This is a genomic window from Metabacillus bambusae (assembly GCF_017497975.1).
Taxonomy (GTDB): Bacteria; Bacillota; Bacilli; order Bacillales; family Bacillaceae; genus Metabacillus; species Metabacillus bambusae.
Window position 1 is genome coordinate 1 of sequence record NZ_JAGDEL010000016.1, and the last position, 115,343, is coordinate 115,343.

Consider the following 115,343-nt stretch of genomic DNA (forward strand, 5'->3'; position numbering starts at 1 on the left):
ATGGTTTACTATAACAATTACCGTTATCAATGGAATTTAAAAAAGATGACCCCTAACCAATATAGGAATCATCTTCTAGTTGCGTGACTCTTTTTTTCTTGTGTCCTTGACACGGGTGCCAGTTTATTTAGGGACACCCTCTATTTCTATATTAATCTATTAATCAATAATGTACGAAGTAGTAATAACCATCAGCTTCGCCCGAAGCAGTTTTTCTTGGAACATAAGCGTAAGCTGATTTACTATACAAATATCCATCCCAGTTTGAATACTTTTTCAATGTACCGGAAGTTTTCTTTAAATATGGCTTGAATCCAATATATCCTGTGTCACCTCTTGAAAGTGTGAAAGAATATGTACTAGTGTCAGAAGCGCTACTAGTCCAAGTAAAGCCAGCGTTTGCCTTAATAGCAGATCTTTCTGCTGTTGCGGAAACACTATATGAAGCGGATATTGTTACACTAACGCTTTTGTCAATTCTACAAGTAGAAGTAGTACAACCTATGTCTGCTGTCACCTTTCTAGTGCTACCAGTTACATTGCTAATAGTGGCCGGATAGTATTTCCAGTACTCGTAATAATCCATAACCACTATGTCATCTGAAGGATCATCAGTAGACATACCATCAGTGTCAACTTCAACAGAATTTTGAGTCTCATTTAAATATTCTTGCGTTGAAGCCGGGACCAATTGCCCATCTACTTCTTTAAGAGGTGTGACATACTTCCCTAGTGATTCATCATAGATTGCCTTTTTCTTGTCAATCTTGACAGTTTTAGTAGCACCCTCTGGCTTTGCAGCTGATGAAGGCTCTGCGAATACTACTAGAAAAACAATACTTAAGCTTAAGACAGTAAGAATCGATTTAAGATATTTCCCCATATACTTCTTCCTTTACCAGAATTATCTAGATTATCACATCTTTAGTCTAATTCAGTAAAGGTGCTTATGTCTTATTTAGTAGGCTCGATATAGAAATATATCCCGTTTTTTTTGTCGATTGTAGGACTTACTTCACTAGTTGGTGTTTTAACAATAGGACTTTGATCTTCACTTACTCCGGTATAAATTGTAAAAGTCTTTCCTGATTGTGTTGTTGTTCTCCAATTTATCTGAGAGGAATATTTTTTGACTTTATCATTTTTAACAAGGACATCTTGATCAGGGTCATACCAAGCATATTTTCCATCTTGCTCACTTATGCTTGATACTCCTACTCCCAAGCCTTCCTCTAATTGTTTCTTATAAATAACAAATGTTTCTCCGTTTTCACTAACTTCCCCTATGATGTCTTCTTTTTTCATCTTTTCTTCTTTAATGCCATGATCAATTGTTTCTTCTTTGGTTTTAAACCATTTCAATTCACTGGCTCCATCATTCGCTAATGCAGAACATCCTGTAAGTGCAAGCATGGCTATTGCAAAAGTTAATACTACTTTCATTTTTAACTTCCCCCTTTTAAGAAAAGATGTAATATATACATAATACATTCGACTTGAATAAAATTACAATATATAGAAAATATTTTCTTACAGTACAAGTTTGCACTTTTTCATACAAAGGGTTTTATTAAGAATGTATGTTACCTCACAATATTTAAACCTTCACACCTCCCGTGAATATTAACTTGATTAAGCCTTTCTATATTACCTAGTTATCATTATTTTCCTCCCTCATTTGAAGAAGGCAGCCACCCCCGGCTGTCTCTTTCTTTTGATAAACATAACAGAAAGAAGGTTTTATTATGAAGAAAAACAACAAAAAGAAACGCATTGGTGAAATGACAAACAGCCGTATGACTTGGGTTAGACATTCCATTCACCCCATTTGAAAGATTAATTTTAATATAGCTGACAAAGAATCAATTGTAAAAATAAACCATCTCTTGTTCAAAGATCCTTAGAATAAGATTGCGGCATCAACCCTTTCTTACCCTCAAGTACCAGGTAGAGATCCTTGAAACACTGCTTTGACAATAAAAAATAAGGAATTTACATTATCACATGGATCGAATTTCCCTTAAAAACCTGGCTACAATTGAAACTCATTTTTTATCCTTTTAGCGACTTCTTCAGCACTTAAATTGGTGTTATTTATTTTAATATAGTTTTTCTTTTTAATTTCTCCTTCTAATGAGTTTAATCTTAACTTTTCCAAAGAGGCAATTAATCTAAGTTCCGATTGCTCAACATCTCTTTTGGATGGTTTATGTTCTAACCTATTTGGTGTTTTATTCCTTTTAATCCTTTCTTCCAATTCTGCTTCTAACTCTACAAAGTAAACTTCACCATCATTAGATTCGAAGATGCTGCAAATCTTATCTACATCCTCCCAATCTTCTTTTTTATTAAACGCCCATACAAAAGTAAATATCATACCAGGTAAATCGCTTTTTGAAACTGCTTTAAATATTTCTTCTCTAAACAAGGATGATAACCGCCACATTTCAGAACTAAATCCGAAAAAGGGTTGTAGCAACTCAATCGTCATGTGGTTATGAAGTAGCTTTAATTCTGTTATTTTTGCTAATTCCTGTCCAACGGTCATTTTCCCGACAGCTTGTGGTCCAAATACTAAAACAAACCTCATTTCTTTCCCCCTAATCCATTATTCTTACTCTTTAGTGGAAAATAAAAAAGAACTGACTTAATAGCCATTCCTAATCGAAATCAAACAACTTTAGATTTTTTCACCATGTCTTACGAAATAAACAATAGAATTTAATACACTAAAACCAACTATCACTAAAAACATAGTAAAAGAAACAGGGTCTCCTGCTAAATTAATCTCATCAACAATGATACCGTGATAAAAAAGTAGTTGGGCAGATACTAGTATAGATATGATTGATATGCTTGTAACAGTGAAGCCGCTGATTAGTTTATTTTTAGTTCTTGGAAGTATTACGATTAAGAATAAAATCAATGATACTAGTAAAAACGTAATGAAAATAGGTCTTAATAACGTAAATGCTCCAAATTCTTCAAACGATTCGTATGTGTACATAGACGCCTCCAATTTTGTAAATTAATCTCTTATCATCCGGCTCATTCTTTTCTATGTATTTGTTGCTACCTGAAAGCTTTTTTATCGTATTCCAAGCTTCGATTGCATCCTCTCGATTTTTACCCTTATTTTTTAGATCTGCGAAATAATCTCTGGTGAACCGATTGTATTCAAATTGTGGTCCTATTTGTTTCTTATACGATGGATCTTTTTTTTCGTTCCTCTTCTTCATACCATGCATTTACAACGTCACGATATGTCTTCCCTACGTTCTCTTTAAAAAAAGATTGAATATAGGTGGAGAAATGAAATTTTGGAATTTCTGACTTAATAAAGGCTCTTACCGCTTGACTGCATCTATGATTTTCTGTAATTACTGTATCGAAGCTTAAATCTGTTGATATTGCTACTTTTGTATGGGACTTTCTTTTCCTCAGTTGCTTTTGTATTTCTCCAGTCTGGAGAAATAACGCAACCCTGTCAGCAATTTCAATTTTAGAACCAGAAGCACTCATCTCTTTCTCTCTACAAAATGCTTCTACCTTTTCTTGAATTACCTACTCATTTTATTCTTGGCAATAGTCATAACCAATATCTTTCAATATTTAATAAATAAAGGAAAAATGGAAGAGAGTGTGAGATAATTCTCTTATTTTAGGTGATTAAATTCTAATCAAAGGGCATTTAGGAAAGCCACCTCTATTAGAAATAAGGGTCCTCTCGGTCTGTTACTTTTAATAATTATTTTCATAAACGGTTTTAGTTTAAATAATTAACATTTTTATAAATATTTTTAGATAAAAAGCCTTACTTCTTTCTAGAAGAAAAACAACGTAAGTTTAACAGGATTCAATATTAAGTTTGGCTAATTTTGCAATAATCGAAGGTAATTCGGCCAGATCCTTAATTATAAAGTCTGCCTTAACATGATCCCATTGAAAGTCTTGCTTCCAAATCCCTTTCATACCTACATTTTGAGCACCTTTCACATCATTCACTGGATGGTCTCCCACAAAAATACTTTCAAAAGGTCTCATACTAAGTTGCTCCAATGCTCTGTTGAAAATTTGAGGCTCCGGTTTTTTTATTCCTTCCCATTCAGATATTAAAATGACCTCAAAATACTTCTCTATACCCAAGGCTTTTATATTATCCATCTGAAATTGTCCTCGTCCATTTGTAATCATTCCCAAAATAAGATTATTCTTTTTCAAATTTTCTAACATACTAATGAGGTTAGGAAAAGGAACACAATTATTCTTAAATTCATTCATATAATCCTGAAGTAGTTCTTGCCAAGTAATTTTAGCAATAACAAATTCTTTGACTATTTGTTGATAAACTATATCCTTCCAAACATATCCACGGTTATCCAATTCTATAAATCTAGAAACATACTTCTCCCTTGAAATATGGCCTATCAAATTGTTCAATCTACGATATTGCCCCTCAATAAACAGCCTTACTGACTCGTCTCTATTTAATAAAGTTCCATCAAAATCAAAGATAGCAGCTTTAATCATTTTTCCACCTACATCTCTTTAATCTAGTTAAACTTAGAGCCTATTTGCTCATTTCCCCTTTAACAGAATGTTTAATTTAATCTTTCACCTTTTAAAAGCCTTCGTCAAGAATTATTTGTAAAAAATTACATTTTTTCATTAGTGAAAAAGAAAAGCTTCACTCCTTCATGAAGTAAAGCATCGAGTTTGTTGAAAGCAGAAAGAGATCATTATTATCCGAATCAAAAACGTTCCATAGTTAGATCAGTATTTACGGAAACTGCTGCTTTATTACCATCAGCAGCAGAAATTATTAATGAGGAGGGGCCGGATTTTTCAGTTTCTCCTGCAATATATATATTTTTTTGGGTTGTTCTACCAACACCATCTGTTACAACTGTTCCATTTTCTTGAACTTCACACCCAAGCTTTTCTGCAAATTGATTTGGACGATAAAAAGATGGAACTACAAACCCACCAGTTCTTATGATCGTTTCTCCTGATTCAAATTCAATTTTTTGAAGATAGCCATCATCACCAATTAAGTTTTTTATAGGCTCCGATTTTATTTTGATATCCCGTTTTTGTAGCTCTTGAATTCCTTCTTTAGATAGTTCAACACCATTTGTTATGATAACTAAATCCTTAGACCAGTTATAAATTAATTTAGCCATATGAAGTACATTCTCTTCTTTTTCCGCTATAACAATTAATGGCTTATCCCTTAGCTCCCAACCATCACAATACGGGCAACTAAAAAGGCTTTTCCCATAATAATTTCTTACACCTTGAATAGAAAATACCTCTTGAATACCAGTGGCTAATATAATTTTTTCAGTAACAAATTCCTGACCATCTGTTGTTATGACAGTAAATCTTTCATAACCAATATCTTTGATGATCTCAGTAATTGTTGTATTAAAATATGATACTGATGGATAATTCTCCAATTCTTTAAGACCTATATCTTTAAACTCTTGTGGTTTTATCCCATCACGAGTTATAAATCCATGTGACTCTTGTGTGACTCTATTCCGATTCGTTCCATCGTCAAATAATGCAATTTTTCTTCTAGCCCTCCCTAAAGTTAAACTAGCACTTAACCCAGATGGACCTCCACCTATAACGATACAATCAAAAATATTCATTTTTTCACCTCCCTATTTTTGTGTTTTTACCAACCACCAAAGATCTATTATATCTATAATTGAATTAAAAAAATGATCTATACGTCACCGCAATTATCAATGTTAATTTTCAATTTTCATGTTAAGCATACTATTTATCATAGAGATATGTTGGTCATTGTTTCAGGAGAACTTACAAACTTACTGTTTAAATAAATTCTCTTCCTTGAAAACACCTCCTCAATTATTTTACTTTCTACGAGTTAAAAGACACTTTATATCCTTAATTAAGTTTTAAAAGACAACGTTTATTTATGTTGTTGTCTTTTTATTAATCAAATCAGCGATTGTTTGTTTTCTTAGTTCTGCTTCCATTTTTTCTTCAGATCTCAACATGACTTTTTGAATTGAGCATTCAGGTCCATGATCAAAATCACAATCAAACAATGAAGATTTCCCTTCAATTGCATAGATAATATCGAGAAATGAAATGGATTCCCACCCTTTAGCTAATGAGTATCCACCATTAGCACCTGAAGCAGAAGTAACCATGCCTTCTTTAACCAGCTTTGTTAGTATCTTAGATAAATAAGTAGGTGATACTTTTTGCTGTTCTGCTAGAATCTGTACACCAACAGGTTTGGTGGAATTTGTTAATGCTAAGTGTAACATTGTGTGAAGTGCGTAATTAGTGGCTTTTGAATACTTCAATGTTTTCATCCTCTCTCAATAATAAAAGACCTTAAGAGTCTGTAATATCCATTATAGAGTAGGTGTATTGATTGTCAAGTAAATGTCTTCTTGTGTAACAACCAATAAAAAAGAGCCAAAAAATATCCACTTAGCCGTTTTTCCATAGTTTAATTCTTATTAATAATTATCCTCACAACGTAACTAGTCTTATGAGTCATTGACTTAAGTCAATGACAAACCATAGTCTGCTTAATACAATGAAAATAAAAATAAGAAAAGGGAGACTATCATATGACGAACTTAGTAAAAAAACTGTCGCTTGAGCGAAAATCTGCTCTGACTGCAGGCATAGTACTTATCATCATGATTATCGCTGCAGCTTTTTCCTATGGCATTGTACATGGAAGCCTTGTAGTAAAAGGCGATGCTAGCGTCACGTATAACAACATTGTAACTTCACATATGCTTTTTAATGCTGGAATTTTGGGCTGGCTCATCATCCTAATATGTGACATTGTGGTCGCATGGAGCTTCTATATCTTCCTCAAACCACTTAATAAAAACCTTTCCTTACTTGGTGCATGGTTCCGTCTTACTTATGCAAGTATATTGGGAATTGCGATATTGAATTTGATTTTCGTATTGATTTGCACGAATAGTTCGGATTTTTTATCATTTTTAAAAACCGACCAACTTCAAGCGTTGGTGATGCTGTTTCTCGAAGCCTTTGATATTGTCTGGTCTATCGGTTTGATCATTTTCGGAGGGCATTTAATGATTGTGGGCTATTTGACTTTCAAAACAGACACCATACCTAAAGTCATTAGCATTTTATTGATGATTGCTTCAATAAGCTATATTATCATAAACTCTTGTTACACATTTCTTCCACAATTCAATGGTATAATTTCGATACTTGAATCTATACTCACTGTACCAATGATTCTAGGCGAATTGGGCTTTGGTATTTGGTTACTTTTCAAAGGAGGTAAAGTTACTAAAAGTTATGAAGACTAATCTTTATCTTTAAAGATTCGTTTTTTGATTCTACTTAATGATTCTGGGGTAATACCAAGATAACTCGCCAATTGATGTTGGGGTACACGATCAACTAGATTAGCTCGTTTCATTAATAGTGCTTTGTAGCGTTCTTCAGGCGAATAGTTGATAAATAAAGCATAATCATCTTGTACTTCACCAAGGTTTATCTCTATCATCTTGCGTGTCATTGATTCCAATTGTGAGTATTTGTTATACATGTCCTTTTCCTTATCAATGTCACCAACAACCAAAATTGAGTCTTCTAGACAGGTTAGAAAGTACTTGGATGACTTATCCTGTTTATGATGATTGAAGCTCGCAATTGCTTGTTCTTCCGTGTAGAAATTAGAAGTAATTTCTTTGCCTAATTCATCTATAAAATACTGCCTAACACATCCCTTCAATACAAAATAGCATTTAGTGGGAACATCTCCTTGTCTAAGGAGAATGGTTCCTTTTTTATATTCCTCTATTAATAGTTCTTCAGAGATTTTCTGTTGTTCTTCTTCGCTAAGAGATGTAAATTTAGTCATATACTTCAACAGTATTCTTTTCATTGTGCTTCCTTTCATCTCACTATGATTTAATTACTTTTAACTTAGATGAATAAGAGCTAATTAATTTCTTTTGGTAAATGAAAGATTACATAGTTTTTAGTCCACATCTCACTTAGAACTGTTATTTCTCCTTGTTCATTTTGAAAAACAAAGCCTGAACCTACTTGTTCTTTAAACCCCCAGCCTTTAACTTCCATCATTTTTTTTAGATTGTCATATGCTTTCCCTTGTTTCATTTCTGATATATACCACTGGTGACTGTATTCCTCAGAAAATTTTACGATATTTCCATTCGATTTATTCACCTTATTTATTGCTTCTGATTTTGAAACTGAATTTATTGGTAAAGGGGGATAATAAACCTTCATATAAATTAATATGACTACAAGTAAGAACAAAACACTAAAAATCAATTTAACCCATTTTTTCAATGCAGGAACACCTTCCCCCTAAAATATATATTACTTAATTCAACATATTGTTTTAAATCTCCTTTGAATTTTATACAACAAGAAACAACAGGAATTGTTGCTGCAGCAACTCCTGTTGTTCCATTTTTTCTCCCATTATTTATAGAAGAAATAGCTAGGTATTAAGAGTAACCTTTAATTAGTCACTTTTTTTACCAGTTCCATTTACTCCAAGGCTGTTTAACTATCCTTTTTTACTTGCAACAATTCTAATACGTTTATAATCAGCTTCCCATATACCATCTTTATATAAATCTAATTGTATTTTATTTTTTATTTTTCTATAAATAACCATTTTTTCTTCATCAGAGAACTCAGGGAAAAAGTCATCCGCAAAACTATCTAACCAATGTTTCAACCCCTTTTCTCCATCTGTTAATGGGGTAGGTCTATCAAAGTGATGAGCATATGATACTTTAAATCCGTACTGTTCAAGTAAAGTGCTATATTCTCCTATACTTGGAAAATACCAAGGGTTTCTTTTTGAAACATTTATTCCATATTCCCCCGAGAGTACCTCTGTGATCCCCCGAATAACAGTCTGAACATTTCCTTGTCCACCAAATTCAGCTACAAAGCGACCTCCTGGATGTAATGCTAGCTCAACATTTTCGACCACTTTGTCAGCTCGTTTCATCCAGTGAAGGGCTGCATTTGAAAAAACAGCATCATACTTTTCATTTGTTTTAAAAGTTTCTCCATTTTCAACAATGAATGGGATTTTGGGATATTTTTTACGTGCCTGCTCAATCATTTCTCCGGAGAAATCACTTCCTGTTACAATTGCACCCGACTTGGAAATTTCGTATGAAAGATCTCCAGTTCCACAGCCCAAATCAAGTATTTTCTCTCCCCTTTGTGGTTGGAGTAGCTCAACTACCCCCTTGCCAAAACTGGATACAAAGCTTAATTTATCATCATACAATTTTGCATTCCAAACATTCACTGAACTCATCTCATAACACTCCTTTTTTGAAAAATTTGTTATTTTCATCATAATCTATAAACATCTATTCGACTAAGATATATAATCTATTATAATGATAGCTACAGGCTATGGAGGGATCGTATGGACATGAGACTATTTGAGTATGCATTGGAAATATATAAAACAAAGAGCTTTACAAAAGCTGCTTCCCATCTTCATATTGCACAGCCATCTTTAAGTAAACAAATTGCAAAACTAGAACAGGAACTTGGTGTATATTTGTTTGATCGAAAGCCTGGTTCAGTAGAAGTAACTCCTGATGGTTTATGTTTTGTTAAACAAGCTGAGAAAATCTTACATATGCGTGATGATCTAAGACGTGAGATCCTTGAACGAAAAGAAGGAATCAGAGGTGAATTAAAGATTGGCTCAACAGCTATTACAGGTGGACATATTTTACCACCACTTCTAAAAATCTATCAAGAACAGTTTCAGAATGTCTCTATTCAACTTGTTGAAGAATCAACAGAAAGGCTAATAGACTTAACTGCGAGAGGATTAGTTGATGTTTCTATATTGTCAATTCCAATAGAAGATTCTCGTTTAACGACGAAAATAATGCTTACAGAGCCACTTTATCTTGTTTTACCAAAAGAACTGAAACAATGGATGCCAGAAAAATTAAAGCAAATACTAACTTCTACTAATTTGATTGAACAAAATGCCCTACCTATTGAGGATTTTTCCAATTGTCCATTTATTTTACTGAAACAAGGATACGGGTTTCGTCGGACGGTATTAGAATTATGTGCTAGAGGTAAATTTGAACCACAGATTGCATATGAAACAAGTAGCATTGAAACAGCTCAATCTCTTGTAGGACACGGGATCAGCCTAACAATAGTCCCTGAAATGATTGTTCAACGAAGTGCTTATCAACCCAACCTTGCTTATATGAAATTAGATTCATATCCTACCCGTACATTAGTTTTTACATATAACAAAGAACGGTATCTTAGTATGCATGCAAAAGCTTTAATAGATATCTATGAAAAACAAAAACTAAAACTAAATCAAAATATAAAGCTTTAACTGTTAGCTTCATTATTCTTTGCTGTTTAACCTATATAACTTTGGTTTAAATAACCATTCCTAATGAAAGTTACCAATTCCCCCTTGGGAGCCCAGGGGGGAATGTTCAATTTAATGGCCCCAAAAAATTTTCATCACTAACTTTACTTACTTTAAGTGATAATTGTTTTTCTTCCAAAGATGATAACAGGTACTACTTACTGTATTTGTATTCCACTTCACCATTAAAAACAAATTATATATTCTATCATATGTTTGTCTATACATCTTTTTATTGTTAGACATAATATATTACAAATCTACCACTACTAAGAAAGGGGAATAATAATGAGTAGCTCAAATAGAATCCAAAATCAGATTGCAACTCCAGAAGAAACGTTAAATAGACTATTCGAACAGGTACAAGTACACGAAACGATATTAAATAGAACACAAAATCAAGGAGGAAAGTTCAATATTCAAACGATCCCTTTATTACAAACACCTGCACAATTTAAAAATCTTTTTAGTAGAATACTCGATAATATTGATATTGATGCTGAAAAGTTAATAAAGGTATCGTATGGGGGATTTTATCTGGACTAGCGTTAGCATTTTATACTTTATATGCCGTTCCTCTACTGAAACAATATGATTCCCTTGTCATTGTTGGCTGGGCAATGATCATCGGTGGTTTTGCATTAAGTTTTATCCATCCACCTTGGCAAGTGGACATGACAAGCATTACGTTAGAAACCTATTTATATTTATTATTCGTTATCATATTTGGGACCATGATTGCATTTTGGTTTTATATAGAAAGTTTACAAAGTCTTTCACCTAAAGATACAACCCTATTAGGTAATTTAGAGCCACTAGCAGCAGTTTTAACAACTGTCTTTTGGTTAAAGGAACCTTTTGGATATTTTCAATGGATTGGTACAGCTTGTATTATTGGGATGATTCTACTATTGGCATTGAATAAAAAGTCTATTTCAAAGAATTAATCTTTATTTAAAAAGCCCCTCACAGAATGCTAAATTCGCTATAAAGGGGCATCTTTAAGCATTTACTACAAACTCAATATGTAGAATACACACACGAAATAAGCTGAAAACAACAATAAGCAATCTAATAGAAATGAAAAAACAGTTACTTCAAGTTTATATACCGAGGATGGGAACAACTGATGTTTCAGACTCGTAAGCTGGGGAAACTTGTGATTGGAGGCTACCCACACTTAACCCTTAAAGCATGGATTATTACCAGTTTGAATCAGGAGTATCAGAATCTAGTCGCCTCATGAACTCTTCTGCAGCACTGTATCCTTGCTGCTTTAGAAGCCAGTTATTTGCAGCAGCTTCAATTAACCCTGCCACATCACGACCAGGTTGGAGCTGAATTTCAATATGCGGAATCCGAACGTCCATATATTCCGTAAATTTAGGTTCATGCTCCAATTCATTATTAAGGGAATTTTTCTGCCATTTTGTCAGTTCAATATCGAGCGCGATCCGTGTTTCGTCCTGAAAAGCTTTTCTTCCATATAAACGGACCACATTCAACAGCCCCACACTACGTAGGGCGAGAAATTCCTTCGTTTTCCCATCATGAGTACCGAGAATGGTTCTTGGACTGAGCTTTTTCAACACAACGATATCATCAGCCACTAATCGGTGACCCTTACCGATCAATGTATGTGCCGTTTCACTTTTGCCGACACCAGATTTTCCTCTAAGTAAAATACCAATTCCATAAACATTGACACAAACTCCATGGATTGCAATATCTGGAGCTAGCGCTTTTACCATATATGCATCAAGTTTCGTAATAAATTCAGAAGTTGTTTCCGGTTTGGTTGTACATAACAATGGGATTTCTTCTTCTATACAATATTGAGTTAAATACGTTAGCCCTTCCTGACCTGAAGTAACGATAAAGCAAGGCGGGTGGTATTTGACGATATTTCCAATGCGCATCTGGCGCTCGTCTATATTTAACTTATGCAAATAAGTAATTTCTTTTCTTCCAAGTATTTGAACACGTTCAGTTGGAAAAAAATCAAAGTGACCAACGAATTCCAAACCCGGCCGATGCGCCCGTGATTGCGTAATCGTTTGCTGTAGTTGATTTTCCCCGGCTAATACTTTCAATGAAAACTTACGAACTAAATCTTCCACCTTTAATGATTTCACTTCCATGACACTCTCCGTCCTTAATAACTTTCTGATTTTAGATTACACTAAAAAAGGAGGAAACTCCCCTCGCTATCTTTCTATTAAAATGATCCTTTCACAATCGCTATCTGAACAAGCCAGTTAACATTCAATATAAAAAGCCTGAAGATTGTCGTTAAACAATATTCAATTCTTTACTGAAATTTTTCCAAGTGACCATTTCCAATGCTTGTTTAATAGGGAAATAGCCTGCTTCTAAACTCTCAGAGGAAGTTGGTAATTCTCCTCCGATTGGTATCCCAAAAAACAATGTATTACATATAGAACCACTTACATTTTAATACAAGCCACAATATCAACAGCAGATTCTTCTTTGTTTCCTTGATCGCAGCTTCATTCCAATGATTCTCACTCTTCAACCTTTGATCCTCAGCTTTATCTCCAATTCAACAAGAAACTTTTCTCTATGTATTTTTACTTTAAATAACCGTATGACAAAAATAGTAAAGAGAATGAAAGATGCTAAAATACCCCTAATAGAATAATAAATCCAATTATACTGAACATTTGAATATATGAGAGTCCGTTTTTGCACTCTCCAAATTTTTATAGATACACATATTCTTCTTTATAGCTAATATAAAGTCCTTCTTTTTACAATCTGCCACGTTATTTGAATAAGAAAAGCTAGCTTTGTTTAAGTATCTCTACCTGTTAGTTGAAGTATAATCTTACAAACCCTTCTAGATTGATGTGACTTTCTATTTCAATAATTCATATACAATTCTATTTTTTACGTTAAAACAAGAGTGTAATTTAACATTGTATAAAAAAGTTCACGAAAATGTCACTTATGAAAAAAAATCTATGCATATATAATAAAATTCATGCTCATTAAGAAAGGATGTTTTTAATTGCCAAGTAATAAAAAAGAAGGAATTATTTTCGGTATTTTTATGTGTTTGGAATGGTTCTTATTATGTCAGTTTACAACACAGCTTTACATGGATTTTCATCGTTTACGGTAAAGAGTGCAATCATTCAATTTATCATAACATTTATCGTCGCTTTTATCGTAGAGTCATTAGTTGAACCGAAAGCGCGTAAATTAGCATTATCACTACCTTATAATAAATCGAAAGAAATCAACTTTATTATGGTTATATCTTTTTGTATGGTTCCTATGATGGTTCTTATTATGTCAGTATACGGACTTATTTTAACGGAGATAATGGTAGGTATTGAAGGTTCAGTTTTCACTGCTTACCTTAAAACAGTTGGTCTAAACTTTATCGTGGCACTTCCATCTCAGTTGCTAATTGTTGGACCAATCTCACGTAAATTATTAGGTAAATACATTAAACCATTGACACAAAAGCCAGAATTAACCATGTGAAAACAAGCAAGCTATTTTTGATAGCTTGCTTGTTTTATGTAGAACTTCTAAACTGGGTTTTATTGTTTTACCCTGTTATTATAACATCGAGCTTATCCATTCATAAGGTCTACTGGATGAAAGAGATAGAACGATAGATTAATATTTTTTTAATGGAGGCTACTTATGAGAAATCAAAAATCAATTGTGATTATTTTATTTATCATTGCTTTAATGTGGATTATGCATACATTATCGAAAAATTTTATGGTAGATTCCGACTTTGAAAAGTTCCTTATGAAAAAGGATGAAGTCATTTCCAATCCTAGTATATGGACTTTTATTATACGGATACATATTGTACTAGCTGTGATTGCTTTACTGACAGGTCCAATAGGACTGATTAAAGTTTTACGGAACAAACGATTACCTTTCCACCGTTAGAATGGTCGAATCTATGTACTCTCGATTGTATTAAACTTTATTCCAGGTGTTTACGTTTCGCTATTTGCGACAGGAGGCTGGCCAAGTACAATCGGATTTCTTATCTTAAATACACTCTGGTTGATAACAACAGTACTCGGTTATAAATTTATCAAAATAAAAAATATTTTACGACATAGTCAATGGATTACTCGTAGCTTCTTTCTCTCTTTTGCCAATTTAACCATTTATATTATTGTCGCAGTTACACATAATGGATTAGATCTTTCCTATGGTCTTTCCTATACGACTGCTGTTTGGCTATGCTGGATTATTAATTTTGCCATAGCAGAAATGGTGATTAAGAAAAAAATTCTTGCATGATATATTTATTAATAAGGCTCTTTTCTAATAGATTGTTGCTAATAAAATAAAAACTATTTCAGGTTGAATGGAGAGGATTGCGAGACTCCTGCGGAAGCAGCGGGACAGGTGAGACTCATGCAGGAAGAGCTTTATTCCTTACTAAAGCAAAAAAACCAAAGCCACAATAGAGTTTACCTTTTATGGGACTATCACTAATTATGTTATCTGGCTCTTTAGTATAGGATCTGTTAAAATTAGTTGTTGATTTCCTCTGCAGGCGTTCGCTTTCCGCTCCAATCAACAGTTAGCTTTAACAGAGCCTTAGTTTAAAATATAACCACCTTTAAAAGGGCTTGATGACAAGATTATAGAAGTAGATCAAAATCGCAAAGTATAGTTTTCATCATCTAATAATAGTTACACTAATATAGTAAAACAATTAATAGTTAAGCCAGATCTCATGCCTAAATTATCAAAATTAATTCCCTGCAACATTATAAGTCACAGGGAAAATGAAATATCTTTATTCGGATTTTTGTGCCATAAAAGCACTTTGAGCTTGACTAACTGCTGTTTGAGCTTGTGCAATCTCATTTGCAGCTTGTTTAATCGCTTCTTGAGCTAAAGTTGGGTCTGATGCGGACTTTTCGATCGCTTGATTTAATAAATTTTGTGTTAGAGTTACATTTGCTTTTGCTTGATTTAATTGATCTACATTAATTTGTTGAGTCATTAGTATCGCTCCTTTTTAATCTTTGATATTTGGTACCTCTATATATTAACCAAACTCGTTATGTTTATTATTAATATAATCTTCCAGTAATAACAATTTGCAACTTGGATTTATAATAGGAATACTTCCTAATTACACTTACGAAAAAACAAAAATATATGCAAATACCTTATAAATAGAGAATGTTTTTTTCACATTTATAATTCAAAAATGGATTTAAAGTATGGTATTCATTGAAAATAAGATTCAAGAGAAAATTCTTTAGATTACTTTACTAGAATCAAAAATAAGGTACTTCCTAATTTATATCAGAAGGTACCTCTAAAAGAGAAACAGATCTAATTTTATTGATTAAGCATAATGTTATTTAGAATGGATTGTACTGTTGTTTGTCATTCTATTAGCATGTCCTCTAGTTATACCACATAAATAGTGACTGCCCCTTAACATAAACCTAATAACGAAATATATAATGCCTCTGTTATCAGGTCTATTTCCGAACATCCATCTATCCTCTTAAAATAGGGGTTACTTTATCAATGGCTTCTTGTAATTTTTTACTATTTTTGCTATACATTTGCTTAGCTTCCTGTGCTTCTGTTCCAAGAGCAAACAACTCTAGGTCCGCCTGGCATTTTTTCATCGTCGAAAGGATTAAAGGCTTCTCTTGTGGGGACGGGACTTGAAGTTTATCATCAAAAAGGTCAATTGTTAATTGTCCGTAAGAATCTACCTGTCCAAGAAAAACATTTTCAATGGTAACCCCTTGTTTTTCAAGTTCTGTTTTTAACCAACTCCGGCTTCGACCAATCGTGGACAGAGGCTCATCCATGATTTCTCCATCCATAATGACGGTCTGTGGTTCCTTAACAGATGTAACAGTTAAGTTTACATCTTTCGGGGTCAAAGGTTGGTTTTCTTTCTTCAGCAGAACGCTTAGATCTCCGGTTGGTTCTAGTAAGGCAAATTCTACATCAGCTACCTTAAAGACATCCCTTTTTCGAAGTAATTCCAGCAACTCATCAGTCGTGTATTTTTCCTTTTTTAAATTATCCTCCATGATTTTCCCATCTTTAATAAAAACAGTTGCTCTCCCTTCGATAAAATCACGAAAGGTTTTGCTTTTCAAGGAAAGAAAACCGGCTAAAAAGGGGATTGCCGCAAAGATTATAATTCCAATTATTCCGTTCATAATGTTCCGTTCAAGTCCCATGGCAACTTCTGCACCAATACTTCCAATGGAAATTCCGGTGACATATTCAAAGAATGAAAGTTCGGAAAGTTGTTTTTTACCTAACCATTTTGTGATCAAAAATAAGACAATAACAAATATTAATGACCGTACGACGATATCTAACCAATCAGGCACTGCTTTACACCTCCTGTAATGATCTTAAAAACCTTTGTATTGAAACTCCTCTCGTTCCAATTCCCCAATTCGTTGTTTTAAATCTGTCACAACTTCATGTACGACCATCATGGTTTCATGTAAGGTTCGTTTTGATTGATGGTCCTGTGTTCGTAAGGCTAAACTGGATAAATCAGCTTCTATACCTTTCAGACTTGCAAGAGATTGTTTCACTTCTGATGCGATTGTCATCCAACATCCTCCTATCCTTTTGGTTTAAAAATTAAAGCTCCAATCATTCCGAAAATAATGGCAGCTGAAATTCCAGCACTTGTCACTTCAAACATCCCCGAAATTACACCAACCAATCCATGTTTTTCTGCTTCGGCCATTGCCCCATGTACAAGGGAGTTGCCGAAACTTGTAATTGGAACTGTAGCTCCTGCCCCTGCAAAATCGATAAACGGTTCGTATAAACCAAAACCATCAAGAAGAGCACCAATGACAACGAATGTACTTAATGTGTGGGCTGGTGTGAGTTTAAATACATCAAACATAATTTGTCCAGCAACGCAAATCAATCCACCAACGACAAAAGCCCAAAAGAAAATCATGATGGTTGTTCACCTCCATATTCAATCGACACCGCATGAGCGATACAAGGAATGGTTTCTTTTTGCTGAAAGGTTAACGGCGACAATAAAGCCCCTGTTGCCACAACTAACATTCGTTTTATTTCACCCTTTTTCATGCGGTTTAATAAATGACCATATACAACTGTTGCTGAACACCCAGCCCCACTAGCTCCTGCTAGGACCGGCTGTCCTTCCCGGTAAATCATCATTCCACAATCTTGATATTTTTCTTCACTTATTGGGATTCCATGTTTTTTAAATAATTCTAGTGAAACCTCGTGACCAATTTTACCAAGATCCCCAGTAACAATTAAATCATAGTAAGAGGGATCAAGATTTCGTTCGGTTAAATGGGCTTCAATCGTATCAACGGCAGCTGGTGCCATCGCACCTCCCATGTTAAAGGGATCAGACAATCCCATATCAATGACACGACCAATTGTAGCAGACGTTACACATGGTCCCTCACCAGAACCACTTAACAATGCGACCCCAGCACCCGTCACCGTCCATTGTGCAGTAGGCGGTTTTTGCCCTCCGTATTCAGTCGGGTAACGGAACTGTTTTTCAACAGAAGTGTTATGACTTGAAGCTCCTGTTAACAAATAATTGGCTCCTTTTGTGTTTACAAGATAGGCACCAAGCGCCAATCCCTCCATTGAGGTCGAACAAGCACCAAACAATCCTAGATAAGGTGTCCCTAGTGTTCGGCAAGCAAAGCTTGTGGGAGTAATCTGATTAATAAGATCTCCGCCAAGGAAAAATTGAATTTGTTCCTTTTGAAGCTTTGCTTTTTCAATGGCTCTTTGACAGGCTTCTTCAATAAGAACCTTATGAGCCTTCTCATAGGAATCTTGTGCAAGCCATAAGTCTGAATGGAGGATATCAAAATCTTCAGCAAGTAATCCATCAGCTTCAAATGGTCCGCCAACAGTTCCAGTGGAAATAATGACTGGCTTTTGATCGAAGACCCATGTGCGATGCCCCATTAACATTACAGACCACCCCACATTATTAGGATCGTTTTGATCGTAGCAATCACAAACGCGGAAAAAACACCAAATAAAATCACGGAACCAGCTAATTTAAACATATTACCGCCTACACCTAACACAATTCCTTCCGTTCGATGCTCTATGGCAGCTGATATGACGGCATTTCCAAATCCAGTAACTGGAACAGCAGAACCTGCCCCGCCAAATTGTGCGATTCGATCATAGACTCCAAAACCAGTAAGAAGCATAGAGATGAAAATTAAGGTACCAACCGTTGGATTCCCAGCTGTTTGGTCTGTGAAATCAAAATAATAGATATAAAACATTTGAATCGCCTGTCCCACAAGGCAAATGATTCCGCCTGTTATAAAAGCCTTTACACAATTCTTAAATACAGGTCTTTTTGTTTCAAGTTGATTTTCAAGGGTTTGATACTCCTGTTGTACAGGTGTTAATTGTTTCTTTTGCTTATTTGACATATCTGCCCTTCTTTCATCATGCTTTTTCCTTCATTAGGCTTTTGATTTTATCGAATTCTTTCTTTAAGGTTTTCTTCTCTGTTTTATCTTTTTGTAATTTTTGTTCCAATTGTTCCAGCTCCAAATACATTTTTGAATCGGTCGAGATAATAATTTTATGATCGGGAAATGTTTTTTCTAAGTCTGATTTCACTTTCTTTTCAATGCTCTTTAATCGAAATCGGTCAAAGTGATCGACTTTTACTGCTAATAACAACTCCTGATCTGTATTCACAGCCTTTACACCCGAAATCTCTTTTTCTTTGATAACAATTTCTTTAGCCTGATTAGCAACAGATTGATCAATTGGCTTTTTTGTACTCACTTTTACGATCTTTGCATCATCATTGTTATTGGTAAATTGATTATGATTTCCGGTACATCCAGAGCATAGTACGATATTCGCCATTATAAAAAGTCCAATGTATCCTATTTTCAACATATTTTTCATGGAATCACCTATCCGTTTCTATCCATAAATCGAAGTATAAAAAAGGTTGATTGAATCAACCAACCTTCTTTATTTATATCTTTCTATTCTTTGTATTGAGGTTCTTCTTGTTCAATTTCTTGAACACGTTGAGAAATACTGTCAACAATCGTTTGTGTTTGTTGAGCAGCTTGTTGGTAAAGCTGTTTTGCTTGTTGATTATCTGTACCTAGTGCAAAAGTTTCGAAGCTTGCTTGTGCACTTTTTAATCCAGCTAGAGTTGTCTTAACGTCATTAATTACTGTCACTTTAATTCCTTCTTTCTTTTATTGAATACTTACCAATTTATTGTTTCTGTTTTGATGGTGATTATGTAAATTCAAATATAGTAATTTATTGGAAAAGGCAAATAACGCAAAGCATTACAAAATGTAAAATAAGTTGTAAAACAACAAAAAATGCACAGTTAAAAGTAAATAACAGCAGTAACTCTCAAGCAGAAAGCCATCATTGATCAAAACATAAATTTACGTTTATAGCTCTTGCCATTAATGGGAGGGAAATATGGAAATTGAAATGGTGTGATAATATTTATTTTCACCGGGAAAGAATAAACCCGAGGTTTTGAAAAATTCAGTGATATTAAAAGCTTATACCCACCCTAAATTAAAGTGGGGTACCTATTCATGATAAGAAATTTAATAAATTAGTCTTTTTGGTAATAATTATGACGATTTCCCAAAATTACTGGAATAGATTGGAGTATTTAGAATTATGAAGGTGATACCTTTAACATTAGAACTTATCGTTGGATTTTTCTTATTGTTTATTCTTGTAAAGTTTGTTGGCAGAAAAATCATCACCCAAATAACACCGTTTACTTTTATTGCTGCCATCGTATTAGGAGAGCTACTTGGAAACGCCTTATATGACCAAAACGTCGGAGTAGCTTACATTATTTATTCAATGTGCTTATGGGGAATTTTACTTTATATTGTAGAATATCTTGGTCAAAAGTCTTTATTTTTTCGAGGTATTTTTGAAGGGAAACCGGCTGCTCTCATAAAAAACGGGGTTGTCGACCGGGAAGAGCTGAAGAAAAATCGGATGAATATCAATCAGCTTCAAAGTTTGCTTCGGCAAAGTGAAACCTTTTCGATTCGGGAAGTTGCATTTTGTTACCTAGAGGCAAACGGATCAATTAGTATTTTAAAGAAATCACAGTATCAAAAAACAACGTTGGAGGATTTCAACCTTTTAGCTAAGCCTGTTTACGCTCCAGTTACTCTCATTCGTGATGGGCAAGTATTGTGGGATGAAATAAAGGATTTAGGATTTGATGAATCCTGGTTAAAGATGCAACTTCTATCGCAAAGTATCTCTGATTATAAAGATATTTTTATAGCTGAATGGCTGGAAGGAGATGGGATCTTTGTACAAACCTATCAAAAAACATGAATTTTATGTCTAAGTTAAAACACTATATATTGAGTTTCTATTTTATAAGCATAAACGATAGTACGTTCCACAAGAAAATTCTTTCTTGGTAACATATTAAATAAATCTTCTTTAGAAATCAAAACTCACCCACCTAACGAATACTTTTTGAAGAAGGTTTCAAGCAGAAAGCTTGTTACAGGGTATTTATATATATTTTCATCGTCTAAAAAATGCTCTTTTTTAAAAGATTGTTGTTTTTTTAATAGTTCTTGAACAAAAACCGTTTTAGGTTGATTAGAACGGATATGCGAGACTCATGCGGGAGCAGCGGGACAGGTGAGACTCATGCAGGCACTGTGCACCGAGGAGGCTCACCACTCGCCCCTCGAAAAAGCGAGCATCCTCTCGTTGCAATCAACCATTCACAATACTTGTTATATAGTAACAAAATTTGCGAAAACAGCAATTAAAAAACACACGAGAGCATTTATGCAATCTCGTGTGTTGACTTGCTAATTGCCATTGATGTGAACTTGTTAGCTGGTGGATAATCAATGGGCGATATTGCCTGTGTTAGCTCTGATTATTCGAATATAGATATAATCCATAATCTTGCATAACAGAGGTGTGTCCCATTTGCCGCAACATTGTAGCTATACTGCCACGGTGATATGATCCGTGAGTGACAACGTGTAAGATCGTTTCAGAAATAGAGGTTTCAAGCACCCCTGCATATGGATTATCAACCAAAATTACTTTTTCACTATCCTCTTGATTGTTCAGGAGTGCCTTGTATTTTTCAGATAAGTCTAAAAAGTTCTTTTTCATTTCCTCAATACAGCTTGTTTCTATCAGTTCTCTTAATTGATCAGTGGAAGCCATTGCTTCATTCATATTTCTTCTACCTGAGATAATTTCAAACCATGTGTAATCAGTCAAATAAATGTGAGACATCACCCTAGAAACCGAAGAAAAACCACTTTGAATGTCCTTATGATAAATGTCCTTTGGAAGTTCTTTTAAACGGTCAAGAATAACTCCATTTGCCCAAACGTGGTAGTCGTACATTTTTGATGAAGGATGCGCCATTTTCATTCCTCCTCTTTTTGCATGTCCTTAGCTTAATTATGCTTTCTTTTTCATTAGCTCTTCTTCAATTCCGTTCATCATTTCATATGCCCCTGTTGACTTATTTGAACATACAACGATTTTTAGGGATAAATCAGGATAAATAGCAGCGTGAAAGCTAACTCCAGGATCATAGCCCATTACATGATATTTAAAGATGCTATTTGCTTTTTTCTTGATCCATATTCCATAACCATAATAGCTATCCCCTTTGACTTGAGTATGAGCTGTTAGTAGCTGATTAGTAAGCGCCTCGTTCAATAATTTATGATTCATGAGAGCTCCCCATAGCTTTATCATATCTTGAACAGTTACAAATGCTCCACCGTCCGAACCACCTTGTACAGGTAGTGAGTAGATATTCGTTTTCCATGTTCCATCTGAATGATCGATGTATCCAAGCGCTGTCCTTTCCGGAAGAGAGTCCAACGCAAAATATCCTGAATTTAACATGCCAGCTTCTTTAAAAATACGTTCTTCAACGTAGTCAGTAAAGACACACCCACTTGCTTGTTCGACTACCAAACCTAACAAAATATACCCTGCATTATTGTAGTGAAAGCGCTCGCCGATTGGTGAATTCATGTTCTTATTTTGAAATAAATGCAAAAAGTCTTTCAAACATCTGATTTGATACATTGGGTTTTTGACCCACAGTTCCTCAAAGTCACCCATTACTTCCTCATCAAAATAATCCGGTATTCCTGCAGTATGTGTCAGTAAATGATGGATGGTGATCCTTTCGTCAAAATGAGGAAACTTTAAATCTAGACATTCGCTTAAAGTAGAATCGAAAGAAAGTATTCCTGCTTCCACAAGCTGACAAATTGCTATTGAAGTAAAGAGCTTACAGCCTGAAGCTATACCATACCGGGTTGCTGTTTTATTTTTAATTTTTTCAGAGCGATTAGCGTAACCATAGCTAACATCTGCGAGAATCCTTTCCCCATCCACAACAAAAGCAGTACCTGAGAAATGCATTTTACTTTGAATACTTTCAAGCCTTTTTATCATTTCTATGTTCATTTATATACCTCCAATCTTTACAGTGTATATTTGCAATATCTTAAGTTGATAGGAATTGATAACTAATCATATAGTAACGGTTACTTTACATATATAAAACAGAAAAGAGATTACAAGGTTTCTTTATAAAGACTTGTTCTGTATATAATTGTTACATGCATCTAAATTCTTTCGATTAATCACTACTTTTCAAGTATTGTTATTTATTTTCCTTATAACGGATAGTCATTAGAAGCAAAATAAAATTCTTTCATAATATTGCAATGATGAAGTTCATGGCCAGCAAGAATACTAGCCATTGCACGTACAGTAACTTCTGATCCGTTTGCGATCCCTCGTCTCAACCAGTCTTCTGGATTAAGACTCTTTAACAATTGCAATGTAGCGTTTCTAACAATAGTTAAATTTAATACAAGCTCATTTATGGTTTGTTTATCAAACGCGGCATTTTGTACATAAACATCCTTATCATAACGGGGAAGCTCCTTGTTTTCCCCTCTCGATATACAAAGAAGTGTATAACCTAAAATTCGCTCAGTATCTGTAAGATGGCCAATTATTTCTTTCACACTCCATTTATTAGGAGCGTATCTAAACAGCCCCTGTGTTTCAGTTATATTCTGAAGCAACATGTTCGTCTCCTTAATTTGCTGCTCCAATATTGCTACTATATCTCCATCAGGTAATAAGTTCACGTATCTTGAAAAATAGGCGTCATATTCCTTGATTCCTGGTCTTTTCTCCACGATTTTCATTCCTTTCACTTTTATTAGAAGGACACTTTACTTGTTTTATTCGTCATTCCTTCTGTTAATCCCTCCAATTTGTTATAAAATTCCAATTCAATACAAGTAGTAATAGGTGAATAAACAACTTAGAGGAACGAGCTATCCCTTAAATGATGTAAAGAATTTGGTTGGAATTTTTCACTAAACTAAAAATACGTTACCACATTTGTAGTAACGCATCTTGATAATTTGTATTAGCAATTTCCTTGTTTCACGAAACCTTTTCTCTTCCATTCGTTATGTATAATGAATGTGAGGTGATACTATATGTTTAATTAACTGGATTGTTGTATTTTTATTGCTATCAAGCTCTTGCTTTTTCACAGGATATGCTTTAAAAACAATATTTGTATACTCTCCAATTTTCGGGTGGCTTCTAGGTTCTACTTTACATATTACTGCTACAGTTTTTGCAATTAAAAGATATATAGGTCAGTACAAATAAATAAATAAATAAATAAAAGCAAGAAAAAATCTCTCCTACTCCAATCTACATAATTTACTTTGGGAGAGTAAGCTGCCATGATACACCGAATTTATCAACAATCCAACCAAACTTCTTACTAAAGGAATAATCATCTAAAGGCATTAGAACGCCTCCACCATCAGATAATTTCTAAATAAAGTTGATCAATTTCTATTTCAGTATCACATGTAATATACAATGAAAACGAAGGGGTAAACGTAAATTCATGCTTAACATTACTATCAATGCACATAAACTCCTGTCCCTTTAAAGAAAAGGTAGCATGCATAATACTTCCCTCTTCACCAGCTTCATTAGCTCCATAACGTGTCATACTCGTTATTTCTGAATCTTCGATCGATGATATGTAATAATTCATAGCTTTTTCAGCATTGCCTTGGAACATAAGGAATGGTGTAACCTTTGACATCGTAATTTAGCTCCTTTTTCATAAAAGATTCTGGTCTGTTGCTATTTATTTTCAGTATAACAAACTGCCTTCAATTGCCCTAGTCTATCCTTTTTCTGAAAGTAAAAAAGAGACAGGGGTGTTTTCCCTGTCTCTAGTAACTTAATCAATTATGAAAATTCGTGCCATCTGTCGTTGCTTTAATTACTTCTGAGCGAATGACAAAGTCACCGAAGTGTTCGCCTTCTGTGCGCTCTTTAGCGTAGCGAGAAAGAAGTACACGAAGTTCACTTAAGATTTCTTCTTCGCCAATGTTTTCGCGGTACATTTTGCTAAGACGGCTACCATCAAAGGCTGCTCCTAGATACATATTGTATTTTCCAGGGGCTTTACCGATAAAGCCAATTTCACCGAGTGCATGGCGAGCACAGCCATTAGGACAGCCCGTCATACGGATCGTAATTTCTTTATCTCTTAAGCCGTTTTCATCAACAATGGCATCAATCTTATCAATTAGACCCGGCAAGTAGCGTTCTGCTTCTGCCATCGCCAATCCACACGTTGGAAGAGCAACACATGCCATTGAGCTGCGGCGAAGAGCAGAAAAATGCTTACCATCTGTCAAACCATATTTCTCAATTAGTTCGTTGATTTTTTTCTTTTTCTGACTAGTTACATTTGCAATAATTAGGTTTTGGTTAGGTGTTAGACGGAAATCACCAGTATGAATTTTTGCGATTTCTCGTATACCAGTCATCAATTTATAATCTTCAAGATCGGTAATTCGTCCACCTTCAACAAATAACGTAAAATGCCATTTACCTTGAACACCTTTCACCCAACCATAGCTATCACCGTTATGGTCAAAATGATATGGCTTAGCTTCACCTAAGCTCCAGCCAAGGCGGTTTTCAAGTTCTTCCTTGACAGTTTCCAGTCCAAGGCGGTCAACCGTGTACTTGAATCGAGCATTTTTACGAACAGAGCGGTTTCCGTAGTCACGCTGTATCGTAATAATTTTCTCCGCTACATCATAAACTTGATCCGGAGTACAGTAGCCGATTACTTTTGCAAGCTGCGGATAAGTTTCTTTATCACCGTGGGACATACCCATACCGCCGCCAATCGCAACGTTAAAGCCAACCAGCTTGCTATCTTCAACGACTGCAATTAATCCAAGGTCCTGTGAAAAGACATCAATATCATTTGATGGCGGTACAGCAATACCGATCTTAAATTTACGCGGCAAATAAAGCGGTCCGTACATTGGCTCGACTTCTTCTATTTCAGGTGTAGAGGCCACTTTCTCTTCATCTAACCATATTTCATGATAGGCTCTTGTGCGTGGCAATAAATCATTACTCAATTTTTTTGCCCATTCATATACTTCTAAATGAACGTCAGATTGATATGGATTTGAGTTGCACATAACGTTACGGTTTACATCACCACAGGCAGCAATCGTATCCATTAAGGAAGCATGGATTCCCTGAATCGTTTTTTTCATATTCCATTTTAAAATACCGTGCATTTGGAACGTCATACGTGTCGTTAGTTTCAAGGTGCCGTTACCATATTTTTGAGAAAGATCATCCATAGTTAGCCATTGATCAGGTGTTGCTACACCACCCGGTAATCGAACACGTAGCATGAACTGATACGCAGGTTCAAGTTTTTGCTTTTGGCGCTCATTACGAAGATCACGGTCATCCTGCAAATAGCTTCCATGATGCTTCATTAAGCGATTATCATCATCAGAAATTCCAGCGCTGAGCGAATCTAGCATTGATTCTGCCAGTGTGCCTCGCAAATAGTCACTTTCTTCTTTAATGCGCTCAACATCACTTGGCTTTCCTTCAGGTGCTTTTAAAATTTTGTTCACCATGTTGAAAAAACTCCTTTCACTTCAAAATCAATATACATCACGCTGATAGCGTTTTTGTTGTTGCATGTCGGCAAGATACTGTTCCGCATTTTCACGGCTCATACCGCCTTCTTTTTCGATTATATCAATAAGTGTTTGATGGACATCATGTGCCATGTTTTTCTCATCTCCGCAAATATAAACAGCTGCTCCTTCTTGAAGCCAAGCGAACAATTCTTTGCTTTGCTCAAGCATGCGATGCTGTACATATACTTTTTCTTCCGTATCACGAGAAAACGCAACATCCATTTTCGTCAGAACACCCTCATTTACCCACTTTTGCCATTCTGTTTGGTATAGGAAGTCTGTGACGAAATGCTGATCACCGAAGAATAACCATGATTTCCCTTCAGCCCCAACTTCTTCACGCTCTTGCATAAACGAACGGAATGGCGCAATACCTGTCCCTGGACCAACCATGATAATTGGTGTCTCTGGGTTTGATGGCAGCTTAAAGTTTTGATTATTTTGAATGTAAATCGGCAATGTGTCCCCTGGTTGTAAACGTTCCGCACATAAAATTGAGCAGACGCCTTTTCGTTCACGTCCATTTGCATTGTAGCGAACAGCCCCAATTGTCAAATGCACTTCATCTGGATTCGCGGAAATACTGCTAGCGATTGAATAAAGTCGTGCCGGCATTTTGCGAAGAATGGAGATAAACTCTTGTGCCGAAGCATTCCACGGACCAAATTCGCGGAGCAAATCAAGCAAATCGTGACCTTGCAAGAATGCTTTTACTTGTTCTTCATTACCTGGAGCTACAAGCTCTTGTAACGCTTTATTTGCTGAAAGCTTTGCAGCTTGCTCAAGAAGTGGTTTTGTTAAAACCGTAATCTCAAAGTGAGAGATGAGTGCTTCTTTAAGCAGACGAACCTCGCCTTGTTTATTAACCGTCACACTTTCATCTGGATTCCAATTCATTTCCTCAAGTAGTAACCCTACTAGCTCAGGATCGTTTTCAGGATAGACACCAAGACTGTCACCTGGTTCATATGTGAGTCCAGATCCTTCAAGTGATAATTCAAGATGACGCGTTTCTTTATTTGAGCCGCGACCATTTAAATTTAAATTTTCAAGCACTTCTGCTTTAAATGGATTTGTTCTAGAATATGCTGATTGACCTGTTTGAGCTGTTGTAACTTGAGTAGGTGCAGCACTTCCACCCTGTGCTTCACTTAAGCCGCCAAGGACGCCTTCAAGCCATTCTGCTGCAGGCTCATCATAATCAAGATCACAATCAACACGTTGAGATAGCCTTGTGCCACCTAGCTCTTCTAAGCGCTGATCAAATTCTTTTCCTGTATGACAGAAAAATTCATATGAGCTGTCTCCAAGCGCCAATACTGAAAAGCGGAGATCGTCAAGCTTTGGAGCACGTCTGCCATGAAGAAACTCATGGAAAGTTAGCGCATTATCCGGCGGATCGCCTTCTCCGTGTGTGCTCACAACGATAAGAAGATTTTGAACTTTCTTCAAATTATTTGGTTTAAAATCGTTCATAGACGAGACGGTTACTTTAAAGCCTTGCCCTTCAAGTGTCTTGCCTGTATTCTCTGCAAGTCCTTGTGCATTACCTGTCTGTGAACCATAAAGAATGGTCACATCTTTTGAAATTGTCTGCCCTGTGCTCGCGACTGGAACTTCTGTCACTGGAGCTTCTGTTGTTACCTGAACGGATGAGGTCTGGCTCGCGGCAAGATACCCACTTAGCCAAACCTTTTGCGATTCTGTTAAGCTTGGCAGAATGCGGTTAAGGAGCTCTGCCTGCTCCTGATTAAACGGACTGTTCAATACCTGAAGTTGCAACAATATCCACCTCACAAAAGAATATAAACTTATTCAGTCATTATTCTATTAATAATGACTGATTTCTACAATTCTTGCAATTCACTTTTTACAGAAAATATGATTAATTTCATCATAGTTTTACTATTCCTATAAGTCAAGTTGGTTTTATCCTTATAAGCTTTTTTAAATGCTTCCATTAGAACTATCGTAACAAGTTTAATAATTAAACTTTACCGGAAAACATAAAATTAGTAAAATAAATATAAATTATCACAACTATTAAAATTCCTAATAATAAGGTGGACTTCCTTTGCACTATGACACGCTAAAAACATTTATTACTCTTGTTGAAGTTAAAAACTTTACAAAAACAGCAGAAATCCTTCGTATGTCACAGCCTAGTGTCAGCTTACATATTAAAAATTTAGAAACAGAATTCAATACGACATTATTTCTACGCTCACCTAAGTCCTTAAAAATCACCCCAACTGGCGAGATTTTATACGAACGTGCGAAGCAAATGATCACAATTTATGAGCAAACAAGACAAGATATTCTCGAACATCATAACTCCATTAAAGGAGAATTAAAGATAGGTGCAAGTTTTACAATCGGTGAGTATATTTTGCCTTCTTTACTATTAGATCTTCAAAAAAATTTTCCAGAGCTTGAACTTCAAGTTATCATTGGAAATACAGAAGAAATTGTCCAATCTGTTCGGTTATATCAAGTAGATATCGGGTTAATTGAAGGACATACAAATGAAAAGGAAGTTTCTGTACACGCCTTTATGCAGGATGAATTATTTATTGTTTCATCCAACAATCATTCACTCACCTGTAAAGATGAAGTGACAATTGCTGATCTTCAGGATCAAGACTGGGTAAACAGAGAAGTTGGCTCAGGTACACGTGAATATTTTAATCACTTCATACGATCAAATGGCTTAAAGGTCAAATCACTTTTAACGATAAGCAGTAATCAAGGAATTAAAGAAACACTAATAAATGGTACGGGACTCTCGCTTTTATCCCGCAGTGTAATTGAAAGGGATGTGCAGCACAAAAATCTTGCGATCATTCAATTGAAAAATCAGCCCTTTAATCGAACACTTTCCTATGTATATTCTCCAATCATGCAAGATAAAAAGAATGTTAAAACATTTATCCATGCATTAAATAAAAAATGGCCTAATAGATCCAATCAACCATAGGAAGGATGCTCGACCTCGAAGATGCAGTAATATTTATTTCTTACAAAAAGAAAAAAGTCTGGGAATCATTTTGATATCCAGACTTCTAATTACCATTTTTTTCTTTTTCAGTTTGTTTTATGGCCTTTTTCTAAAACCAAATGAACCTGACTTAAAACGATCGCTCCAAGTCCTTGTATAACTGTCTTTACTATTATTTGGCCAATAATTACAGCCGGAACAGCTTCCCATGGGAGAAAATCCGCTCCAATTGGACTCAAACCAATGATGACAAATACAACAGAATCTAAAAATCCTCCAACCAAGCCGCTATAAAAAACACGCCAGCTCATTGGCAGTTGCAAGCGTGTATAAATCTCTGTATCCGTTGTTTCAGCAAGTAAGAAAGAAATAGCTGAAGCTAAAACAATGATTAATGTATCACCTAATAGAAAAGATACAAGTGCTGAGAGGATTAATGCTATCACAATAAACAAATACGTCTTTTTTCTACCATATTTGTTTTGGACAAGATCACGAAAAATAAACGTTGCACCGATTAACAATGTGCCCATAGGTACAATAAAAACCCAAAATTGTAGTGGTGCAAAAGCTGCTGTGATGACGTTTGCTAGGATGATTGAAACTAGATAGAGTGCTATTCTCATTTTTTACCTCCGTGCTTATTTTTCATAAAGCTAACTATATGAAGATGTACAATCATTCAAAAATACGATCATTATACTATTTATTTTGTTATTAATCTAATTAAGTTAATTATATCTGTATTTAAAAAAGAAAACAGACTACCCCATTCAGATATGAACTTGGGACAGACTGTTTTCTTTGTTTGATCCTATTTTAGAAGTATGTATCCAAATCTCAATTTACCTTCTTTGGCATTCAATAATCAGTAATCCATTCTCAACCAAATACTCGTATAGCTCTAAGAGTTTATTATAATTATAAACCTTCATGTCATCTCATTTATTTTAATATATTCTTTCTTATTATCAAAATCATAGATATTTTCCCCAGAATCCTCATAAAGGGCACCCACCCCATTACAATTAATTTAAATTTTTTTTGACTTGTTAAATTATATTTAAATGAAGATCAAATGAGAGTTTATCAATAATAAGTGAGTTAGGGATTTCATACTTTTCCTGAGTCTTTAATTAGGAAGTCTTCATTTCACCAACTTGAAATTTAAAACTCATAGCTCTCCCTATAGATGAAATTTGATATGTGATTACGTCAATTTCACTCATCCTCAACATCAATTAAGTAAACTTAATTTTTGAAACCACCAAGTTCTTCAGCTTGCTTTTTTCTTATCTATTCTATTTCATTGATCGTAGAGCCATGATAAGCAGCTAACGCATGGATAATCTCTATACATCAACAAGTTCCTCAAGTGAACTTTCCATATCCTTTGCTTTCACAAACTCTCTTAATTTTTCAAAGACTTTTTCTTGTCACTTTTTTATGTAATCTTCATTTGATAAAATTCGAGTATTGTGTATTTTTTACCTGTTTTTTCAAATACTTCTGGAATTTTATCTCTTATAAGCTTGTTATTAACTTACATAATTGTCTCTACTCTCTCTACTAATACATTCTTTTTTAAAAAACCAGGTCATTTCGCTACCCTTAAGTTTAATGATTTAATATTATACAATTACTAGACATTTGAAAAAAGTGCACCTTGAATTAAATCAACACTATGAATAACTAATTTTTTTGCGAATAAAGGCAATGCAAAGCAGTAATATTGGTACAATAATTTGCAATGGTACATGGACATATATTGGAATATATTTAATACCCGATTCTAAAAATTCTACAAAGTTATCTCCAATTAAAAGTGATAAGGCTGAAATTATAGTACAAATTCCAAGTAGTACGGAATGAGTTTGTTTTAACTTAAATAATTGAGAGATGCCAACAGCAGCACCAAATGTCCAACAACCTACTTTAAAAAACACACCTGCTACCATCATTAAAATAACTAAGGCATCGAAACGCTCAAGAAAGTCTGCAATAGATACCATCTGAGCAGATTCAAGTAGAGGAAAAAAACTTTCAGTGTAAATTTCTGGCCCTAAAACCGATAACATCATGATACTATTAATCACTAATAATAAACCTGAAAATAGTATTACGGATAAAGCAACCTTTTTTATATGCTGTTTTTTATTTACATAGGGTAACAACATTGTGATGATAATTGATTCACCAAATGGAAAGGTTAATACACTTGGGAATACCTCTTTCACTACTGGTTTAAATCCATTTCCTAATATTGGGGTAAGGTTATTAATAGTAAATCTTTCAACAGTTATTAAGAGTACCCAAATAATAATGACTGAAAATATATAAATGGGAAACACGATTTCTCCCATTCGACCAAAAGTCTCTATTCCCCCTCGCAAACAATAAACCATCAAAATCATAAAACTCCCAATGACAATTGCTATTGGCATTTCATCTAAGATTGATGAGGCAAGCAATTCACTGAAGTCTCGACAATTTCTTGCAGCGATATATGTAAAATAACAAATATAAATAATAATGACTGGATATGAAAGATACTTGCCTATTATTTTAGGGAGCATTTGAATCAATGAATCTTCAGGATAAAAAACCGATAATTGTGTGTATACTCCCATTAATATAAGACCACAAAACATAGCTAATATAATAACAATCCATGCATCTTGCTTTGCTCCTGATCCTAACCCTAGAACAATCGCTGATCCACATTCGAATCCTCCTAATACGTAAAAGAGTTGTAGTGCACTTATTTTTTCTTTTTTCATTTAATCACCCTTAAACGAGCAGCTTTTCACGAATAGTATGTTCAATAATGGTAAGGATATTCAGTTAGGGGTGACATTAGGAAGCTAACTACAGCTTCAAACAGAAGAGTTTTCAAGATTGAATTTTTTACGAATCATTAGGCGCTGGAGCTAGATATAAAAGTGTTATTCTCAGTACAAGAATTATATAGTTTCCAAAACGAAAAAACACCCAACAGAAAACTTGTCAGGTGCACTTCTCTAAATCACAGCTCGAATCTGCTTCGTATAGAAAAACCTTACAATAAAAAAGTAAACAACCTGTATCAAGAAAAAGATACTCAGTACAATTGCAGACTCATTGAACAGATTGTATTGAAACATATTTGATAAGGCGGTAAGAGCCACTGCCCCATGGATTAGAGCGATGACGATTGGTGCGAAGAACAAAAGAGCTGTTTGTCTGTTCAGCACCTTCTTCAGTTCACCTTCTGTTAATCCCATTTTCGCGATTGATTGGAATTTTTGTTTGTCTTCGTCTAGATCAGTGTATAGACGGAAGTAGAGAAAGCTTCCTGATGAGACGAAGAAGACGATTCCGATAAATAATCCAACAAACAAGATCGGTCCATACTGCTTGTTTATTTCGTATACTTCATAGTCAACCGAAGTGTACTGATAGTCTTCAGTATATTTCTTAAGGTTTTTCGCTAATATTTTCCCAACTTGGACCAATTCTTGCTGGGCACCTTTTGCATTCCAAATAAAGAGATCTTCTTTTTCAATTGGTTCTTTTAGTTGAGTGAAATCCTCATCGGTGACCACATAGTAAGCTAAGTTTCCAGGTATGGACGCTGATTCGTTCTTTTCTATAGGCTTAGCAGCGCCAGACTTTAACTCAATCGGTTCATTCATCATTTCTTCCGCTAGTCTATTATTAAATAGCATATACCCTACCACGAGTGCTTGACCATTTTCAAGCTGGATGGAATCAGTATTTAGCAGTTCGGTGAGGTGGTTATAGTCTGATTGCTTGACGATAAGTGTAGGTACCTCTCGATCGCTTAAATCGAAGTAACTTAGTGTCATGTTTGCCTTCTTTGTTTTCACTTTCTTTTTGCTTAGTTCTTCTTCAATTAAAGCGATATCCGCCTCTTTCGATGTTGATCCAGCAAATGATGTGTACGTAATTGAATAGGGATTTGTATCCTTCAATCCACCTGTGATTAACGATTGAAACCCAAAAAGTGATCCGATTGCACAAAAGGATACAGTTGAAATGATCGCAACCATAAAAAATGTCCGTGCATTGTCTTTCATACGAAAGGATAGATCTGAAAAGAGAACCATATTTGTTTTCTTCCAAAAGATTGCTTCTTTGTTTTTAAGCTTTCTAATGACATACACATTTAATTGAGTAAATAACAAATAAGTGCCAATAATCACGACGATCACAACTGGTACCATGACCACTGTAACAGCCATGCCTATTGCAAGTAAAGCTGTAATGTAGCCGCATCCCAGTAATAGAATCGCGACGATTGTCAAGAAGATCGAGGCCTTTGGTTCACCTTTCGACCTTTTGTTTCCTTTAATAAGGTTGATTAGCTTTCTGCTTCGTAATAAAAACGAAACTGAAAAAGAGATAACCAAAAAGAGTAGGATAAAGGAAGCAAATGTAGCTAAAATAGCCTTTAATGGTAAATAAAAGTTAAGATCTGTACCGATGACTAGGACATTTTCCGCAATAAGTAGAATCACTTTGGAGAATACCAGACCAAGCGCAATTCCACCTAGGGTAGCGAAAAATCCAATTAGCATATTTTCTAGAAACACCATCGAACGGATTTGTCTCGTTGACATCCTCTGAATCATCAAGATCCCAAATTCTCTTTTTCTCGACTGAATAAAGGAGCCCATTGAGTAAAGAACAAAGAAAAATGAAAAGACATAAATAATCCCTGCTGCAACAGTTAAACCAGACGTTACATGCTTATTCATCTCAGGTCCAGTTAACGCTGGGTGAAACGCAAAAATTGCAAATGTAAAAAAGACCATGACTGTAAACATACTACTAAGAAAGTATGCGGCATATAAACGTTTATTTCGGGTGACATTGTTAAACGCGAATTGACGAAAGGTCATTTGCATTACCTCCCAACAGGGAAAGAGTATCGATGATCTTCTGGAAGAAGGCTTGACGATTGTCACCGCGATGGATCTCGGAATAAAACCTTCCATCCTGAATAAAGACGACACGATTGCAGTAGCTAGCCGCAAGTGGTTCATGTGTGACGAGCATCATCGTTGTCTGTAGTTCACGATTAATGGATTCTAGCATTTCCATGACATCTTTTGATGCTTTAGAATCCAGATTCCCAGTTGGCTCATCTGCAAGTAGTAGCTTCGGCTGATGAATCATTGCGCGCGCTATCGCTGCTCTCTGCATCTGTCCACCTGAAATTTCGTAGGTGCGTTTTTTCATTATGTTTGTAATTCCAAGTTTTTCAGCAATCGCTCCTGCTTTTTGTTTCATTTCGCTAACTTGATGTCCATCTAATGTTAATGGTAAGACGATGTTTTCTTCTGATACATTGCTTTATTTTCTACGTCGCTAAACGGGCGCTTGCGCTATTGTTCCTTTTTGGTTACTTTCCCCACTTTTCAAACGACATTTTGAGGAAATAATAATGTTAAAAAGCATGTGAGGTGAAAAAGTTTGTCCCATGATTATATAAGAGATTGGATTACTGTTGAGGATGATGACGGTAACAAAAAGCAGTTTGTCGTTGAAGCATTATTAGCAATGGAAGAAAATACCTATGCATTATTAAGATCAGAGCATGAGCTTGATCATGCGATTGTTATGCAAGTCGAGAATGAAGATGACGAACAGTATCTTATAGGCATAAATGATCCTCTCAAAAAAACAATGGTTCTTGATGCATATGAAATTGCAGTAGAGGCAAATCCAGCAGATTAAGTTGTTAGGAAGAGGGAACAAATCATGGATGCTAACATTATTGATGTGATAGATGAAGATCTAAAAAACCAAATTAAAAAAGAAATTAATGGAATGACTTTCACAAAAAACTTTCGATCTCCAACTGCAGAGGAATGGTATATTTTCTTACCAAGCTATAAAGATCCCGTTTCAGGTGGTGCACCTGGTAAAACCATCATCCATTACAATCTGTACGATACAAAACATATCTTTATTAACACGACGATTATTTTTGATGATCCTGCATTGCATAAAAGCGAATGACATCGGCTTGTTTATGCAATTTCAGATGAAATTGTCAATCGCCTTGTTGGTTATGCTGATACTCTTTTATCTGTTCATTCAGGTGAGAATTCATACAATGCGGAATATAAACAACAATAAAGTGAAGATTTCCACCAAAAGGGTTTACACTCACTCGGTTAAAATGGAAAACGAGAACAAATATAGAGGGATGAAACTATGAACAATGAACTAATACAAGCCATTAAAGATTATGCAAAACCCTTAACCAATCTCAATGACTTCAACTCACTTCTTCATGAGATTGAGATGCAAAAATATGTATTATTAGGGGAAGCATCACATGGGACGTCTGAATATTATAAAATTCGTGCTGAACTATCTAAAAAGCTTATTGTAGAAAAAGGCTTCACCTTTTTAGCTGTCGAAGGAGACTGGCCTGCATGCCAACATGTAAACCGTTATATTAAAGGCTTTGATCAAGTCACTCCAAATGCTAGAGAGGTGTTACAATCCTTTAACCGTTGGCCTACTTGGATGTGGGCAAATGAAGAAATGATTGAGCTTATTGAATGGTTAAAGGAATATAATCAAAAGCAACCTAAAGATACGCAGGTTGGCTTTTATGGAATTGATATTTATTCTTTATGGGAATCAATGGATGAAATTATCAAGTATTTAGAAAAAACCCATTCTCCCCAACTCGAAGATGCCAAAAAAGCATTTACATGTTTTGAACCCTTTAATCGCCAACCTGAAAAATATGGAGTGTCTGCTGCCCTTTATTCAGAAGGATGTCATGATGAGGTCATCAAGCTTTTAACAGAAATTTGTTTAAATAAAAATAAACAATTAGACTCCGCAGAGAATCGTTTAAATCTTGAAGTAAATGCTCTTATTACAGCTAATGCTGAAAATTACTACAGAACAATGGTAGTAAATGATAACGAATCCTGGAATATTCGCGATCGGCACATGGTTGAGGTAATCAATAAAATTAGTGAGTATTACGGCAACCAAGCAAAAGGAATCATCTGGGAACATAATACACATGTTGGTGATGCACGGGCAACTGATATGGCTGCTGAAAGTATCGTAAACGTTGGACAATTACTAAGGGAACAAAAAGGGAAAGAGGATATCTTTATTGTTGGCTTTGGAACACATCGCGGGACAGTCATTGCAGCTGATCAATGGGGGGTAAACTTTGAAAAAATGATCATTCCACCAGCTGAAGCCGGAAGCTTCGAGGATGCTTTGCATAAGGCTGGTCCTAGTGATAAGCTATTAATCTTTAACGATGAAAACCATCATAAATTTAATCGAACGATAGGTCACCGTGCTATTGGAGTCGTTTATGATCCTAAATATGAACATTATGGAAATTATGTACCATCAGTCATATCAGACCGGTATGATGCGTTTGTTTATGTTAATTATACGAATGCTCTTACCCCACTTAAAGTGGAGGCAGTTTTTCTATAAATGCTTTAACATAAAGGTTGCAGTTTGAATCGTTTTCTAATGCTAGCTACAATTTGAAAAAAATATAAAAAAAGACTAGAAATAATTTTCAACCTTGTTATAATGCTTATTGAGTACATGACATTATATTAAAGGTGGTCGATTATGGGGAATACTTGTAGGTATGTTGTCAATGCGGTTGGTAAATGTGGAGAAACATACTATACCCAATTTAATGATAAAAAAGAACTTAAAAATTGGATAACTGACCATCAAGAAAAATTAATTATGAATGAATTAAAAATTGTTGATAAAGAAATTCATCCACTCTTAAAATGGTTCAATCCTAAAAAAATGATGTAAGTGCCTATTATTAAAAAAATGGAAAAAAGGTCCAATTCCAATATGAATTAGACCTTTTTTCATTATCCTGGGATCATTGATATGCTATAGACATTTTTCAAAAAACGTTATACATACATCCTGATCGAGGAAACTAAACTCATTATTTCCCCACTTTTTTAACAAGACAGCCATTGTGCCTATTACAAACTTAACATACGAAGTATGTTTAATAGAAGTAACTATTAATGCTAAATAAATGACAAGTTTGCTTTACCAACGATTCAAGTCTGTTGGGGAAGGATAAAACCCTTTTAATGTAGAAATTATAAGTATAGGTAATAACATCACCTAGCTTCAATTCCTTTAGAGAAAGGATAGATTTTAATTATGTACGAGCTCAAAACAAAAGAAACCGACAACAGTGTTGTTGAGTTTATTGAACTTGTCGAAAGCCCTAAAAAACGTGAAGATGCTTATAAATTGTTAGATATTTTCACTGAAACGACAGGATTTAATGCAAAGATGTGGGGCCCAAGTATTATTGGGTTTGGTGCTTATCATTATAAATATGAATCCGGTCACGAAGGTGATGCTCCACTCGTGGGCTTTTCACCACGAAAAGCAAAAATCAGTTTGTATTTTGCAACAGGTGACACAAAACGTGATGAATTATTAAAGGACTTTGGAAAACATACTACAGGAAAAGCGTGTGTATACATAAATAAAGTAGCAGATATTGATGTTAATATTTTAAAAGTGCTAATTAATCAGTCAGTGAGATTTTTAAAAGAAACGTACCCAGATTAAAGCAATCTAAAATGTGGCTTTATCTATCACATCTGTAATGTAGATTGATTCTTTCATAAAATGGTCCATTTAAATATAATGTAAACAGGAAAGAGGTCATTCTTAGAAGGAATGACCTTTATATATTATGGCATAATAAAATTACCTACATGAGTTATTCCTGCCAAAATTTTCACCTTTTTATACCAATCTTTAAAAGAATGCCCATGTTAAATATCTATTTTCCAGGGTAAATAACAACAAGTAGATTATCATTTCTAAATGAAAAGAACGTAATGTTAGGGGATATTTAACGATGGTAAAGTCCAATAAAGTGAAAAGATTTATCCTACCTTTAAAATGGGAAAGAATTAATCCTGCACAAACATTGTCACTAGGATTTTTGTGCCTTATTGGATTAGGTACTTTGTTACTCATGTTACCCTTTGCTACAAAAGATCGACATCACTTATCTTTTATTGATGCATTATTTGAAGCAACCTCTGCTGTTTGTGTTACAGGATTAGTGGTAGTAGATACTGAGACGACTTTTACCCTTTTTGGTCAAATTGTTTTAATGGTATTAATCCAAATTGGTGGTCTTGGTTTTATGACTTTCGGAATCATTATTGCGATTGTTTTAGGGAAAAACATAGGATTAAAAGGAAGACTTATGATTCAGGAATCTTTAAATCAACTTTATATTGAAGGAATGGTCAGACTTGTTAAGTTTGTTGTTGGTTTCACGTTCATAATTGAAGGAATCGGAGCTGTAATCTTAGCCATTCGCTGGTCTCACGATTTTGGCTTTCCAAAATCATTATTCTATGGCCTATTTCATTCTATTTCGGCCTTTAATAATGCAGGCTTTGACCTAATGGGAGAGTTTCGCAGTATAACGGGATATGTTGGTGATTTTACAATCATCTTAACACTTAGTTCCTTGTTTATGATTGGAGGAATTGGATATTTCGTCATATTAGATATTTTCAAAAAGAAATCATGGAAGAAACTTTCCTTACATACAAAATTAGTCCTTTTAATGACATTAATTCTTAATTTACTTGGAACAATCCTGATCTTTACTTTGGAGTACAATAACCCCGGAACATTAGGAGGATTGTCATCTCTAAAAGATAAAGTGTTAGGTGCTTATTTTCATGGGGTAGTTCCTAGAACAGCAGGTTTTAATACGTTGAATTTACCGGAGTTAACGCTAAGTTCCCAATTTGTTACGATTTTGCTAATGTTTATTGGTGGAGGCTCTGGAGGTACAGCTGGTGGAATTAAAGTTACCACTTTTTTCATTCTTATCCTTGCTGTTTGGACTGTATTGAAAAGAAGAGAAGATGTTAACATAATGAACAGGAGAATACCAAAGGATTTAATCTTTAGAGCATTTTCCATCACTGTTTACTCGACAGCCGTGGTATTTTTGATTTTGTTTATCTTAACGATTACAGAAAATGCTCCTTTGAATGTTCTAATTTTTGAAGTGGTTTCTGCGTTTGGAACCGTTGGAATGTCGCTAGGGTTAACACCTGAATTAAGTACACCAGGTAAAGTAATCATTTCATTTCTTATGTTTATAGGTAGAGTAGGCCCACTTACTTTAGCCTTTGCTTTAGCTAAAGAAAATAAAAAACTGCCTTTTAAGTATGTTGAAGAGAAGATTATGATTGGATAAAAACAAAGTAGAGGTTAAACTCAAAGGGGTTGAGCTATCCAAACAAAACCTGAATATAGTATCTTTTTACATTGAGAGTCTATATATTGTTTTGGAGGGGTCAACCCTTATGGTTTTGAGTCCACCTCTTTCTAAATTGAAGTAAATAATAAATTTATTTTATTCTCCTTTAAAGATGTTCTTGATTTGATAGCCTCCGTTTTTTAATTAAACCAACCTTACTTTTTAGTCCATAAATACATCGCGATTCTAATACTAAACATGATAGACAGGATCAAAAAATACCCTAAATTCCAGCTTAGTTCTGGCATATTTTCAAAGTTCATTCCATAAACCCCTGCAATAAAAGTAAGTTGCATAAAGATTGTGGTAATAACTGTAAGAACTTTCATAATGCGGTTTGTTTGATGTGAGTTCAATGAAAGGTAACTATCCCGTATATAACGATAAAATCTCATCCATTGTAACTTTAATTCTACTGCTTTCCACTTTACTTCTTCTGGGTAGTGAACTCTTGTGCCTATAAAGAAAAACACCTCCAAAATCGTTTAGATTACTAATACGACTCAAGGGGTGTTTTTTCCTTGTCTCATTTTACTGGGTCACTCTATTTCAGTAAATGAGTTCTTTTGTTCTGTATTGTCGCTGGAATTATTCATAAAGTCCTGGAATGTATAAGCTTGTATTGCTTTGTCCTAGTTCCTATGGAAAGAGAGCGAAATAAAGGAAGTATATATAATTTGGTTAATCGTTATATTAGTAACACTTGGCGGAGGTTTGGGTGTTTTTTGATCCTTAAAAATCATCCACTTAGTTATGGATTGATTTTTATCGTCCATTTTATTTTTTCATTATCCATATTTTTATTTTTTTATTGGTTTGGTTTTTATCGGTATTGTTTTCGCCTCTACTATGTGCGGGAAAGCTGCCATATACAATTGGTGGAGGAATAGGACAGTCTAGATTATGCATGTTTTTACTAAAAAAAGCTCGTATTGGGGAAGTTTATGCTTCTGTTTGGAATGAGCAATTATTCACGAGTGCAAAGAAAGGAATATTGACCTTTTGTAAGGAAGTTCTTCTTAAGATCTAACTCGAAGACTTCCGCTTTGTAAAGGAAACAATTCCCGAAGAGGTAAATATTTTGTGTTGTTCGTTTTTATAAGGGGTTCATATTCTACTATTATGTATCCCCTTTTCTATGATTGGCTGTATCTGCATTGTCCGAGTGTTTCACACCTTTGCTTTTATACGGTTTGTTACTCTTTGCTTTATTTTCACTAGCTTTCCAACGCGTCCAACCCTTTTTGCCTGTTCCTCTACCAGTTCCACTTTTACCTTTAGCTTTACTCATATCATCACTCCATTATTATTTAAAATACCAATCTTGGATCTATATTATACTTTTCACTTCAATATTTAGTCTTGCATGTAAGCAAAAAAGTGACATGCTAGTCCACTCGAGAATCCCTTCAATCAGTCTACCTATAATCGCAATAAAAAGATAGCGAATCTTTTTTTTATTCGCTTTTACTATCTTACGTCTATATTAGCATAAGTTAGATATAGTGAAATGATATGGAATTACCCCATTAGCTATAATATAAATAATCAATTTTAGTACAATCTGTAATACGAGCATAAACTCGCTAATAATTGATCACTCAATGGGAATATTAACAAATATATATTGAACCTGGGAGGATATAACCTTGAGCACAACAGAGAATGTTTTATCTATTTTCGCCTTAGGCGGTTTAAATGAAATCGGAAAAAATATGTATGTAATTGAGTATTCAAATAATATTGTGATTATCGACTGTGGTAATAAGTTCCCTGATGAAAGTTTGTTAGGAATTGATTTGATTATCCCTGATATTACCTACTTACTAGAAAATAAAGATAAAATAAGAGCATTAATCGTTACACATGGACATGAAGATCATATCGGAGGAATCCCGTTCTTCTTAAAAAAATTAAATGTACCCGTTTATGCCACACGTTTCACACTAGGTTTAATTGAATTAAAATTAGAAGAACATAAACTTTTAAGGGATACTGAGCTGATTGAAATTGAATCTAGCTCAAACTTAAATTTCGATGAAATAAATATAACTTTTTTCAAAGTGAATCATAGTATTCCTGATTGCTTAGGGGTTGTTTTTAACACACCTGAAGGAAAAATCGTACATACTGGGGACTTCAAGTTCGATTTGACCCCTGCGAATAACGAGCATTCGGATATTCATAAAATGGCAGAAATCGGAAAAGATGGCGTCTTCCTTCTACTGTCTGAAAGTACTAACGCTGAACGTCCTGGTTTAACCCCATCGGAGCAAATGGTAGGTAAACATGTTGAGGATGCCTTCATGAAAGCAGAACGCAAAGTAATTCTTTCTACGTTCGCTTCTAATATTAATCGCATTCAGCAAGTTGTGGATGCTGCACAAAAAACAAATCGAAAAATAGCTTTGCTCGGACGCAGTATGGTAAATGTAGTGGATGTTGCAATGGAACGTGGTTATTTAACAGTTCCTGATGGTATGTTAATTGAACAACAGGAAATCAATGAAATGGCCCCTGAAAAGGTAGCAATCTTATGCACCGGGAGCCAAGGAGAACCATTAGCAGCACTTGCCCGATTATCTACTGGAAACTTTCGGGGTGTCGACATTTTACCAGAGGATACGGTTATTTTTGCAGCAGGTCCAATACCAGGGAATGAACGGAATGTCACACGGATCGTAGACAACTTACTTACACTTGGAGCCAAAGTGATTTACGGAACAGGAAGTTCATCAGGAATGCATGTATCTGGCCATGGCTATCAAGAAGATTTAAAACTAATGCTTACACTAATGAAGCCAAAATATTTTATTCCTATTCACGGTGAATATAGAATGTTACACCATCATCGATTGTTAGCCGAATCCGTTGGAGTAGGGCAAGGAAACACGTTTATTATGAATAATGGTGATGTTGTAGATATTACAAATTCTATTGCCCGCCAAACTCGGACAATACCAGCAGGCAATACCTTTGTGGATGGGATAGGTGTCGGTGATGTCGGGGACATCGTGTTAAGAGATCGCAAACAACTTTCTGAAGATGGAATGGTCGTGATTGTTTTAACGATGAGTAAAAGGGAAGGAAAGCTAGTTTCTGAACCGGACACCATTTCACGTGGTTTCGTGTTTAACAGAGATTCCGAGGAACTCATAAGAGATGTTAATCGCCTTATTACAAAAACTGTTAACGATCTTCAAAAAGGGAATAAAAACCAATGGAGTGTCATTAAACAAAGTTTAAAAAAATCTGTAGGCCAATATTTATATGCTCAAACTAAGAGAAAGCCAATGATCCTTCCTATAATTATTGCAATTTAACATGGGAGTGGAAAGTTCCTTTAGCAGGATTCTCTGAGGCAAATTATCATAATATGAAAAGGAATAATAAATTATAACTTTTGCAACACAGTTGAATAATAAAGACTAACTAGGCTAGTTATGTAACTAGCCTTCCTATTTAATTTCAATCTTAAATTGGTTTAGAATATTATCCCCCAGCACTACTCGGTACATAATTAGATTGTTGCCCTTGTTCTCCTACTATAGTGGATGTTTCATGTTTTTCTATATCTGAGTAAAAACAATGGTACATGCTGTATACTATACTTTTATTCTATGATTGAAACCACCCGAAAAATTCAGCTTTTCTTAAATTATGTGATCTAGGACTTAAAGAAGGCTCACCATAAGGCTCCAGGACCGCCAGCGGAAATAGAACGCCTGCAGCGGAAATCAACAACCTAGTTTAACAGAAACAAAAAAAAAAGAATATATTCCCCAAACTACCATTGTTAAAATGTAGCTCATTGCACATAATCCCCCTCAAAAATAAAGACTATTATTAAAATTAATAGTTCCTTATAGTTAACCTAAGAGGATTTGTTAATATGAATTCCTACTATAAGTTAGAGAGGTAGCTTTATGAAAATTGAATCACCTAAAATACCTAATGATTTACCTTTAAGAAATTTCAATGACATTTTTTATGAGGAAGATCCTGAACTAGAATTGTGTCAAATTAATGATTCTATTTTTGATAACGAAATATTACCTAGGGTTCGTTTATATAAAATGATCATAAGGAATTGCAAGTTTAACAATACTGATTTTTCAAATATTGATATAACAGATGTATTTTTTGATAACTGCGATTTTTCGAATGCTAAAATGCGAAATTCTTCTATACATAGAGTCAAGTTTGCGAATTGTAAATTACTAGGTGTGGATTTTACGGAATCTAGCTTTGGCAATATTGAGTTTAATGATTCTTTACTTAACTTAGCATCAATCGGGAATTCTAGGCTTGAAAAAGTTAAATTTCAAGATACTTCATTAGAGAGTTCTGATTTTTATGAATGTTTATTTAAAAAAATTGAATTTAAATCCTGCAACATAAACAGTGCTAGCTTTGAAAGAACCTCACTCAAGGGGATAGACATTAGTACATCTACTTTTGAATCACTTACAGTCTCTTTATCAGACCTAAAGGGATGTAAAGTTTCTACTCACCAGGCCATTCAATTTGCTGCTCTATTGGAATTAATAATCATTGATTAATTCACTTAAACTTTGAAGATACAATTTACAAATTTGATAAAATATTTTTAAACAATGGTTAAAGCAAAAACCACATTCATCTCGAATGTGGCTTTTTCGATTTGAGAAAATCGGAAGATAGAAAAATTAATAATTGATTATTAGTTATGATGCTAGTTTTACAAAATAATAGCTAAACAGCACTTCAGCTTAATACATATTTTCCAATCATCATAAATCTCAAATGGTTGAATATATTCAATTTAACGTTATTAAAATTAGGTACAGCTTATAATACCTCAATTGAAAATGGAGGGGAAAATGAAAAAGTTAATTAGCATTAAACTGGCAAGTAATATAATAATCACCATTAATACAATTGCGCTTTTCATGCATCTCCTGATACTTCTAAAAATTGTGCCATATGATTTTGTATGGGGAGGACGCTTAAAGAGTGAGGCAGATTTAATCATCTTTGAAAGCATATCTATAGTTGTGCAATTACTATTTATTACAATTGTTGCTGTAAAAGCAGGATATGTTTTTAAAGGAAAGTTCAAAAAAACTGTGAATGTCGGAACATGGGTAATGTTTGGACTTATGGTGCTTAACACAATAGGCAATTTAGCTTCAGTCTCCGGCTTAGAAACAATAGTAATGACTCCAATAACATGTTTGCTAGCACTTTTGATATTCAGAATAGCAATTGAATAAAGTTACAAAAAGACCGAAAAACGGTCTTTTTCCTTTGGCTAAAAATCTATAACAAAAGATAAAATAAGGAGGCTATTTTTTACTTATTTAATGATTGTGCAGCCACCCACTTCGTGATTGTCATAGTTTTTCCATTAATTGTTGATTCTACTTCGTTGTTGAATACATAAATCCATGACCAATGACCCCTGTATTGATATGGTGTGCCATCAGCATTTTTGTAGAGGCCTGTAGTGTCGTGCACATCATCAAATAAAGTTAATTGAACATCTTGTGCACCAGCTTCGACCAAACGATCATATGTTAGAAGGGTGTTCATTTCTGGTAGTAAAGTTGTATCATTTTTAGCAGTAACGAACCCAATTGGAGTCTTTCCAATGTTCTGGATATCTGCATCAGTCACTAATGAATCGTTTAAGCCTTCACATACTGGGAATGAGCTGCAAAGTACCCAGGATAATCGCGTACCATAAGCATTGTCATATATCCGCCATTGGATGCCCCACCAATATAAATTCTATTGGGATCAATATCAGGATTATTAGCCACATAATCTTTGATTAATGCCAAAAGTGCTTCTTCATATTTAGAAGTTCCGTCCCTCCACCAGTCAGATAACCGTGCATCCATCTAGTTGGTGTCTGAGGTGCTAGTACATAGGCTCCATTAAAATGAGATTGTATGTCATCAGTGATAAAGTTAACGTCTTTATTTGCAGATAATGGAATAGTTGCATCTGCACCACCTTCACCACCCCATGTAACCAGATAATTAAAGGATTCTTTCCCTTGTCTTTCTTTTGGTGCATAATCCGCATAAGTTAAAATAACACCATCTTCAGTTGCTTTTCCAGTCGAAATCATCTACAAGTTCTCTTGTTTCTCCGTTAAACGTATTAACTACGATTCCTGAAATTGTTTCTGATTTCAAAACAATATCTTGCACTTGTGTAATTGTATATTCTGAATTAATCCATACAACCTGTTTCCCTTAAAATTCCATGTCTCAGGCTTCGCCTATAAGAAAAATGAGTTTAACACATAGAAAAGTCACTTGAGTAGTGATTCGGGTGTGGATAGGTGAAACATTTACAATTATTGGATCTTCCACTTTCACCGTATCCCCCATATAATTACCTGTTAGGGGGGGATAATGAATGGCTGATTATAAACAATATGTCTTTTTCGATTTTGAAATGTTATGTTCTGATTCAGGTATGGCTTTTGAGAATATGGAAGCCATTCGTTTAGGATCTGTAAAATATGATCTTGAAACAGAGGAAATTACGTATTTTGATCGTTATATAAAACCCAAAAATCAGGAGCCTTTAACTGAGTTCTGTAAAACATTAACCGGGATTGAGGATTGTGATTTAATCAATGCAAGTGATTTTAAAGTGGTCTTTAATGACTTCCTTGTATGGGTTGGTGGAGTGAAAAAAACTCGCTATTTTTCGTGGTCGCCAAGTGATTTATCTCGTTTAAAAATCGATGCAACAAAACACGAAATCCCTCTATGTACCATAGGCAAGATTGAAAAACGTTATATTGATTTCCAGATGATTTTTAAGCAGAGAGTCTCGAAGGGTAACGTTTCAGTTGAAGATGCTTTAGCTTTATATGGATTACAGTTTATTGGAGAAAAACATCATCCAATGTATGATGCCTATAATACACTAAGGATTTATTTACACTTTTTAAATAAGCCTATCCAATCTGATTTAATCATGCTAAAGCAATATCTCTTTGAAGAAGACGTCCCATTTGATGTGGAGCAAATAAATATGAAACTGAACGATCTCCTTAAACAAGATGCGATATTAGTAACTAAACCATTACGGGAAGTGTATCGAATGAGAGATGTTAAAAAACTCAGAAAACCCATTCGAAGGATCGTTGAAAAATATGAAAATGTGTTGGTAAATCGTTCAGGATTGTTTTCAGAAGAGAACGTATTAAATGCTAGGCAGTTAGTGACATTTTATCATGATTTGCTGCTAACCTATGAAGACCATTTTTGCTATTCTTCTAAAATCATCATTTTTGATGAGTATATGCTTCAGCCCTTGAAGCAACTAGCTTTCAAGGGAGAATAAAGTTTTAAACGTTAATTTGTTTTATTACTTTAGCAGGATTTCCGCCGACTACTACATTACTTGATAGATCTTTTGTTACAACAGTACCTGAAGCAATGACTACATTGTCACCTATCGTAAGGCCTGGATTTATGACTGCTCTGCCACCAATCCACACATTGTTACCAATCGAAACCGGTTTGCTTATTCTGCCCCTGAAATGCGTTCAAATGGGTTTAATGGATGTGTCGCTGTATAAATATGTACACCTGGAGCAATGAAGCAGTTAGCACCAATTCGAACTTCACAGACATCTAAGATGACGCAATCAAAATTTGCATAAAAGTTTTCTCCAACGTGTATATTGTAGCCATAATCACAACGGAAAGTTGGTTCCACAAATAAGTTTTCTCCAGTAGAACCAAAAAGCTCCTTTAAAATATCAGTCCGTTTGTCAATCTCGTTCTCTATGGTTTGATTAAAAATTCGTGTTATTCTTCGTGCATTTTCACGATCTTTTACTAATTCCGGGTCAGCAGCTTGATAAAGTTCTCCGTTCAACATTTTTTCTTTTTCTGTCGTCATTTGAACTCTCTTTTGTAAAAATTTTCATTACTAAATGTGCTCTTATCATTCTAACAATAATAATCATAACATATAAAGAAAAGTAGTGAGATTCATCTTTATGAGAGTCACCACTACTTTTATTTTTCTTCATGACTAGCTAGAGCTTATTTTATTCCAAATTACTATGACGACTAAATGCTTCGTTATGACCATATTCTTTTAGATTAGAATAAATTAAGCAAATACTGTCAAAGACAATGTGGACAGATTGATCAAATAATGAACCGAGTGGCTGCACTGATTGGGTTTCTCCGTCGGCTCTATATTTTGTCGCAGCTGGTATGTGTAGTACATCACTAGAAGCTACTGCAAGAGGTGATTCAGGATTTGTTGTTACTGCAATAACATGGCAATTTAGTTCTTTCGCTTTTTCTGCTGTCCAAACAACACTCTTTGTCGTCCCTGAACCTGAAACTGCGATTAAGACATCTCCTTCTGCAATCGATGGCGTAATCGTCTCACCAACAGAAAAAACATTTGCATTTAAATGCATTAATCGCATCGCAAATGATTTCCCCATAAAGCCGGAACGTCCCTCTCCAATCACAAATATTCTTTTCGAATCTACTAGTTTAGTAGCAATTCCTAGTAGATTTTCTTCTTTTATTTGACTTAAAACGCCTTCAATTTCAGAAAGGATTTTATCTGATGTTTTCATGCTTTCTCTCCTCATTCCATTGTAACAATACTTTTTTAAACTGTTCAGCGGCCAGACATTTTTCTTTCGCCTTTGTAATGGCTGAGCCAATAATTACGACATTCGGCTGCAACTCTCTAAAACTAGCAATTGAATCGAGTGTTATTCCGCCAGCAACCGCAAGCTGTACAGTAAGATCATAAGTTTGATCTGTAACGATGTTTTGCTTTCCAGAAATCTCTTGTTCATCTTTACTGATATGTGCACAGAAAATTGCTTGTTTATATTGAAACAATTCTTTCTTCTGTTTATTATTTGTATTTAAAAGATCGACCATAACCCGCTTCCCTGCTCTTTCGGCAGTTTCAATACATGCATTAATCGTCGCAGCCGGTGAAACTCCCATCACAGTCGCGACATCAGCTCCAGCACGAAAACACATGTCAAATTCGTAATATGCGTTATCGATTGTCTTGATATCTGCTACAATCACTTTATTTGGAAAGGCATTTTTGAGCTTCTCAACACTTACCATTCCGTATTCTTTAATTAAAGATGTACCAACTTCAATCCAATCTACGAAATCCTCTGTCGCTTTTGCAATTTCAATTGCCTCTTCAATCGTATAACGGTCTAATGCCAGTTGAATATTCATGTAATCTCCTCTATGACTTTTATTCATATCACTTATTTACTAAACCGATTTATGAACTTATTATAAAGGAAATGTAAGCACTTTACAACATGATTTGTTTTCTTTCTTTAACAAAAAGACAAACAAAAAAGCATACAAAAAGCTTGAAGTAAATTAGACTTCAAGCTTTAGTATTTTTCATTATGTTTGTTGCCGTAGCTTGGTAGCTATATCAGTTATGTTGCTTTTTTTTATGATGTTATTCTCATTATCCTTAGCAATTACTTTCATTTGTTCGATTAATGATTTTCTTAACCATAGTGTGTTTAGGATAGATACGATAGCTCCAAAAATGACGATGATTGAGATTTCTACAACTCGATTACCTCTTGTTTCCCACATAGTAACCCGCCCCTTTTACAATATTTGTAATTAGGTTGTCTCATCTTACTTCATTCTATTCCTATTCTCTATCCAAATACTACTCGATCGATCTTTTCGTAGATTCCCTTAAGTAAAGTTCACAAGAAAATACCGTATCTACTGGATTTACTTCTTCTTTGTTGATTTGTTTTAAAAGCAGTTCTGCAGCCTTTAGTCCCATTTCCTGTGAAGGCTGGCTTATCGTTGTAACAGATGGACTGACGAGGTCTGCAAATGGAATATTATCGAAAACGATTAAACCGAGCTGCTCTCCAATTTTGATCCTGCTCGCTTTCGCAAATTTCAACACCTCTAAAAAGACTAGGTCATTCGCTGCAACTAAAGCAGTCGGCGGTTCTTGTAATGAAAAAAGATTTTCAAGTTCTGACCCCATAGAGTTTATCTCCGTGCTAATCATATATTCTTCCAAGATAGGTACATTGTTTTCCTTTAGGGCATCCATATACCCCTGTCTCCGTTCGAGTCTAGTTGAAATCGTTAGTGACTCAGTTGCAATTGCAATTTTCTTATGACCCATTTCAATTAAGTGCTCCACGGCACGCATCGTAGCTTCCTTATTGTTTACGACAACTGATGGAGCCATGATTTCCTTAACTTTTCGATCCATGAAGACAACAGGGTAACCATTCTTCAACATATTTTGGTATAGCTCCACGTTTTGGCCGGTTGGAAAAATGATCAACCCATCCACCTGTTTTGCACGAAGCATTTCAATGTATTTACGTTCCTTTTCAGGGTCATTATCGGCATTACAAATAATCGCATTCATATCATGGTCATTAAAATAATCCTCTAATGACCGGCACACTTCTGTTGAATAACGATGCATGATATTTGCGACAATAATTCCTACCATTGACGTACGTTTTTGCTTTAAGCTTCTTGCAATATGGTTAGGCTGATACCCTAGATCCTTGATTGCTGCTTCAACCTTGACTCTTGTTTCTTGACTCATATATTCATATCGTTTATTTAAATATTGTGAAACAGTGCTTTTAGACACTCCTGCCCTTTTAGCGACATCTGCCATTGTAATTGCCATGAAATCGTCCTCTTTTTACTATATATTTCTTTCATTTTATCTTTTACTGGATGATTTAGCCAGTATGAACAGAAAAAGAGGATGACTCGTAGATTTGAACGAGTCATCCTCTTTTATTTTGTTGTGATTCATTGTTTAGTCCGTCATTTATGCAATCGCTTTAACATTTTTAGCGTCACTCTGCTTTTTTGCAGCATTTACCGCCCAAATTGTTAAGATTGCAGAAAGAAATAATGATCCTGCCATAAAGATATAGGATGCTTCAAAGCCTCCGGTTGCACCATTTAAATATCCGACAACATAGGATCCTGCAAATGATCCTAACGCTCCCATGCTATTAATTAAGGCCATCGCACCACCAGCAACATTACGTGGAAGAATTTCTGGAATGATCGCAAAGAACGGTCCATATGGAGCATACATTGCACCACCAGCGATGACTAACAAGACGAATGATAACCAAAAGTTGCTTGTTCCGACTAGATAAGAGCCATAGAATGCAAGTGCTCCGATTAATAAAAATGGCCAAACAAATGCTTTTCTGTTCTGCAATTTGTCTGAAAAATGTGAGACAGTTAACATTAATACAATTGATAAGATATAAGGAACCGCAGATAACCAGCCCGTTTTAATAATATCCATGTTTGGTGCGGCATTTAGAATGGATGGAAGCCACATGACGAATCCGTAAACTCCAACACTCCACAACGCATATTGTGCGCACAGTAAGATAACGGCTTTAGACTTAAATGCTTCAGCATAGTTTTTAACTGGTTTTAATCCTTGCTGTTCCTTTTCAAGTTCTTCATGTAGCAGTGCTTTCTCACGCTCTGAAAGCCATTTCGCATCCTTTGGTTCGTCATTGACAATTTTCCACCAAATGAACGCCCAAATGACTGCCGGTAAACCTTCAATAATAAACATCCATCTCCAGCCATATGCTTCTAAAAGATAGCCAGAAAGAATTGACATCCATAAAACAGTTGCAGGGTTACCAAGAATTAAAAATGTATTCGCTCGAGATCTTTCTGCCTTTGTAAACCAGTGGCTCAAGAATACAAGCATTGCCGGCATAACAGCGCTTTCTACAACCCCAAGCGTAAACCTGATTACAAATAGCCAGCCGACATTACTAACAAGACCAGTCGCTGTCGCAAGTCCTCCCCATAAAATCAATGACCAGAAAACAAGCTTTTTAGCACTTTTATTTTCCGCATAATGTGCTCCTGGAATTTGAAAAAAGAAGTAGCCTAGGAAAAACAAGGAGCCTAATAAAGATGAGATCGCAGGAGTGATTTGCAAGTCTTGGGCCATACCTGCCGCCGCACCAAAACCATAGTTTGCACGATCTAAGTACGCTAAGCTGTAAGTAATAAACACAATCGGAATTAAACGAAGCCATCTTTGTTTTGCTAATGTTTTCTGCATGTTACTTCACTCCTTGTAAATGATTTTTCAAATATTGGTCTAATTGGTGACTAGTAGGATAGCCATCATTGTCTCCAGGAGATTGAACGGCTAATGCTCCAATCGCATTTCCCCTCATGACAGCCTCGCGGATTGGGAGATTTTTTAGTAATCCACTAATAACACCAACAGCAAAACCATCACCAGCACCTACGGTATCTATAACATTCTCAACATTATACCCTTTAATTGTACCTTCGTCGTTCAAGGTTTTATAATAAGCCCCTTCCTCACCAAGTTTGATAATAACTAGCTTCACTCCTTTTTCCAAATAAAAGGAGGCAATGTCCTGAGGTGCACTGAAGCCAGTTAATATTCCACCTTCCAATATACCTGGAAGAAAAGTGTTTGTTTTAAACGCAATTTCATTGGTTGCATTCACCATTTCTGCTTTTGACTTCCAAAGCGATGGACGTAAATTCGGATCAAATGAAACAGTCCGATTGTTCTTTTTCATAAACTCGAGTGCGAATTTCGCAAATTCTCTAGTCTGATTTGACAGAGCTAAGGGAATTCCAGTCATATGCAGATGATTCGCTCTTAAGAAATAATCTTCTTGAAAGTCGTTTACTCCCATTTGACTTGCAGCCGAACCTTTACGAAAATATTGAACCTCAGGATCGCCAACAACTACTTTTGATTTTACTTGAAAGCCTGTCGGAAAGTGCTCATCCACTAATACATGGTCAATATTTACATTCTCTTCTTTCAGCCGTTGAATAATAAATTTTCCGAACGAATCATTGCCGACCTTGCTAGCCCACCCTGATCCAAAGCCTAATCTAGCCAAGCCGATTGCCACATTGGTTTCCGCACCAGCTAGACTACGGGTATAGTGATTTACTTCATGCAATGGCCCCTGTTCATTTGCGATAAACATTGCCATTGCTTCACCAAATGTGATGACATCTAAATTTTGCATATGATTTCCCCACTTTCCTTTTCTACTGCTTTTTGAACCATCTCAATATAATGTTTCATTTCAGAGATGGGATCGATTGGAAATTCAATTGCCTTTGTCAGGGACGCGGGAAATTGATTGACTATTTGTCTCCACTCTCCGTTTTTGTCATCTGGGAGTGGCATAGTAACTAGTCCATTCTTAACTGTTTCAACATGTTTGAGATGCAGATACCCAACATATGGGGCAAGCTGTTCGAAAGCATAATGAACATTTTGTTTGGTGTAATACCAGTTGCCTGTATCAAATGTCATTTTTACAGGTACTTCATGAACCGAAGCGCTTTCAAAGAAAGCCTTTAATCGTTCAACATTTCCCCCATACATCGTTTGGTCATTTTCAACAAATAATTGTATGGTTTCATTTTCATCAATAAGCTCTTCTATAAACTGCTTTAATTCAATGCAATTTGATCTTTCAGTTTGATAATGACCTAAAGAGGTTTTCACCCATGATGCTCCAAGATTTCTTGCCTCTACAAAGGTCCTTCGAAGGAGTTCTTTATTTAATTGTGAACCTAAATTCCATAATTCTATTGGAGCCGAAAAAATAGTAAATAACTTGAATTTTTCAACCTCCATTTTTATTTTTTCAAGTGTCATATCTCCTTCAGGAAACAATTCCCTGCGAATCTCAATGCCGTAAGCACCTGAAAGAGCGATTTTTTCAATAAATGACTCCTGCCCTTTCTCTAAAACTTCATTTCTATTAAAAGCATTTAATGGAACAATCACTTTATTCATTTGTAAATCCTTTCTAATCGTTTATAAATCGGTTTAGTAAATCGGTTTATAAACAGTATAAAATAATTGTAAGCGCTTTTCAAGCGGAATTTTTATTTTATTAATTTTTACATTCCGATGGTTGGTTCTACTGTTCCTCAATTTTTAAGTGCATATTAAAAAACTGAAACATTATCTTTAATTTCTAAAGATAACGTTTCAGTTCAATGACTTGATTCAACTCGTCTTCTACTGCTTTAATGTCATTCTGTATCACTAGTAAACTCATTTGTATCCGCTTTAATATCATTTGCTAGCTGATTTTCTAATTCCTTTTGCTTCTTTAGCTCTTCTCTAAATTTTTCTTGCTCATCTTTAAAGGTTAGGTATTCCTTTGCTTTGAGATCTGCTTGTTTTTTTAATTGATAGACTTCGCTTGTCTTATAGGCTTCGTTGTTAAAGTGTAGCGGTGAGATTTGAACTCCTTGACGAGATGATTCTTGGAGTTGTCGAAATAGGGTTGTGACATATTGTTCGTCTGCTTCAGTTGTTTGGTATTCTGTTTTAAGTTCATGATCTAAGTTATCCAATGCACGTATCGTGTCTCTACGCAGCATTTCTGCACGATCAGTACTCTCTTCGAAGCGGTCTTTTGAAAATGCTTCAAGTTCAATCAGGTCACCAATTCGTTTAAAAATGGAAGTTAGTGTGGAGTGTTGGTTTATAACGATCTCTTCTGAGAGGTTAGCAGAATGGGGTAGTTCATCTTCAAGAAATGGGATATGAATCACTGTGTCTCCAGCTAAGTCCCTAGCCTCGGTTGTGCCACCGATTCCATTAAAAAATGAAATCCGTATAGTTATAAGAGAGAGCCATGCTTCTATGACGTCAATTTGTGCTTGATAAAATTCTTTTATAGCTGTAGCTCCCTCTCCCGTAAAGTTTTCATCAAGATTCACAACATCCTGACATTTCAGTTTTAATTGTTCAAGATTTTCACGAAGTTCCTGGTACTGCTTAGCCCTTGCTTCCATGGAATCTACTAATGTCTTTGCATCAAAAACTTTCACAGGTACCTTTCCCTTCTTTGATCTTCTATATAAAATGTAGATTAAAATACAATTGAATTAGATACCATTATACATCGGTATTTCTACTATACACATGAACCATTTTTCCTTAAATATCTTACGTTCCACAGTACTATTTTTCATGTAATTTTTTTTATATCATTTCAAAAGTAGGATACATGTATATTTCGTAAATGTCCCGAACTAAAGTACTAATAGTAGACTTTAGCATGAGAAACACATTCATAAACCCAAAAATAATCCACCCAATTTTATTTTGGATGGGTCATTAGCTATTGTTTATATTTGATCTTTTTACTCATTACTTTCTATCTCATGTATTGAATCATCTAATATACGAATCACTTTTACAACTTCTTCGCTTTTAATGATAAGTGGTGGTGCAATCACAATTGTATCCTGCCCATCAAATAGGACAGAGCGACAAATAAGTCCGCGTTTAGCTGCTTCATTGACGATTAGTGGTGACACGGGTGATTTACGATTTTTATCTATGAATTCAATCGCAGCCATTAGACCAAGACCTCTTACTTCACCAACAATTTTCCTTTTTCCTTGAATTTGTTTAAGACCTGCTAGTAGTTTTTCTCCCATAGTCTTAGCATTTTCAATGAGATTTTCCTTTTCAACCAACTCGATATTTTTCAGGGCAACTCCACATGCCATCGCATGGCCGCTATACGTATATCCGTGTAATAACGTCCCTGTTGAAAGCTTCTTAAACTCTTCATGAATTTGTTCAGATAACATGACCCCACCAAGCTGTGCATAGCCACTAGATACTCCTTTTGCAAAACACATCATATCAGGAGTGACACCGTAGTGTTCAATACCAAACCATTTACCTGTTCGTCCAAATCCTGTAATGACTTCATCAGTCAAAAACAAGATTCCATACTCCACACATATATTCTTTACTTCTTTAAAGTAATTCTCAGGTGCAATATGCACGCCACCAGCACCTTGAATTGGTTCCGCGATAAACGCAGCGATCGTATCAGGGCCTTCTGCTTCAATTAATTTTCGTAAAGCAGAGGAATTAAAATGGGCAACATGAAAAAAGTCTGGTGCTAGTGAACTAGTAAATTCTCTAAACGGCTGCAACCCTGTAGCACTTGTCGCTCCCATGGTCACACCATGATACGATTTTGTTCTGGAGATTATTTTTTTTCGTTCTGGTTTTCCTTTTAAGATCCAATAGTGGCGGGCCAGCTTATAGGCTGTATCATTTGCCTCAGACCCACCTGATGTAAAAAATGTGGCTTGTAAATCACCCGGTGCCAAAGCTGCAAGACTAGCAGATAATCGAATCGCGGGTTCATTACTAAACGTTCCAAAACAAGAGCTATAGGCGAGCTTTGCCATTTGCTCTTTAGCAACATCGCCTAATTCCGTTCTTCCATGTCCCACATTCACATTCCAAAGTGATGACATCCCATCAATCACAACATTTCCTTTGATATCCTCTAGGTAAATCCCTCTCCCTTCTTTGAAAATAAACGAAGGGCCCATATCCTGCTGTTGTTGGATTGAAGATGTAGGATGAAGAAAATGCCTTTTATCTAGTTCTTCCAACTGACCAAACTCATCCATTCAGAATTTCCCCTTTCTGTTTTAAGTATGGTACCAGACACTTCGACATCATTCTAAAGGACTCGGGTGGAGGCAGGCACACCACACCAATCGACGATCGTTAACGCAATAATCTCTGCCACTTCAAACACTTTATCAATCTCAATATATTCATTCGGAAAGTGAGCTTTTTCGGTTACACCAGGCCCAAACACAATTGTCGGGGTTTCTCCAAAACTAGTTAACAGACCTCCATCTGTTCCCCATGGAGACGCTTCAATGACTGGTTCTTCACCTAAAACGTCACGATAACTCGATGTTAATTTTCCAATTAGCTCATGTTCAAGGCCGATTGAACCAGGCACCCATCTAGCACCGAACCACTCAAGTATTGCTGGATGCTCTTCAAACCAAGGATCAATATCCTTAAGGCTTTCGATCCAGCCTTCCATTTCGTGCTTTGCCTCCGCAATTGTTTCTTCAGGAGAGATACCCATTCGTCCTTCCAATTTAACAAGATCCGCGACTGAGGAGGGCCAATCTCCACCTTCAATTTTTCCTACATTGATTGGGATTGGGATTGGAATTTTGCTATAAAGCGGATCAGTAATTCGCTGATTTCTACGTTTTTCTAGCTCTCTAATATGTTCTACAACAAGAAGGGATTTCTCAATTGCGCTTACTCCCTCATAACGAGTACCACCATGGGCTGAGCGACCCTTAACATGGATTCTGAACCACATTGATCCTTGTTGTTTCGGAAAAATCTTCAAATTCGTTGGTTCTGGGATTATGGCAGCATCTGCCTTATAACCTCGTAAAATTGCAGCCAATGTGCCTAAACCACCGCTTTCCTCTTCAATCACACTTTGAAAAATAACATCTCCTTTTAAAGGAATTCCAAGGGCACGAAGCGCAGATAAAGCTAAAAGTAGGGAAACATTTCCACCTTTCATATCGGTTGCACCACGTCCATATATTTTCCCATCAATGATTTTTCCACTATAAGGGGCATGTTCCCATTGTTCTAAGTCTCCTTCAGGAACAACATCAATATGACCATTTAAAATTAGGGAACGTCCATCACCTGTTCCTTTTAAAATGCCGACAACATTTGGACTGCCAATAAACTCCTGCCGCGAAGAGGAAAAATTTGGATGGTCGCTTAATTTGCTCCCATCAGGCTCCCATACATCAACCTTTAACCCTATTTTATGCAGTGTTTTAATGACAACCTTTTGTGCTTGTTGCTCATTGCCTTGTGTACTATCAGCTTGCACTAATTTTTGTAGGAGCTTGACACCATGTACTCGGTTCGATGTTAGCCACTGATTAATCTGAGATTGTAACATTTTCCGCTCATCACTCACTCTACTCTCCTCCTTAAATGAGTTCCGATTTAGGTAACCGTTGTGATCTCTTCAGAAATCATCAATGGTGCGTCCGTTTTAAGCGTGACTTCTTCTGCTGTAAAGGGTGCCATAACTTCTTTTAATAGTAGCCCCTTATCTGTTACTTCGATTACGGCCATATCTGTAATGATCATACTGACACACGCTTTTGCGGTTATAGGCAATGTACAGGTTTTCAAAATTTTCGGTTCACCTTTTTTATTACAATGGTTCATCACCACAATGACTTTTTTTGCTTTTTTAGCAAGCTCCATCGCCCCACCAATTCCCGGTACTCTTTTTCCTGGAACAATCCAGTTTGCCAAATCACCTTTTTCACTTACTTCAAGCCCACCAAGTATCGTTATATCCAAATAACCTGAGCGAATCATCCCAAATGCAGTAGCACTGTCAAAATAAGAAGCACCGGGGACAATTGTTACTGGAAAACCTCCAGCATTACATAATGTTGGGTCCTCTTCACCCTTTTCTGGTGATTTTCCCATTCCAAGTATTCCATTTTCCGCATGGAACATCACATAAACGTCATGTGGAAGGTGATTAGGAACTAGTGAAGGAATCCCAATTCCTAAATTAACAATCATGCCGTCTTTAATTTCCTTTGCTGCTCGTTTTGCGATTCGGTTTCTTATATCATGACTCATGCTCATTTCCTATCACCCCTATGCACAAGATCTGCAATGCCTTTCCTCGACAATTTCTTACAAAACTCGGGTGGTGACAGGCACTCACCTACTCCCACGCCCACTTCCAATCAACCCCAGAACTCTGTACAACAAGATCCACATATATTCCTGGTGTAACGATCATTTCCGGGTCAAGCTCACCCACCTCAACAATTTCTTCGACCTCGGCAATTGTATATCTTCCTGCCATTGCCACTAAGGGATTTGTGTTACGGGCGCTCGTTTCATAGATTAGATTGCCAAAAGTATCGGCTTTTTTCGCGTAGACAATTGCGATATCAGCTGTTAGTGCTGATTCAAGTAAATACTCCCGACCGTTAACCGTCACCTTTTGCTTCCCTTCTTCTACCATACTATCAAGCCCAATATCTGTTAAAATCCCACCGAGACCAACGCCGCCCGCACGAATGCGTTCAGCTAATGTTCCTTGTGGTGAAAATTCAACCTTCATTTTCCCCTCCATCATTAATTGACCAGCGACTGGATTTGAGCCAATATGAGAAACGATTAGTCTACTTGCTCTACCTTGACTCACTAGTCGGCCAATTCCGATGTCAGGAAATCCACTATCATTTCCAATCAAGGTTAAATCGTTAACCCCTTTTTCAAGGATTCCATTTATAACTGTTGGAGGATTACCGATTCCTCCGAATCCGCCGAACATGATGGTACATCCATCTTGGATACGGAACATTGAATCTTCAATACTGCCAACTTTGTTGATTGACTTCTTTGGAGGTGTTGTCGTCACATCCTCATCCCCCTAACTAAGATCATACTGAACCTCAAGTAGCGTTTCTTTGAAAATATCAACTAACTGATCCATTTCTGGTTTTGTAATGACAAATGGCGGAGAAATTATCACTGCATCACCATGTGCTCCCTCGTTCCCCGCAGATGCCGGATAAATAAGCAATCCTTTGTCTCTAGCTTTTTCAACGACTTTACTTGTAATGCCAGTTTTTGCACTAAACGGTTGCTTTATCTTGTAATCAGCGACAAACTCGACACCAATCATTAAACCTTTTCCACGAACATCACCAATTATGTCAACTCTCTTTTTTAGTTCTTGTAGCTTTTGTAGCAAGTATTTACCACTTTCTTCCACCTTTTCTACCAATCTATTCGTTTCGATATATTCAAGTACAGCTAAGGCAACCGCAGCCGATTGTGGATTTGCGCTATAGGTATGACCACTCATAATCGACCCTGAGCCATTTAAAATTGGTTTCATGACCTTTTCACTAGCAAGCGTAGCTGCAATCGCTGTATAGCCTGCACTCATTCCCTTTCCAAGAGCGATAATATCTGGCTTTATTCCCCAGTGATCCATCCCTAACATTTTCCCGGTACGACCAATGCCTGTCATCACTTCATCAGCAATAAATAAAATATTATTCCTTTCACAAATGTCTGATAACTTTTGATAATAGCCTTCTGGAGGAACAATGACACCACCAGCAGCACCTATGATTGGTTCTGCAATAAATGCTGCAATATGCTCGGCACCGATCCGGGTAATCGCTGTTTCTAATTCATTGGCACAAAACAACTGGCAGTCAGGATAGGTTTGGTTAAATGGACAGCGGTAACAATATGGAGGTGAAACGCTTGGGAAGTCTTCTAACAATGGGACAAACCGTTCCCGTCGTTTGACATGTCCTGACATTGACAAAGCTCCAAGCGTGATGCCGTGATAACTGACCCAGCGTGAAAGAATTTTATGTTTCCGAAAATCTCCCTGCTCCTGCCAATGCTGGATGGCAATTTTCATCGCCGTTTCTGTTGCCTCAGAGCCACTATTGACGAAGAATGACCAATAGTCATGATCAGCACCTATAAGCTCATTTAATTTTTGAGCGAGCTTTTCTGCCGGCTCTGACGTAAATTGTGAACGATACACAAAGGAGACTTTTTTTGCTTGCTCATGCATCGCTTCAATAATTTCAGGAACCCGATGGCCAATACTTGCAGTGACTGCACCTGAGGACCCATCTATATAGCTCTTTCCAGTATCATCATACAGATAGATCCCATCACCATGGGTGGCTATTGGGTACATGTCATTCATCATTGGTTTAATCAATAACGAACGTTTCATACGAATCACCTCTTTCGACTATACTGTTTTCAAATGATACAACCATAATCACGATTTATTGTCTGAAAATGAGGTTTTTTTCTCCAACATAACGTTTTATTGTCTTGTTTTTAATTTTATTGTCCGAAATCAACAAGATATCGACTAATCTACAATTTTCGACATATTCATCAACCAACACTGAGGCTACATATTAGCTTAAACTAAAATTTAAAATAATTTCTTTTTAACAATTTTGGCTGAGCCATCAGTGATTCATAAGCAATTTCTTTTCCAAGCTTACTCGTATCAATTAATAAAAGCTGATCCTCTAGTGCCTCAATCGTTGCTTCTGTTTGATATTCCATTCCACATGTAGAACACTTCATTCCAGGTGTTTCGGTTATTTCAATTGCACGTGTTCCATCTGGAAGTTCCCAATAAACGGTACAAGTGATTTCTTCGACCTTGGACTCATCACACCATTCACAGTTCATGTCATTCTCACACCTCCTGGTTAGTTACTCCGTATCTTTGTTTTCCTTTTTTAATTGTGCTCGATATTTTTTCTCTTTTAATTCATCACGCTTTTCACGCTTCTCTTTCAATGTTGAATAAGTTGGGCTTTGTTGAAAACTCTGTCTGCGATCATATCGTTCAAGTGAATCTGGAACAAGATTAAATTGCTCATCATTTAATAAGCCGCTAATTCCTATTTTCGTTGGTTTCATATCGTGGCTTTGGTAAATTCCATTAAAATAATCATCCGCACGCCCAGCAACATAATTTTCTGGTTCTGGATAAGTGGTTATGACACCTTCAAAATTGCGTAACACTGTCTTTGTAGGACTTTGAGAAATCAGATAATTTGGCTGTAAAGTAATTTTTCCACCACCACCAGGTGCATCGACGACAAAGGCTGGTACTGCATTTCTTAAGTGATGTAATATTAAGCAAAAAAAAGAGAGCTTACTTTTTAGTAGCTCTGCTCTTTCTCGCATGTATAGATATTAAACTCTGTGCAATACGTTCTATATTTGGCTTATTAACTTCTGTTATTGTACATTTAGGTCTGTCCTGTAAGGATTGCTCTTGTTGTTTAGACATATACGCAGCCTCCTACATTAACCTTTTCTATAACAATATGAATATATGAATTTGTACTATTCCCTAATCTCATATCTACGCCCCCTGTTGTTTTTATTTCTTACAGGTGGATAGGCGCAGCTTGTCTTTCTCGTTGGTATTCGTTAAACAAAAAATAGACGCAAGATATAAGCGGTATGCCTATGCCTGCGCTTCTTTCGTCCTAGTTTTCGTTTTTCTGCTGCGTCAAAGCTCTATATACATCTATACTTGGCTCTATTTTTTCGCCCTCTGCGTTTACTACATAGCCATCCTCGCTTACATTCGTAATGTGTATAACGAAGTAGAGTTTTCTACGCTTAATTTGTTCGTAAAAATCTACGGTCTTAATTAGTCCGTTCGCTTCTAAGATATTACTTAACGCAGCTATACGATTTCGACTAATACGCATTAGCTGCGCTAAGTTCTCCGTACTAACCCAACTAGCGCCCAAATAGTCGTTATTTTCGTCTGTATTCGCATAGCTTAGTAGAATACTATATAAAAACGCTATGTCCTGTATGTTAGGCTTTCGCTTTGCTCCTGCGTATGCTTTGTCGTATGCGTCGCTAATAATTCTCGGTATGACTTCCTTAAAAACTGCGTTAGGAAGAACACTCCAACCGCCTTTATCCAGTAGCTGCTCTTTCTGTTCTTTCGCATATTCTCTCGTCTTGCGTATATTTTTCTTCGCAGCTTTTGATCGTTCGTTACTGTTACTTTCCATTCTTACTCGCCCCCTGCGTTTATATATTTTTTTAAGTAGCTCTTCGTTACGAGCCGCTTACGTTATAAATAGGCGCAGGTGTTTAGTTACGTTGGTATCTGCTGCAGTGCATTGCCTTTAGTTCTATCTCTTTATCCTTTAATTACTTACGCATTTATTAATAACTGTATTAGCTTGCGTATACTATTTACGTAGTAAATACAATGTTAGTTATTCATACCTTAGTTCTTAATACCTTAGTTCTTCTTACAGTACCTACAGCAAATACTAACGTACGCACTCTAACAAATATTAAGGTATGCACTCTAGTAGGTACGAGTTAATTTTGCTAGGGTTACATGCAGGTGAAAAAGGCAATATTAGCGGATGTTTGACAAATCTAATAAAATATGTATGTTCATTTATTTTTGGCGTAAGCTATACGTTTTTTAGGCATAAAAAAAGAACGCTTATTTAGCGCTCTTCAATAGGTTAATAGGTACAAGTCGAAAATTAAGTCTATTCCTGCGTTAGTTACTTTTAGCGTATAGCTTACCGTTCGCATAGCTCCGTTTCCATCTGCTTGTAAGTAAGGAATAATGCGGAAGTACTTTTCATAACCTTTCTTTGGCATGTAAGTACCGTTTACTTTCTTCCTAGATAGTACGCCCTGCTCTTGTAAGAACTTTCTTAATTTCTGCGCACTAATACCCCCTAAGTAGTTACCTACTATCGTTACTGTAGTAAGCCCCTCAGCGTCTAAAAACTCTTCGTATTTGCGTGCTTTCGGCTCTAGTAAGCTAGTTTTCTCTTCCGCAGCTATTCGCTTTTGCTGCTCTTCTTTTAGATTCGTTAATAGACCTATCATAAAATCGGGGTTAGTGATCGCCTGTTCTAGCGTATTCTCTGTCATGTATGCGCCATGTTTTCGAATAGAAGGTAATACTTCATGCGTTACCCAACGCTTAAATTCTCTAGCCTCCTGCTTTCGGCTTCCTAAAATAAGTGTATATAGACCTGCTTCGTTAATGAGGTTAGTCTCACCGTATAAGCCGCCTAAGTTTAACTTAGTCACCTCGTCATTATCTAGCCTTTTTAGCGCCATTGTTGGATTAGCGATTTCCAGTATTTCGCATACGTCTTTCGCAACAAACCATGTCTCACCCTCCCTTATAATAGTTCTAACTTCCTTACCTGCGTAATTGAATACCTTCTGTAGTTCGTTCATTTGCCTTCCTCCTACGTTTTATTACGTTACCTTTAGTAACGCTACATAGACATAGGCGCAGCATGATCGAATAGTTGGTCTATGAATATAAACAAGCCCCTACACGTTTGCGAAAAGGCTTTGTTTATTAATATATAGTAGTTTCGGAATAAAACCGTAGTTATTTTATCTCATACACATAATGGATATTCTGTTGTGATTTTCCTAATTTCCTGTAAAATTAATTAGGGGGTGTTAATATGGAAAATACAGATAAAAAAAAGTACTTTGACCCATTTGAGAATATGAGTTTTACATATGATAGGTGTTTTTTATGCGGCATAGAATTAAATGAAGTAAATGAATCTGAGGAACACGTATTTCCGAAGTGGCTATTAGAAAAATATAATCTTTGGAATGATACTCTCACATTATTAAACGGTACTAGAATTCCTTATAGAATGCTTAAGATTCCATGTTGTACCGAATGCAATAATAACCACTTAAGCAACATGGAAAACACAATTAAAAAAGGTCTAGAAGATGGATATGAAAAATTTGCTAATATAGATAGGGTTATAGTATATCAATGGATATCAAAAATTTTTTATGGACTATTATTTAAAGAATTATCTTTAACGTATGATAGAAGTAAGCCTTCAAGTGGTACAATTACAACACCAGAGCTACTAAAAGGGTACAGAATGACACATTCGTTTATGCAATCGGTAAGATATCCTATAGAATTTGAAGGATTTCAACCTTGGTCTATCCATATATTAGAAGGACAAGTTTCTGACAATAGAAGGATTTTTAATTATATTGATGGTCTCAATACACTAACTTTCTCAATTAATTTAGGTACTATCATCATTTTTGCCCACCTACAAGATAATGGAATTCATCAAGTAGCAAAAAATGATTATTTTAATAAGTTAAAGGGGTGTAAACTACATAATGTTCAATTCATAGAAATAGCTACTAAATTAGTATACAGTAGTTATTTATTAAACCACTCACCCTATTATATGCTTAATTATCCAAATGAAGAAAATGAGCCTTTAAAAGTATTCAGTTTATCTTCATCCTATTACTATGATGATTGGGATGAAACAGAATATGCAAATCTTCTTCATTACTATTTATCACATTTTTATGAAATAGAAATTGAAAATGTCTATTCAAAGAAAGATCAAAAGTGTGCATCTTTTATTAGAAATAATGATGGAAGTTTTAATGAAATACCAGTAGACGCAAAAATAGTATTTAATAAATATGACTAAGTTTTGTATTTCGAGAGTATATATTTATATATTTCTAGTATTTACCCCCTTAGTTTAAAAATATATTACGCAATTTATACACAGTAGTTGCAGCTAAGTAGAGGGGTGGTTTGGGGGATAGCATATGTATACCTCATACAAAAAAAAGGAGCGCATAGCTATCGCTTTAGCCAGCGCTCTGTTCACTCTCTAGTTGGTTGACTAGTTTATAAAATGTAGTCTTCTTCATATCGGCTTTTTTCATAGCTTCTACTGCGGTTATGTTTCCTGCTTTCCATTCAGCATATGCAGATTTAAACCCTTCTGTAAACTCTGCTTTTGGTCGTCCTAGATGTTTTCCTTGCGTCTTAGCTACTTTTATTCCTTCGGCTTGTCTAGTGCGTATCTTATTACGCTCCTGCTCCGCAATATAACTAAATAACGATAAAAACTGATCTTCCATAACCTTACCAACGTCCCCCATATTTCTAAACTTGCGGCTATTAAAAAGGCTCTCGTTTTCTAGCACGATAATATCTGCGCCTATATTTCTAGTAATATCTTTCCATTCGCTTATGATAGCGTCGTAGTTCCTGCCTAGTCGGTCTAATGCGTCCACGTACAAAAGGTCTCCTTTTCGCATTACACGCTTTAGCGCTTGGTAGTTCTCTCTGTCGAAGTCTTTTCCGCTTGCTTTGTCTATGAAAGTGTCTCTCTTGATAATGCCTAGCGCCTTCATTTTTTCAAGTTGTCTTGTCTCGTTCTGCTCCTGCGTCGATACTCGAATATAAGCATAACTTCTAGTTTCCATGTTTTCGTTCTCCCCGTATATGTGATAAGTCAATTATACGGATATCGTTCGTAAAGGTCAATAGAAATATACGAACGTTCATAAATTAATTTACCAACCATTATGAACGCTATATATAACGATTTTTTACCGTTCGAAAAGTTATACCATTACGGACATAGGGAAGCGACTATAGCGGTAGTTTTTGCGTAGTAGTTGAATATTAATATTCAAAAGGATATAAGTATCCCCTGAGTTTTGCAAGCCTCATCCTGTAGGAACGAGCAGCACATGTATACCCCTCGTATTGCGTATATTGTAAACTGTTGTGTAAAGTATTTTCACTTGACGATTGAAGTCGCAAGGATTAGCGCTATTCTGTAGGTGTTTACATAGACTTTTTATGTACGAAAAAAAGACGACTAAATAGCCGTCTCTGTTTGCTCTATGTGTTCTAATAACGCCTTTCTATACCTTCTATATACGTTAGCATGCTCCGTTCTAACTGCTCTGCAGTCGTCTAGCTCCGAACCTGCAGCACGCATTTTATGAAAGACTGTCTGCGCTTGTTTATAAATTTGGCGTAGCTCACGAAAAGACGGTGCAGCTATATTGTATTGACTAACATCTGCGTGAACGTACAGACCTGTAGAATAGGTTAATACGTTCTGATCGCAGTCAATAACGGTAAAGTCGTCGCCTTGTATAATTCGCATATTAGTAGCCTTTACCGTTCATTTCTATATCTTTAATAACGTCTGCTTTATCGATAAAATACGACTCTGTATTGTTCGCATAACGTACTAGGTCGTTAGATATTTGTCCTAAGTTGTCTAGGATAAACGGCTGCACTAAATCCATTCCTAAAAACTCCTGAGCGCTCTCTAAAGCTTCTGTAGCCTGTATAGCCCCTTGCGGTAAAGCACGACTAGAAACATCTTCGAATAGCTTCCCTAGCTCATATTTAACCGTAATTACCTTATCGCTAGGTGCTAATGCTAAGACTTGCTGCGAAAGCTGCTTGATCTTTTCTTTCGTAGTAGCTGCAAGTGCTGGCTCTGTCGCAATAGCTGCTATCTCTTCTAGCGCTTTCTTAGCTGCGTCTAAATTGGTGGCAAAAATGATTTTACCTTCCAGTTCTTCTACTCGCTTGGTGAAGAGCTTTTCTGTCTCTGCGTCTACTGGTGGTAGTTCTGCGAGTATGATACTTTTAGCTATTTTGATATTTTCATTTAGAAGCTCATTTCGTTTTGCTTCCTGCTCACGAAACATCTTCATAAAGTCTATTTCGTGGCGCTGCTTCACTCGCTCTAGCCTTTTTTCTTTGCCTGCGTGCGTTAACTCTCTATTGTTCATTACTTTGTTTCGGTCTTCTAAATAAAAATCCTTAAACGTATTAAAATAACCTGCCATACTACTTCTAATCTCGTATGCTGATATATAATTCTCACTCATTTTCTTTAGCTGCTTGTCTACTGTCATGATAATATTCCTCCTGTATATTTATTAGATATTTGATATAATGTTGCTCTTTCGCTCTTTTACGTCCTGTACTAACTCATCTAGGTCATGGCGCATTGTTCCTTTGATATTACGAAAGGAAAAGAACATATTTTTTGCATGAATAGCGTCTAGAAGCTCTTTGTCTCGATAAAGCAGCCTCCCAATAGTACCTAGCTGCTTACCTTTGACGCATACGCTCGCATTCTCTTCTAGCTCGTCAACAATAAGCCTTATAGCTGCATGTAGTGCTTTACGATAGCCTGTAACGTCTTTCAAATAGAGCGAGGCTACTTTTACTAGCTGCCGTCTTTGTTCGAATAGCTCATTCTCTAACCTGTATATTTCTGCACCTGCTGCGAAGGTTTCACCCTCTAAATGTTCCAAGGCTAAAAATACAGAATAGCGTTGACCGTTACCGATTTCCTTTGTATAGCCGCATTTGACATAATAGACGTTATTAGGCGGTCTATTTTCCTGTGTAACCATCATTACACCCCCTTTCTGCGCTTACATAAACATAGGCGCAAGTGATTGAGGATTTTGGTATTAGGTATTACGACAAAATAAAAAGCCGTAGCTGCCTTTATAGCATTCTACGACCTTATTCGTCCTTATTCATGTACTATTATTCGTTTTTAGTTTCGTAGTCTTCTATTTTTGTTCGTAGTCCTTCGTTCCATTGTTCGTACCACTCTTCGTAAGCACTCACGTACTCTTCGTACTCTTTTCTGATCGACTTAGGCGCATTAGGTAATAGCTTCATGCGTTCTCGTACTTTCTTACCGCCTTCGTTGTAGTAGAAGTATTCGCTATCTAAAAAGTTAGGTCGATCCATAAACATATATTGCGCCTCCTATAGTCTGTATGTAAAAACGACGGTTTTAGAGCCGTCGCTAAGAAGTTAAATATATTCGATCTCTAATTTGAATGGATAATTTCGTCTAGCAGGATTTCTAGTAGATAGAGCCTTTATCTCTGACGGCATTTTGCGAGTGTATCTAATCGCCTTTATAAAAGTTTTTAAGTGTTCATTTTGGGTAATTACGTCTTCTCCGTCAAAATTTTCTAGTATGTCTATTATTTCACGTAGTCTGTCTTTCTCGCTTTTTACATCTAGCTCTACTAATTTAGTTTGCGTTTCTTCTCGTGTCTGTTGGAGAAATATAAGTCTTTCGGTTAACTCCTGCTTCTTCGCTAAAATTTCTTTTTTAGAAAATATTCCCTCAACTGCTAGGTTAATCAGATTGTCATATTGTCTTTGTGTTTCGACTGTCTGCTTATCTATATGCGCTACTTTGGTTACTAAGTCATTCGCTATACTACTCGTATCATTCGATGTTATTTGAGCTAGCTTCTTCTTTGTTTCGCCCTTAAAACGTTCAAGGAAATCCGCAAACTCTTCGATTACGTATCGTAATTGCATGCCGGCATTTCCGCATTTTTGGGTAGAGTTTGGCAGCAAGTAATCACATACCTTCACGTAAACTTCGGCTGACTTGCTATCTTTTAACATCAAAGATTTACGTCCGCAGCAACCACATATTAGTAAATCCTTTAGCATACTATGAGCGTTCTTACTTGGTCGTTCTCTTACATGTGTTGCAGCATGCTCTGCTCTCGCTTGCCTAATGTCATTCGCTTTATACCAATCAGAAGGACTGATAATCGGCTCGTGTGCGTCCTCTGCTATATACGTCTCAATAACTTTATAAACATATTTGCCGTCTTCCTTAACTTTCTTACGATCGTTAAATACTACCGCCCCACGATACGCAGGATTTTTTAGTATGCGACGTACTGACGGTAAGCTGAACGCCTTACCCTTTGCTGAACGGTAGCCCTCTTCGTTAAGTATATCCCTAATTTTATATGCACCTAGTCCGCTAGCATGTAGCTTAAAGATGTATCTAATTACTACAGCTTCTTCTTCTACGATTTCTAGTCGCTTCGTTTCTTTGTTACGGCTATAACCGAAAGGTACGCTTCCTGCAACGTGTTCACCTCGTTTACTTCGGCTGATTTTGTTTAGCTTGTTACGCTTCGCTATCGTCTCATATTCCAATACTGCGAAGGTACTAGAAATATCATATAGTAGGCGGTCTTGCTGATTATTTGATAAATCGAAAGTCTGTGCAGGCGTAATAATCTCTATGTTGTAGTCAATACAAAGCTGCTTTATCTGCTGCGACACTACACCATTACGTGCGAGCCTGTCTAATGAGATACATAAAATCGCCTCGTATTTTTCGATATTAGTTATCATACTTTGAAGTTCTGGACGTTCTTCTATTTCCGTAATACCCCCACTTATTATCTCTGCATAAATATCATAAGTTAATCCGTGATTAGCTGCGTACTCTGATAACGTCTCCCTATGGTTCTGTAGCGTGTCTTCGTTCTCGCCTTTGTCACGAGATATACGAAGCATTAATGCTACGTGTTTCGTTTCTGTCGCTGCTGCCGTCCCTATTTCCGTTTGCGTTTGTAACATCGTGCTACCTCCTAGAATACTAATTTACTAGGATTATATCATACATTATGTAAAAAACGAAGTAGGTACTGCATATCCACTTGTATGTCCACGTAACCCCTCAATAATCTCAAGCCCTTTTGATATCGGTGCTCGGAAATGTCCAATCCCTTCAGATAGATCACATTGATAAATATAATAAGGACGGACACGAATTTTCACTAAATCATGCATTAGTTTTTTCATGATTGGGACACTGTCATTTATACCAGCTAAAATAACGGCCTGGTTGCCAACAGGGACTCCTGCATCAACGAGCATTTCACAGGCACGTTTTGATTCTTCCGTAATTTCAATTGACGTATTGAAGTGGGTATTCAGCCAAACTGGATGATACTTTTTTAATATCGAGCAGAGATTTTCCGTAATTCTCTGAGGGAAGACAACTGGCGCTCTTGTGCCAATTCGGATGATTTCAACGTGTGGAATTTCTCTTAGGTTTTTTAAAATATATTCAAGAATGTTGTCATTAATTAATAAACCGTCTCCACCTGAAAGTAATACATCACGAACTTCTGGTGTATTGCGAATGTAGTCAATCGCTCCGTCTAGCTGTTTTTTCGGAACACCCATACCAATCTGTCCTGAAAAGCGTCTTCTAGTACAATAGCGACAATACATTGAGCATTGGTTTGTGACAAGAAACAAAACACGGTCAGGGTATCGATGTGTTAAGCCAGCGACAGGTGAATCTTCATCCTCTTCAAGTGGGTCCTCCAAATCATATTTCGTTTTGTGTATCTCTTCTCCAATCGGAACCGATTGCATTCTAATTGGACATCTTACATCTGTTGGGTTCATTAAAGCTGCATAATATGGGGTAATGTTTAGTGGAATTGTTTTTGTTGAAATTCGTACTCCTTCTTCTTCTTCAGGTGTTAAGTCGATAACCTTTTTTAAATCATCCAGTGTTCGAATCGTATTTGTTAACTGCCAAATCCAATCATTCCATTTTTCCTCTGGCACCTCCTTCCATAGTTCAATGTCTTTCCAGTGCCGTTTCGGTTTATATAAATCATGTAACATGTTAGATTCCCCCTTGGTTTGCTGTTCACAAATTATTGTTGCAAGAATCGTGCCAACTACTTAAAAGGGGTGATAATCCTATGAAAGTTCTTCGAAAAAGTTGAGAGTCATGACATTTGAATCGTATCACTTTATTGATGATCCTCAGGTGGTGCATGTAACTTAGCATTACTGCCGAATAACTGGCAGATCCCTAAGATTTGATCTACATCTATCCTGCCTGAAAATTGGCAGCATGCTTAAAAACTGGCATTTTACTTTGTTCTATATTTTTTTCACCTCACTTGACAGATCCTTTACCCAAACATTCATGTCTTCTAATTTATCAAAAATATAGCAATTGTTCGTCAATCTTCCGTTATACTGATAGCCAAGCTGATAAAAAGCCGCATTCATCCCAAACGAAAGGGCTCGTGCTATCGAAAATGCACAAAAGATACCTCTATTCTTTAGATCAGCTTCAAGATGAATAAGTAGTTTCTTCATCAATCCATACTTTCTATGTTCTGGTAATGTCGCACAATCAGTTAGTTCTGCATGATGGAAAAGCTGATTTATATCTGCCGAAGCTGAACTAACAATCTGTTTGTTACATTCAACAATATAGAAAATGGTTCCTGCCTCGATCATTCTTTTTACATATTCTGGATCACTCATCGGTGTTGGGTAAATTTTAAACACCATAGCATAAAGCTCGGCAAGCTTCTTTGCGTCTAAGCTGGTTGCTTTTCGGAAGTGATAGTGATCAGGAATACTAGCTTTTATTTGTTTTTGTTCCTTTTCCAGGACTCTCTGAAGGATTGTATCTTCTTGTATCCAATATTTATTCGTTCTTCGTTCAATCTCTTTGTAACAGGTCATTACATAATTGTCCGTGCCATTGAAAAAACCTTTAATTATCGCTTCTAGTTCAAATCCCTTTGCTAGTAATTGCAGCCAATGCTCTGGTCTGGAAAAAAAGATCACTTTCGTAAACGAGTTTTTATCGAGTATTTCATTAAGCTCTTGAAGAATCATTGACATATTTCCCCGGTAATTATCGACACGTAGTCTTTCATTAAAGTAATCAAGATAAAACTGGACTGAATAATCCGAGGTTTTAATGTTTTTCGTTTCATAGGCTGGTTTCATATCCACCCTCCTCTATGTTTGTTCTGCTTTAATATTGTACTTTTTCATTTTATATTGAAGTGTTTGTCTTGGGAGTTCTAAGATCGATGAGGCTTTGAGGACATTTCCTTTCGTTACTCTTAATGCTTGTTGAATCAGCTTTTTTTCTGTCTGTTCAATTGTTACTCTTAATGGCTTTAGGTTAATCCTTTCGTCTGTTGCTGATTCCTTAAAGAAAGCGGGCAAATCGTTCAATGTCATCATGTCACCGTCTGTCATATTCACTGCATATTCAATTGTATGCTCTAATTCACGGACATTCCCTTGCCAATGATGTTTCTCAAGCTTGGCAAGCACCTTGTCATCAATATTAATAACTAGCTTATTTAGGAGATAGTTATACTTTTTTATAAAATGATCCACCAATATCGGGATATCTCCATTTCTTTCTCTTAGTGGTGGGAGCTCGATAAAAAATACATTTAAGCGGAAGTATAAATCAGAACGTAATAGCTTCTTCTCAATACACTCAAATGGATGCTCATTCATTGCAACAATGATTCTCACATCAACGACATACGACTCAGTACCACCAACTCTCCTAATGACACCATCCTCTAGTACACGTAAAAGCTTTGTTTGAAAATCTAATGGCATCGTATGAATTTCATCAAGAAATAGCGTACCACCATGGGCAAGCTCAAACAAACCAGCTCGATCAACAGCTCCAGTAAAACTTCCTTTTTTCGTTCCAAATAAAATGCTTTCTAGTAAGGATTCTGGTAAAGACGAACAGTTTTGTGCGATAAATGGTCCATTTTTACGTGATGATTCATTGTGAATAGACTGAACAAGCAATTCCTTTCCTGTCCCTGTTTCACCGTATATCATTACAGGAGATGAACTTTCTGCAGCACGTTTTCCTAACATTTTTACATTTTTCATTGAATCACAGTTCGTAATAAGATCATCCCAGTTGTATGTTGCTCCAGAAGTGGATGACGGTTTCGTTTTTTTGTTATTCACTTTTTGTTGAAGTTCAAGAAGTTTCTCAGCTAATTGTTTTACCTTTGATAAATCCTTTGCAATCTCAACCGCTCCAACATTTCGTTCCCCTACATGTATCGGTATCGTTGTGTTTACTGTATCAATTAATTGTCCTTTACTATTTTTATAGGTTTGGGATTGTTGGTAGATCGGTTTTCCGGTTTCGATTACTTTCAAGAGGGTACTTGTTTGACTCGTTAAAGATGGAAATACATCGAGTACATGCTTCCCAAGTACTTCATCAATCTCCACTCCATCATGAATTGCAGCGACCTTATTATAAAAAATCGTTATGCCTTCAGAGTTAACGGCATGAATCGCTTCGTCAATACTTCCTAAAATAGCTTCAAGCATCTGCTTTGTTTCAAAAGATTCCAAGAACATCTTAAGTCACCTCTTTTTATCTAGCAAGGCAGTTTTAATTATTTGATTACTCCTCTATCTATTGATATTAGGAACATATACCAACTATGCTCCACCCTATTTCCATTCATCTAAAGAGACAAAAAAAGGAGCACTTCCAAAATTGATTGACAGGAAGTGTCTCCTTCGATACTTTCAGACTTTGTTAATTGTTAGTTATTATGATTACGTTTTGTATCAAGGGATGAAATGGATTCGTTGATGACCTCATTCGCTTTTTCCGCTTGTCGGTCTTCCTTTTTAGCCTTGTCTACAATCTTCTCAACATCTTCTGGTGTATGATCTGGCATTTTTTCACTTCCTCAAAAATAGTTGGGATCCCTTTTAGGATGGTTAAAAATATTATTAATCATGTACAAGTCTCAGAAAAAAAATATGTTAGATTAAAGAAAAATCACTTGATCCAATTATTACGGCCAGTTATCATTTTCTGCCTGTTCGTGTGTGGCAAAGGAAACACAAAGAATATATGCGATTAGATGCTGACATAGCGGATATAAGGTGTGAAGGTCACTAGGCTCTAGGCGCTGGATATCAATGCGATTATTTACAGTACAAGAATTCTTTAATTTCCTAAACGGAACAAAAGCGCAAGCGCCTTGATCAGCCTCGGGCAAATAAGATGATTTAGAATAGAAGGCGTTCTTTGCCTTCAATTCTAAATTAGCTTATGACCTCGAGGGGCTAGGCGCTGGAGCTGGATGTCGTGCGCTTATCCACAGTACAAGAATTTTATAATTTCTTAAGCAACAAAAAAAACTGCTAGTAAAAGATACTAGCAGCCGAAAACTTATTAATTATTTTATGCTAGAAATGACCTCATCAACAAGATCTGTCAATTCCAGCTTGTCTTGATCTGACACCTGTTTTTTTGGCAAATGACTTACTTTCTTTTTCACATCCTCAAGAATTGAAATTGCACGTTTAGTGTATTGCTCTTTTTCATTAGGGAATTCTTTTGCTAAGTTTAAGTTATTTTCTGCTTTTTCAAGGTGGTTTTGCAGTGATGTTTTAAGACCATGATTTAAGTCTTTTTCTAAAATTAACTTTTCCACATCATTAATTGTTGCATTTTTAATTGTAAATGAAACTATCTTCATTTCCTCTACATTATGAACCTTATCTACAGCACGGTATGATAATGTGTATTCACCTTCATTTGTTATAGTAAATGGCTGGTCATATTTTATCCAGTCACCTTCATTTAGCTTGTATTCAATATAATCAATACCAACATCAGCATCTGTAGCAGATAGAGTAACTCCTGCTTCTTTTGAATATTCACCATTGTCTTTATCTGGTGCTGTTAAAGTATGTGTCGTTACTGGTGCTGTGAAATCTTCAGAAATGCGTCCTTCTGCGGTATACGTAATCGACCCTTCTATACTTTTCACAAAATCAACCGTAGCCTGTAAGTCTTCTGGCCCTTGTACAGGGTTTTCACCAAGCTCAGCAATACGGTATTTGTCACTAGTATGAGGGTACATATAGTTATTTACCGTAACAGTGTATGTCTTATCTGGATCAAGCTTCGAACCGTCTGGTAAATACATATCAATCACTTCACCATAGGATCCCTTTGTGCTATCCCATGTATAGCTAAACCCAGCAATACTTACATCAGGACCGTAGCTGCTAAATTGGCTATTGATAATCGCTCGCATATCAGAACCTGATACTTCAAGTTTAACTAATGTGTTGCCGAATGGTTGGATGTTAAACAGCTCATTCCATGTTATTTCACCCGCATTTAGATCATCACGGAATCCACCACCATTCATTAAGGCGAAGTCACTATCCATTGCTACAGCCATACCGTCTGCAATTAAGTTTCCAAGTGCATTATCACCAATTAGTCCTTTTTGTGTATATCCTCCAGCCATTTCTGAACCTGCTACCCCAATTACTTCGTTTAGCTTAGGTCCTACTTCTTCTAAATAATTATCTAAAATGGCTTTTACTTCTGCATCTGGTGTAATGCCATCTTGAACTACATCCACTATATCAGCAGATTTTTTTACGATATCACCTGAAAAACGATCTATTTCCAGCTCAACATCAGAAAATGCTTTTCCATACTCCCATGCTTGGACAATCAATTTATTATCAACAACAGCATCTAGCTTTACATGGTTATGTGCTGCAAAAATGACGTCAACTGCATCATTTACTTTCGTTGCGATACTTGCGATATCACCAGAAGCAGTTTCACCTGATTGGTTCCCAGGTACATGCGCCAAAATGACGATAGCTTCAACACCTTTTTCTTGAAGCTCTGGTACGTATTTGTTTATTGCTTCCGCTTCGTCTGTAAATTGAATATGTTCATTTCCTTTTGAAATGATCATGTTTGGTGTTTCAACAGTTGCTACCCCAATAAAGCCAATTTTCGCCCCATCTACCTCTTTAATTGCGTAAGGATCTAAAACTAAGGAACCGGAATCTTTATACTCTACGTTTGCTGCGACCATAGGAAAGTCAATTCCATCATAATTTGGTGTTCCATTTTCATGGTCTCCTCCATTGATTAGTCGCAACATTTCTTCGACACCTTCATCAAACTCATGGTTTCCTACAGTACCTACATCAAATCCAATTGATTCCATCATTTCAACTGTTGGCTCGTCTTGCAATAGGGCAGATACAGGTGAGCTTCCGCCAACCATATCACCAGCATGGACAATTAATGTGTTCGGATTTGTTGTTTCACGCTGACGTAAGTGTGCTGCTAGATAATCCATGCGGCCGTAGTTTGCGCCACTTACAGTTCCCGTAATGTCTACTTTACCGTGGAGATCATTCACACCTAATAACTGAACACTAATATTGTCAGTTTCTTCATTGCCACTACCTGCAGAATAGCCATTTGCTTCTGCTTCTTGTGCACTTGCAAAGAAGATTCTTTTTTCTACCGGTACATCCTCCCATTCTTCTGGAGTCACATATGTCTTTGTATCTGAGTTTCCTACAAATCTAGTAAACCCTTTCCCTTCATCTCTCGCACGGAATGCAAAAGGTAATTCCATTAACAGATCAGCTGGATTCCAAATGCCTAATCCTGCAGCTTTTGCTTCCTTTACAGCTGCTTGAAACATATTATAATCAGCTTCATTACCTACTGGCCAAATAAAGTAAGTTGATGCATATCCTTTTTTAACCATTTCTAAGTTTGTGTTCAAATTATCGCTTTTTCGAATGACTTGTGCTAATAAACGCCCATAATCATCTGTTACTTCATCTCCAAGTTTAACAATAACCTCATCACCAGGCTTTAAGAGCTCGTTCAAATAAGCCTTGGCTCTGTTCCCATGATCTAATTGGTTTTGATCTGCTTCATTTTGTGGAGAATGATAGGTTTCTGGTGTATCAATGTTTACATATCGAACCTTTGTCGATCCTAAAACAGGTGTCTCTAAATGAATCGTGTCACCATCAACAACACTTTTCACTGTAGAAGAATATTCACCAGCAGATTGCGGTGCTTCAGGTTGTGGATCTAGTAATTGAATATCCTCTGCTTTACGAGGTAATACCTGGTATGAATCATATTGACTCAATACTCCTGTAAATTCATACCATTTTCCAGCTTCCACTTTTGAAATCGTACTCGTTGCTTCCATAATCCGAATCGTTGTTCTATTAAATTCTTCGTCAATTACGGAAACATTGTATCCACCGCCAGCAGCTGAACTCGGAACACTGTTAACATATCCTTTTACTTTAACTAGTTGTCCTTCTTTTGACTCTGCTATACTTTCATTATTTAAATCTATTAATGTCATTTCATTCGCTTGTGGCAATTGATTATTTTCTGATAAAACTTCAATCCCATTTACGATTGGTGCAATTTCAGTTAATCCCTTATACGAGGTAATCGTACCGGTAATTTTAATTTGTTTGCCTTCAGTCAATTCTGGAAAACTAGCTGAATTTAATGCAAAAATGTTAATACCCGCTGTTTCATCTTGAATATATGTAGATAATCTACCACCACCAATTGCCGAATTGTCAACTGTAACTGTACCTATGACAGTCACTTCTTTTCCCGTTTTTGTCCGAGCATCTGCAATTGATATAGGTTCACCTGGTGTTACAGGGTCTGGGTCAATTGGATCAGTGCCATCTACAAATTCTATAGACGTTGGTGATTTCAGTCCTGGTTTAGAAAAATATGTTTCTATTTTAGCAGTGATTCTAACCTTTTTTCCAACAATACTAGGGTTTGTTACTAGTCCAAAGTTTTCCCTAATATAACTAGGGGAACTAGGTAGCTGGACTGGCATAATTTTAGCGCCATCTTTTTCCGAGGATACATCAGCTATTGCAATATTCGTATTACCAGCAAACGGTGCTTCGAAGTCAAATGAAGTTGTGCCAGTCGTATATCCTATGATATATCCTTCTACAGTAACATTCTCAACACTTGTATTTCGTGAGATAGCCTCTGCAACAGTAAGAGGTGATTCCTCCGCTTTTGCTTCTGGTGTAAAATTTAATAAAAGACCTGGCAGTACTAATGCTAGAATCATGAAAAATGATAGAATCCTATTTACTCCTTTATGTCCCATTATTTCGCCTCCTAAATTGTTTTCATACATGTCTAAACTTACAATATTATTGTTTAGATATTGTAAATAGTATGTAAAATTTCATAGAAATACGTTTAATAAACAAAAAACGAGTCAAATTTACTAGACTTTGTAGTTATTTGTTATTTCTCGTCAATGATGTGGTCTTTATGTTATTTCCTTTTCACTTATTCGATAAACTAATTGAAATCTGATTTTATTCTAGGAATTTTTTTTAAACACTATTATAATTCGACAACGTTTTTATTTATTGTTCTTTATACTTTAATCTAGATGGAGAATTGATAAAGTGATATCAAGCTAATTAACCAAGCGCCTATTTAATATGTGCGCTTTTACTTTCTATATAACTAGTAATTAAATAAAAACAATTTCTCTATCAGTTTTTAAATATAAAAACTCAAGTAGAGTTGGCGGAGGGGTATAAGTGAGTGTAGACATCGGAGTACAACAGATTAATAATTATGCTAAATTAGGTGATAAAATTTTGATAGAGATGGCTCAAAGTGGAGATAGTGAGGCATTGGCTTTTTTAATTAATAAATATCAAAATTTTGTTCGTATGAAGGCAAGACCCTACTTTTTAATTGGTGCAGATAAAGAAGATCTTGTTCAAGAGGGAATGATTGGTTTATATAAAGCTATTCGTGACTTTAAAGAGGACAAGATGGCCTCTTTTTACGGTTTTGCAGAACTTTGTATCACACGACAAATAATAACAGCGATCAAAACTGCAACTCGTCAAAAGCATGGACCGCTAAATTCGTATGTATCCCTGGACAAGCCTCTTTCTAATGAGGAATCAAAATATACGCTTATGGATATGATTTCTGGAGAAAAAATAACAAATCCGGAAGCAGTGATTATTAATCAAGAAAAAGCTGCTTATATCGAACTAAAAATAGCAGAATTGCTAAGTGATTTGGAAAGAAGAGTGTTGACCTTATATATGGATGGTCAATCCTATGTGGAAATTTCTGAAGAATTAAACACTCATATAAAGTCGATTGATAATGCTCTTCAGCGAGTAAAAAGAAAACTAGAACGACATCTGGAAATAAAAAAGGCTATCTAAATCACTATATTCAAGAACAGGACTGTCAGTGGACGGTCTTTTTTTATGTCCTTTAGTGCCATAACTTACCCTTTTTAAGGATTTATCACTAGTTGGGTAGCGTTAATTTACTATTTTTTTCTAATTGTTTTATACAACCCTTTTATGTTACTATTTAGTCACAAATTAAATGTGACCAAATGGTAACTTATTTTTAAAACCTAAGGATGAGTAGCATGATTGACGAGCAACTAACGAACATTTTCAAAGCTCTTGGTCATCCGATTAGAAGACAAATTTTAGATTTTTTAAAGGATGGACCAAGAACAACAGGTGAACTAAATGACTGTTTTCAGGATGTTACGAGATTTGCAGTGATGAAGCATTTAAATTTATTAGAAGAGGCAAGCTTAATTTTAATTCGAAGAGAAGGTCGCACACGGCTAAATTTCATTAATGTCGTCCCCCTTCAACAGATGTATGATCGCTGGGTAAGTAAATATCAAGCAAGCGATGCCACTTCAATTTTAAAATTAAAACAAGTAGCTGAAAGGAGAAATGAACAAATGGAACAAGCATTAAAGCATGACACTTTTCAAATTGAGCAAGAGGTAATGATTGAGGCAGATCGTCAAACAGTATTTACTTCTTTGACAAAAGATATCAATCAATGGTGGGCATATCGTTTATTTGGACAAGATTCTATATTGACCCTTGAGCCTAAGGTTGGTGGCAGTTTTCTTGAAGATGCAGGTAATGGCGAAGGTGCAATTTGGGGGACTGTTACTTATGTGAAAGCTTACGAAGAAATACGTTTAAATGGTTTATTAGGAATGCGTGGTGCGGTTAACAGTGCTTACTCATTTAAATTAGAGGAAAAAGGAAACTCTACTTTATTAAAGCTTTCTCATACAGCAGCAGGTCTGCTAGATCCGAATTGGAAGGATATGCATAGCCATGGCTGGGAGGAATTATTAGGTAGCTTTTTAAAGAATTTTGTTGAATTTGGCAAACTGCCTGAAGAAAGACAATCATAGGTGATCAGATGATAAAAGTAAATGTGTCGGTTAACATAAATAAACCACATCAAGAAATTTTTGCTTATATTGCAAACTTTGAAAACAATCCTAAATGGCAAGGTGGCATGCTTGAAGCTACCTTTACCTCAGATGGTCCTTTGCAAAAGGGCTCTACGTATGAACAAGTTGCTACATTTTTAGGGAAAAAAATTTATACGACTTTTGAAGTGATTCAGTTTGAAAAAGATCATTTGATTAAAATTAATAGTGTCAAGAGTTCATTTCCGATTACGGTGACACGGCTTGTTGAACCTACAGCTGAAGGTACAAAAGTTTCAGCTATTGTCGAGGGTGATGCGAGTAAATTTTTTAAAGTTGCTAAAGGTTTATTGAAGGTAATGGTAAAACACTCTGTTACCTCTGATTATAAGCGGCTTAAAAAATTAATGGAAAATTAAAAAGAAGGAGAGGACCAATTTTCCCTTGGTTTTCTCCTTCTTAGTTAACAAATACGTTTATTTTAAACAGCAACTGTTGATTGTTTTTTCTTAACTTGCTTTTGTTTACGGTAATCAATCACTGTCATCAATATGACAATGACAAAACAAATACTCGAAATTTGAAAGACAGTGCCTAATTCTACATATGAAGAAACAACGCCTAAAAGGATGGCACTTAAACCGATTCCTAAATCAATCGATGAATAATACATACCATTGGCAATACCACGTTGTTCAGGCTTGGTTTTTGATAATACCCAAGCTTGGAGTGCTGGTAGCATCGACCCATAGCCTGCCCCAAATATACACCCTGCTAAAATAAGCATCCCAACAGAATAAGTGTATGATAAAACCCATAGCCCTGCAATTGTTAACAGTGCACAAACAACAACCAATGACCAAGGTCCTTTAGAATCAAACCATTTTCCTGAAATAGGACGAGCAATAGTGGCCATAATCGCATTACAGAAATAATATAAAAAGATTTGATCAATACCACGCTCTTCTCCAAAAATGACAATAAATGTAACAATTGCTCCGTAGCCAAATGTAGAAAGAATTGTTACAACCGCTGGAAACCAGCTATCTTTATCGAACAAAGCTCTAAAAAAAGAAAACTCCTTAGGATTAAAAGTCGTTTCTTGAACAGACTTTGGAGTATGATATTTTCCGAGTGCTAATGTTACAATCGCAACCATGCCTAATGTAGCCGAACCAATTATAAGTGTTTGAAAACCAAAGTTTTGATATAAAAAGATACCCACACTAGGAGCAACAATCATCCCAATAGTTACAGACAAGCCAAAATACCCCACGCCTTCACCAATTCGCTTTGAAGGGACTAGTTCAACCGCTACTGTACCATTTACGGTTGTTGACACTCCCCAGGCAAATCCGTGAATAAAACGAACTGCAAGAAATAGGAGAATCATGTAAGTAAAGGAGTAACTAATCGTTAAAATAAATAGAACTACAGCTCCAACAACAACGAGCCATTTACGGCTATTGGACTCTAACACAAAACCAACAAATGGTCGGACAAAAATTGCTGCAACAGCAAAAAGTGATGTGACAAGCCCGATCTGTAAATCAGTTGCACCAAGCGCTTTCGCTTGCGGAGGCATGGTCGGCATTAGCATCATAAAACTCATAAAAAGAAATAGGTTTCCGATGATAAGTAAAATAAACGATTTCGTCCAAAGAACAGGAACCTCCTTCTTTTTCTTTTCCATCTCTATTCCTCCTTTCTCTAGATGTGAATAACCGGTAAGCGTATAACAATTATTTTCAGGAACAATTCCATACTCTTAAAAAGACTATTCTATATTTATTCCACAAAAAGGCTTGTAGACCTTCTGAATATTTTACTTAGTTAATAAGTTAAAAATAGAAAATCCATGAATATCATATCACGATCCATTCACAAAATTAAGTATGACGTGTTAAGATAAAACAATTGAGAAAAAGGCTAAGTAACTTATTTAGGAGTGTTGAACCGATTATGATAGTACCTAAGATCGCTAAAAAATGTTTGCCTACTCCATTTATTGATGTTTCTTCAGGATCCATTATCATGGCAATCGGTATCTTTTTAATTGGCGCAATTCAGCAATTTTCATATATAAATCTTCATTTTGGGTCCTTCCTAACATACTTATTAATTCTAACATGGCTTATTTATCTTTTTTCCTTTATAGGATCATTACTTAAGCCTGAATACAGACGTCACATTATGGAACAACCTATCACCTTTTTTGGAGTCGGAACTTGGATCGCGTCAACATCTGTAATAGGAAATTTATCGCTCACCCGTTTTCCTGAAAGCATAATAATTGTCAAAGGTTTATTCATTCTCAATTCTCTACTATGGTTGATTTTCATTGTTCTTTGCATAAAACAACTTAAAACAATTATTATGAAGGGTTATATTTTGGAAACACATGGTGTTTTATTGCTTACTACAGTTAGTACACAATCTATCGCTTGTTTAATGAGTAATATTCATAGTTCTGTTATACCACCTGCTGTTATAGACTTTTTTATCCTAATCGGTGTCACTTTTTATTTGGTTTCACTATTTTTGCTAATAAAACGTTTCACTAAAAAATATAAGCATATTCATGAATGGAAAAATACTGATTGCATTATCCACGGGGCTGTTTCGATAACTGGGTTGTCGATGACGCTTTCTGGTCATTTTAGCGTCTTTTCATTAATAACTGTTTGGTATGCAGCCTTTAGTTTATTAATCCTTGTTGAGATTGTTGAATTAATTCGTGTGGTTATGAGAATAAAAGAATATGGATGGCTGAATGGGATATTCACTTATCATATCTCACAGTGGAGCAGGAATTTCACAATTGGAATGTTTTATCTTTTTACAATGAGATTAATCGATAACTATTCATCCATAAAGCATCCATTCGTTTTTCAAAGCAATATCATTTATTTAGTAGGCTGGATTGTACTCTTCTTATTAATCGTGCAACTTTCGATCTTTACCTTTTCAAAATTCTCAGCAGGTTCACATAGACAAGACATATCAGGGACAGCTTCCATGTAAGACTTATATCAAGAACAAAAGCGCAAGCGCCTTGAACAGCCTCGGGCAAATAAGACGCTTAAGAATAGAAGGTGTTCTTTACCTTCAATTCTTAAGTGGCTGTAGACCCAAGAGGGGCTAGGCGCTGGAGCTGGATGCCAAGCGCTTATCCACAGTACATGAATTTTATAATTTCCTAGACAATCAAAAAAGCCATGATTTATAAATCAATGGCCTTTTTTGTACGGATAGAATTATGAGAAATTAAACTTATCATGACATAAGCGATAAGAGATAAGAAAATCGGTAAAACGACTGTATGCATTCCTAGTGCATTTGGTAACAATCTGTCAAACATAATATAGGAACCCATTCCAATTACCATTGATGAAATCGCCCCATATTTATTGCCTTTGGACCAATAAAGTCCAAACACGACCGGCCAAATAAACACTGATTCTAATCCACCAAATGAAAATAGATTTAACCATATTAGTAAATCTGGTGGGCTTAATGCAAATAAAACAACAGATACTCCAATGATGGTTGTTATCCAAAAACTAGTTTTTTTCACTTGTTCTTCTGTTGCATTTGGTTTGATGTAATTCAAATAAATATCCTTTGTTATAGCTGAGCTGACTAAAATTAATAAAGAGTCTACTGTCGACATGATTGCCGCCATTGGTGCTGCAAGGACAAGTCCAGCTAATAATGGAGGTAAAATTTTTAAGGTCAGTGTAGGCATAACCGTATCTCCCACTTCTATCCCCGGCAAGATCGGTCGTGCAAACACCCCGATTAAATGCATTCCCAGCATAATAAATCCAATGACTAACGTACTAATCACAATCGCTTTATGCATTGCTTTAGAGTTTTTATAGGACATCGCTCTGACCGTAATTTGCGGAAGACCAACAACCCCGACTCCAACTAAAATCCAAAATGAAGATACATAAAGTGGTGTTAAGTCTCTAGCCGCCCCATAAGGCGAAACTAAATTAGGATTCTCTGCCACTAGATCAGCCATAATATTAGGAATTCCACCGCCAGCGATAATTGTAGCAACTAATAACACTGCAGTTCCAATAAACATAATGACACCTTGAACCGCATCTGTTAACGCAACAGCCCTAAATCCTCCAATAATGACATAAACTAGAACAGATACAGCAAAAATAAACAATGCGGATGTATAGGATAACCCTGTCAATGATTCTATCAGCCTTGCCCCGCCTACCCATTGCGCTGCCATTGCTGAAAATAAAAAGACAATAATACTTACTGCAGAGATAATCACAACCGCATGACTCTGATATCTTTCCTTCAGAAAATCAATCAAGGTGATTGCTTTATATTTCCGAGCCATAATCGCAAACTTCTTGCCCAACACCATAAGGACAAAATATCCTGTCGAAAGCTGTGCCATTGAGAGAAGGACCCATCCTAGCCCTCTCGTATAAGCAACACCCGGTCCACCGATAAAGCTACTGGCACTTCCATATGTAGCAATCATGGTCATCGCTAAAACAAAGCCACCCAACTGCCTTCCACCTAAAAAATATTCTTGAAGAAATGAATCAGTTGATTTAACAAATTTGTTTGCCCAAAATCCAATTAAGAAAATCACAATGAGAAATAATAATAACGGAATAATAACTTCCCAATTCAAGTGTGATCACCGCCTTCCTCTTCGTCTTCAAAAGGTACATCTGTAAAGAGAAATTTAACAGCTAAAATAACAAGAATCACGATAACAATAAACCCTAATACACAACTATAGAAAAACCATTCAGGTAGTCCAAATATGTAATTGTAATGAGCTGGATCACCTGAACCTAATCCATAAGCAAAGCCGAACCACCAAATAAAATTAAAGATTACAAGTGCAATGCCTATTTTCGCTTCCTTATGGGCAACTTTAAATCGTTTATCTTTCATATTAATCCCCCTCACTCACTTATCTTATGTTTATAAAAGCAAGTACTTGAAACAAGATAATAGTTGTCACCATTATTAGAAAAGAATATCATACCTTTTTATCTTTTTTTCATCAACAATGTAGTTCTTTTATAGGTAAAAATACCCTCAAAATAAGCTTCTAAAATAAAACCCCGCTATGAACCTAGCGGGGTTAAAATACTTATTTCGTTATAACACGAATATCATCAAAATAAAGCACACTAGACAAAGTCGTTCCTAGTTCTTTCGCATTTACATATATAGAGAACTCCTGAACTTTCTTCGCATTCACTGCATCTAATTTTTCACCTATGTGGGATGTATCCCATGGTGCTACAACAAAAGTATTGAATGGAATCTGGATGAGCTGTGGTTCATCACTTGCAAGCGTAGGGTAAGCTTCAAAGGAAACATCATTTGCTTTTACTTGGATAACAAGCTTTTGGTCATTCCCATCAGGAGTGTACCAAAATTGCAATGTATTTTGTTCAGACCAATCTACACCACCAAGTATTTTTGTCACACCACCATAGCAGGAGCCACCAAGGTTATATTCATATTTCAATCCATAATCTCCTGAATATTTATGATTCTGATCAAGAGAAAGGTTTATTGGATCTCCTTGTGACGCAACTGTATACTTTTCATCAAGCTTTGCATTACTACCATTATAGACTTCAAATTCATCAACAACTAACGGATCAAGAACAGGCTCCTTATAATCATTCAATAATTGAACATGATCAACGAATATCGGCCCCTGATAGTTTAAGTTACTTGTTACAATTGATAGCCCAAGTTCTGTTGCTGCTTCTAGCTTCTCAGCTGTGCTCAAATCGATTTCTGCTGTGTATTTACCGTACACATCATTGCCGATCTTTACTTTTTCCAAATCTGCTAATCGTTTAGATTGTCCCATTCCATATTTTTCTGACGAATTAGGAGGAACAGTTGCTACACCTTGAATAGTAGCTGATTCATTCCCTTCAATTGGGAGATAGACATCATACTTCAGTTTATTAACATTGGTTAGTTCAAGGTTTTCCATTTTTAGCTTCAATTCCTGCCAAGTTTGCGAAGCATCTGGAATATTCACAGCTAACCTCACTGTACCATTTTTCAGGGTTTTTTTATCATGGCTTAACTCCATTGAGATCGATTCAGGATAGGTTCCCTCTGATGTCATTCCTGCAACCGAAGAATCAAAATCATAGGTTTTCGCTACAACATCTCTAGCTTCCACATTCACTGAAATCGGTTCCTCATATACAACTTTATTTCCTAAATAAGCCTTTACAGTTATCTGAACGGTTTTCCCATTTTGACTAGCCTTTGGCTGCCAGTCTGCCATATAGTAGTTTTCTTTCGCATTAAACTTGAGCGTATATTCCTTATCTGAACCTTCAACAGAATACGCAACCTTCGATACTGAAGAATCGACAGCACGAACACGTATCGTTGTTGTCGCATTTTTAATCGTCGCCTTATCAGTTGGTGACGCTGTATGAATGATACCATCTTCCTTTATTGTTTTTACTTCAATATCATAAGCACCACTCACTTCACGGTTAAAGCCTGTATAACTGTCATTGTAATATGCGATAAAATCGTCTAGTAACTCATGATTACCATAGGTTGGGTGGTCACGGAATGGTGTAAAAGAACCTTCCGCACTGAAATTTGCCCATGTTAACATGTAAGCCATTCGTTTTGCATCTGGATCTGATTTAAGTGCATTTAACAATCTTGTAAACCACTCTGTATCTGGATTCCCAGATACTTTCATATTGCTATAACCGAATTCCGTAAAGGCTGCAACTTTCCCTTTTGAATCGGCAATTTTTGAAATCAATTTAGCATCTTCAACAACTTGTTTCAGCCATAATTCAGTTCCTTCTCCATTGTTATACGTATCAAAGCCAAGAATATCGACATATTCATCACCTGGATAGGTAGTTAAGTATTTGGCTTCATCATTATTAAATGGACTCCCCGGAGAAAATGCATACAAAAAGTTACGTACTTGCTTTTTATCTCGTAAATATTCCACCGTATACCGATAGATTTCCTTATACTGAGCTGGAGTTGTAAATGCTGCTCCCCACCAGAACCAACTACCATTTTGCTCATGGAAAGGACGGAAAACAACTGGAATCGCATTACCTTGATTATCCTTAAGATTGTTGGCAAAATTAGCAATCATATCTAAGTATTCATTGAACTCCTGATTTTTATTACCACCAGGCAAAATGTGAGTTACAACATTTCCTGTTGTATCGTAAAAGCTGCCACCAGTTACGAAATTGGGCATATGGGCACTTAAGTTAAGAACCCCACCCTTTTCATAGGCAATTCTCATTACATTAATTAGCGCTTCTCTGTTTTCAGCTTGAGTTCCTTCCCATTTTCCTGGTTTTTCTTTTCCTTCAAGACTTAAAGTGTCCCAGCCATACACTGCTGGAAAATCTCCAACTGCCTTGTTAACCTCTGATTCTGTCCCATCATTTACAGAAATGGTCGATCCTTCCGTTGTCGCATGTTGATGACCGAACAAAATGGAATTACCACGAACACTCTCCAAATACGCAAACAGAGATTTTGTTTGACTAGTAGCCTTTTGGTCTACTAAATCAACATAACTTGGAGATTGTTTTTTCGTTAAAACAGGCTTTGATTCTTGGTGATTAGCAAATGTTGGGATTGCCATGGAGAATAACAAAAGAATTGATAAAAGTGCTGTAGTTACTTGTTTTTTAGCTTTGTTCATTTAAAAACCTCCCATTTCTTTGTTTGAATAAAACATAATTAGTGAGAACGCTATAGTCTGATTAACTTTCATTCTACTTTTTCTTACGAATGTCTCTTTTTCCACGTTCGGAATGTTTACCTTTCTCATGAGAGATACTTCCTCAGAATGGAATCAATCCAACACCCTACACCTTTAATCACCCCTCCAGTCACTTACTCATTAACAAATATAAACTAGCCATTATTTGCTAGTTTCAATAATAATAGCGCTTTCATATTGAGTCAACTGTTTTGTTAGGCATTCGATAAAGTTAGGAGATTAGTAGGTGTTTTCTTGTAAAATATAAATTAATCCTAAATAGAAGTTCTAAATTAAATGAAAAAAATCAAATAATTAAAGTAAACGATTAGTTATTAAAAAATAAATAAGTGAGCTTTAGCAGAGCATAAAAAAGAACACTATCAATTTTTTGATTGTGTCCTTCAAACTTTATTATTTAAAATGAAAAATATCTTTTACGCTTAGATCTTTTTATAATAAAAAACAGTAGTATGTAATTCCCCATTTGCCGATTTCGCATAGGATGGAATTTTTCCAGCTTCAATATAATTAAGTGACTGATATAGATTATTGGATGGATCTCCTTCTCTTGTATCCAAAACAATTAAACTTCTATTTTCTAGCTTTGCTCTGTCCTCTGCCTTTTGCATTAGTAAACGACCGATTCCATTTCGTCTATATTTAGGATCTGTCATAAGTTTGCCAATTTCAGCTCTATGTCTCCCATTTTCCTTTGTATTTAAATGTAATTGAACACTACCTGCCAATTGATTGTTTATTCTTGCTACAAATAAAATCACATCCGGCTTTAATACAGTGCGCCAATACTTTATTGCCTTGTTAAGTTTCATTGGAGGTAAAAAACCAATAGATGCACCATCATCCACTACTAGTTTCAATAATTCCGAAAGCTCTTCAATATCTTTGTCAATTACTTTAATTTCTTCTATATTCAATATCATATTTTTTGCTCCTTCCGTTTAAACTTACTAACTATTCTAATGTTCATATTGTTTTTATACTAGACTTGCAGACTCCAAACGATAAATCAAGTAAATGGTATATGGTGTAACAATGAAAATCGCAGTATAAAGCCCAGGTGTATAGGTTTTTACTATAGCATTTTGTAGGACATGAACGATATTATGTAGTAGTACAAATACTAGGAAAGAAAGAAAGAAATAAATAACAATGAGCTCCAACTACTTTCTAAAAACTGTACTTTGAGAAAGGTAATCATTGACATTATTATAAAGATAAAAACATCTCTTTCAGCAAAACCATGTGAATTAAGATTCCAGAACTTCCAAATCGCATTTTTCAACCAATTCTTATTGTTTTGAATCATACTCTCTGTTCTTCTCGCCCAATTTTCTACTCCAATGATCTCATCAAAATCATGAAGCATAAAAACAATCACAAATAACCAAATGGCATTATATAGTTCGAGCTGAAGCAATGTTCTCCCTCCATTACCATTTTATAGTAAACACGCATTATGAATAAGTAAAGTTAGGGCTTTGTAAACTATAGTAAATTAAAAAATGGTTGGAAAGAATTTACAAGGTAAAAAAAATGAGCCCTTATGTGGTAGCTCATTTGTTGTCCGCTAAAAGGTCTTCTTATTTTATTGTTGTGGATTGTTTTGATAGATCATTGCCGTAGCTTGTGCTTGTTGGAGTTTTTGTTGTGCATTTTGAACGTCTAGTTGTTCTTGCTCAACTTTTTGTTGCGCTTGTTTTAATTGATGAATTTCCGTTTGCATCTGTTGCTGTGCTTGTAGTAACTGTTGATTTTCCGTTTGTAGCTGTTGATGAGCCTTTTGAACATCTTGTTGCGCTTGTTGGAATTTCTGCTGCTGATTTTGATCCATAAGGATTAGCCTCCATAATTATATTCGGGTACAGAATTGCCCAATAATTATCGTGCTCTAAATCAATTTTTCTATGCTACGTTGTCAAGATTCGTTATTTTTGTACCAGGCATGATGTCTCTAGTATTTTCCTTTATGTATCTACTTCAACTACAAACGGGAGCGCACAAGGGTCGTGTTGAGCTCACTATTTTTTAGAATTTCAAGTTCCTTTTCTTTATACAAAATCATTTTAGAAAAAAGGAACTTAAAAATCTTTGCTCCAATAAAATTGACCATACCTCTTTTTGTCTCCATGTACATCAAGTGAAGCTCCTGTAACACCAATATATCTATTTATACCTAATTCATTAATTGTTGTGATGATTGAGCTTAATTAATTAGGCTCAACATGGACATGTACGTCATAAACACCATGTTGAGTTTTTAGGACCTCTTCAACTTTTGTTGAAATATCATGTGCATCGCGAATCCCTAGGTTTGAGTTCACAAGTATGACAATGTCTACAACAGAATTATTCCCATAGTTCCTTGCCTTAATATCTTTTACACCCTTAACACCATATTGAGAAAGAACGGTATCTTTATATGACTGAATTTTATCTGTATCATAACCGTCCGTTAAATGATGTGAGGCATCACGAAAAATATCCAAAGCTGTTTTACAAATAAGTAAACCTACGATTAAAGCTGTTAAAGGGTCTAGCCATGGAAGAGCGAATTGTGAACCAATGATCCCAATAACTGTTCCAATACTTACCAAAGCATCTGAAAGATTATCTTTTGCAGCAGCCATTAATCCTTGGCTATTGATCTTTCTACTTAAATTTTTGTTATACCGATAAACAAAAAACATAACGATTGCACAAAAAATTCCTGTCCATGCAGAAATTAAATCAGGAGCTTCATGCTCGCTAGCAAAAACAGATTGAATTGCTCCATATAATACTTGAATTCCTACGACAATCATGATGAAAGATGCGACCATTGAAGCAACCGTTTCTGCCTTCCAATGACCATAAGGATGATCCTTATCAGCTGGTTTTTGCGATACCTTAAGTCCAATTAAAACTGCTAATGAGGCAATGATATCAGTGGCATTATTTAACCCATCGGCTTTTAGGGCTTCGGAATTTGCTGAGTATCCGACAATTAATTTCAACGAGGATAAACAAATATAAGCAATGATACTAATGATTACCCCTCGTTCACCCAATTTTAAATCGTTATATTTTTGTTCTTCCATTTATATTTGAGCCTCCACTTTTCAATTACTTGAACATAATAACAAGTAACAATCATGTGGGTCTAGAGCAATCTTGTTTCACTATTCTATACTAGTAATGTTTATGCAAAAAAGTTTCATCAGGCAAACTATTTCTATCTCCCTTTTAGATTCTGTCGTCTAGCTTATATGGAAGTCTATTCCATATGAATATAGTTTTAATTTCTTTGCAACTGCCTGTGAAGAAAAATTATCCCAGGATGTGCTATACAAAGGTATAATTCCCTCCTCTTGCAATGCCTTTGCCCATGCTATTGCAGTTTGAACACCATATCCTCTACCTCGATATTCTTCAATTGTTTCCACGCTTGCCTCTGCAGCTGATAAACTTCTCCTCGCACTACAACATATTGAAACAACAAACCCATCTTCTATTATGCCAAAGCATGGTTGTCTCCACTCTAGTTGCTCAAAAATAGTTGGGAATTCTTTTAAAAGTAAGTGCTTGTTCTCGTAGGTTATTTTTAAAGCAACAGAAGGTCTATTAATGTTGTCTGAAAAAACATATGCAGGTCCAATCCATAAGTTTTTTATAGATTGAGTACTGCTCTTGAGCATATTGATTAGCTTAGATAAGTTAACATTTAAAGAATCTTCAGCAATAACCTTTTTTATCTCGCTTATTTTTGTATCAGATAGAGCAGAATGAAATTTTGTAACATTTCCATCTTTTGTTCGTCCAAGAAAAAATAAGGGAGCATTCATTTTTAGAGGTTCATTTATTTGTTGCATACGTCCAGATTTATCATATTGAAATAATACTTCGGCCTGAATTTCCATTAGTTCAAGATCTAAAAACACTTTACCTTACTCCCCCTAGTGCTAGATGCTGATTTAGATTGAATTAAACCAAATGTACTCCTCATTAAAAAAACTCATCTAATAGTTGATAATATTCGATTTTAGTCTCATCAGCTTTAGAACCATACTCATTTAGAAAAAAAGGAACCATTTCTTCGCCAAAATTATAGATAATACTTCTTATTGCCAAAGCCAAGTCCTGATGTCTATCAGCAATCCCAGCACGCCCCATATCAATAAATCCACTGACTTTATCATTGTAAATAATGATATTTGGAAGGCAATAGTCGCCATGAGTAAAGACCAAATCCTCATTTTTAGGTTTCTTTAAGATAAGGTGCTGAAAAAGTTGTTTGGCTGATTTACCACTTCTTATATCATCAAAATCTTCTTCATCCACAAGCCCATTCTCAACTCTACGTCTTGCTTCTTCTATTTTTTTCTCTAATTTCTCATTAAAAGGACAGTCATTGATACTTATCCCATGCATCATTTTCACACCTAAAGCCAACAATTTCATTAACTGTGGTAAGTTGTTTTCATAAGATTGGTTCGAAGCATCTTTTCCTTTTATTTCTGATAGTAATAGGTATTCATTTTCTTCATCTTTTTCATAATGAAGAACCTTTGGTACTGGCAGCTTCCCCTGTAACCACTCTAAGCGCTTCTTTTCATCTTGTAGATTTTCAATTGTCTGGATCGATTGGATTTTTAAATACTGATTGTGGTTAATGGTTTTCAAAAGAAAGGTTTTCGATTCAGAGAGCCCTATTGTTATTTGCTCCCATGTGTAGCCATTAACTAATTTCGTTAATGTCATTGGAAGATGCATCATCTTTGTTCACCACTTTCTCTGTTTAAGTTCCAACGATAAAAGACAGTTCTATTTTGTTAGATCGCTAGATGTTAGTATACCCTGCTCTGTACCGGTGCTATTTTTTTGGTTTTTTCACGTGATCCAATTCGTAACTTTTAACAAATTTGAAATTTATGTTATAAACTCTTCTACTACAATACTCAATATTCCTCCAAAAAAAAAAAACAGCATTACTTATTAAAGTAATACTGCCTTGAATTCGTATTAATGGTATTTAACCTATTAAGTCAATTATTCTTTTCAGTTCTCTAGCACTTTTTGCTGGGTCAGCTGCAAGACTAATTGCTGTAATGACTGATACACCATTACCCCCACTTTTCATGACTGGTGCTGCATTTTCTGAGGTTATCCCGCCTATCCCTACGATAGGAACATTGATACCCTTGTTCCGAACCTCAAGTATTAGCTTCGTACCTTGAGCAGTTTTCGCATCCTCTTTTGTTGTCGTTGAATAGATAGGACCAATTCCTACATAGTCTGCTCCTTCGGCAATTGCCTTTTCAACTTCTAAAAGATTATGAGTAGAAACTCCAAGAATTTTGTCCCCAATCTTTCGTCTGACTGCTTCTGCTGATTCATCATCTTGACCGATATGAACACCATCTGCATTAATTGCTAAGGCTAACTCCACATCATCGTTAATTATGAATGGAATCATATGTTTTTTGCAAATGTTTTGTAATTCATGGGCAAAGTGATACTTTTCTTCTCCAGAAAAAGCAGCGTTGCCTTTTTCTCTAAACTGGAATAACGAGATTCCACCTTTGATTGCTTGTTCTAGCACGTGTAAAGGGTCCGTTTGGCAATTATTACTGCCCATTATAAAATATAATCGAAGCAAATCACGCATATCTTTTTTTGCAATTCTAGCCAATCACATTCTCTCCTTTACTGACGAATCGTGGAGTGTTGTCGCTTTTGATACGCCCAGTGATTTGTTGGACCATGACCATTTCCAAGTGCTAAATCATCTTCAATTGCAGCCTGGATAAAGCTTTTAGCTATTTCAACCGCACCTTGAACTGAATTTCCTTTTGCTATTTCTGCGGTAACAGCTGCTGCAAACGTACATCCTGTTCCATGTGTATTTTTCGTAGTTATTCGTTTACCTGTAAAATAGGAAAACTCTTCACCGTTATATAAAAGGTCTATTAATTCTTCCTCTTCACCATGTCCGCCTTTAATGATGACATATTTAGTACCTAGCTGATGAAGCCTTTTTGCAGCTTCCATTCGATCATCCAATGTATGAATACTCATATCTGCTAACACTTCAGCTTCGGGAATGTTAGGTGTAATCACCATAGCAAGCGGTAACAGATGTTTTTTCAACGCGGTTACTGCTTCATTTTGAAGTAATGATGCTCCACCCTTTGCAATCATAACGGGATCAACAATAACATTTTCCCATTGGAATTTTTTTATACAATTTGAGACTGCCTCAATAATTTCACTACTAAACAGCATTCCTGTTTTTACTGCATTGGTTCCAAGGTCTGTTCCGATTGCTTCTATTTGATTTATGACCGCTTCGACAGATAGAGGATATACACCATGAACACCAAGCGTATTTTGTGCAGTAACAGCAGTAATTACCGACATTCCAAACACATTTAATTCTTGAAAGGTTTTCAAGTCCGCTTGGATTCCAGCACCTCCGCCACTATCTGACCCCGCAATTGTTAGTGCCTTATTAATCGCCATTTTCATTCTCTCCTTACATTTCTATTACAGTTGAGTGATCTTGCCAAGCTCCCTTATATCCTCAGAAGAAACCTTGGATAATTGATTTAAAAATTCAATTTGAAAGCTCCCCGGACCTGCTTCTTCAATTTGATTTGCAGCAATCTCAGCAGCAACACCATACGTGGTTAGAGCTGCAACAGTTGCATGAAGTAAGTCTTTTTCTACAGCTGCAAAGGCACCGATTACGGAACTTAGTAAACACCCAGTTCCAGTTACTTTAGTTAAAATGGAGTGGCCGTTGTGGACGATATATGTGTTTTGCCCATCTGTAACCACATCATCCTTCCCGGTAATAATAACTGTAATATTTAGCTTCCTTGCTGCTGTTTGTGCTAATTCAATCGTATTCCCCGTTCCTTCTCCAGCATCCACGCCTTTAATAGTCCATTCTTCACCAATGACATTAGCGATTTCTGCGGCATTTCCTCTAAGGATTGAAATTGATAGTTCCTCTACAATACGGCGTGCTGTTTTTGTTCGAAAAGGTGTCGCACCAGCACCAACAGGATCAAAAATAATCGGTACACCATGCTCATTTGCCGATTTTCCTGCGATCAGCATTGCCTCAATTTCTGCCTGTGTTAATGTACCAATATTCAGAACGAGTGCCCCTGCAATCTTTGCCATATCTGCAACTTCTTCCCTTGCATATGCCATTACTGGTGATGCTCCTAATGCTAAAAGACCGTTTGCAGTAAAGTTTGTTACTACTACATTCGTTATATTATGGACAAGCGGATTTTGCTGTCTCACTTTTTCCAATGTACTCTCGATTTGCTCATTACTCATTTCTTTTCATCCCTTCCATTATTTTTTCACTTCATGACAAGTCCGCCATCAACATAAAGCGTCTGGCCTGTCATAAACTTGCTCCATTCTGATGCTAAAAATAAGACAGGTCCTTCTATATCACTTGGAGATGCTAGTCGTCTTAACGGAGTTTGAGAGATAATCATTTCTTTTACTTCTTCCTTCGTATAGCGGCTTGCATCAGTCGGGTAAACGAGACCTGGAGCAACACAATTTACGCGAATGCCGAAGGAACCTAGTTCTGCTGCTAAATTTTTACTATAACCTACAAGAGCTGATTTCGCTGTTGTATACTCTGGATATGGAATAATTGGTCTTTCTACTAAATTACTTACCATATTGATTATGCTACCTTGGCTTTGTATTTTCATTCCAGGTATAACGGCCTGACAAACGTTATGGGTAGAGCGAACTGCTCCATCGATCTGTCCTTGATAATCCTCCCAAGTTAATTGCCACGCCAACTTCCGTTGATCTGGATCAAACACAAATGGTTTAAACGCATTGTTTACGACCACATCAATTTTCCCAGTTTCTAGGATGATTTCATCTACCATCTCAATAACAGCTTGCTCTGACGTGACATCGGCTTGGATTGCCCAGGAATCTCCGCCAAGATCAATACATGAAGAAACAACATCCTCAGCAGCTGTTTTGTTTTGCAAATAGTTTACAACAACGGTACCTCCTTCTCTGGCAAATCCACGGGCAAGGGAAGCACCAATCCCACGGCTTGACCCAGTAACAAGGATTACTTTGCTTTCAAACTTCATTTGATCTCACCCCTTTATTTCTTTGGAAGCAGTTCTTCACTTACAATCCCTTCAATATCGAGTTTATTCTCAATTAAGCCTAATCTTTGATATGCATCTGCCGCTTCTTGAAGGACATCATGATCAAAAGCACCAAGACCTCTTTCATCTGTTGTCGGAGAGACGCTTGATGCATTTCGGATTTTAATGATCTCTACATTATTTTCTTCGTCTTTACCATCAATTGCATGTTTAACTGCCAGTGTTGCTGCTTCATTTGGGTTTTCTATCATCCATTCAGCACTATTCTTATATCCTATTAAAAACTTTTGCAAAAGCTCTTTTTTCTCCTGATATGTCTCCTCAGTCACAACAAAGACATCACTTGGAAAATTCAAATAATCTTTTACCTCCATCACATTTACATCTCCAAGGCCCTTTTGTTTACCAGTATAAAGACCTGTGTCTGTAGCAGCTGTTGCATCGACTTGGCCTTGCATTAATGGCGCAAAATTCAACAGACCTGTTTCAACAATTTTAACATCCTCTTCTGTTAGGCCAGCTTCGTGTAACAGTACCAGTAGATTTTGCCTTGTTCCACTTGAGAGACTATATACTCCGATGGTTTTCCCTTTTAAGTCTTCTGGTTTTGTGATGTTTTTTTCTTTTAATGACACGATATTAAAGACGTTTTGCGGATAAATATTGTAGATTACTCTTAGTTTTTCGCCTTTGTCTAAAGCAAAGAAAAGCGAACCAGGATCTGTAAAGGCAATATCGGCTTTCCCAGAAAGGATATTTTTTATCGCATCCCCTCCACCAGCACCGGGAATAAATGTCATATTTAGCCCTTGTTCCTCGAAGAAATGTTTCTCTTCATCAACTAATAGGTTAGTTTGTTCAGTAATCGGTTGACTCCAGCTAGCCACACGAATATTCTCGTTTGTTTTTTCTTTTGGTGGTGTTTCTTTTTTTAAAGTTGAATCTTGATTACATGCAGTTAATAATGTAAGTAAGCCTATTAAAACAACCATACAAACTAGTCTAAATCTCATCTTTTTTTCTCCTTTGTATATGGTCTTAAAAACCATTTTTCTATTATGTTCACGAACTCATATAGAATCATTCCTAGAGCAGTAAGTAAGATAAGTACAGCAAACATAAGTGGCGTATCCATCATTCCTTGAGAAGCAACAATCATCGCTCCTAACCCTTCACTCCCACCAATAAATTCACCAACCACTGCCCCGACTATAGCTAATACAACTGCGACACGAAACCCTGCCATAATCCCTGGCAAACCGGCCGGGATTTTAAGATGGATCAATGTTTGCCAACGCGTTGCATCTAATACACGAAACAACTCTTTCTTATTTGAATCTGTCTGTTGAATAGACGTAATCGTATTTTCAAGTAAGGGAAAAAAACAAATAAGTGCTGTAATCACAACCTTTGATGTCATCCCGAATCCAAACCATAAAATAAACAATGGTGCCAGGGCTAACTTAGGAACAGCCTGACTCGCGATAACATATGGGAGTAGAATCCGACGTAAAAAGTCAACTTCCCCCATTAAAATACCTGTTAGAAGACCTAAAGCAGTTCCGAAAAATAGGCCGAGACAAACTTCCAAAGTTGTTCGATAGATATGTGGCAATAAGTACCCAGTTGTCAGTCCTTCCCATAGGACAACAAGAACAACTGAAGGCGCTGGTAAAACTAACTCTGACATCGAGCTTGCCACAAACTCCCAACCAATGATCAAACAAAGGAATAGGAGAAATGAATACAAACGATAGCTCCTCATATCATTCCTCCATTCATAACATTTCGTACAGTTAAACAAAGTGCGTTAAACGTTGAACTATATCTAATCTCACCCTTACGCGGCTTTGGTAATGTCACCTTGAGATCATAAGCAATTTGGCCATCTATCATCACTGCAACATGATCAGATAAGTAAACCGCTTCTGAAATATCATGTGTAATAAAGAGCACGGTTATCTTATGGTTTTGACAAAGAGTTAACAAATCGTCCTGTAGTTCCTCTCTTGTCATCGCGTCAAGTGCAGCAAAGGGCTCGTCCAAAAATAACATAGATGGATTTTTAATAAGAGCACGTGCTATCGCAACCCTACTTTGCTGCCCACCCGAAAGCTCTGTTGGATAGTGTGTGTGGTAATCATCAAGCTTCATTAATTTTAATAAAGAGCTTGCTCTTTCACGTTCCTCTATCGTTGGCTTTCTTTTAAGTGAAATTGGTAAGAGGACATTGTCAATGACTGTCTTCCACTCCAATAAAGTAGGGGCTTGGAAAACAAAGCCAACCTCAGGAGATGGCTTCAGTACTTTCTTACCTTGTAAAAATACTGCTCCTTGGTCGGGTTGCAAAAGTCCTGATGCAATTTTTAATAAGGTTGTCTTCCCACAGCCACTTCTACCTAATAAGCTATAAAATTCTCCTTCTTTTATTTTCCAAGTAGTATCTTTGATAATCTGTTTTTTATTCTCGTAGCTATATGTCACTCCGTCTATAATCAAAAAACTCATGTTGTCATCCCCTAATCTACATAAGAAGCGAGACTTTCTGCATACTCTTCAGCACTATGTTCAATATCAACCATATTGACAAGATCCAGTAAATTACAACGACCATCATGATGCCATCCAGCCTCAGGTGAAGTCATAGAACCTAACCCTGTAATGCGTGTTACACCTGCTTTCCCCAATAAATCTGCAAGAGCAAAAAGTTCATTTGGGGTACTTGCTATTCCCACAGTTTGTAAATAAGCTCTATGCGTATCTATATATGGAATAACCTCAGTAAGCTCGTTTATTTCGATCACTTTGATCACCCTATTTAAACAACTAGGTACAAGCTCTCCTTCCTTATCCGCATACACAACTGTCCATGCACCACTTACTTCACCTAAGACTTCCTTTTCACGATTTATATACATACTAAGCTCTTCACTTTGTCTCCACTCAGCCATACTCGCTCCCTCTTCGACAGATAGAGCCCGACGAGGATATCTTTTTTCAAAGCCCTCCAACTCATGTGCCAACAATCTAGCAAACTCCCTTGGAGAAACATTCCCACCCTTTTGCACATAAAAGACATGTGGGGAATAACAGCCCTGCTGATCATAGCGAATCACATCATATGCGGCATGATGGATCGTTTTCCATGATTTACGAGAGTCCAGACTCATCTTTGAAACAATCCCGAAACTAATTTTATGTCCGAATGGCAAGAAACGGGTTGTTATAGGAACTCGACTCTTAATAGAATCTAAGGATTCATTTCCTCCATAAGCAAGTACAACATCTACTTGTTGAAACAGATGTCTCTCCTTTTCTTCGTCCCCGCCCTTCCACCAGACGATCGCCATACAATCAGCCAATTTCGGTTCTGCTTCTACTATCATTTTGGCAAACCAACCTGCGAATAGTGGTTCAGCACTCGGTACCTTTCCAATTGATCCTGATTTAACTAGAAGACTAGAAATCAGACTCCATAAAGGTAGAGCTGGTACATTTCCCGCCCATATTTGAACGATTAGGTTCGGACCCATTGCTTTAGAATATCCCCTTTTAGATCTCGGTTGAAAATCGTCAAGAAGCAAAGGATTCCCGAAATCTTCTACGAGAAATCGCTGTAGATTTTGCTTGCGAAATGTTTTTAAATAAGCAGTTAATCCTAGTCTAACCAACTCTTCATCATAGCCTGTAATAATAGGCAAAAGCTGTTCTGCCTTTTGCCGATACGGATTTGTCCTATCAAGAAGTTGTTCAATCACACGATCTATCACTTGAACGATTTCAGTAATGGTAAGTGATTTTAATACATTTGCACTAGCTATTTTTATTCTCTCAGTAATTTTATCCATCTGTTCTTTTGACAGAACAGGAACCTTGACATCCAGCTGTTCATCTTTCCCTGCAAATGTTAAGGTTTTATATGCAAACTCCTCATCTTCTATAACTGGAAGATAGCCTGCTATTTCCATCATAGAGAAGACCCTTTTGCAGCTCGAATAAATTCATCAACAGCGATCGAACAACCCTTCGCTTCTGCTCCCTGCACCCTTCCTAATAATAGGAATCCAGCCTCTTTCTCAATACCCAAATCCTCAGTTAAAATCGTTGTCACAGAATTAAAATTCGCTAAATCACAATGTACAAGAACGCCGCGTTCCCCTTTTGCAACCTCTTCCCCAGTCAATGGATTCACAACCCTTGTTCTAATCCAATGTGGACCTGACTTTAAAGATGGAACTACTTCATTACCAGAATCGTAGAATTGAGTACTTAGTTCTGTCATTCCATACATATTGATACAATTTGACTTTTCAACACCTAATAATGTTGATAGTTGTGTATAAAATGCTCCTAGTTCAAGTTCCTTTGACTTATTTTTAAAACCACCCGTATCCAAAATTCTGCTTCCTTTTGGCAAGTTGAAAGATTTTCCCCGTGTTTGTAATTCTTCAAATAAATGAACAAAGCTAAACGTTGCCCCTAATAGCGCATATGGTTCACCAAGATCTTCAACTTCTCTCAGTTCTGCTAACAACTGTTCAACCTGTAATCCCTCATTATTAACAAAATAACGACTTTCACTGGTCCCGCAGTGTTTAAAAGCTAATGCTAAGTAATGAGACAACGAAGAATTAGGCATCTCCGCTTCAGTTGGAAAGAGAATTCCCGTTCTTAGGCGCTCATTTCCATTCATGAATCGCGCTTTAAAATTAATAAGCATTGAATTGTCATAAACCTGTAGCGTTGGATGGTAATGCTTCCCCCTAACTCCCTTTGTTGTTCCACTTGTCATAAAAATATCTTCAGACTTTTCTGGGTCTTCACAACTTAAGGTTAAATCTTTAAACGCATTGATCGGTACTGCAGGAATATCCTTCCACGTTTTGACCATTCTTGGTGTTTTCCCTTTTTGGCGACAATACATTTGAAATGGTAGATTATGTTTATATTGGTAATTGAATAGACGCAATGCCTGATCATTAAAAGCTATATCAGAAGTGGATTCATTCTTTAGAAATTGAAGTACGCTATCAACGATTTCATGTGTCATTTTACTCAGTCCCTCTCATTTGAAAATTTCTTTGTTGACTAAACGGTTAAAGCAAAAGTTCTAAAATATTAGCGTATGTAAACAAAAAAGAACACTCTGCTTATGCTACGCAAAGTGCTCTTAGTTTCCCTAATCACATTCCCTACGCTGGCATTATCCAACAGGTTATACGGTCAGTAACGGAATAGTTACAATCTCAGCCAGTTTCCACCAGCCCCCGAAAAAAATTGAATTTACAGGTAGTTTACTTAAATCAGAAGGAAAAAACAAGGGATATGAAAATACTTAACACGATAAGGTTTAAAGAATTACTTCATTTCTATAAAAAAGAATATATTTTCCTTTTTTACAGACCAACAATTAACCTATCATTAAATTAAATGACTTCAGTAAGGATTTTACTACCTGGCATTCTCTTAAATATTTCTTTTGCTTCCTTTTCGGTATCAAATTCATACATTTTAATGGTGTTATTTGAATAAGTAGTGATGATCCACAATAAGATCCCCTCCATTTAGTAGATAATTAGAGAGATGGTATTCTATATCCACCCCCGATAATGAGAAGCCTCAGCGTGTTTTCTTATGCCTACCATATATGCTGCTAATCGCATATCAACTTTATGCGACTGTGAAATAGAATAAATAGCAGCAAATGAATCAACCATTACTTTTCGAAGTTTCCTAGCAACCTCTTCCTCTGACCAATAATATCCTTGGTTATTTTGAACCCATTCAAAGTAAGAGACAGTCACACCACCTGCACTTGCTAGGATATCGGGCACAAGGAGAACTTCTTTACCATCTAAAATTTTTGTTGCTTCTAGGGTTGTGGGTCCATTTGCTGCTTCCACTATAATCTTAGCTTTAATACGATCTGCATTTTGTGCCGTAATCTGATTAGATATAGCAGCAGGGACAAGAATGTCACATTCCTTTTCTAGTAATTCCTGATTCGTGATGACATCAGAGAACAAATTCGTCACTGTCCCAAAACTATCACGACGATCAAGTAAATAGGGAATATCAAGTCCCTCTAAATCATATAGGGCACCATTTGCATCTGAAATACCAATTACTTTCGCTCCAGCATCATACATGAATTTCGCTAAGAAGCTTCCTGCATTTCCAAAGCCTTGAACAATAATGTGTGCCCCTTGTAAGTCAATACCCTTTTTCTTGACTGCCTCTTCAATGCAAATTGTTACACCGCGAGCAGTTGCTGTCTCACGACCTTGTGAGCCACCTAACACGAGCGGCTTTCCTGTAATAAAGCCTGGGGAATCAAATTCACGAAGGCGACTGTACTCATCCATCATCCATGCCATAATTTGCGAGTTTGTATATACATCTGGTGCAGGAATATCTTTAGTCGGGCCAACGATTTGGCTAATTGCACGAACATATCCACGACTTAATCTCTCAAGTTCGCCAAACGACATATTCCTTGGGTCACAGATAATCCCGCCCTTTCCACCGCCATAAGGAAGATTTGTAATCCCACACTTTAGACTCATCCAAATCGATAATGCTTTTACCTCATCTTCATTGACTTCTGGATGGAAACGGACACCACCTTTTGTTGGGCCTACTGCATCATTATGCTGAGAACGGTAACCTGTAAAAATCTTAATTGAACCGTCATCCATGCGTACAGGAATACGCACCGTGATCACTCTAAGTGGTTCTTTTAATAATTCATACATCTCCTCGGTATAACCTAACCTTTTTATCGCATCTTTTATGATTGATTGCGTTGAACTTAATAAATCCATGGATTCACTTTGCTTATACTCTGGTTTTTTAATATGATGACGATTTACAGGGGCTGGCGCTTTCATGCTATACACCTCTTATGTATATGTGATTTAATGAGAAAATCTTTACATATTTTTGTAACCTAATAGAAGGAAAGGAGCGATTCCTTAAAGGAAGCCCCTATATTGAAGAACAATCATTTTTTCTTACTAGAGCAAGATAAATGCAAGTGGTGTTACGATGATAAGTGTAAGAATAACACGTTCAATCCAAATAATGATCAGCTTGGGAATCGAGATCGGAATCTCGGTCGAAACAATACACGGTACAAGTGCTGAGAAAAAGATAATTGCTGAAACAGAAACAACAGCAATCACAAATTTCACGATAAGAACAGACTCTGTTACCAATAAAGCCGGCAAGAACATTTCAGCAATACTAAGTGCACTTGCTTTGGCTACAAGCATTGGTTCTGGCAATTGAAGCAATGCTGTAAATGGATAGAAAATATAGCCAATCCAATCAAACACAGGTGTATATTCTGCCAAGACCAACCCTAGTAGTCCAATCGATAAAATCGATGGCAAAATAGCCATCGCCATTTGTAATCCATCTTTCATATTCATCCAAATATTATCTAATAAGCGAGGAGAACTAGCGACTGTTTCCTTCGCTTCATCCCAAGCTGCAGTAAAGAGATTTCCACTTATTTTTATTTCCGGCTGTGGGGTTGACCCCTTATAATACTCATCCTTCATTTTGGATAATGGCCAGATTCGTACAGTGATTGCTGTCACCGCAAAAGTGACAATGAGTGTTAACCAAAAATACATATTCCACATTTCCATCAAGCCTAATGTTTTTGCGACGATGACCATAAAGGTGGCTGAAACCGTTGAGAAACCTGTTGCTATAATCGCAGCCTCTTTTGCACTGTATTTTCCTTCTTTATATATTCGATTTGTAATGAGAAGACCAATCGAATAACTACCAACAAATGATGCTACCGCATCAATCGCAGAACGACCTGGCGTCTTCCAAATCGGTCGCATAATCGTTTGTGTCAGCACACCAATAAATTCAAGTAAACCATATCCAACTAATAGCGCAAGGAAAACGGCTCCAATTGGGACGAGCAATCCGACAGGAACAACAAGCTTATCAAATAAAAACGGTCCCATGCTAGGATCAAAAAGCCAGGCTGGTCCAAAATTAAACACAAGCATGATTCCAACAAATAAACCTAGTACCTTAAAAAGGGAGAAAATAAGATTTACAATTGACCTTTTCCAAACGCCTGAAATAAAAGGATAAATAGCACCTGCTGCAATGATTAGTAAAGCATAATATGGCAAAATAGATGATGTATGCAGCTGAATAAATGAGACAATATGATCTAGCATAATTGAGCTTTTCTCTTCAATTGTGATAGGTACGAAAAAGATGAAAGCACCGATAAAGCTATAGACAAAGAATTTCCACATTTGCGTTGTTCCTGGCTTTCTCTCTACTATTTGTTGCTTTTCGGGCTGTTGATTTAACTCCATCCAAGTCCCCTTCCTCTCTGTGGGAGTATAATGCTTAGATTTATCTAGGCTGGAACATGCAGCCCGTAATAAATTGCAGCCATGCATATACCCCAATCTTAACTGTTTCAGATACAGCTGAATCTTTGCTCGGGTCGAGGCATACAAAATCAATATGCTGAACAGAGGGATGCTTGCCGATTTCTAGTAAACAATCAAAAAGTTCCATTGCCGACATCCCACCTGGAGTGGACGCTGGAACTCCAGGTGCAACAGAGATATCTAATACATCCATGTCGACTGTAATGTAAATACGATCAACCTTTTTTGTTAACTGCTCAAGGGCTCCTTGAATCGTATTGAGTAGACCTTGCTTGCGCGCCTGTTTTAAGGTCACCATCTGAATGCTGTGTTGAGTCGCATAATCAATTAAAGGCTTTGCGTTATAATAACCATGCAATCCAATATTGATGACATCTTCTCCCTTAACGATTTTGCCATCGATTAATTGACGGATTGGTGTTCCATTTGCTGGTCCTAATTCTTTCGGGTCTCTCACATCAAGATGTGTATCTAGCTGTAAGATTCCAATCTTTTCCTCGCCAAAGGCTTCTTTTATCCCGCGAACAGCACAAGCTGTCGTTGAATGGTCGCCGCCAATCATACATGTTCGTGTAGTAGGATAGTGTGCAGCAAGATAAGCAGTTGTTTTTTGAATGCGTTGATGTGATAAAATGATATCAGTCGTATGCATCGCCACATCTCCTGCATCAGCTACAAGAAAAGAGCTTAAATCCACATTTTCGTCCAAGTTATATGTGGTAAATCCTTTCCACATTCTCCGAAATTCTGATGGATATAGAGAAGCCCCAGATACACTGATTGATGACCGGGAAATCGGTGCTCCGTAAAGAATTAAATCCGGTGTTTGTTCAATCTTGTGAAGCGGTTTAACCCAATGATGGACATATGTTGGTTCATCTTTTTCAGGATGATTCCAAGACCATTCAGGTTCTTGAAGAAAATGTTCACACACTATTTACACCACCTTTACACCTTTTTTCCATACCGCTTTAACATGGTTTACTCCGAATAAATATTGCAATTCCTGGTAATTCTTCACATTCCACAAAACGATATCTGCTTGTTTCCCAACCTCAAGCGATCCCACTTTTTCTTCGCGATTAATCGCACAAGCTGCATTATAGGTTGCTGCAGTTAAGACTTCAGCAGGTGTGAGTCGCATTGAGATACATGCTAAATTCATCACAAGTGGCATAGATGTTGTTGGCGAGGAACCGGGATTACAGTCAGTTGAAATCGCCACAGCCACACCCTCATCAATCATCTTTCTGCCTGCAGCCGCTTCTTCTCGTAAATAAAGCGCTGTTGCTGGGAGCAAACAAGCGATTGTTCCAGACTTTGCCATCGCTTTAATACCAGCTTCTGACGCTTTTAACAAATGCTCGGCTGATATGGAACCTATTTTTGCTGCTAATTCTGCTCCACCATATGATTCAATTTCATCTGCATGGATTTTCGGGATCAATCCAAAGCGTTTCCCTGCATCTAATATTCGTTCAGATTGTGCGGGAGTAAACACACCTTTTTCACAAAAAACATCATTAAATTCAGCCAGTTTTTCCTCAGCTACTACTGGTAGCATGTCATTTATCAAATGTTCGACAAATTCATCTTCTCGTCCCTTATATTCTGGTGGTACTGCATGTCCACCCATAAATGTAGGAACGAGATCAATCACATGTTGTTCCTGCAATTTTTTCATCACACGCAACTGCTTTAGCTCAGTTTCCAAGTTCATACCATAACCGCTTTTCCCTTCCACAGTTGTCACACCATGTGCAAGGAACGAATCGAGACGCCAAGTGGTTTGTTCAATTAACTCTTCTTCTGAAGCTTCTCTTGTCATTCGGGTGGTTGCATGAATCCCTCCACCAGCGTTCATAATATCCATATAGCTTGCACCTTCAAGGCGCATTTCAAATTCACGTTCACGACTCCCCCCATACACAACATGTGTATGAGGATCGACGAGCCCTGGAGTAACTAAATGATTTGTAGCATCTATAACTTCCGCTTCATCAAGTCTATCTGCATAACGTTCTTCAAGCTCTGTTGTCGTACCAATAGCTTTTATCATTCCACCTTCAATCCACATGCTACCATCTTCAATTAAACCAAGCTCAGACATCGCCTCTTTGGAACGCGGACCTTTTCCTTTAGAAGCTAAAGTAGCTAATTGAGCTGCATGTTTAATCAAGATCGGTTTTATCATAACTGATCAGCTCCTTTATCAAACATTGGCATGTTGATTCCTTTTTCACGTGCTGTTTTCTTTGCTAGTTCATATCCTGCATCAGCGTGACGAACTACCCCCATACCTGGATCTGTTGTTAAGACTCGCTCTATACGTGCCGCCGCTTCTTCTGTACCATCTGCAACAATAACCATGCCCGCATGTTGTGAGTAACCCATTCCTACTCCACCACCGTGGTGTACAGATACCCATGTTGCCCCGCCAACAGCATTTACCATTGCATTTAGAATCGGCCAATCTGAAACAGCATCTGATCCATCGATCATTGCTTCTGTCTCACGATTAGGTGATGCAACAGAGCCTGAATCTAAATGATCACGCCCAATCACAATCGGAGCCTTTAATTCACCACTTGCAACCATATCATTGATGATTTTTCCAAAACGAGCACGCTCTCCATAGCCAAGCCAGCAAATACGGGAAGGTAGACCTTGAAATTGAATTTTTTCCTGCGCCATACGGATCCAATTACATAAATGTTCATTATCACTAAATTCACGTAATATTGCCTCGTCTGTTTTATATATATCTTCTGGGTCTCCAGATAATGCTACCCATCGGAAAGGACCTTTCCCTTCGCAAAATTGCGGTCGTATATAGGCTGGTACAAAGCCAGGGAAATCGAATGCATTTTCTATACCTTCATCTTTTGCAACCTGACGAATGTTATTACCATAATCAAATGTGATTGCTCCTTTTTCCATCATCACAAGCATTGCTTCAACATGCTTTGCCATAGATGCTTTTGAAAGTTTCACATACTCTTCTGGATTTGATTTTCGTAAATTTTCTGCCTCTTCAAGTGACATCCCTGATGGAACATATCCATTCAGTGGATCATGTGCAGATGTTTGATCTGTTAATGCATCAGGGATAAAGTTTCTTGCAATCATCTCAGGAAGAAGATCTGACGCGTTACCCAACAAACCAATAGATAATGCTTTCCCAGCAAGTTTTGCTTCTTCAGCCAGCTGAATAGCTTCTTCTAGTGTATAAGCTTTTACATCGGTGTAACGTGTTTCAATTCGACGATCAATTCTTGACTCATCAACTTCAATTGCGATACATACACCACCATTCATTGTTACAGAAAGTGGCTGTGCTCCACCCATTCCTCCTAGACCTGCTGTTACAGTGATCGTACTTCTTAGTGTCCCGTTGAAATGCTGTTTCGCTAGCTCTGCAAATGTTTCATACGTACCTTGAACAATTCCTTGGGAGCCAATATAAATCCAACTGCCTGCTGTCATTTGTCCATACATCATCAACCCTTTTTTATCGAGTTCATGGAAGGTCTCCCAATTCGCATAAGCTGGTACAAGATTAGAATTTGCAAGCAAAACACGTGGTGCATCTTTATGTGTTTTAAAAATAACGACTGGTTTTCCTGATTGCACAAGTAAGGTTTCATCATTTTCTAGTTCTTTAAGTGATTTTACAATTGCATCAAATGATTCCCAGTTACGTGCTGCTTTGCCAATTCCTCCGTAGACAACAAGCTCTTCTGGTTTTTCAGCAACATCCGGGTCAAGATTATTCATCAACATACGAAGTACTGCTTCTTGTTGCCAGCCTTTCGTATTTAATTCTGTTCCTTTATATTGAGTAATTTTACCATTTGTTATCGCTTTCATTTCTTCCCCTCCTAGTTGTGTTATCTTCATTTTATAATGAAAATTCAAGAAAATTATTATAAATTAGTGATTATTTTATAATTTATCTCAACATATATTTACTCTTGTTACATTTTATAAATGATCTCAAATCTCTTTCTATTACTCTTAAAAATTAATAAAAGTCTTAAACCACAAACGGTTAAAAAGAACCAAAATTACAAAAACATCGCAGCAATCATACCAAAGACAAATAATGGGATATTAAAATGAATAAATGTTGGAACACAAGTATCCCAAATATGATGATGTTTACCATCTGCATTTAATCCTGATGTTGGACCTAGGGTACTATCAGATGCCGGTGAACCAGCATCCCCTAATGCTCCTGCTGTTCCAATTATTGCTGCTGTAGCTAAAGCTGAGAAACCTAGTGCTGCACATAACGGAACAAACAGTGCTGCTAAAATTGGAATTGTTCCGAAGGATGAGCCAATCCCCATCGTAATTAATAACCCTACTAACAGCATGAAAAAAGCTGCCATAAACTTGCTATCACCAAGAAAACTTATTGTAGATTCTACTAAATTTTCAACTGCTCCCGTTTCCTTCAAGATCGTTGAATAACCTGAGGCGATTAACATGACAAAAGCAATCATCCCCATCATCTTTATCCCTTCATTAACAACGTGATCTCCATCCTTGAATGGAACAATTCTTAGTACGAACATAATGACAATTCCAGTCAATGCTCCCATAATTAATGAGTTTGTCATTAGTTGTACGGCAAGGGCAGCAATTATCGCTATGATTGTAAACATATGATATTTTGTGAATGTTAAACTTTTCTCAACAGTTACAGCAATTTCCGCGATACTTTCGTTTTCGACATTTACTACTCGGTCTTTTCGATACGAAATAAAAATGGCTATGAATAAACCAACAACCATTCCTAACCCTGGTAAAAGCATAGCCATTGGAATTTGAGTAACATTAATTGGCATTCCATTCGCCTTCATTTCCTCTGCGATAATACCATGAAAAATAAGGCCAAACCCTGCTGGAATCATGATATATGGAGTTTTCAACCCAAATGTTAAAGCAGTAGCTATAGCTCGTCGATCCAATTTCATCCTGTCAAATAAATGAAGCAGAGGCGGAATTAATATCGGAATAAAGGCGATATGTATTGGTACAACATTTTGTGATAAACAAGCAACCCCAGCAATCGCTAACAGCATAATCGCTTTTTTCCCTTTCAACACATTTATTAAATAGTTTACGAGAAACCCAGTAATACCTGAGTATCCAATCATAACGGTAAATACTCCAAGCAAAATGTAACTTAATGCCGTATTTGCTTGTCCTCCCATTCCTGATACAAGGATATCAACTGTCTCGACAACAGATAATCCAGAAGCCAATCCAGCTGTTAATGCAGCGAATAAAATCGCTAACACAACATTTACCCTTAAAAGACTTAAAACAACCATGACAACCACGGAAATAATGACAGCATTTATCAAATATTCGTCCCCCTTATGTATTAATAGTTGAAAGGTCAAATTGGTGTAGAAATTTATTAATGCTTATCACAACCTCTCTCTTGCCTTTAGTGATGTTTATAAAGGGAGACTTACATAGCCTCCCCACAATAACACTACTAATCATAAATTAGCCTGTTACAATTTTGTCTCTATTTCTAACAAACTACTATTTTAGAATAGTATCACTCTTATTATGAGTGAATTCCCTTTGTTACACTAGTATCAAAGTGGAATTCCCCTTCCTTTAACCACGTATTCATTGCTTCAATATCCTTAGAGAATATCCGATCTGCAATAATAAATGGAACGATCTTTCTTCCATTTTCTAAAAATTCACTCGTTGCTGTAGCCATTTGATCTTTACCACGTATTTCGGCTGCCTGCATACTGCAAATTGCTTCGATTGCTAAAACTCTGCGTGTATTCGTAATTACTTGGTAAGCGTGTCTTGATCCAATTGTTCCCATACTAACATGATCTTCCTGGTTTGCAGATGATGGTATGGAATCAACACTTGCTGGGTGTGCTAATGTTTTATTTTCAGATACAAGAGATGCTGCAACATACTGCATAATCATCGCACCTGATTGTAAACCTGGTTCAGGACTTAAGAAAGGTGGTAAATCATTTAATTGAGGATTTACTAAGCGTTCAATTCGACGCTCTGAAATGTTTGCAAGTTCAGCAATCGCAATTGCTAAAAAATCCATCGCAAATGCAATTGGCTGTCCGTGAAAATTTCCACCTGATAACACCTTTTCACCATCATCGAAAATTAACGGATTATCCGTAGCCGCATTCATTTCAATTTCCAATTTCTCCTTCACATAGTTTAACGTTTGCCATGTTGCTCCATGTACCTGAGGAATACAGCGAATCGAATAAGCATCTTGAACACGTACCTCTCCTTGTTTTGTCGTTAAATGACTATCCCTGAGATGAGCACGCATTCGCTCAGCTACTTCTACTTGCTCTTTATAGCCTCGTGCAAGATGAATATCTTCATCAAATGCATCAATAATCCCACGTAACCCCTCGATTGTGAGAGATGCGATCAGTTCTGTTTGATAAGCTAGTTTTTCAGCTTCTAAATAGGCAACAACCCCCATTGCTGTCATTGCTTGAGTTCCATTAATTAGAGCCAACCCTTCTTTCGCTGTTAAGGTGATTGGAAAAATTGATTCTTTCGTTAATGCATTTATTGCAGGTAATCTCTCCCCTTTATAAAAGACCTCTCCCTCACCAATTAAGACAAGCGCCAAATGTGAGAGTGGTGCTAAATCACCACTTGCACCAAGTGATCCTTGCTGTGGAATCACGGGATGAATCTCCGCATTTAATAAATCCAACAATCGTTCAATTACAACTGGGCGTACACCAGAAAAACCCTTCAGTAATGCGTTTGCTCTCAGGAGGATCATTGCCCGTGAAACAACTTCTGGAAAAGGATCGCCAATCCCGCATGCATGGGAGCGGATTAAATTTAGTTGCAATGCTTCAACATTCTCTTTATCTATGAACACATCACTAAATTTTCCAAACCCAGTTGTAATGCCATAAACGATTCTTCCCTCAGCAACTATTTTTTCAACAGCTTTTCGACTTTCTTGAACTTTTCTCATACTTTCTTCTGAATATACAACCTTTTCACGATCAAAAAGAACTTTCTCAACCTCTGAAAAACCTAGTGTCTGACCATTTAATGTAACCATTATTTTTTCTCCCTTCATTTCCCTTTAGCTAAGTAAAGGAGCAATAGAAAAGGGGGCTATATCAATAAAATCCAAAAAAGGATTTCAAGATATAGCCCCCTATTAACTAAAATACTATGGGCAAATTATATGTGATTAATGCCTAAACCAATAGTTTCATGCTCAGATCCCTTAACAGGTGCACCTATTGTGCCATATAAGGAAACAGCAATCCAATCCCCTTCTTGCTCATTATCATATGGGTTGCCTCGCAAAACTGCAAAGGATAAACCAACGGTTCTAAGTACTGATCCTAGTTGGACTTGGCCTCTTGTAACACCATGCAATGCTTCAATAATTGCATGGTATAATGCATGTGATTCGCGATAAACATCAGTTTTTATGATCTCATTTTTTTTAGCTGCTGTTTCAATTGCAGCAACTATCTTTTGAGCATCCATCGAACCAACTTTTCCTAAACAACCCTTCCAATTCGACTGCTCGAGCTTTTCCAGCTGTTCAGTCGGATTATCAGACAGCAATAGAAGAATGGCGTGTCGACCTATTCGACGATCTTTATTCAATGCCATATAAACAACTCTTTCTTTTATCCTACTCATCTAAAAAACACTAATGTCTAATAACTAGTTTAATTGTAAGCGCTTTACAATATAGTGTCAACCATAAGTTTCATGAATTAGTACTATATGGTTATTTATAAAGCCACACTTCTTATGCTAGCTTATGTAAAGGAAGCTATAAATGTTCTTAAATACACATTGATGACAACAGCTATCAAAAAAGCATAAATCCCAATTGTTAGAGATTTACGTTTTACTACCCTACTTATTAATCTTATCTTGAACCACTTTATTTCAACTAAAAACACAAAGATTTCAATAAATTTCTAGACATCTGCATGTACGTTATCTTGTACTCCTTATCAATCAGTTTATATCCCAGACCGATAGGCTAATGGTGTACAAGCTTCTAGCTGTTTGAATTTCGCATTAAAATAGGTTTGATGAGAATAACCTGTTAAACGTGAAATTTCTTCTAACGGTAAATCTGTTTCCCGCAAAAGACGTTTTGCCTCTCGAATACGTACTTGATGTAGGGTGTCTCGAAAGGACTGTCCTGATTCTGCAGCAAAACGACGACTGAGGGTGCTTTTATTCATACGAAGCACATCAGCACATGTAGCTAAATTCCACTGGGCATCCCAATAGTTCGATTCGATCATTGCTTTTACCTTTTCGACAAGTGTCCCTGCACCCTCCTGTAAACTGTCATGACCTTTTATTAGTAGCTGTGTGATAAATGTAAGCAGCTCTGAAACGATTTGATAGATGACAGGCTTTCGGATGATTTGTTGAAAGACATTATGATATGCTGCTTCCCATTCTACCTCATGTGTTTTGTAAGCCTTCATATAGCGACGGATTTGAGCTAGAACACTAGTAAGTCGGATTCGGACCATGTCGGGACTAGGATATGGCCGTCTATATGTAAAAAATTCATGCTCAACCCATTCACGAATTGCTTTTATGTCCCTCTTCTCCAGCATTTCAATCCATTGTCGTTGCTCAAGTGGTGTAAGGAACGGATCCAATTCTTTCCAGTATGAACGCTCATCTGCGGATAAAATTATGTCATAGCCCTCGAAGAAAACTTGTTCCGTTAATTGCTTTGTTTGTTGGTAAATCTCTTTTATTGTGGTCTTTTTTGTGGATGCATTTATAATAAGTGCAAGTGGCTCCTCCATTTTCTCTTTCCAGTGTGCAAGAAACCTGCGATATTCCTCCTTAAGAAGCACTGATTCTTCCGTTTCATGTACCCCTAATATAAAGTGAGATAATGCAAAAAACTGATGCTTTCCAGTAAAGTGATAACCTTGTATGGTGTCATAAATAAATGGTAATGTATTTACATGTGGAGTTAAAAAAGCCGACATGATAACTGGTTGGTTATACATTCTTTCAGTCAAGAAAAAATCAGCGTAGTCAACGTCAACACCTTCTATCTTTTCATTCCTTCTATTTTGGACTTGGTGCTGTTCGTTCCTTATTTGAAAGCGTATTTGCTGAATTTGTTTAATTAAATCTGAAGGAGCAAACGGCCGAAACAAAATGTCTTCTGCATGTAAGCAAAGTCCAAGATAGGCAACCTGAAAAACCCTTTCAGATGAAATTCCGAGCCAACGGATCTTATTATTTTGTAAAGCATCTTTAAGTGTGTCATCATCCCATGTCCATTTATCCATATCTACAATGATAAAATCTGGCTTTTCATGCTGTATCGCATTTAAAAGCCCTTTCATATTATCCAAAACAGTTAATTGAATTCCTGTGAAATGCGATTGTAAAACCCAGTGAATCCCCTGTGCTTCCAGTGCATCTTTTGCTACCATGAGAATCTTCATTGCTGCAACTCCAATTAATCAAAATAGTTTCAACTTTTAATACTTTCTCCTTAAGCTTACACGACCCTTTTCCCATGTAACCAAGATATCACAATCAAAAAGCTTTGATAGCTTTTCTTCTGATATCATCTCATTTGTTAGACCAGAATCATATACCTCTCCATTTTTCAGCAGAAGAGTATGTGTAAAGATCGGCAATATTTCCTCAACATGGTGGGTAACATAAAGAAATGTAGGCGCATTTTCCCTCTTATTAATCGACTCGAGTCCTTCCAAAAGCTGTTCGCGAGCAAGAAAATCTAATCCTGTTGTAGGTTCATCTAATATGAGCAACTCAGGATCTGCCATTAACGCACGAGCAATTAACACACGCTGCCTTTCCCCCTGTGAAAGAGTTTCATAGGCTCTATCTGCATAAGATAAACAGTGCAATTCCTCTAATAATCCAATTGCTTTTTCTCTCATTTCATCGGTCGGTTTCTCGTATAAACCTATTGAAGCAAATGCTCCACTTAAAACGATTTGAAACGCTGTATCTGAAGGATACATCTTTTGTTGTAACTTTGATGATACAAGCCCAATTTTTTGACGAAGCTTCTCAGCTAAATAATCTCGTCCAAACACTTTCCCTAATACTGTTGCACGCCCTTCTGTAGGGAAATAATATGCACAGAGCATGTTTAATAATGCAGTCTTTCCTGCCCCATTTAATCCATAAAGTACCCAGTTCTCATCCTTATGTATATTCCAATTTATATCCTTTAAAAGCCAGTGTCCGTTTCTTTTTAAGGATACTTGTTCGAGTTCAACTATTTTTCCCATATATGTCCACCTCAAATTATTATAGAACTTTTAAGCTACTATTTTTATCATCTTACAAAATATTATTAAAATTTACCAGTTACACATTTGATATTACTTATCTAAAACCCAAGTAAACGGATACCTTATTTTGTAAATTCTTATTGCTTTCTCTCCACAATTTCTTTATAATCACTAAAAAGCTATACCGTTCGACGACGAAGAGAGTAATTTTATTTGAGACCTAAAGCGAGTTAGGGATGGTGGGAGCCTAATGGAATCAATAAAATGAAACGCACTTCTGAGAAGCTATTCCGAAAATTCACAGTAGGTCTAGCCGGGGAAAACCTCGTTATCAATGGCAAAGAAGGTTCATGATGAACAATAAGAGTGGTACCGCGGGTTAATCTCGTCTCTAATGTAGAGACGGGATTTTTTTATTTTTCAGAAGAAAGGTGTTGGATATGGACTTAATTAGTATATTTGCAGATGATTTAACCAAATGTTTAAAAGGAATTCTCACTGTTGATGGCGTGAAAAAGTTAATAGAAAAA

Annotated in this window: 110 protein-coding genes, 10 pseudogenes and 1 other annotated feature (1 of these 121 running past the window's edge); of the genes and pseudogenes, 27 read left to right on the plus strand and 93 right to left on the minus strand. The window is 36.4% G+C overall.

Annotated features, from left to right (window positions below; translation table 11 throughout):
* The coding region (locus I7822_RS18590) for an IS3 family transposase (RefSeq protein WP_207978019.1) at nucleotides 1-87 on the plus strand (87 nt) is incomplete at its 5' end.
* Between the two features lie 76 nt (nucleotides 88-163).
* Here the strand turns inward: I7822_RS18590 and I7822_RS18595 are convergent.
* The 8 genes and pseudogenes from I7822_RS18595 to I7822_RS18630 form a co-directional block, all read right to left on the minus strand.
* On the minus strand, nucleotides 164-883 hold the full coding sequence (locus tag I7822_RS18595) for a DUF6060 domain-containing protein (RefSeq protein WP_207980593.1): 720 nt from the start codon (nucleotides 881-883) through the stop codon (nucleotides 164-166).
* A gap of 71 nt (nucleotides 884-954) precedes the next feature.
* Nucleotides 955-1,443 carry a hypothetical protein gene (locus I7822_RS18600; protein ID WP_207980594.1) on the minus strand — a complete coding sequence of 163 codons (489 nt, stop codon included), beginning with the start codon at nucleotides 1,441-1,443 and terminating at the stop codon, nucleotides 955-957.
* A 589-nt stretch (nucleotides 1,444-2,032) separates the two neighbouring features.
* Entirely contained in the window at nucleotides 2,033-2,590 is a 558-nt protein-coding gene (locus tag I7822_RS18605; protein ID WP_207980595.1) for a DEAD/DEAH box helicase family protein, read from the minus strand.
* A gap of 90 nt (nucleotides 2,591-2,680) precedes the next feature.
* Nucleotides 2,681-3,007, minus strand: a complete 327-nt coding sequence (locus I7822_RS18610) for a hypothetical protein (RefSeq protein WP_207980596.1) — start codon at nucleotides 3,005-3,007, stop codon at nucleotides 2,681-2,683.
* Nucleotides 2,985-3,561: pseudogene (locus I7822_RS18615) on the minus strand (DUF6434 domain-containing protein). The gene I7822_RS18610 and the pseudogene I7822_RS18615 overlap by 23 nt, the downstream one beginning before the upstream one ends.
* A gap of 285 nt (nucleotides 3,562-3,846) precedes the next feature.
* Entirely contained in the window at nucleotides 3,847-4,530 is a 684-nt protein-coding gene (locus tag I7822_RS18620) for an HAD family hydrolase (protein WP_207980597.1), read from the minus strand.
* Nucleotides 4,531-4,751: 221 nt separating this feature from the next.
* Entirely contained in the window at nucleotides 4,752-5,657 is a 906-nt protein-coding gene (locus I7822_RS18625; protein ID WP_207980598.1) for an NAD(P)/FAD-dependent oxidoreductase, read from the minus strand.
* A gap of 291 nt (nucleotides 5,658-5,948) precedes the next feature.
* Nucleotides 5,949-6,347 (minus strand): Rrf2 family transcriptional regulator, encoded by a 399-nt coding sequence (locus tag I7822_RS18630; RefSeq protein WP_207980599.1) that lies wholly within the window; start codon nucleotides 6,345-6,347, stop codon nucleotides 5,949-5,951.
* Between the two features lie 273 nt (nucleotides 6,348-6,620).
* Between I7822_RS18630 and I7822_RS18635 the strand changes: the two genes are divergently transcribed.
* Nucleotides 6,621-7,346, plus strand: a complete 726-nt coding sequence (locus I7822_RS18635) for a DUF4386 domain-containing protein (RefSeq protein ID WP_207980600.1) — start codon at nucleotides 6,621-6,623, stop codon at nucleotides 7,344-7,346.
* On the opposite strand, the gene I7822_RS18640 is transcribed toward I7822_RS18635, so the two are convergent.
* From I7822_RS18640 to I7822_RS18650, 3 genes are all read right to left on the minus strand, one after another.
* A complete protein-coding gene (locus I7822_RS18640) occupies nucleotides 7,343-7,927 on the minus strand; it encodes a Crp/Fnr family transcriptional regulator (protein WP_207980601.1) in 585 nt (194 codons plus the stop codon). The genes I7822_RS18635 and I7822_RS18640 overlap by 4 nt on opposite strands.
* 56 nt (nucleotides 7,928-7,983) lie before the next feature.
* The gene (locus tag I7822_RS18645) at nucleotides 7,984-8,358 is read right to left on the minus strand and encodes a hypothetical protein (RefSeq protein ID WP_207980602.1); all 375 of its coding nucleotides are present in this window, start codon (nucleotides 8,356-8,358) and stop codon (nucleotides 7,984-7,986) included.
* Nucleotides 8,359-8,581: 223 nt separating this feature from the next.
* Nucleotides 8,582-9,352 carry a class I SAM-dependent methyltransferase gene (locus I7822_RS18650; RefSeq protein ID WP_207980603.1) on the minus strand — a complete coding sequence of 257 codons (771 nt, stop codon included), beginning with the start codon at nucleotides 9,350-9,352 and terminating at the stop codon, nucleotides 8,582-8,584.
* Between the two features lie 114 nt (nucleotides 9,353-9,466).
* On the opposite strand from I7822_RS18650, the gene I7822_RS18655 reads away from it, so the two are divergent.
* The 3 genes and pseudogenes from I7822_RS18655 to I7822_RS18665 form a co-directional block, all read left to right on the plus strand.
* Nucleotides 9,467-10,417 carry a LysR family transcriptional regulator gene (locus I7822_RS18655; protein ID WP_207980604.1) on the plus strand — a complete coding sequence of 317 codons (951 nt, stop codon included), beginning with the start codon at nucleotides 9,467-9,469 and terminating at the stop codon, nucleotides 10,415-10,417.
* A 327-nt stretch (nucleotides 10,418-10,744) separates the two neighbouring features.
* Nucleotides 10,745-11,002 carry a hypothetical protein gene (locus tag I7822_RS18660; protein WP_207980605.1) on the plus strand — a complete coding sequence of 86 codons (258 nt, stop codon included), beginning with the start codon at nucleotides 10,745-10,747 and terminating at the stop codon, nucleotides 11,000-11,002.
* Nucleotides 10,975-11,403 (plus strand): annotated as a pseudogene (locus tag I7822_RS18665) (DMT family transporter); the annotation flags it as partial. The gene I7822_RS18660 and the pseudogene I7822_RS18665, both read left to right, overlap by 28 nt.
* A 255-nt stretch (nucleotides 11,404-11,658) precedes the next feature.
* On the opposite strand, the gene hprK reads toward I7822_RS18665, so the two are convergent.
* Complete coding sequence (gene hprK / locus I7822_RS18670; RefSeq protein WP_207980708.1) at nucleotides 11,659-12,591, minus strand: HPr(Ser) kinase/phosphatase; 933 nt, start codon at nucleotides 12,589-12,591, stop codon at nucleotides 11,659-11,661.
* A 961-nt stretch (nucleotides 12,592-13,552) separates the two neighbouring features.
* On the opposite strand from hprK, the gene I7822_RS18675 reads away from it, so the two are divergent.
* The 3 genes from I7822_RS18675 (at nucleotide 13,553) to I7822_RS29955 (ending at nucleotide 14,755) form a co-directional block, all read left to right on the plus strand.
* A complete protein-coding gene (locus I7822_RS18675) occupies nucleotides 13,553-13,969 on the plus strand; it encodes a DUF2798 domain-containing protein (RefSeq protein ID WP_243459550.1) in 417 nt (138 codons plus the stop codon).
* Between the two features lie 165 nt (nucleotides 13,970-14,134).
* Complete coding sequence (locus I7822_RS29950) at nucleotides 14,135-14,392, plus strand: DUF2306 domain-containing protein (RefSeq protein ID WP_243459551.1); 258 nt, start codon at nucleotides 14,135-14,137, stop codon at nucleotides 14,390-14,392.
* 9 nt (nucleotides 14,393-14,401) lie between these two features.
* Nucleotides 14,402-14,755: a DUF2306 domain-containing protein gene (locus tag I7822_RS29955; protein ID WP_307847812.1), complete on the plus strand. Its 354-nt coding sequence runs from the start codon at nucleotides 14,402-14,404 to the stop codon at nucleotides 14,753-14,755.
* A gap of 505 nt (nucleotides 14,756-15,260) precedes the next feature.
* On the opposite strand, the gene I7822_RS18685 is transcribed toward I7822_RS29955, so the two are convergent.
* From I7822_RS18685 to I7822_RS18720, 8 genes are all read right to left on the minus strand, one after another.
* Complete coding sequence (locus I7822_RS18685; RefSeq protein WP_207980606.1) at nucleotides 15,261-15,470, minus strand: hypothetical protein; 210 nt, start codon at nucleotides 15,468-15,470, stop codon at nucleotides 15,261-15,263.
* Nucleotides 15,471-15,978: 508 nt separating this feature from the next.
* A complete protein-coding gene (locus I7822_RS18690; protein ID WP_207980607.1) occupies nucleotides 15,979-16,839 on the minus strand; it encodes a DUF421 domain-containing protein in 861 nt (286 codons plus the stop codon).
* Nucleotides 16,840-16,863: 24 nt separating this feature from the next.
* Nucleotides 16,864-17,070 carry a DUF1657 domain-containing protein gene (locus I7822_RS18695; protein WP_207980608.1) on the minus strand — a complete coding sequence of 69 codons (207 nt, stop codon included), beginning with the start codon at nucleotides 17,068-17,070 and terminating at the stop codon, nucleotides 16,864-16,866.
* Nucleotides 17,071-17,081: 11 nt separating this feature from the next.
* Entirely contained in the window at nucleotides 17,082-17,432 is a 351-nt protein-coding gene (spoVAE, locus tag I7822_RS18700; protein ID WP_207980609.1) for a stage V sporulation protein AE, read from the minus strand.
* Nucleotides 17,429-18,448 (minus strand): stage V sporulation protein AD, encoded by a 1,020-nt coding sequence (gene spoVAD, locus I7822_RS18705; RefSeq protein WP_207980610.1) that lies wholly within the window; start codon nucleotides 18,446-18,448, stop codon nucleotides 17,429-17,431. Before spoVAD ends, spoVAE begins: the two co-directional genes overlap by 4 nt.
* Entirely contained in the window at nucleotides 18,448-18,927 is a 480-nt protein-coding gene (gene spoVAC / locus I7822_RS18710) for a stage V sporulation protein AC (protein ID WP_207980611.1), read from the minus strand. The genes spoVAD and spoVAC overlap by 1 nt, the downstream gene beginning before the upstream one ends.
* A gap of 16 nt (nucleotides 18,928-18,943) precedes the next feature.
* Nucleotides 18,944-19,417: a YhcN/YlaJ family sporulation lipoprotein gene (locus tag I7822_RS18715; RefSeq protein WP_207980612.1), complete on the minus strand. Its 474-nt coding sequence runs from the start codon at nucleotides 19,415-19,417 to the stop codon at nucleotides 18,944-18,946.
* A gap of 83 nt (nucleotides 19,418-19,500) precedes the next feature.
* The gene (locus I7822_RS18720) at nucleotides 19,501-19,704 is read right to left on the minus strand and encodes a DUF1657 domain-containing protein (RefSeq protein ID WP_207980613.1); all 204 of its coding nucleotides are present in this window, start codon (nucleotides 19,702-19,704) and stop codon (nucleotides 19,501-19,503) included.
* 466 nt (nucleotides 19,705-20,170) lie between these two features.
* Between I7822_RS18720 and I7822_RS18725 the strand changes: the two genes are divergently transcribed.
* Nucleotides 20,171-20,854 carry a YetF domain-containing protein gene (locus I7822_RS18725; RefSeq protein WP_207980614.1) on the plus strand — a complete coding sequence of 228 codons (684 nt, stop codon included), beginning with the start codon at nucleotides 20,171-20,173 and terminating at the stop codon, nucleotides 20,852-20,854.
* A 555-nt stretch (nucleotides 20,855-21,409) separates the two neighbouring features.
* Here I7822_RS18725 and I7822_RS18730 read toward each other — a convergent pair.
* The 6 genes and pseudogenes from I7822_RS18730 to I7822_RS18755 all read right to left on the minus strand — a co-directional run bounded on the left by I7822_RS18730 (nucleotide 21,410) and on the right by I7822_RS18755 (nucleotide 28,386).
* A complete protein-coding gene (locus I7822_RS18730; RefSeq protein ID WP_207980615.1) occupies nucleotides 21,410-21,925 on the minus strand; it encodes a DinB family protein in 516 nt (171 codons plus the stop codon).
* 36 nt (nucleotides 21,926-21,961) lie between these two features.
* Nucleotides 21,962-22,990 (minus strand): serine hydrolase domain-containing protein, encoded by a 1,029-nt coding sequence (locus tag I7822_RS18735; RefSeq protein WP_207980616.1) that lies wholly within the window; start codon nucleotides 22,988-22,990, stop codon nucleotides 21,962-21,964.
* A gap of 212 nt (nucleotides 22,991-23,202) precedes the next feature.
* On the minus strand, nucleotides 23,203-23,736 hold the full coding sequence (locus I7822_RS18740) for a DinB family protein (RefSeq protein WP_207980617.1): 534 nt from the start codon (nucleotides 23,734-23,736) through the stop codon (nucleotides 23,203-23,205).
* A gap of 541 nt (nucleotides 23,737-24,277) precedes the next feature.
* Nucleotides 24,278-24,674 (minus strand): annotated as a pseudogene (locus I7822_RS18745) (VOC family protein).
* Between the two features lie 145 nt (nucleotides 24,675-24,819).
* A complete protein-coding gene (gene cysI / locus I7822_RS18750) occupies nucleotides 24,820-26,538 on the minus strand; it encodes an assimilatory sulfite reductase (NADPH) hemoprotein subunit (RefSeq protein ID WP_207980618.1) in 1,719 nt (572 codons plus the stop codon).
* 27 nt (nucleotides 26,539-26,565) lie between these two features.
* Nucleotides 26,566-28,386: an assimilatory sulfite reductase (NADPH) flavoprotein subunit gene (locus tag I7822_RS18755; protein WP_207980619.1), complete on the minus strand. Its 1,821-nt coding sequence runs from the start codon at nucleotides 28,384-28,386 to the stop codon at nucleotides 26,566-26,568.
* A 292-nt stretch (nucleotides 28,387-28,678) separates the two neighbouring features.
* Between I7822_RS18755 and I7822_RS18760 the strand changes: the two genes are divergently transcribed.
* Nucleotides 28,679-29,581, plus strand: coding sequence for a LysR family transcriptional regulator (locus tag I7822_RS18760; protein ID WP_207980620.1), 903 nt, complete (start codon nucleotides 28,679-28,681; stop codon nucleotides 29,579-29,581).
* Nucleotides 29,582-29,688: 107 nt separating this feature from the next.
* Here the strand turns inward: I7822_RS18760 and I7822_RS18765 are convergent, their stop codons facing one another.
* From I7822_RS18765 to I7822_RS18780, 4 genes and pseudogenes are all read right to left on the minus strand, one after another.
* Nucleotides 29,689-30,228 carry a VUT family protein gene (locus tag I7822_RS18765; RefSeq protein ID WP_207980621.1) on the minus strand — a complete coding sequence of 180 codons (540 nt, stop codon included), beginning with the start codon at nucleotides 30,226-30,228 and terminating at the stop codon, nucleotides 29,689-29,691.
* 1,056 nt (nucleotides 30,229-31,284) lie between these two features.
* Nucleotides 31,285-32,382, minus strand: coding sequence for a GerAB/ArcD/ProY family transporter (locus tag I7822_RS18770; RefSeq protein ID WP_207980622.1), 1,098 nt, complete (start codon nucleotides 32,380-32,382; stop codon nucleotides 31,285-31,287).
* 240 nt (nucleotides 32,383-32,622) lie between these two features.
* Entirely contained in the window at nucleotides 32,623-34,506 is a 1,884-nt protein-coding gene (locus I7822_RS18775) for an ABC transporter permease (protein WP_207980623.1), read from the minus strand.
* Nucleotides 34,481-34,948, minus strand: a pseudogene (locus I7822_RS18780) (ABC transporter ATP-binding protein); the annotation flags it as partial. The pseudogene I7822_RS18780 and the gene I7822_RS18775, both read right to left, overlap by 26 nt.
* Before the next feature lie 132 nt (nucleotides 34,949-35,080).
* Between I7822_RS18780 and I7822_RS18785 the strand changes: the two are divergent.
* The 6 genes and pseudogenes from I7822_RS18785 (at nucleotide 35,081) to I7822_RS18810 (ending at nucleotide 39,890) form a co-directional block, all read left to right on the plus strand.
* Nucleotides 35,081-35,344, plus strand: a complete 264-nt coding sequence (locus I7822_RS18785; protein ID WP_207980624.1) for a DUF1292 domain-containing protein — start codon at nucleotides 35,081-35,083, stop codon at nucleotides 35,342-35,344.
* Between the two features lie 93 nt (nucleotides 35,345-35,437).
* Nucleotides 35,438-35,749 (plus strand): annotated as a pseudogene (locus I7822_RS18790) (hypothetical protein).
* A 78-nt stretch (nucleotides 35,750-35,827) separates the two neighbouring features.
* The gene (locus I7822_RS18795; protein ID WP_207980625.1) at nucleotides 35,828-37,093 is read left to right on the plus strand and encodes an erythromycin esterase family protein; all 1,266 of its coding nucleotides are present in this window, start codon (nucleotides 35,828-35,830) and stop codon (nucleotides 37,091-37,093) included.
* A gap of 144 nt (nucleotides 37,094-37,237) precedes the next feature.
* A complete protein-coding gene (locus I7822_RS18800) occupies nucleotides 37,238-37,435 on the plus strand; it encodes a hypothetical protein (protein WP_207980626.1) in 198 nt (65 codons plus the stop codon).
* 369 nt (nucleotides 37,436-37,804) lie between these two features.
* Complete coding sequence (locus I7822_RS18805; protein WP_207980627.1) at nucleotides 37,805-38,224, plus strand: DUF1801 domain-containing protein; 420 nt, start codon at nucleotides 37,805-37,807, stop codon at nucleotides 38,222-38,224.
* Between the two features lie 295 nt (nucleotides 38,225-38,519).
* Nucleotides 38,520-39,890, plus strand: a complete 1,371-nt coding sequence (locus tag I7822_RS18810; protein ID WP_207980628.1) for a TrkH family potassium uptake protein — start codon at nucleotides 38,520-38,522, stop codon at nucleotides 39,888-39,890.
* Nucleotides 39,891-40,108: 218 nt separating this feature from the next.
* On the opposite strand, the pseudogene I7822_RS18815 reads toward I7822_RS18810, so the two are convergent.
* Nucleotides 40,109-40,330: pseudogene (locus I7822_RS18815) on the minus strand (CorA family divalent cation transporter); the annotation flags it as partial.
* A gap of 485 nt (nucleotides 40,331-40,815) precedes the next feature.
* Between I7822_RS18815 and I7822_RS30840 the strand changes: the two are divergent.
* Nucleotides 40,816-40,983 (plus strand): annotated as a pseudogene (locus tag I7822_RS30840) (hypothetical protein); the annotation flags it as partial.
* Between the two features lie 90 nt (nucleotides 40,984-41,073).
* Here the strand turns inward: I7822_RS30840 and I7822_RS18820 are convergent.
* Nucleotides 41,074-41,244, minus strand: coding sequence for a DUF3934 family protein (locus I7822_RS18820; RefSeq protein ID WP_207980629.1), 171 nt, complete (start codon nucleotides 41,242-41,244; stop codon nucleotides 41,074-41,076).
* A 358-nt stretch (nucleotides 41,245-41,602) separates the two neighbouring features.
* Here I7822_RS18820 and I7822_RS18825 point away from each other — a divergent pair, with 358 nt between their 5' ends.
* From I7822_RS18825 to I7822_RS18835, 3 genes are all read left to right on the plus strand, one after another.
* Nucleotides 41,603-43,276, plus strand: a complete 1,674-nt coding sequence (locus I7822_RS18825) for a ribonuclease J (RefSeq protein ID WP_207980630.1) — start codon at nucleotides 41,603-41,605, stop codon at nucleotides 43,274-43,276.
* Nucleotides 43,277-43,879: 603 nt separating this feature from the next.
* Nucleotides 43,880-44,515: a pentapeptide repeat-containing protein gene (locus I7822_RS18830; RefSeq protein ID WP_207980631.1), complete on the plus strand. Its 636-nt coding sequence runs from the start codon at nucleotides 43,880-43,882 to the stop codon at nucleotides 44,513-44,515.
* A 300-nt stretch (nucleotides 44,516-44,815) separates the two neighbouring features.
* Nucleotides 44,816-45,208, plus strand: a complete 393-nt coding sequence (locus I7822_RS18835) for a hypothetical protein (RefSeq protein WP_207980632.1) — start codon at nucleotides 44,816-44,818, stop codon at nucleotides 45,206-45,208.
* Nucleotides 45,209-45,287: 79 nt separating this feature from the next.
* On the opposite strand, the pseudogene I7822_RS18840 reads toward I7822_RS18835, so the two are convergent.
* Nucleotides 45,288-46,183: pseudogene (locus tag I7822_RS18840) on the minus strand (carboxylesterase family protein); the annotation flags it as partial.
* A gap of 181 nt (nucleotides 46,184-46,364) precedes the next feature.
* On the opposite strand from I7822_RS18840, the gene I7822_RS18845 reads away from it, so the two are divergent.
* Entirely contained in the window at nucleotides 46,365-47,303 is a 939-nt protein-coding gene (locus I7822_RS18845; RefSeq protein ID WP_207980633.1) for a 3'-5' exonuclease, read from the plus strand.
* A 4-nt stretch (nucleotides 47,304-47,307) separates the two neighbouring features.
* Here the strand turns inward: I7822_RS18845 and I7822_RS18850 are convergent.
* The 19 genes and pseudogenes from I7822_RS18850 to I7822_RS18940 all read right to left on the minus strand — a co-directional run bounded on the left by I7822_RS18850 (nucleotide 47,308) and on the right by I7822_RS18940 (nucleotide 63,716).
* Nucleotides 47,308-47,867: pseudogene (locus I7822_RS18850) on the minus strand (maltose acetyltransferase domain-containing protein).
* A gap of 151 nt (nucleotides 47,868-48,018) precedes the next feature.
* The gene (hxlB, locus tag I7822_RS18855; RefSeq protein ID WP_207980634.1) at nucleotides 48,019-48,567 is read right to left on the minus strand and encodes a 6-phospho-3-hexuloisomerase; all 549 of its coding nucleotides are present in this window, start codon (nucleotides 48,565-48,567) and stop codon (nucleotides 48,019-48,021) included.
* Nucleotides 48,551-49,201, minus strand: coding sequence for a 3-hexulose-6-phosphate synthase (gene hxlA / locus I7822_RS18860; RefSeq protein ID WP_207980635.1), 651 nt, complete (start codon nucleotides 49,199-49,201; stop codon nucleotides 48,551-48,553). The genes hxlB and hxlA overlap by 17 nt, the downstream gene beginning before the upstream one ends.
* Before the next feature lie 180 nt (nucleotides 49,202-49,381).
* Nucleotides 49,382-49,582 carry a hypothetical protein gene (locus tag I7822_RS18865; protein ID WP_207980636.1) on the minus strand — a complete coding sequence of 67 codons (201 nt, stop codon included), beginning with the start codon at nucleotides 49,580-49,582 and terminating at the stop codon, nucleotides 49,382-49,384.
* A 79-nt stretch (nucleotides 49,583-49,661) separates the two neighbouring features.
* Nucleotides 49,662-50,666, minus strand: coding sequence for a LacI family DNA-binding transcriptional regulator (locus I7822_RS18870; protein WP_207980637.1), 1,005 nt, complete (start codon nucleotides 50,664-50,666; stop codon nucleotides 49,662-49,664).
* A 147-nt stretch (nucleotides 50,667-50,813) separates the two neighbouring features.
* On the minus strand, nucleotides 50,814-52,094 hold the full coding sequence (locus tag I7822_RS18875) for an MFS transporter (protein WP_207980638.1): 1,281 nt from the start codon (nucleotides 52,092-52,094) through the stop codon (nucleotides 50,814-50,816).
* A gap of 1 nt (nucleotide 52,095) precedes the next feature.
* On the minus strand, nucleotides 52,096-53,055 hold the full coding sequence (locus tag I7822_RS18880; RefSeq protein ID WP_207980639.1) for a sugar kinase: 960 nt from the start codon (nucleotides 53,053-53,055) through the stop codon (nucleotides 52,096-52,098).
* Nucleotides 53,043-53,837 carry a sugar phosphate isomerase/epimerase family protein gene (locus I7822_RS18885; protein WP_207980640.1) on the minus strand — a complete coding sequence of 265 codons (795 nt, stop codon included), beginning with the start codon at nucleotides 53,835-53,837 and terminating at the stop codon, nucleotides 53,043-53,045. The genes I7822_RS18880 and I7822_RS18885 overlap by 13 nt, the downstream gene beginning before the upstream one ends.
* Nucleotides 53,838-54,079: 242 nt before the next feature.
* Nucleotides 54,080-54,886: a T7SS effector LXG polymorphic toxin gene (locus I7822_RS18890; RefSeq protein ID WP_207980641.1), complete on the minus strand. Its 807-nt coding sequence runs from the start codon at nucleotides 54,884-54,886 to the stop codon at nucleotides 54,080-54,082.
* Nucleotides 54,887-55,201: 315 nt separating this feature from the next.
* The gene (locus I7822_RS18895; RefSeq protein WP_207980642.1) at nucleotides 55,202-56,500 is read right to left on the minus strand and encodes an aminotransferase family protein; all 1,299 of its coding nucleotides are present in this window, start codon (nucleotides 56,498-56,500) and stop codon (nucleotides 55,202-55,204) included.
* Nucleotides 56,501-56,553: 53 nt separating this feature from the next.
* Nucleotides 56,554-57,831, minus strand: a complete 1,278-nt coding sequence (locus tag I7822_RS18900) for a peptidase (RefSeq protein WP_207980709.1) — start codon at nucleotides 57,829-57,831, stop codon at nucleotides 56,554-56,556.
* A 47-nt stretch (nucleotides 57,832-57,878) separates the two neighbouring features.
* Nucleotides 57,879-58,541, minus strand: coding sequence for a 3-oxoacid CoA-transferase subunit B (locus tag I7822_RS18905; protein ID WP_207980643.1), 663 nt, complete (start codon nucleotides 58,539-58,541; stop codon nucleotides 57,879-57,881).
* Between the two features lie 82 nt (nucleotides 58,542-58,623).
* Entirely contained in the window at nucleotides 58,624-59,301 is a 678-nt protein-coding gene (locus tag I7822_RS18910; RefSeq protein WP_372442176.1) for a CoA transferase subunit A, read from the minus strand.
* A gap of 39 nt (nucleotides 59,302-59,340) precedes the next feature.
* Nucleotides 59,341-60,678, minus strand: a complete 1,338-nt coding sequence (locus tag I7822_RS18915) for an aspartate aminotransferase family protein (protein WP_207980644.1) — start codon at nucleotides 60,676-60,678, stop codon at nucleotides 59,341-59,343.
* A 203-nt stretch (nucleotides 60,679-60,881) separates the two neighbouring features.
* Nucleotides 60,882-61,154: a YokU family protein gene (locus I7822_RS18920; protein ID WP_207980645.1), complete on the minus strand. Its 273-nt coding sequence runs from the start codon at nucleotides 61,152-61,154 to the stop codon at nucleotides 60,882-60,884.
* 24 nt (nucleotides 61,155-61,178) lie between these two features.
* The gene (locus tag I7822_RS18925; protein ID WP_207980646.1) at nucleotides 61,179-61,658 is read right to left on the minus strand and encodes a lysine 2,3-aminomutase; all 480 of its coding nucleotides are present in this window, start codon (nucleotides 61,656-61,658) and stop codon (nucleotides 61,179-61,181) included.
* Nucleotides 61,627-61,764, minus strand: a complete 138-nt coding sequence (locus I7822_RS18930; RefSeq protein ID WP_207980647.1) for a hypothetical protein — start codon at nucleotides 61,762-61,764, stop codon at nucleotides 61,627-61,629. The genes I7822_RS18925 and I7822_RS18930 overlap by 32 nt, the downstream gene beginning before the upstream one ends.
* Nucleotides 61,765-61,966: 202 nt before the next feature.
* Nucleotides 61,967-62,509 carry a helix-turn-helix domain-containing protein gene (locus I7822_RS18935; RefSeq protein ID WP_207980648.1) on the minus strand — a complete coding sequence of 181 codons (543 nt, stop codon included), beginning with the start codon at nucleotides 62,507-62,509 and terminating at the stop codon, nucleotides 61,967-61,969.
* A gap of 463 nt (nucleotides 62,510-62,972) precedes the next feature.
* The gene (locus I7822_RS18940; protein WP_207980649.1) at nucleotides 62,973-63,716 is read right to left on the minus strand and encodes a phage antirepressor; all 744 of its coding nucleotides are present in this window, start codon (nucleotides 63,714-63,716) and stop codon (nucleotides 62,973-62,975) included.
* Nucleotides 63,717-63,955: 239 nt separating this feature from the next.
* Between I7822_RS18940 and I7822_RS18945 the strand changes: the two genes are divergently transcribed.
* A complete protein-coding gene (locus I7822_RS18945) occupies nucleotides 63,956-64,978 on the plus strand; it encodes a hypothetical protein (RefSeq protein WP_207980650.1) in 1,023 nt (340 codons plus the stop codon).
* Nucleotides 64,979-65,144: 166 nt separating this feature from the next.
* Here I7822_RS18945 and I7822_RS18950 read toward each other — a convergent pair whose 3' ends face one another.
* The 10 genes and pseudogenes from I7822_RS18950 to I7822_RS18995 form a co-directional block, all read right to left on the minus strand.
* Nucleotides 65,145-65,768, minus strand: coding sequence for a recombinase family protein (locus I7822_RS18950; protein ID WP_207980651.1), 624 nt, complete (start codon nucleotides 65,766-65,768; stop codon nucleotides 65,145-65,147).
* Between the two features lie 696 nt (nucleotides 65,769-66,464).
* Nucleotides 66,465-67,229 (minus strand): hypothetical protein, encoded by a 765-nt coding sequence (locus tag I7822_RS18955; RefSeq protein ID WP_207980652.1) that lies wholly within the window; start codon nucleotides 67,227-67,229, stop codon nucleotides 66,465-66,467.
* Between the two features lie 24 nt (nucleotides 67,230-67,253).
* A complete protein-coding gene (locus tag I7822_RS18960; protein WP_207980653.1) occupies nucleotides 67,254-67,739 on the minus strand; it encodes a hypothetical protein in 486 nt (161 codons plus the stop codon).
* Nucleotides 67,740-67,875: 136 nt separating this feature from the next.
* A complete protein-coding gene (locus I7822_RS18965) occupies nucleotides 67,876-68,091 on the minus strand; it encodes a hypothetical protein (RefSeq protein ID WP_207980654.1) in 216 nt (71 codons plus the stop codon).
* A gap of 60 nt (nucleotides 68,092-68,151) precedes the next feature.
* Entirely contained in the window at nucleotides 68,152-69,741 is a 1,590-nt protein-coding gene (locus I7822_RS18970; protein ID WP_207980655.1) for a recombinase family protein, read from the minus strand.
* Nucleotides 69,742-69,801: 60 nt separating this feature from the next.
* Nucleotides 69,802-70,806 (minus strand): annotated as a pseudogene (kamA, locus tag I7822_RS18975) (lysine 2,3-aminomutase); the annotation flags it as partial.
* Nucleotides 70,807-71,070: 264 nt separating this feature from the next.
* Nucleotides 71,071-71,937, minus strand: a complete 867-nt coding sequence (gene ablB / locus I7822_RS18980; RefSeq protein WP_207980656.1) for a putative beta-lysine N-acetyltransferase — start codon at nucleotides 71,935-71,937, stop codon at nucleotides 71,071-71,073.
* Nucleotides 71,938-71,949: 12 nt separating this feature from the next.
* The gene (locus I7822_RS18985; protein WP_279381998.1) at nucleotides 71,950-73,341 is read right to left on the minus strand and encodes a sigma-54 interaction domain-containing protein; all 1,392 of its coding nucleotides are present in this window, start codon (nucleotides 73,339-73,341) and stop codon (nucleotides 71,950-71,952) included.
* 197 nt (nucleotides 73,342-73,538) lie between these two features.
* A complete protein-coding gene (locus tag I7822_RS18990; protein WP_207980658.1) occupies nucleotides 73,539-73,676 on the minus strand; it encodes a hypothetical protein in 138 nt (45 codons plus the stop codon).
* Between the two features lie 507 nt (nucleotides 73,677-74,183).
* A complete protein-coding gene (locus I7822_RS18995; protein WP_207980659.1) occupies nucleotides 74,184-77,954 on the minus strand; it encodes a DUF6359 domain-containing protein in 3,771 nt (1,256 codons plus the stop codon).
* Between the two features lie 475 nt (nucleotides 77,955-78,429).
* Here I7822_RS18995 and sigH point away from each other — a divergent pair, with 475 nt between their 5' ends.
* From sigH to I7822_RS19010, 3 genes are all read left to right on the plus strand, one after another.
* On the plus strand, nucleotides 78,430-79,050 hold the full coding sequence (gene sigH, locus I7822_RS19000; protein ID WP_372442177.1) for an RNA polymerase sporulation sigma factor SigH: 621 nt from the start codon (nucleotides 78,430-78,432) through the stop codon (nucleotides 79,048-79,050).
* A gap of 215 nt (nucleotides 79,051-79,265) precedes the next feature.
* Nucleotides 79,266-80,066 (plus strand): helix-turn-helix domain-containing protein, encoded by an 801-nt coding sequence (locus I7822_RS19005; RefSeq protein ID WP_243459553.1) that lies wholly within the window; start codon nucleotides 79,266-79,268, stop codon nucleotides 80,064-80,066.
* A gap of 8 nt (nucleotides 80,067-80,074) precedes the next feature.
* Nucleotides 80,075-80,506 carry an SRPBCC family protein gene (locus tag I7822_RS19010; RefSeq protein ID WP_207980661.1) on the plus strand — a complete coding sequence of 144 codons (432 nt, stop codon included), beginning with the start codon at nucleotides 80,075-80,077 and terminating at the stop codon, nucleotides 80,504-80,506.
* 62 nt (nucleotides 80,507-80,568) lie between these two features.
* On the opposite strand, the gene I7822_RS19015 is transcribed toward I7822_RS19010, so the two are convergent.
* Nucleotides 80,569-81,780, minus strand: coding sequence for an MFS transporter (locus I7822_RS19015; protein WP_207980662.1), 1,212 nt, complete (start codon nucleotides 81,778-81,780; stop codon nucleotides 80,569-80,571).
* A 269-nt stretch (nucleotides 81,781-82,049) separates the two neighbouring features.
* On the opposite strand from I7822_RS19015, the gene I7822_RS19020 reads away from it, so the two are divergent.
* Entirely contained in the window at nucleotides 82,050-83,111 is a 1,062-nt protein-coding gene (locus I7822_RS19020; protein ID WP_207980663.1) for a TDT family transporter, read from the plus strand.
* Between the two features lie 199 nt (nucleotides 83,112-83,310).
* Here I7822_RS19020 and panF read toward each other — a convergent pair whose 3' ends face one another.
* The 30 genes from panF to I7822_RS19160 all read right to left on the minus strand — a co-directional run bounded on the left by panF (nucleotide 83,311) and on the right by I7822_RS19160 (nucleotide 114,810).
* The gene (gene panF / locus I7822_RS19025) at nucleotides 83,311-84,759 is read right to left on the minus strand and encodes a sodium/pantothenate symporter (protein WP_207980664.1); all 1,449 of its coding nucleotides are present in this window, start codon (nucleotides 84,757-84,759) and stop codon (nucleotides 83,311-83,313) included.
* On the minus strand, nucleotides 84,756-85,028 hold the full coding sequence (locus tag I7822_RS19030) for a YhdT family protein (protein ID WP_207980665.1): 273 nt from the start codon (nucleotides 85,026-85,028) through the stop codon (nucleotides 84,756-84,758). Before I7822_RS19030 ends, panF begins: the two co-directional genes overlap by 4 nt.
* A gap of 202 nt (nucleotides 85,029-85,230) precedes the next feature.
* The gene (locus tag I7822_RS19035; RefSeq protein ID WP_207980666.1) at nucleotides 85,231-87,816 is read right to left on the minus strand and encodes a glycosyl hydrolase; all 2,586 of its coding nucleotides are present in this window, start codon (nucleotides 87,814-87,816) and stop codon (nucleotides 85,231-85,233) included.
* 503 nt (nucleotides 87,817-88,319) lie between these two features.
* On the minus strand, nucleotides 88,320-88,820 hold the full coding sequence (locus I7822_RS19040; RefSeq protein ID WP_207980667.1) for a GNAT family N-acetyltransferase: 501 nt from the start codon (nucleotides 88,818-88,820) through the stop codon (nucleotides 88,320-88,322).
* A gap of 54 nt (nucleotides 88,821-88,874) precedes the next feature.
* Nucleotides 88,875-89,060: an HXXEE domain-containing protein gene (locus I7822_RS29960; RefSeq protein ID WP_243459554.1), complete on the minus strand. Its 186-nt coding sequence runs from the start codon at nucleotides 89,058-89,060 to the stop codon at nucleotides 88,875-88,877.
* Complete coding sequence (locus I7822_RS19045; protein WP_243459555.1) at nucleotides 89,021-89,317, minus strand: HXXEE domain-containing protein; 297 nt, start codon at nucleotides 89,315-89,317, stop codon at nucleotides 89,021-89,023. The genes I7822_RS29960 and I7822_RS19045 overlap by 40 nt, the downstream gene beginning before the upstream one ends.
* Nucleotides 89,318-89,485: 168 nt before the next feature.
* A complete protein-coding gene (locus I7822_RS19050; RefSeq protein WP_207980668.1) occupies nucleotides 89,486-89,731 on the minus strand; it encodes a hypothetical protein in 246 nt (81 codons plus the stop codon).
* A 376-nt stretch (nucleotides 89,732-90,107) separates the two neighbouring features.
* On the minus strand, nucleotides 90,108-90,977 hold the full coding sequence (locus I7822_RS19055) for a cation diffusion facilitator family transporter (RefSeq protein ID WP_207980669.1): 870 nt from the start codon (nucleotides 90,975-90,977) through the stop codon (nucleotides 90,108-90,110).
* 159 nt (nucleotides 90,978-91,136) lie between these two features.
* Nucleotides 91,137-91,796, minus strand: a complete 660-nt coding sequence (locus I7822_RS19060) for a GNAT family N-acetyltransferase (RefSeq protein ID WP_207980712.1) — start codon at nucleotides 91,794-91,796, stop codon at nucleotides 91,137-91,139.
* A gap of 85 nt (nucleotides 91,797-91,881) precedes the next feature.
* Complete coding sequence (locus tag I7822_RS19065) at nucleotides 91,882-92,652, minus strand: APH(3') family aminoglycoside O-phosphotransferase (RefSeq protein ID WP_207980670.1); 771 nt, start codon at nucleotides 92,650-92,652, stop codon at nucleotides 91,882-91,884.
* 256 nt (nucleotides 92,653-92,908) lie between these two features.
* On the minus strand, nucleotides 92,909-93,568 hold the full coding sequence (gene thiE / locus I7822_RS19070; RefSeq protein ID WP_207980671.1) for a thiamine phosphate synthase: 660 nt from the start codon (nucleotides 93,566-93,568) through the stop codon (nucleotides 92,909-92,911).
* Nucleotides 93,569-93,582: 14 nt separating this feature from the next.
* Nucleotides 93,583-94,398 carry a bifunctional hydroxymethylpyrimidine kinase/phosphomethylpyrimidine kinase gene (gene thiD, locus I7822_RS19075; protein WP_207980672.1) on the minus strand — a complete coding sequence of 272 codons (816 nt, stop codon included), beginning with the start codon at nucleotides 94,396-94,398 and terminating at the stop codon, nucleotides 93,583-93,585.
* Between the two features lie 24 nt (nucleotides 94,399-94,422).
* On the minus strand, nucleotides 94,423-95,229 hold the full coding sequence (gene thiM, locus I7822_RS19080; protein WP_207980673.1) for a hydroxyethylthiazole kinase: 807 nt from the start codon (nucleotides 95,227-95,229) through the stop codon (nucleotides 94,423-94,425).
* 26 nt (nucleotides 95,230-95,255) lie between these two features.
* Nucleotides 95,256-96,023, minus strand: a complete 768-nt coding sequence (locus I7822_RS19085; protein ID WP_207980674.1) for an SDR family oxidoreductase — start codon at nucleotides 96,021-96,023, stop codon at nucleotides 95,256-95,258.
* 14 nt (nucleotides 96,024-96,037) lie between these two features.
* Nucleotides 96,038-97,057, minus strand: coding sequence for an ABC transporter substrate-binding protein (locus I7822_RS19090; protein ID WP_207980675.1), 1,020 nt, complete (start codon nucleotides 97,055-97,057; stop codon nucleotides 96,038-96,040).
* Complete coding sequence (locus I7822_RS19095) at nucleotides 97,054-97,809, minus strand: ABC transporter permease (RefSeq protein ID WP_207980676.1); 756 nt, start codon at nucleotides 97,807-97,809, stop codon at nucleotides 97,054-97,056. The genes I7822_RS19090 and I7822_RS19095 overlap by 4 nt, the downstream gene beginning before the upstream one ends.
* Complete coding sequence (locus tag I7822_RS19100) at nucleotides 97,806-98,552, minus strand: ABC transporter ATP-binding protein (RefSeq protein ID WP_207980677.1); 747 nt, start codon at nucleotides 98,550-98,552, stop codon at nucleotides 97,806-97,808. Before I7822_RS19100 ends, I7822_RS19095 begins: the two co-directional genes overlap by 4 nt.
* Nucleotides 98,553-98,563: 11 nt before the next feature.
* Entirely contained in the window at nucleotides 98,564-100,015 is a 1,452-nt protein-coding gene (locus I7822_RS19105) for an acyl-CoA reductase (RefSeq protein WP_207980678.1), read from the minus strand.
* Nucleotides 100,012-101,094 (minus strand): LuxE/PaaK family acyltransferase, encoded by a 1,083-nt coding sequence (locus I7822_RS19110; protein ID WP_207980679.1) that lies wholly within the window; start codon nucleotides 101,092-101,094, stop codon nucleotides 100,012-100,014. The genes I7822_RS19105 and I7822_RS19110 overlap by 4 nt, the downstream gene beginning before the upstream one ends.
* A gap of 376 nt (nucleotides 101,095-101,470) precedes the next feature.
* Nucleotides 101,471-101,593 (minus strand): hypothetical protein, encoded by a 123-nt coding sequence (locus tag I7822_RS30280; RefSeq protein WP_279381997.1) that lies wholly within the window; start codon nucleotides 101,591-101,593, stop codon nucleotides 101,471-101,473.
* 42 nt (nucleotides 101,594-101,635) lie between these two features.
* The gene (locus tag I7822_RS19115; RefSeq protein WP_243459560.1) at nucleotides 101,636-102,868 is read right to left on the minus strand and encodes a Glu/Leu/Phe/Val family dehydrogenase; all 1,233 of its coding nucleotides are present in this window, start codon (nucleotides 102,866-102,868) and stop codon (nucleotides 101,636-101,638) included.
* 192 nt (nucleotides 102,869-103,060) lie between these two features.
* Nucleotides 103,061-104,335 (minus strand): YjiH family protein, encoded by a 1,275-nt coding sequence (locus tag I7822_RS19120; protein WP_243459561.1) that lies wholly within the window; start codon nucleotides 104,333-104,335, stop codon nucleotides 103,061-103,063.
* Between the two features lie 103 nt (nucleotides 104,336-104,438).
* The gene (locus tag I7822_RS19125; RefSeq protein WP_207980682.1) at nucleotides 104,439-105,413 is read right to left on the minus strand and encodes an agmatinase family protein; all 975 of its coding nucleotides are present in this window, start codon (nucleotides 105,411-105,413) and stop codon (nucleotides 104,439-104,441) included.
* Between the two features lie 3 nt (nucleotides 105,414-105,416).
* Nucleotides 105,417-106,673: an imidazolonepropionase gene (hutI, locus tag I7822_RS19130; RefSeq protein ID WP_207980683.1), complete on the minus strand. Its 1,257-nt coding sequence runs from the start codon at nucleotides 106,671-106,673 to the stop codon at nucleotides 105,417-105,419.
* On the minus strand, nucleotides 106,670-108,349 hold the full coding sequence (hutU, locus tag I7822_RS19135) for a urocanate hydratase (RefSeq protein ID WP_207980684.1): 1,680 nt from the start codon (nucleotides 108,347-108,349) through the stop codon (nucleotides 106,670-106,672). Before hutU ends, hutI begins: the two co-directional genes overlap by 4 nt.
* Nucleotides 108,350-108,546: 197 nt before the next feature.
* Complete coding sequence (locus I7822_RS19140) at nucleotides 108,547-109,854, minus strand: Na+/H+ antiporter family protein (protein WP_207980685.1); 1,308 nt, start codon at nucleotides 109,852-109,854, stop codon at nucleotides 108,547-108,549.
* Between the two features lie 212 nt (nucleotides 109,855-110,066).
* Complete coding sequence (gene hutH / locus I7822_RS19145) at nucleotides 110,067-111,587, minus strand: histidine ammonia-lyase (protein WP_207980686.1); 1,521 nt, start codon at nucleotides 111,585-111,587, stop codon at nucleotides 110,067-110,069.
* 125 nt (nucleotides 111,588-111,712) lie between these two features.
* Nucleotides 111,713-112,156, minus strand: coding sequence for a histidine utilization transcription antiterminator HutP (gene hutP / locus I7822_RS19150; protein ID WP_207980687.1), 444 nt, complete (start codon nucleotides 112,154-112,156; stop codon nucleotides 111,713-111,715).
* A gap of 362 nt (nucleotides 112,157-112,518) precedes the next feature.
* A complete protein-coding gene (locus I7822_RS19155) occupies nucleotides 112,519-113,988 on the minus strand; it encodes a response regulator transcription factor (RefSeq protein ID WP_207980688.1) in 1,470 nt (489 codons plus the stop codon).
* A gap of 36 nt (nucleotides 113,989-114,024) precedes the next feature.
* A complete protein-coding gene (locus tag I7822_RS19160) occupies nucleotides 114,025-114,810 on the minus strand; it encodes an ABC transporter ATP-binding protein (protein ID WP_207980689.1) in 786 nt (261 codons plus the stop codon).
* A gap of 185 nt (nucleotides 114,811-114,995) precedes the next feature.
* Nucleotides 114,996-115,209, plus strand: a binding site (T-box leader).
* A 44-nt stretch (nucleotides 115,210-115,253) separates the two neighbouring features.
* Between I7822_RS19160 and argS the strand changes: the two genes are divergently transcribed.
* Nucleotides 115,254-115,343, plus strand: partial view of an arginine--tRNA ligase gene (argS, locus tag I7822_RS19165; protein WP_207980690.1) — the 5' end (the start) only. 1,599 nt of this gene lie beyond the right edge of the window; only the first 90 of its 1,689 coding nucleotides appear in the window; the start codon lies at nucleotides 115,254-115,256; its stop codon lies off the right edge, out of view.

What these genes read in the sequence shown, in the direction of transcription:
- I7822_RS18595 (WP_207980593.1), bottom strand. Translation starts at nt 883, where the DNA reads ATGGGGAAATATCTTAAATCGATTCTTACTGTCTTAAGCTTAAGTATT.
- hxlB (WP_207980634.1), bottom strand. Translation starts at nt 48,567, where the DNA reads ATGAAAACATCAGATAAAATCCTTTCTGAAATTGAAGGCGTTTTAAGT.
- I7822_RS18970 (WP_207980655.1), bottom strand. Translation starts at nt 69,741, where the DNA reads ATGTTACAAACGCAAACGGAAATAGGGACGGCAGCAGCGACAGAAACG.
- I7822_RS19010 (WP_207980661.1), top strand. Translation starts at nt 80,075, where the DNA reads ATGATAAAAGTAAATGTGTCGGTTAACATAAATAAACCACATCAAGAA.
- I7822_RS19015 (WP_207980662.1), bottom strand. Translation starts at nt 81,780, where the DNA reads ATGGAAAAGAAAAAGAAGGAGGTTCCTGTTCTTTGGACGAAATCGTTT.
- I7822_RS18820 (WP_207980629.1), bottom strand. Translation starts at nt 41,244, where the DNA reads ATGAGTAAAGCTAAAGGTAAAAGTGGAACTGGTAGAGGAACAGGCAAA.
- I7822_RS19105 (WP_207980678.1), bottom strand. Translation starts at nt 100,015, where the DNA reads ATGATGGAAATAGCAGGCTATCTTCCAGTTATAGAAGATGAGGAGTTT.
- I7822_RS18930 (WP_207980647.1), bottom strand. Translation starts at nt 61,764, where the DNA reads ATGTCTAAACAACAAGAGCAATCCTTACAGGACAGACCTAAATGTACA.
- I7822_RS18830 (WP_207980631.1), top strand. Translation starts at nt 43,880, where the DNA reads ATGAAAATTGAATCACCTAAAATACCTAATGATTTACCTTTAAGAAAT.
- I7822_RS18990 (WP_207980658.1), bottom strand. Translation starts at nt 73,676, where the DNA reads ATGCCAGATCATACACCAGAAGATGTTGAGAAGATTGTAGACAAGGCT.
- I7822_RS19050 (WP_207980668.1), bottom strand. Translation starts at nt 89,731, where the DNA reads ATGGATCAAAATCAGCAGCAGAAATTCCAACAAGCGCAACAAGATGTT.
- I7822_RS19060 (WP_207980712.1), bottom strand. Translation starts at nt 91,796, where the DNA reads ATGGAAATTCAGGCCGAAGTATTATTTCAATATGATAAATCTGGACGT.
- hutH (WP_207980686.1), bottom strand. Translation starts at nt 111,587, where the DNA reads ATGGTTACATTAAATGGTCAGACACTAGGTTTTTCAGAGGTTGAGAAA.
- I7822_RS18730 (WP_207980615.1), bottom strand. Translation starts at nt 21,925, where the DNA reads ATGGCGCATCCTTCATCAAAAATGTACGACTACCACGTTTGGGCAAAT.
- I7822_RS18795 (WP_207980625.1), top strand. Translation starts at nt 35,828, where the DNA reads ATGAACAATGAACTAATACAAGCCATTAAAGATTATGCAAAACCCTTA.
- I7822_RS18810 (WP_207980628.1), top strand. Translation starts at nt 38,520, where the DNA reads ATGGTAAAGTCCAATAAAGTGAAAAGATTTATCCTACCTTTAAAATGG.
- I7822_RS19005 (WP_243459553.1), top strand. Translation starts at nt 79,266, where the DNA reads ATGATTGACGAGCAACTAACGAACATTTTCAAAGCTCTTGGTCATCCG.
- spoVAD (WP_207980610.1), bottom strand. Translation starts at nt 18,448, where the DNA reads ATGTTAATGGGGCATCGCACATGGGTCTTCGATCAAAAGCCAGTCATT.
- thiD (WP_207980672.1), bottom strand. Translation starts at nt 94,398, where the DNA reads ATGGCGATTAATAAGGCACTAACAATTGCGGGGTCAGATAGTGGCGGA.
- I7822_RS18770 (WP_207980622.1), bottom strand. Translation starts at nt 32,382, where the DNA reads ATGAAAAAAGAAAAAATAAGTGCACTACAACTCTTTTACGTATTAGGA.
- I7822_RS19030 (WP_207980665.1), bottom strand. Translation starts at nt 85,028, where the DNA reads ATGAAAGATAAACGATTTAAAGTTGCCCATAAGGAAGCGAAAATAGGC.
- I7822_RS18960 (WP_207980653.1), bottom strand. Translation starts at nt 67,739, where the DNA reads ATGATGGTTACACAGGAAAATAGACCGCCTAATAACGTCTATTATGTC.
- I7822_RS18875 (WP_207980638.1), bottom strand. Translation starts at nt 52,094, where the DNA reads ATGCAGAAAACATTAGCAAAACAAAGATGGCTTCGTTTAATTCCGATT.
- I7822_RS18935 (WP_207980648.1), bottom strand. Translation starts at nt 62,509, where the DNA reads ATGGAAAGTAACAGTAACGAACGATCAAAAGCTGCGAAGAAAAATATA.
- I7822_RS18905 (WP_207980643.1), bottom strand. Translation starts at nt 58,541, where the DNA reads ATGAGCATGAGTCATGATATAAGAAACCGAATCGCAAAACGAGCAGCA.
- hutI (WP_207980683.1), bottom strand. Translation starts at nt 106,673, where the DNA reads ATGATAAAACCGATCTTGATTAAACATGCAGCTCAATTAGCTACTTTA.
- I7822_RS19090 (WP_207980675.1), bottom strand. Translation starts at nt 97,057, where the DNA reads ATGAGATTTAGACTAGTTTGTATGGTTGTTTTAATAGGCTTACTTACA.
- I7822_RS18655 (WP_207980604.1), top strand. Translation starts at nt 9,467, where the DNA reads ATGGACATGAGACTATTTGAGTATGCATTGGAAATATATAAAACAAAG.
- hutU (WP_207980684.1), bottom strand. Translation starts at nt 108,349, where the DNA reads ATGAAAGCGATAACAAATGGTAAAATTACTCAATATAAAGGAACAGAA.
- I7822_RS18775 (WP_207980623.1), bottom strand. Translation starts at nt 34,506, where the DNA reads ATGACCTTTCGTCAATTCGCGTTTAACAATGTCACCCGAAATAAACGT.
- I7822_RS18725 (WP_207980614.1), top strand. Translation starts at nt 20,171, where the DNA reads ATGAAGGTGATACCTTTAACATTAGAACTTATCGTTGGATTTTTCTTA.
- I7822_RS18950 (WP_207980651.1), bottom strand. Translation starts at nt 65,768, where the DNA reads ATGGAAACTAGAAGTTATGCTTATATTCGAGTATCGACGCAGGAGCAG.
- I7822_RS18800 (WP_207980626.1), top strand. Translation starts at nt 37,238, where the DNA reads ATGGGGAATACTTGTAGGTATGTTGTCAATGCGGTTGGTAAATGTGGA.
- I7822_RS18915 (WP_207980644.1), bottom strand. Translation starts at nt 60,678, where the DNA reads ATGAAACGTTCGTTATTGATTAAACCAATGATGAATGACATGTACCCA.
- I7822_RS18835 (WP_207980632.1), top strand. Translation starts at nt 44,816, where the DNA reads ATGAAAAAGTTAATTAGCATTAAACTGGCAAGTAATATAATAATCACC.
- hutP (WP_207980687.1), bottom strand. Translation starts at nt 112,156, where the DNA reads ATGGCATTGAATAAAGATCGTCGAATAGGTCGACACGCCATTCTTCTA.
- spoVAC (WP_207980611.1), bottom strand. Translation starts at nt 18,927, where the DNA reads ATGTCAAATAAGCAAAAGAAACAATTAACACCTGTACAACAGGAGTAT.
- I7822_RS19120 (WP_243459561.1), bottom strand. Translation starts at nt 104,335, where the DNA reads ATGTGGAAATTCTTTGTCTATAGCTTTATCGGTGCTTTCATCTTTTTC.
- spoVAE (WP_207980609.1), bottom strand. Translation starts at nt 17,432, where the DNA reads ATGATTTTCTTTTGGGCTTTTGTCGTTGGTGGATTGATTTGCGTTGCT.
- I7822_RS18870 (WP_207980637.1), bottom strand. Translation starts at nt 50,666, where the DNA reads ATGGCAATTACAATGGCAGATGTCGCTAAAAGGGCAGGAGTGTCTAAA.
- I7822_RS18620 (WP_207980597.1), bottom strand. Translation starts at nt 4,530, where the DNA reads ATGATTAAAGCTGCTATCTTTGATTTTGATGGAACTTTATTAAATAGA.
- I7822_RS18625 (WP_207980598.1), bottom strand. Translation starts at nt 5,657, where the DNA reads ATGAATATTTTTGATTGTATCGTTATAGGTGGAGGTCCATCTGGGTTA.
- I7822_RS19100 (WP_207980677.1), bottom strand. Translation starts at nt 98,552, where the DNA reads ATGAGTTTTTTGATTATAGACGGAGTGACATATAGCTACGAGAATAAA.
- hxlA (WP_207980635.1), bottom strand. Translation starts at nt 49,201, where the DNA reads ATGAATATTCAACTGGCATTAGACCGTTATACGATTGAAGAGGCAATT.
- I7822_RS18695 (WP_207980608.1), bottom strand. Translation starts at nt 17,070, where the DNA reads ATGACAATCGCATCAGAAGTGAAACAATCTCTTGCAAGTCTGAAAGGT.
- I7822_RS19095 (WP_207980676.1), bottom strand. Translation starts at nt 97,809, where the DNA reads ATGAGGAGCTATCGTTTGTATTCATTTCTCCTATTCCTTTGTTTGATC.
- I7822_RS18765 (WP_207980621.1), bottom strand. Translation starts at nt 30,228, where the DNA reads ATGAGAATAGCACTCTATCTAGTTTCAATCATCCTAGCAAACGTCATC.
- cysI (WP_207980618.1), bottom strand. Translation starts at nt 26,538, where the DNA reads ATGGTGAACAAAATTTTAAAAGCACCTGAAGGAAAGCCAAGTGATGTT.
- I7822_RS18995 (WP_207980659.1), bottom strand. Translation starts at nt 77,954, where the DNA reads ATGGGACATAAAGGAGTAAATAGGATTCTATCATTTTTCATGATTCTA.
- I7822_RS18650 (WP_207980603.1), bottom strand. Translation starts at nt 9,352, where the DNA reads ATGAGTTCAGTGAATGTTTGGAATGCAAAATTGTATGATGATAAATTA.
- I7822_RS18885 (WP_207980640.1), bottom strand. Translation starts at nt 53,837, where the DNA reads ATGAATAAAGTGATTGTTCCATTAAATGCTTTTAATAGAAATGAAGTT.
- I7822_RS18845 (WP_207980633.1), top strand. Translation starts at nt 46,365, where the DNA reads ATGGCTGATTATAAACAATATGTCTTTTTCGATTTTGAAATGTTATGT.
- I7822_RS29950 (WP_243459551.1), top strand. Translation starts at nt 14,135, where the DNA reads ATGAGAAATCAAAAATCAATTGTGATTATTTTATTTATCATTGCTTTA.
- I7822_RS18635 (WP_207980600.1), top strand. Translation starts at nt 6,621, where the DNA reads ATGACGAACTTAGTAAAAAAACTGTCGCTTGAGCGAAAATCTGCTCTG.
- I7822_RS19065 (WP_207980670.1), bottom strand. Translation starts at nt 92,652, where the DNA reads ATGATGCATCTTCCAATGACATTAACGAAATTAGTTAATGGCTACACA.
- I7822_RS18925 (WP_207980646.1), bottom strand. Translation starts at nt 61,658, where the DNA reads ATGCGAGAAAGAGCAGAGCTACTAAAAAGTAAGCTCTCTTTTTTTTGC.
- I7822_RS19040 (WP_207980667.1), bottom strand. Translation starts at nt 88,820, where the DNA reads ATGATATTGAATATAGAAGAAATTAAAGTAATTGACAAAGATATTGAA.
- I7822_RS18945 (WP_207980650.1), top strand. Translation starts at nt 63,956, where the DNA reads ATGGAAAATACAGATAAAAAAAAGTACTTTGACCCATTTGAGAATATG.
- I7822_RS19035 (WP_207980666.1), bottom strand. Translation starts at nt 87,816, where the DNA reads ATGAACAAAGCTAAAAAACAAGTAACTACAGCACTTTTATCAATTCTT.
- I7822_RS18610 (WP_207980596.1), bottom strand. Translation starts at nt 3,007, where the DNA reads ATGTACACATACGAATCGTTTGAAGAATTTGGAGCATTTACGTTATTA.
- I7822_RS18965 (WP_207980654.1), bottom strand. Translation starts at nt 68,091, where the DNA reads ATGTTTATGGATCGACCTAACTTTTTAGATAGCGAATACTTCTACTAC.
- I7822_RS18955 (WP_207980652.1), bottom strand. Translation starts at nt 67,229, where the DNA reads ATGACAGTAGACAAGCAGCTAAAGAAAATGAGTGAGAATTATATATCA.
- I7822_RS19115 (WP_243459560.1), bottom strand. Translation starts at nt 102,868, where the DNA reads ATGGATTTATTAAGTTCAACGCAATCAATCATAAAAGATGCGATAAAA.
- I7822_RS18605 (WP_207980595.1), bottom strand. Translation starts at nt 2,590, where the DNA reads ATGAGGTTTGTTTTAGTATTTGGACCACAAGCTGTCGGGAAAATGACC.
- I7822_RS18920 (WP_207980645.1), bottom strand. Translation starts at nt 61,154, where the DNA reads ATGAACTGTGAATGGTGTGATGAGTCCAAGGTCGAAGAAATCACTTGT.
- I7822_RS18675 (WP_243459550.1), top strand. Translation starts at nt 13,553, where the DNA reads ATGTCAGTTTACAACACAGCTTTACATGGATTTTCATCGTTTACGGTA.
- I7822_RS18600 (WP_207980594.1), bottom strand. Translation starts at nt 1,443, where the DNA reads ATGAAAGTAGTATTAACTTTTGCAATAGCCATGCTTGCACTTACAGGA.
- I7822_RS18640 (WP_207980601.1), bottom strand. Translation starts at nt 7,927, where the DNA reads ATGAAAAGAATACTGTTGAAGTATATGACTAAATTTACATCTCTTAGC.
- I7822_RS18865 (WP_207980636.1), bottom strand. Translation starts at nt 49,582, where the DNA reads ATGTGGGAAACAAGAGGTAATCGAGTTGTAGAAATCTCAATCATCGTC.
- I7822_RS18735 (WP_207980616.1), bottom strand. Translation starts at nt 22,990, where the DNA reads ATGAACATAGAAATGATAAAAAGGCTTGAAAGTATTCAAAGTAAAATG.
- ablB (WP_207980656.1), bottom strand. Translation starts at nt 71,937, where the DNA reads ATGAAACCAGCCTATGAAACGAAAAACATTAAAACCTCGGATTATTCA.
- I7822_RS18940 (WP_207980649.1), bottom strand. Translation starts at nt 63,716, where the DNA reads ATGAACGAACTACAGAAGGTATTCAATTACGCAGGTAAGGAAGTTAGA.
- I7822_RS18805 (WP_207980627.1), top strand. Translation starts at nt 37,805, where the DNA reads ATGTACGAGCTCAAAACAAAAGAAACCGACAACAGTGTTGTTGAGTTT.
- I7822_RS18895 (WP_207980642.1), bottom strand. Translation starts at nt 56,500, where the DNA reads ATGGATGAGTTTGGTCAGTTGGAAGAACTAGATAAAAGGCATTTTCTT.
- I7822_RS19020 (WP_207980663.1), top strand. Translation starts at nt 82,050, where the DNA reads ATGATAGTACCTAAGATCGCTAAAAAATGTTTGCCTACTCCATTTATT.
- I7822_RS19160 (WP_207980689.1), bottom strand. Translation starts at nt 114,810, where the DNA reads ATGGGAAAAATAGTTGAACTCGAACAAGTATCCTTAAAAAGAAACGGA.
- thiM (WP_207980673.1), bottom strand. Translation starts at nt 95,229, where the DNA reads ATGAGTAATGAGCAAATCGAGAGTACATTGGAAAAAGTGAGACAGCAA.
- I7822_RS18660 (WP_207980605.1), top strand. Translation starts at nt 10,745, where the DNA reads ATGAGTAGCTCAAATAGAATCCAAAATCAGATTGCAACTCCAGAAGAA.
- I7822_RS18880 (WP_207980639.1), bottom strand. Translation starts at nt 53,055, where the DNA reads ATGCAAAATTTAGATGTCATCACATTTGGTGAAGCAATGGCAATGTTT.
- I7822_RS19110 (WP_207980679.1), bottom strand. Translation starts at nt 101,094, where the DNA reads ATGACACATGAAATCGTTGATAGCGTACTTCAATTTCTAAAGAATGAA.
- I7822_RS19055 (WP_207980669.1), bottom strand. Translation starts at nt 90,977, where the DNA reads ATGGAAGAACAAAAATATAACGATTTAAAATTGGGTGAACGAGGGGTA.
- I7822_RS18715 (WP_207980612.1), bottom strand. Translation starts at nt 19,417, where the DNA reads ATGAAAAATATGTTGAAAATAGGATACATTGGACTTTTTATAATGGCG.
- I7822_RS19155 (WP_207980688.1), bottom strand. Translation starts at nt 113,988, where the DNA reads ATGAAGATTCTCATGGTAGCAAAAGATGCACTGGAAGCACAGGGGATT.
- I7822_RS19085 (WP_207980674.1), bottom strand. Translation starts at nt 96,023, where the DNA reads ATGAAGTTTGAAAGCAAAGTAATCCTTGTTACTGGGTCAAGCCGTGGG.
- I7822_RS18900 (WP_207980709.1), bottom strand. Translation starts at nt 57,831, where the DNA reads ATGTTACAATCTCAGATTAATCAGTGGCTAACATCGAACCGAGTACAT.
- I7822_RS18685 (WP_207980606.1), bottom strand. Translation starts at nt 15,470, where the DNA reads ATGACTCAACAAATTAATGTAGATCAATTAAATCAAGCAAAAGCAAAT.